This window comes from Mesorhizobium sp. M1328, assembly GCF_040318075.1.
Lineage (GTDB): Bacteria > Pseudomonadota > Alphaproteobacteria > Rhizobiales > Rhizobiaceae > Mesorhizobium.
Window position 1 is genome coordinate 1 of record NZ_JAMYLO010000016.1, and the last position, 114931, is coordinate 114931.

The following is a 114931-nucleotide window of genomic DNA, read 5'->3' on the forward strand; positions in this document are numbered from 1 at the left end:
GCTTCTGGCGGTCTCGAAATCGGCCGTCTGACGGCCCTGATCGTCCTGGTCCTGCATGGTGTCTCCTAGTGGAATCCGAGGAAGGAGAGGATTGCAAGCACGATGACGACAAGGCCGATGAGATAAATAACATTGTTCATGGCGCAATCTCCTCCACTGCGCACCGAACTTGCTTGTGGCTTTCCGTGTTCCCTCAGATGTCATCTTTTTTGGTAAGCGAAGCCTAACCAGCCTGAAGACGGGATCTCATCCTGTGCCAATGGCGGTGAGCGCGCGGTGGGAAATGATATGCGACCCGGACTTCGGTGCGACTTACAGGTCGAGGCGCAAGTCCGCTCCGGCAGATATTCGCGCTGCACGGCCGGAATTTATCCGCAGTGCTTTGACTGGGCATTATCGTAGTGGGACCTGCCCGCGACCTACCAGTCGATTGCTGGCCGAACGATCATGAGCCAGAAAATCCCGAGTACCGCAGCGAAGGCGGGGAAGCCGAAGGCGAACCACAGCCAGAAGAGCCGATGATAGCGCGGCGGCAACGGCGCGCCTGCAGCGGCGGCTTGAGATGCCAGCTTGCGCATCTCCATTTGCATCCAGACGACCGGGAGCCAGAACATTCCGGTGAAGATATAGAGCGCGATCGAAAGTACGATCCAGCCCTCCGACAGCGAGTAGCCTGCCTGCCAGGCGAGCGCGGCTCCCGTCAAAGGTTGCGCGACCACGGCCGTCGCTGTGAAAAGGAAGTCGGCGACGACGACGATACGCGCCACCGCCGCAACCGCCGCGGCATTGCCGGTCCTGTGGGCGAGCAGCATGAAGAAAGCGATACCGGCGCCGGTGCCAAGCAGCACGGATGCGCCGATGACATGCAGACATTTCAGCAGGAAATAGAGCATCAACGCTCCTCCAGCACCGCCAAGGCCACAAAGTGCAGCACCAGGATCGGTAACACCTTGAGGAACGGCCCAAGCGGGTCGTTCCACAGCTCTGGGCGCAGGAAACTTCCGACGGCCAGGTAGAAGAGCGAGAGCGCGATGCCGCCATAGAGGCCTTTTCGCGTCGCCGGCCGCCAGGCTATGAGCGCGCCGACGGCGATGTCGGCAAGAGCGCCGGCGAGCACGGTCGGCGCCGACAAGATGCCGGCCCCCGTGCTTTGCATCAGATCGACGCCGCCGACGTAGCCGGTGGTCAGCGACACGATCCCCGTCACGATCCAGAAGACGGGCAGGACCACGAATATCGCCGGCTTGATGAAGTACAGCCGGGCAAACCATTTTTCCTGCACCGTTGCCGGATTGAGCGCGAGGAAGCCCGCCAGGGTTTGCGGGCGTATGCCGGTCGCGGCGGTCCAGTCCGAGGGATCTCCAACCGCTCCTCGGGCGATCTCCCTGGCCGCGTTGGTGCGCATCGGTGGGCGCCAGCCGAACATCGCGGCAAGGTCGCCGAAGCGGTAGAGAAGCCTTGCAACAGCCACTGGCAAGACAAACCTGGCTGCCGGAGCCCAGCCGAGCCATCGGCGATAGCTGCCGACGACCTCGTCCATGCTCAGCTGTTCGGGACCGACAAGTTCCAACACGATGCGAGACGGACTGTCGGGATCGAGAAGGAAGACGACTGTTGAGACCACATCGTCGAGTAGTACCACCTGGAGCCGGCCGGTGCCGGGCATGGACGGCAGCACCGGCAGCGAAGCGAGACCCCGAAACAATGCGCTGGCTCCGAAGACCGGCCGGCCGAGCACCACGGACGGGCGCAGGACCACCCAATCCAGATCAAGCGCCATAAGCGCTTGATCGCCGGCCAGTTTCGTCGCCGAGAACGTCGAAGGCTGCGCCCGATCGACGCCTATCGCCGAGAAGTGGATCACCCGGGCAACCCCTGCCCGCGCACAGGCGAGGAAGAGTGCTGCCGCCGCATCGCGATGGACTTCGCGCGTCTTTTCGCGAGGGCTGTCCTGCAGGACGCCCGCGCAATTCACGACGGCGTCGATACCCCTGAGATGCGGCAACCAGTCTTCTGGCTGCAGCGCCACCGCCATGTCCAGCACCAGCAACTGATAGTTGCCGGCCCGGTTTGCGCCGGGGCTGCGGACCAATCCGATCACCTCATGCCCATCGGAAAGAAGACGTGCGACGACGGAGGCACCGATCAGGCCGGTGGCGCCGGTAACCAGGACTTTCACTGGACCCCATTCTCCGACGGCGGGAAAGTATCGTTCATTCCGGTTTATCGCCCTCGATACGCCCCTTCATACCGGAAAGTTCTTTCTTCGTGCATAACAGTCGCGGCTGCGCCGGGTCGGAGATGTCGAGCTTGTCCCAGGGAATGCGGTACATGCTGTCGCGACTGCGCAGTCGAAAGGCGTCGAGGACCGCAATGCCGATGGCCGAGGCGGACAGACGCTCGAAGGCCGCGTGGATGCCGACATGGTACTCGGTAACTACCAGGTCGTCGCCATCCGGTTCGGCGCGTATCTCCTCGATACGGCCGATGCTTTTGCCGCGCTGCGAAAGCACAGTCCTGCCAGCCAATTGCTCAAGATTGACGGTGGCCATCATCCAGCTCCCGGAATACGCCCAATGACATGATCGCGCAGCCAGTCCTGCCAGTCGAAAACCGCCGTTTCGCGGACGTCGATATCGAACTCGATGTCGACGCCGATGTCGCGCACCTTGTTCCAGGCAATGCGGTGCGGCTCGGCATGGCGCTTGCCGCCGAGCCTTGCCGCAAGCAGGGCCATCCAGCGCCCGGGTCGCTCGCCAAGCCGACGCGCCAGCGTGATCGAGCCGAGCTCGACCGCAACGATTTTAGGCGGCTTGCCTGGCCTGAGCTCGGCCACCAGCCCGTCCACCTTGCCGATCTTGACCTGCTCGCGGTCGACCACTTGCTTGTCCAGGATGTCGCGCAGCAACTCCATCACGTGCCTCCGAATATCTGCAAAGGAATGGTCACGATCGCGAGCACGAAACCGAGCGCGATGATGAAGATGACCGCGGCATTCGCTATCATGCCATTGCGGTGCTCGCCGACATAACGCTCGTCATTCAGCAGGAAGAGGAACGGCACCACGGTCAGCGGCAGGCTGGCGGCCGTCAGCGCCATGGAAAAGATGGTGAGCTTCAGCGGATCGAGGCCCAGTGCGATCGGAATGGCGGCGAGAACCAACAAGATCGTATAGACGGTGCTGAAACCCGGGTCGTCGCGCGGTTTCAGGTTCTCGCCCCAGGTCCAGCCGAAACCCTGCGCCACAAGGTAGGCTTGCTGCAGGCCGATTTCGAGCGCGGCACCGAAGCAGGCAATGCCCAGTGAAGCAACGAACAGGACAAATCCCCAGAAACCGAAGATCGGAATCAGCATCAGCGGCAGTTGGTGGTAGTCATCGACCTGCTCTATGCCGTGCGCGGCCAGCACGAGCGCCGCCACAATCAGCACACCGATAGCGATTGTGCCGCCAAAACTCATGCCCAGGCCGGCAGTGGCTCGATTGGCTCCGAGATAGCTCTTGTCCCACTTGTCCTCGATCGCTCCCGACGAATAGAACATGAACAGATAGGGCGAGATCGACGCACCAAGAATGCTGACCGCCATGAACCAGTAGTTGGCCGCGTCGTGATCCGGCAGTGTGGGCAGGGCCCCGGCCGCGACCTGCCCCCAATCGGGCTTCAGCATGACTGCGCCAACCACGAAGCACAGCGTGACCAGCCCGAGGATCGCGACGCCTTTTTCGATGAATCCGAACGTGCCTTTCCAAAGGAACAGCCATGCCAGAAACGCGACCGGCAGCGCCCACCACTGAAAGCCGATGCCGGTGGCGAGCTCGAGCGCAATGGCAACACCGCCGATTTCGGCTGCCATGACCAGGAAGTTGACCAGCAAGGTCGCAAGCAACGGCCACAGAAAGGCGTTGAAGCCAAACCGTTCCCGAATCCCGTCGGCGATGGTGTGATGGCTAACGGCGGCGAACCGGCCGGCCATCTCGACCAGGAAGATGATGCAGATCGTGCCCAGGACGACGGCCCATATCAGCTGGAACCTGAACGCCGCGCCGGCCTGAGCGGCTGTCGCCATTGATCCGACCTCGAGAAAGCCGCCAACGCTGGTGACGACGCCCAGCGATATTTCGAGCAGCTTCTTCATGATTTCGGCGTGAAATATTTCGCGTAGGACGTTCTCAGATCGGCGGCGGCGGCCCGCAGATCCTGCTGCGCGTGTTCCACTTCCGAGCGGTTGCCGTTCTGCACGGCCGTCGCCGCGCGCATTACCACTGCCGAAAGCCGTCCAACCGCCATCGTCAGACCGGCTTGCTCGCTGGGCTCAGGCGACTTGGCGGACTGGATTTGCGCACCGGCATCGGCGAGCGCCTTGCCGACGGATTGCAAAGTGCGCGACGTGTATTTCGACGGGGCTCCCCCAGCGATCCAGCTCTCCAGGACCAGCGAAGCAGTCTGTGTGGCGGAAGCGGCGGTTTTCGACTGCTGCTCAACCTGGCCGGAAGGCGAGCATGCCGTCAGTACAAATATTATCGGCAGCAAGCACGGGCGGTCCGGTCGAAGACCGACGGCTGTAACGGCATTTACAATACGTGCTTGTAGCGTTGCTGCCACACGATTGTTCTCCCCGCACCAAGCGACTTCGGCGTGAAGTTTGATCTAGAGCGCCCGGTGATCACGTCAACTGAACCGCAATGAACGGCGCTGGCAGCGCGGAACAAACCAGCGATCGCCGGATTAGGGGATGAGGAGGCAAAGGCCATGGACAGGGAAGAGCGTATCAGGCAGCGAGCCCATGAGATCTGGGAGCGCGAAGGCCGTCCGCAAGGACGCGAGCGCGAGCATTGGGATCAGGCCGTGCAGGAGATCGAAGCTGAGGGTTCCGAGGCCGAGCGCGGTCCGGTCGTGCCCGATCCAACGGTCGGGGCCGGCTCCGATCCGGAGGCACGCGGCAGCAAGCGGCGGCGAGGGACGTGAGGCCGATGCCTCGCCTCGTCGCCTGGATCGCGGTCGTACTGGTCGTGCTGTTCGCCGCCTGGCTGATGATCGGGCGCGACAGAACCGGCGGCGGAGGTCAGCCCACGCCGCACGCCATTGATCAAAATGGATAGGAGCCGACATGACGGGAGCCGATACTCATCCTGAACAAGACCCGGCGGAAGGATCGCGATCGATAGTGGAAAAGCAGCTCCGCAAGGAGCAAGGCGGCGAGGGTCGAGATCGCAAAGCCGAGCCAGCTTCCGACAAATCCGGCAGCAAGACCAAGACGCCTTCGGAAGCGCGCAAGAAAGGCTCAGGCTTGGATTGAGCCGGCCGACGGTGGGCTCACACTGCCGTTTGCCTCGAAATAATAGGGGTAGCGCTCCTGGACGATTTCGAGCACCTCGAAGATGCGGCGAAGATGCGTTCGCATTGCTTCTTCCGCCGCAAGCGCGTCGGCCTGCTCGAGCGCATCGACAATCCGCCGATGCTGGCCGAGGACCACCGACATGGTGTCGAGGCGCGGGAAAGACAGGAAGCGGAAGCGGTCCATGGGCAGCTTCGCCGCGCTGATGTCGGCCCAGATTCCGGGGAACCCTGCATGGCTGGCGATGTGCTGGTGGAACAGCTCGTCCGACTTGAAGAAGCGCCTGTCGTCCGCGATGGAGGCGAACGTCTCCTGGACCGCCAGTTCGCCTTTGAGCACGGCAAGCAGGTCGGCACGGCGCGGGCTCTCGGCCGCGCGCTTGATCAGGCCGACTTCGAGCGATTCGCGCAGGAACTGCGATTTCTCGAGATCGGCAATACGGAGCGGCGCCACCATGCTGCCGCGCTGCGGATAGATGTCGATCAGGCCAAGACCGGCCAACCGGGCGAGCGCCTCCCTGACCGGCGTGCGGCTCACGCCAAGGGCTTCCGACATCGCCTTTTCAGAAATCAGCTCGTGCGGCTTCAGGCGGAAGGTCAGGATCTGGTCGAGCAGAACCTCGAACGTCCTCGCCGCGACCGATGCGCCGGGGCCGGTTTCGCCCAACCGCCCCTCGGTGATGGTCCGCATTCCCAAAAGCCCTGCCATCGGCAATCCCCTTAAAGGCTCTGCAGTTTCAAGCCGTTCATGAAATGCCTGCGCAAGCAGCAGCGCCGGCGTTACTCCTTGCGCGGAGAACCGCCGATGCGCGCCAGCAGCCCGCCATCGACGCGCACGACCTCGCCGGTGACGAAGGAGGCATCGTCGGACAGCAGGAAGGCAACGACTGCGGCAATCTCTTGCGGCCGGGCGGTACGGCCGAGCGGATGCATGTTGTCGAGGATGCGCAGGATCTCGTCGGGCTTATCGTTGAGCTTGACCGCATCCCGCAGCATCGGTGTGTCGACCGCGCCCGGAGCGACGGCATTGACGCGCACGCCGAGCGGCGCATAGTCGACGGCCATCGATTTGACCAGGCCGATCAGGCCATGCTTGGCCGTGCTGTAGGCCAGAACCCCTTCCTGGCTGGCCAGGCCTTGCACCGAGCTCATATGGACGATGGCGCCGCGGCTTTGGCGCAACAGCGGCATCGCTGCGCGCGACAGCAGGTAGGCGGCTTTGAGGTTGACGTTCATCACCTCGTCCCAAAGCGCCTCGTCCGTGGTCTCCACCGTTCCGTAACGCTGGATGCCGGCATTGTGGGAAAGCATGTCGAGCCCGCCGAACGTGGAACGGGCAAGCTCGACGGCGCGGCCGCAGGCTTCAGTGTCGGCGGTCGAGCCAAGCACGGTGTGCACGGTCACGCCGCGCGCCGAAAGCCGTGCCGCGACCTCGTCCAGCTGATCGCCCGCCCAGTCGAACAGGATCAGGTCGACGCCTTGCTCGGCCAGCCTTTCGGCGACAGCACGGCCGATGCCCATGGCTGCCCCGGTGACCAGTGCGCGTTTTTTGAACTCAGCCATTTATCCTCCCACGAACAGTTGCGCAGCGATTGCCATGGTAGTCGATCAGCGACGCATGGCGTACCCTTTTCCGCCGAGCCGGCCCAAGCGTGTTCGGCATCATGTCGATCATTGCATGAAAGCCAGTGTTTCGGCGCGCGTCGGTGCGCCAAGACGTCCGCCAAAGCGTAGGCATTTCAGGGCGGCGGCAGCGCTGGCCACTGCTATGGCCCGCTCTTCGTCCCAACCTTCGGCCAGACCGAGGGCGAAGGTGCCGTGAAACACGTCGCCTGCCGCCAGGGTGTCGACGGCTTCGACCCGCGGCGACGGTAGATGACGGACATCATTGCTGCCCGAGTAGCGGAACGCGGTGCCGTTCGCCCCATCGGTGACGGCCACGAAGGCGCCGGTCCGTTCGCCGATAATGGCGACGGCGGAACCGGCGGATATCTCCGGACCGCAAAGGATGCGTGCCGCCGGCAGCGATGCAACGACGTGCGAGGCGAGCGGCAGCAGCCGGTCGAGCACCGGTCGCGACGCGACATCGGCGTCAAGGACCGCCGGAATGCCGCATTCTCGGGCCTTCGCCAGCGCCAGGGCGGCGGCTCCGGGCCAGCGGACATCAACCAGCACGGCGTCGAAGCGGGAAAAATCCGCGGGCGGAAGACGGTCCGGATCGGATTGCGTGACGGCATCGTAGAACGGCACAATCATACGCTCGCCGGCGGCATCGACCAGGATCGTGGCAATGGCCGAGCGGCCACCTTCAACCCTGCGCACGAGCGAACAGTCGACCCGCTCCGCCTCCATCTGGCCGATGACATCGCGGCCGACGGCATCGTCGCCGACGCTTGCCCATAGCCAGACCTGCCCGCCCTGGCGGCTGGCTGACGCGGCGGCGCTTGCCGCCATGCCGGCCGCGATCTGCACGGCCTCGCTTGGCAGGAACTTGCCGGCGCCGGAGGGCAGGACATCAAGGCGCAAGATCGTGTCGTAGGTGAGCGCGCCGACGCAGAGCAGGCGGGGCGCCGTCATTGCAGCCGGTAGCCGCGCTGATGGGCAATCGCCGTCATCACGCCTCTCAGTTCGGCAAGGCCGCGAAGACGGCCGATCACCGGGTAGCCGGGATGGGTGTGCCGCGTGGCATCATCGATCAGCTCGTGGCCATGATCCGGACGAAACGGCAACAGCGCCGCCTGTTCGCCGGCGTCGCGGCGGCGTTGCTGCTCGTCGAGCAAGATCGAGACCACCGACACCATGTCGACATCGCCGCTCAGATGCTCGGATTCCATGAACGAGCCGTCCGGGTCCTTGCTGACGTTGCGCAGATGCACGAAGTTGATCTTGTGCGCAAAACGTCTGGCGATGGCGGGCACGTCATTGGCCGGGTTGGCGCCCAGCGACCCCGTGCACAAGGTAAGGCCGCTATGGGCCGATGGCACGGCGTCCAGGATAAAGGCGATGTCGTCGGCGTTCTTGACGATCCGGCACAGGCCGACGAGATCGCGCGGCGGATCGTCCGGGTGGATCGCCAGCGTGACGCCCGCCTCTTCGGCCGCCGGCAACACGTTTTCGAGAAAACTGACGAGGTTCTCGCGCAGCCGGTCGTGCGACAGGCTCGACTGCTCGGCAACCACTTCGCGCAATTCCGCTATGTCGTAGCGCTTGAAGGCGCCCGGCAGGCCGGCCATGATGTTGGCGAGCAGACGCTCTTTTGACGTATCCGGCGTCGTCTCGAACCATTCGCTCGCCCGCTGGAGAACATCGGACGCATAGTCGCGCTCAGATCCCTTGCGCTGCAGTATGTAGCAATCGAACGCGGCAAGCTCGTGCATGTTCATGCGGAGCGCCCGTCCGCCGCCCGGCAGCGGCGCAGCCAGGTCGGTGCGGGTCCAGTCGAGGATCAGCATGAAGTTGTAGCAGACCGTGCGCACACCGCAGGCGCCGAGATTGCGTAAAGTCTGCCTGAAATTGTCGTAGAGCCGATCGAGATCGCCGCGGCCGAGCTTGATGTCCTCGTGCACGGGGACGCTCTCGACGACGCTCCATTTGAGGCCCATCGCCGGATCCGCCTCGATCAGCGCCTGGCGCTGCCTGATGGCGTCGATCGGCCAGACTTCGCCGTAAGGGATGTCGTGCAGTGCCGTCACTATCCCGGTCGCGCCGGCCTGCCTAGCATGGGCAAGCGTAGCCGCGTCGCTCGGGCCAAACCATCGCCACGTCTGCTCCATTCGACCCCAGCTACGGAATTCCTTATGAGACCGCAAATGTATTGAATACTACCATGGCAGTCAATCGGCTGCAGTTCGGGCCTGTGTGTCAGCCTTCGGACGGCCGTTCTTTGAAAGATTACAACGATACGTGGCGTTCAGATCGAATGGCTACGCAAGATCCGCGTCTCGGCTGGCCCAAATCGCGCCGCGTTCGAACATCGTGCGCATTTGCGGCACGGTGAACTCGTCGGCGGTGTGGCCGAGCGCGCTGTAAAAGACGCAGCCGTTGCCGTAGCGGCGCTTCCAGACAACCGGCATGACGACGCCAGCGATGAAATCGAGATGCTCGCCGGTGAAAGTAGTCGTCGCCAGCACCTCGTTGGTCGGATCGACATGCATGTAATACTGCTCTGAACGGTAGGCGAAGCCGTCGATGCCTTGCATGATCGGATCGTCTGGCCTGGTGATGTCGACGTGATAGTCGATGATGTTGCCGGGATGGGCGACCCACTGGCCGCCCGTCATGAACTGATATTCCGGTTCGTTGCGGAAGCTGTCGCACATGGTGCCGTGAAAACCCGCAAGGCCGGTGCCGGCCCTGACGGCGCTGGTCAGGTTTTGCAGCTCCGACTTTTCGATCGTCGACATGGTGATCACCGGGACAATGAGATCGAGCTTGCCCAGCTGCGGATCGGCAAGTGCCGAAGTCCCCTGCTCCAGCTGCACGTCGAAGCCGTTGCCGGCCAGCATCTCCTTGACGATTTCGGCGCTTCGGGCCGGGGTGTGACCTTCCCAGCCGCCCCAGAAAATCAGTGCCGTCTTGCTCATCGCATTATTCCCTATTCCAGAATTCCGAAAGGCAGGTCGGCGCGCATCGGCGCCGGCCGGGCGCAGCCATATCTCAGGTCGATACGCTGCCCTATCTCTGCTGAAGAGATGATCGATTCCATGATTTCCAGGACATGGAGGGAAAGATCGAGACTAGCACGGTGCTGTCTGCCGGAGACGATCGCCTGCGCCATGTCGGCAAGGCCGAGGCCCCGGTAATTGCCGTCGCCATAGGAATGGATCTGATCGGCCACGGTCCAGTCGCCCTTGCGCTGGCTGGTCCTGATGTCGCCCTGGAACTGATTGGGATCGGAGACGATCATCGAGCCGGTGGTTCCGTAAAGTTCGATGTGATTGTGTTCATGCTTCCAGACGTCGAAGCTGGTGGTGATCGAGACCGCGGCGCCATTCTCGAATGTGAGCAGGCCGGAAATATGGGTCGGCACCTCGACCTGGATCGTTTCGCCCTGGCGCGGTCCAGAACCGATGGTGCGGGTGGGATAGGATGACTTTGCCTGCCCGATCACCGATTTTGCCGGACCCAGAAGGTTAACCAGGCAGGTCAGATAGTACGGTCCCATGTCGAGCATCGGCCCACCGCCGGGCTGATAGTAGAAATCCGGATTGGGATGCCAGAGCTCGTGGCCGGGCACCTGCATGAAGGCAGTGCCGGCGACAATGGTCCCAACCGTATCCTCATCGACCAGCCGCCGCGCCGTCTGGTGGGAGCCGCCAAGAAAGGTGTCGGGTGCGCAGCCGACACGCACGCCCTGTTCGCGTGCGGCCGCAACGAGCCGCTCGGCGTCGTTGAGCGTCGTTGCCAGCGGCTTCTCCGAATAGACGTGCTTGCCTTGCCCGACAGCCTGCAGGCCGACCGGCACATGATGCTGCGGCGTCGTCAGATTGACCACGATCTCGACGCGCGGATCGGCCAACAGCGCGTCGACCGGCATGGCAGCCAGGCCGTAGGCCGCTGCCTTGGCCTCGGCCGCCGTCCGATTGATGTCGGCGACGCCGACAATGTCGAGCACCGGAAATTGTGGCGACGCCTTCAGATAGGCATCCGAAATGTTGCCGCAGCCGATAATGCCGACACCGATCCTCCGCATGGGCTTCTCCTCAAAAGGCGGCATTGATGAAACAGCAGAACTCGTTTGTCACCCCCCTTTCGGCCAGACGACGTTGTCCCGTGACAAGGATATACCTCGAGGGCCTCAGAACCGCCGCCCGATCACAATCGCGCGTCTATGCGCGAGCCGCTTGCTTTCGAGGCCGAACGGCCGGTACTCAGCAACACTGCTTCATGTAGCTTGCTCGACACTCTTGTTGCCGGGCGTTGAGCACTGCACAGATTTTCACCGGTAGAAGGACGCACATGATCCGCCCGCAAGGAACCATCGCACCGATCCTGACGCCGTTCGAGAACGACGGCCGCATTGCCCGCGACCTCTGGATATCACACGCCAAGTGGGTGCTGGATCAGGGAGCGCATTTCCTGTCGCCGTTCGGTACCACGGGCGAGGCGTTGTCCGTCTCGTTGCGCGAGCGCATGCAAGCGCTGGAGTGGCTGGTCGAGGCTGGCATTTCGCCGGGCAGTCTGATGCCCGGCACTGGCGTCACAGCACTTGCCGAAACCGTCGAGCTGACCGCGCATGCGGTCGGTCTCGGCTGTGCCGGGGTGATGGTGCTGCCGTCGTTCTTCTATACGGCCGCCGGCGACAACGGTCAGGCCCGCTACTACAGCGAGCTGATCGGACGGGTGGCGAACCCGGCGATGAGGATGATCCTCTACCATATCCCGCAGAATTCCGGCGTACCGGTGAGCCCGGCGCTGACCGCCCGATTGAGCGAAGCGTTTCCCGATGTCGTGGTGGCTTACAAGGACAGCGCCGGCGATTGGAACAACACCGCCGAGGTCATTGCCGCGGCACCAAGGGTCGCGGTCTTCCCGAGCTCGGAAGCACAGCTGACCAAAGGCCTCGCCCACGGTGCTGCCGGCTGCATCTCGGCGACAGTCAATCTGAATGCCGCAGCGATCCGGGCCCTCTACGACGCAGCGCTGGCGGGAGAGGACACTACCGACGCGGATGCCGCCATCAAGGCGTTCCGCAAAATCATCCAGGACGCCGGCCTCATCTCCGCGATGAAGGCAGTGCTGGCGGTACGGTCTGGCGACAGTCGCTGGCTGAACCTGCGCGCGCCGCATGAGAACGCGACGCAAGCCACCGGCGAAGTTTTGCTCGCCGCTCTCGGCCCGCTAGCCGACCATATCGGCCGGAGCTGACTATCGGGCCGTGTTCAGGGCGGCAGCAGCGCGTATCAGCGCCTTGAACGCATTCTCATCTATGTCCTCGCCCTCACGGATATCGATGGCGCGCCTGGTGTTGCCTTCAAGGCTGGAGTTGAACAGGCCTGAAGGATCCGGCAGGGAGGCGCCCTTTGCGAAGGTCACCTTCACGACGTTCTTGTAGGTCTCGCCGGTGCAGATTATTCCGGCGTGCGACCACACCGGAACACCTCGCCACTTCCACTCCTCGACCACTTCCGGGTCAGCCTGCTTGACGAGAGCGCGGACATGGGAAAGCGTCTTGCCTCGCCAATCGCCCAGCTCACTGATCCTCGCATCGATCAGCTGAGAGGGAGAGCTCTCTGCATTTCCTTCCATAGAGCCACTCTTCATCATCATTGTCGCTTTCCCTGCGGTTGTTGCCGCTCGCCCGTCAGATGAATACCGCTAGTCGGCACCGGGTTTGCGGGAATGACTGGCATTCCACTCACATTCGCTCGCCAGGCAACTGGCTGGCTTGCTTTACCCAGTCGGTGAGTTGAGCTTCGTCGAGCTGGTCGTCCTCGCGGATGTCGAGGTAGCGCACGTCCTTGTGCTTGGACTCGCCTGGAGGGACAGGCTGCAGCGACGTGCCGCGGAAGAAGGCCAGCTTGATGTACTTTGTGAAGCAATGGAAGTTGAGGAACCAGCCTTGACCCTCTACGCCATAGAAGGGCGAGTTCCATTTGACGGCCTTGCGCAGGTTGGGAACGTTGTGCTCGATGAGTGCGTCGAGGCGGCGCCCGACGTCGCGTTTCCAGCCCGGCATGGCCGCGATGTAGGCCTGCACAGGAGCGTCACCATCACCCTTCGGGATCTGCGGGTTGCCGCCTGCGAGGAGGACCGGCTTTGCGGCTGCAGGCTTCGCGGCTGGCTTCTTCACGACCGCCGATGACTCGATAGACGTCTTATTGGCCATGCATTCACTCCAGTGCGCCGGTGCCCCCCGCGCTGCGCCACTTGGGCGCGTAAGGCAGCACGAACATGTACAGACCGGTAAGCAGGAGCAAGCCTAGCGGAAGCAGCGGCAAGAGGTATACCCAGTAGGCGGGTTCCTTGCCTGCTCCCAAGCTGATGAAGATAGCGGCGACGACCGCCGCAAAGATAATCGACAGCCAGCGGTGGATCTGCCGAACCCATTTGTTCCAATCCATTGAGACCTCCTCTGAAGACGAACGAGCGGATCGGGCGGCCCGTTTGGCGGCTCTCGCCGGGCAGCCACGCCACTGAACGCGTGCTTTACCAGCGCGCCAGCTGGGTGATTTGAACGAGATTGCCGCAGTTGTCGTTCAGCTGGGCGATGGTCGAGCCGGTTACTTCGGTCGGCGGCATGGTGAACTCGGCGCCGCGCGCTTTGATGCGCTCGTAGTCGCCCTTGATGTCGTCGGTGAAGAACATGACCGCGGGCTGGCCCTGCTGGAAAATGGCTTTCTGATAGGTCTTTGCGGCCGGGTTGTCATTGAGCGCGAGTTGCAGCTCGGCACCGTCCGGCCCGTCGGCTGATGCGACGGTCAGCCAGCGAAACGGCCCATTGCTGAAATCGGCCTTCTTCGTAAAGCCGAGCGTTTCGGTGTAGAAACCCAGAGCCTTTTCCTGGTCGTCCACGTATACTTTGGTCAACTTGATCTTCATTGGCTTGCCTCCATTATCGCCCCGCCATCTGCCGCTCTGTAACAGAGCCCTTGCTTGAATAGCGCCCGCGGATCTCAGTCCGTCCGCGCCAGAACCTGCTCCAGATCGTCAAAGAACCTCGGCCAGCCGACTTTGGCACCCCGGAAGTAAGGCTGCTGATCCGGCCGGAAGCCCGACTGTTCCATGCGCAAGCGGGCTCCGGTGCTCGTGGGGGTCAGGGTCCAGGAGACGACACTCTTGAGATCCTTGGTATCCCACGTGTAAGTCAGCGTTCTGTTCGGCTCGACCGTCTGGACCTGACATTCGACAGAGCCCCAGGCTGCGTGAAGATTGAAACGGTGGTCCGCGACAGGTTTGAAGTCGTTTTTCATGAGCCACTCTTCGATCAGATGTGGTTGGGTGAGTGCGCGCCAGATCTTCTCGGGCGGATAAGCGATTTCCCGTTCGACAATGACGGAGAGCGTTTCGGTCGCCATTTCGTTCACTGGTCCATCCTTTTGAGCAGGTCTTCGAGGTCGTCGAACCGGCTCTGCCAGAACCCGGTCATCTGGCTTGTCCAGTCGATCAGGGGGGCAAGCGCAGCAAGCTGCGCGCTATAATGGGTCTGCCGTCCTGCATGGCGGTCGCGCACGAGCCCGGCTTGCCTCAAAACGCCGAGATGTTTTGACACGGCCGGTTGCGAGATCCCGGCCTGAGCCGTCAGAGCCCCGACCGTCTGCTCTCCTTCACGACACAGTCGCTCAAAAATAGCGCGCCGAGTCGGATCGGCAAGCGTTCTGAAGAGCACATCGTGAGCGTTTGGCATTGGGATCGATAACCCTTCGGCTATTGATCGATGTATAACCATCGGGATATGTATGAGTCAAGCGGGAAGCGGCATAATTCTCGTTGCAGGAGCGATCACCTGCTTCGCTCACGCAGCCAGTTGCTCATTCGCCGTGCTCTGCACTGGAATTGTCACGCGTTATGCGCTACATGACCATCTACATGGTCAGGAGCTGAGATGGACGCGGTCAATTTGGCGGACGCCAAGGCACATCTGAGTGAGCTCGTCGACCGGGTCGAGGCTGGAGACTCGATCGACATAACCCGGCGTGGCAAGCCGGTCGCCAGGCTCACGGCCGTGGCCCGCCCTCGCAAACGGATCGACGCCGGCCTGCTCCAATCCCTGACCGCAACCATGCCTCTGCAGGCCCAGGTTGCCGCCGATCTGGTGCGATCGATGCGAGATGGCGATCGCTATTGATGTTCTATCTCGATACTTCGCTGATCGTCGCGGCGCTATCCAACGAAGCCATCACCGCGCGCGTTCAGGGCTGGCTGGCGGAGCAGGACCCAGCGCAACTTGTGATCAGCGACTGGACCATCACCGAGATATCCTCCGCCATGGCGACCAAGCTTCGGACCGGACAGATCGACCTGGAGCAGCGCGCTGCAGCGCTCGCGATGTTCAATAAGCTGGTCGCTGAGAGCTTCACCATGCTGCCGGTGACGGGCGGGCATTTTCGGGTCGCCGCGAAATTCGCCGATCAACATATGCTCGGGCTTCGTGCTGGCGACGCCCTGCACCTCGCGGCGGCATCGGAGCATGGCGCCACGGTGTGGACCCTCGACCAGCGGCTCGCCGAGGCAGGACCGATTATCGGCGTGCCGACGCAGTTGCTGGCATGATCGAGGCCCTCTCCTCCAAAATGAATATACCCAAGCCGCGAAAACCGATTGGCTCGATTCACGCTGGCTGCGATACACTTTTGTCAGAGGACATGCAGCACGCAATGGCGCTCGACGAAGGCTTGCGCATCGTTAATCCCTTTCGCGTTGCGAGCTGATCGCGCTCATTGAAGGGAGCTGGCCGTGAGCGAACTGGCGGCTTTCGATGTTGCCGAGCGGCGCTTCAGGCACGGAGAGCGATGCTGTCAACCACAAGCGTCTGCGCGGGCGAGGAGAAAGGCCGCCTCGCGCACGTTGCGGGTGAGCTTGGCCGCAGCCTCGAATTCGGCGCGGGCCTCGGCCAGCCGGCCGGCCCGAAACAGAAAATCGCCCCTCGCCGCTGGCAATGGCGCATAATTGCGCAAGGCGGCGGCGTCGGCAATCTCGTCTACCAGCCGCAGGCCCGCTTCGGGCCCGAAGGCCATGCTGTGGGCGATCGCCCGATTGAGATCGACCACCGGCGAGGGCATCACTGCACGCAGCCGGTCGTAGAGCGCTGCGATGCGGGGCCAGTCGGTATCGGCCGGACTGCGCGCCCGCGCGTGACAGGCTGCAAGCGCGGCCTGCAACACATAGGGGCCATCGCCCCCGAGGGCTTCGGCACGGGCCAGCGCGTCAAGGCCTCGGCGGATCAGCAACTGGTCCCAGCGCGCGCGGTTTTGCTCGGTCAGGGTCAAGAGGGCGCCGTCCGGCCCGATGCGTGCCGGCAGGCGCGATGCCTGGATTTCCATTAGAGCCAGCAGGCCGAACACCTCGGCATCCTCGGCCATCAGCCCCGCCAGCATGCGGCCCAGCCGTTGTGCCTCCAGGCACAGGCCCGGCCGGACAAGGTCGTCGCCGGCCGTGGCAGCATAGCCTTCATTGAAGATGAGATAGATGACCTCCAGCACCGAGGACAGACGCGCCGCACGCTCGGCGCCGCGCGGCACCTCGAAGCTGAGCCCGGCCTTTCCGATCGTCCTCTTCGCGCGGACGATGCGCTGGGCGATCGTCACCTCGCTTGACAGGAAAGCACGGGCGATCTCGTCCGTCGTCAGGCCGCCGATGACGCGCAGCGTGAGCGCCGCGCGGGCGTCGGCCGAAAGTATGGGGTGGCAGGCTGTGAAGATGAGGCCCAGCAGCTCGTCGCCAAGATCGTCGTTCATGGCCATTTCGTTTCCCTCGGCCGTACCGTCGCACTCGCCGTCCAGCTCCCGCGCGATCTCCTCATGCTTGCGCTCGCGCATCTTGTCGCGACGGATCGCGTCGATGGCGCGGCGTTTGCCGACCGTCATCAGCCAAGCGCCGGGATTGGCCGGAACGCCGGCCCTGGACCATTCGGACAGGGCTATGACGAGGGCGTCCTGCACCAGTTCCTCTGCAAGGTCGACATTGCGCACGAGGCGGACCAGGCCCGCAATGAGCCGGGCCCGTTCAATGCGAAAAATCGCCTCGATCGCCTGCTGCGTCTCGCCTGCGGTCATGCTGCCTTGTCGGCCAAAGCCATAATGGAGGCAAGCAGGTTGCGGCCGACAGTCTCAGTTGCCGCTGCGCTTCTCGCGCGTCCGGTCATGGATTTCCGTGACCTCCGGCGTCAGATTCCCATTGCCAATCAGCCATCTCGTACAGCGGCCGGATTTCAATCTCGCTCGGTCCCGGCATGGGATTGGGGCAGCGCTTCACCCAGGCGACCGCCTCGTCCATGTCCTTGACTTCCCAGAGCCAAAAGCCGGCGACCAGTTCGCGGGTCTCGGCGAAAGGCCCGTCGATGACCGTCCGGCGGGGACCATCGAACGCAACGCGCTTGCCCTGCGAGGAGGGCTTGAGGCCGTCGGCGTCGAGCAAGATGCCGGCATTGCGCAGCTCGTCGTTAAATCTGCCCATCGCCTCCATCGCTTCCTTCGCCTCGGGCGTGGGGAGAAAGCCCTTTTCGCTGTCCTCGGTAGCCTTCACGAGCACCATCACACGCATCGTCTGTCTCCTTGTTGAGCCGGCCTCACCGGCCGGCATCGAAACGACGAACGGAGTTTAGGAAATCGACATTGTCCTGCAAATTTTTTTCGAGGTTGAGGAGCAGGACGCCAATGGCGGCTCCCCTGGTCGGGAATTTGCGATGGCGCGATATCGAGATTGGGCGCAACGCTGGTCGCCGATTGTAAGTAATTGAGTGGCCCGCCTAAACCATTTCGGGACGTTTTGAGGCCTCGCGGATCGCCTTGTGCACGCTGCGCTGCAAATCCATGAAGGCCGGGGTTTCCATGACCTCTTCCCGGCGCGGGCGCTCGATGTCGACATTGAAGGTCTGCATGATGCGTCCCGGGCCGATCCCCATCACGATGATGCGGTCCGACAAGTAGACGGCTTCTTCCACATCATGGGTGACGAAGAGCACGGTGAGCCTGTGCTCCTCCCAGATCTGCGTCAGGAGTTCCTGCATCTGATGCCTGGTCAAGGCATCGAGCGCGCCAAAGGGCTCGTCCATCAGAAGCATTTTGGGTCGATAGGAAAGAGCACGCGCTATGGCCACCCGTTGCTTCATGCCGCCCGAAAGCTCGGACGGATAGCGATTGGCGCTGTGCGGGAGCTTGACCAGATCGAGATGCTCGCGTGCTATCCTGCGGCAGGTCGCGCGATCATGACCCGCGGCCTTGAGGGCGAACTCGATGTTCTGCTGCGCCGTCAGCCAGGGAAGCAGGGTGTAGGACTGGAAGACGACGCCGCGGTCGAGGCCCGGCTGCAGGATCGGCGCGCCATCGATGGCAAGATCTCCGGCGTCGAAATCCTGCAGTCCGGCAACGATCGACAGCAGCGTGCTCTTGCCGCAACCCGACGTGCCCACCAGCGAGACGAACTCGTTGTCGGCAAGATCGAGATTGATATCGCGCAGCACTTCCGTGCGCCGCGCGCCAGTGCCGAAGCTCTTGTGGAGACCTTTGATCCGCAGTTTGGGCAAACTCATCGGCCTGGCCTCATTGCACGTGGCCTTCCTGCCGGAACAGCACTTTTCCCAGTGCCTTCATGACCTGGTCGGTGATGAGACCAAGCACGCCCAGCAGCAGGATGTACCCAATGATGGTGTTGGTCTGGAAATAGCGCTGGGACACGGTGATGCGGTAGCCGAGGCCTGATGTCGCCGCGACAAGTTCCGCCAATACCAGCCAGGTCCAGGCCCAGCCGAGACTGATGCGCAACGTATCCCAGATGCCCGGCAAGGCGCTGGGAACCACAATGCGCGTCAGGATCTTGCGATCCGGCAGCCCGAGCGTCCTGCCAAGGCCAATGAAATCAGCGGGAACCCGCTTCACATTGTCCATGATCATCAGCACCTGCTGGAAGAAGGTGCCTATGAAGATGATCAGGAACTTCTGGGCATCGCCTGTCCCCGACCACAGGATGGAGAGGGGCACGAAAGCGACCACCGGCATGTAACGGATGAAATCCACAAGCGGCTCGATCGCCGCTTCCCAGGTCCTGAAGCTGCCGATCAGCACGCCAATCGGAATCGCCAATGCCGAGGCGATGAGGAAGCCAATGGAAATACGGTATATCGAGGTCCTGAGATCCAGCCACAGCGTGCCGTCACCCGAGAGCTTGCCGAGTTGGGTCACCACGCTTCCCGGCGAGGGCAGGAAAATTGGCTTTACCAGTCCCAGCCCCGTTGCCGCCCACCAGGCGAGGCCGAGGCCGGCAAAGACGGTCACTGCTATCATCAGGAAGCGCGAGCGTGCGATGGGCGCGCCGATCCCGGAGGATCGGCGACGGAGCATCGGTTGCTTGGTCACCGGCCTCGGTACTGCGTGAGACGGGCTCGTTTTGGTGGCACGCTGCTCGGACATTTGCGTCACCACCGCGAGCCGGCCCTCGTCATTTCGCGGCCTTGACGAATGACGGGTCGATCATCTGCTCCGGCGTCACGTCCGCCTGAAGCAGCCCGGCGTTCTTGGCGGCCGCTTCGACATCGGCGAATATCTTGGTGGAGAATTCGCCCATCAGCGCATCCTTGTTTTCGGCGAGACTATAGTAACGCACGCCATCAAAGGCGGTGTTGAGGTCTTCGACGCTCGAACCAACCGCCTTGGAGATGATCGCCCGGCCGTCGGGCGTGTCGGCGTTGTAGGCCTTCAGGGCCGCATCCCAGGTCTTGATCATGGCAAGCACCTGGCCAGGACGCGACTTGATCACCTCATCGCGCACCACGAACACGTCGCTGATCAGGCCGGGATCTTCGCCTGCGGTGAAGAGTAGCTTGACATCCTTGTTCTGTGCCCTGGCGGCGGTGAGATAGGGCTCATAGGTCACCGCGACCGGGACCTGGCCGGCGATCAACGCACTGCCGGCATCCGCCGCCGGCATTGGTACCGGCTGGACATCGGCGATGGACATGCCGTTCTTGGCGAGCGCGTATTTGAGCAGGATGTCGCTCGTCGTGCCTTCCTCGAAAGCGACCTGTTTGCCCTTGAGGTCGGCGACGGAGGCGACGTCCTTGCCGGCGATCATGGCGTCTGCCGTCATGCTGACGTCGAGCAGAAGCACGATCTTCACCGGCAGGCCGGCCGCAACCATGCCCATAGCCGTGTGGGTCGCGATGTTGGCGGCATCGAGCTGGCCGCTCGCCAGGGCGGCGTTGATGTCCTTGTCCTCGGCGAAGTTCACGATCTGCACGTCGGACAGCCCGCTTGCCTTGAACAGGCCCTTGGCCTCGGCGACGTGCCACTGGCCATAGCCAAGCCATGGCTCGATGCCGATCTTGAATGTTCCTGCCTCAGGCGTCGCCGGAATTGTCGTGTCGGCCGCGTAGGCCGCCGGGGCAAACCCGACGGCAGCAGCCATAACGAGTGCCCGAAATTGTCCTGCTAGGTTACGCATCATCTTGTTCCCCTTGATGATCAGGCCGCTTTTTTGAACCAAACATCCGGCCTGGTGAGAATGCGGGCTTCTGCTCTTGCAGCACCGTGCCTCGGCATCTTAGCTGTCCGTTCAACGAAAGTGCGACGACACTTCAACGTCAGCAACGGCGGATGTCAAGGCTAAATACATACATGCATATACAAGTTAGACCCCTCCTTCCAACTCTGATTCGCTTCACTGCGATCAGGTCTTTTTGGACGGAGAATACCGACTGCCAAGCGAGTAGCGGCTTCCAACGTAAGTCAGCTTGCTGATCGTGGCAACGACGGCGCCCGTCCATGTCCGGCGATGCAGAAACAGGCAGCAGCTTGCGACATCGATGCCCAGATGCCGCGCCGTCTCGGCATCGGCAGGAGTCGCCGAGATGATGTGCTCGACCTCCGTCACCGGGGTTTTTTGCATGAGATAGTCGTAGGTCGCCGTCTTGGAAAAGTCCTGCTTGTCATAGTCGGGTATCAGGCTCGGGTTGACGAAGCGCTCTTCCAGTTGCACAGGCAGGTCGTTCTCGAAGTTGACGACGATGGAATGATAGACCGACGCGCGCCTTGCGAACTCGAAAGAAAGCGCGAGCTCCTTTGTCGGCATGATCTTTTCGAGGACGATAACCTCGGAGCGATGCCTGTTTCCCCGCGCGACAATTTCCGCCGCGATGTTGTTGATCTCGATCAGTGCGGATTGCGGTCGAGGTGGCGCGATGAATGTGCCGACGCCCTGGAGCCGGATCAAAAAACCCGCAGAGGTCAACTCCCGCAAGGCACGGTGGACCGTCATCCGAGACACGCCGAGTGTCGCCACGAATTCATTTTCGGACGGCAGCTTCCGGTCCTTGCTCCATCGCCCCGTTCCGATGTTCGTCAGGATGTAGTCCTTGACCTTCTCGTAAAGAGGGCTGGCGGTGTCGGGCAAAGTGATCATTTCAAAAATCCTTTCCGGCAACGTTCGGAAATCACACGCGCCCGGCAGACCGCATCTGGATGATTGTTTTCAAGCCATCGCCCTGCCCCGCCAACAACCGCTCATAGGCTGCGGGAACATCATCCAGGCCAATCTCGCGGTCGATCAGTTCGACCATGGGCTCGGTCAACTCGCCGAGCATCCGGATGGCGTCGGGAAGCTCATCGGCAAAGGCGTGGCATCCCAGCAATGCGATTTCGCGTTCAACCAGGATGTTGGGATCGATATCGAGGCGCCCATGGAATATGCCGACCATCGCAACGGTGCCGCCGGCATCGAGAACGCCGAGCAACTGGCTGAGTGCTGCGATGCTGCCGGTCGCTTCGACGGCAGCGAGCAAGGGGGCATCCGCGGTGGCGGCGGCAATGGCGTCCCGGTTCAAATCGACGATGCTGGCGCTGGTCACCCGCGCCACCCGAGCGCAGCGGCCCTGATTGCGATCGGCGACGAGCACGGTACCTGCGAATGTCCGGGAAAGCAGCAGTGCGGCAAGCCCGCCGATAGTCCCGCAGCCGACGACAAGAACGGAGCCGGCCGTTTTCGGCAGACGCCGCACTGCGTGCAACGCTACAGCCAGCGGCTCGGCCATCGCCGCGATCCGTTCGTCCAGCGCGGCATCGATGATGTGCAGGAGGCGCGCGGGCAGGACCGCCTGTTCGGCAAATCCGCCGTCGCATATCTCGCCGACGAAGCCCAGCGACGTGCAAAGATGCCGCCTGCCTGCATGGCATTGCGCGCACTCTCCACACCAGAAACGGGAATCGGCGACCACTCGGTCGCCAACGGCGACGGTATCCACGCCCTCGCCGATGGCGATCACCGTGCCTGTCAGCTCATGGCCAGCCGTCGAAGGCGATCGGCTTATCCATTGGCCCGTGCGAAAGTTGTGAAGATCGGAACCGCAAATGCCTGCGGCATCGACCCTCAGCTTCACCCAGCCTGGCTCGGGAGCGCCTGGCGCGGCGATATCCTCGACGCGCAAGTCGCCGGGTCCATGGAGTCGCGCCGCCCTCATCATCATCGTTTCCGCTCAGCCGGCGAGATAGCGATCGCGGATCTCCGAAACCGCGTTCTCATGCGAGCTGAATCCTTCGTAGCGGGCGAGCCTGCGGGCATGCAGGGCGAGTTCCGGATAGGCCGCCGAGGTCACATAGCCGACCGACGATCTCTTGACGAAATCCGTCACGGAAAGCGGTCCAAAGGTTCGCGCCCACCGGCTGGTCGGCAGCACCGCATTGGGCCCGAGGACGAAGTTGGCAAGGGTCACCGGCGTATGCGGACCCATGAGGATCTCGGCGGCTTCCGTAATACGTCCGAGATGCGCAAATGGCTCCGTTGACAGAATCTCGAGGTGCTCCGGCGCATAGTCGTTGATGAACCGGTAGCTGTCCTCCAGCGACTCGGTCAGCACGATGCCGCCGCGCTTCCCAGTCAGCACCGCGCGTGAGAACTCCACACGCTGTTCGCTCATCCTCGACCAGTGTTCCGGTATCGCAATCAATGCGGCTTCGGCGACCTTGCGGCTGTGCGTCACCAGGTAGGCCGAGGAATCCGGCCCGTGCTCGGCTTCGATCAACAGGTCAAGAGCGGCCAGGCCGCCGTCGACGCTGTCATCGGCAAAAATAATCGCTTCGGACGGACCGGCCGGGAGACCTGTGTTGATGATTGGGGACAACACGCTCTTTGCCGCCACCACCCACGGGCTCCCCGGCCCGACGATCTTGACGGCGGGCTTCACAGTCTCGGTTCCATAGGCGACGGCGGCGACCGCATGGGCGCCGCCGCACTTGTACACGGTCTCCACGCCGGCGAGGCGGGCAGCAACCAGCGTCGCGGCGTCGACGGAACCATCCGAAGTCGCAGGCGTCACGATCGCGATCTGGGGAACCCCGGCAATCACCGCCGGAACCGAGGTCATCATCGTCACCGAAGGGAAGGCGCCTTTGCCGCGCGGAACATAAAGCGCAACCGAAGCGATCGGTGTGTATCGGTCACCCGCATAGGCGCCCGGCCGAACTTCCTTGAGCCACATTGTTTCCGGACGCTGCTCCTCGTGAAAATGCCGGATGTTGTCGATGCCGAACCGGATACTCTCGACGACATCCTTGTCGACCTTGTCGAACGCCGCGTCGAATTCCGCCTCCGAAACTTTCAGTTCACCGTCGGCAACATCGGCTTTGTCGAGCTCGCGTACAAACCGGAGCAAGGCCGCGTCACCTTCATCCTTGACGGCCTGGATGATCGGACGGACCTTTTCGATGAAGGAAGACAGATCTCCTTCGGCACGTTTCAGTAAACTGGCCCGCTGATCGACACTGAGGGATGACAGGCGGTGAAAGCTGACGTCAGACATGGCGGCTCCTTTTCTTAGGACGCAATTACGATTAGCGCTTGTCGATCACTTCTGGGACACGTCTCCAGCCCCTGAAGCCTTCAAATCGATGCGAGAAAGCCTCCATCCACGGGAATGGACTGGCCGGTTATGTAGGCCGCCGCATCCGAAGCGAGGAACACCGCGATTCCGTGCAGGTCCGAGAGATCGCCAAAACGGCGCTGCGGAATCTTGGCGAGCATCGATTGTTGCCATGCCTCGTTGCTGTAGAACACGTCTGTCATCGCTGTCCTGAAATAGCCAGGCGCGATGGCATTGACCCGGATCCCGAGATCGGCCCACTCCGCTGCAAGCGCCCGCGTCATGCCGAGGAGGCCTGATTTCGACGAGCCGTATGGCACCGCCGTGGGAACCCCGACCTCGGAGGTCAGCGAGCAGAGATTGATAATGACGCCGGGCCGTCCGGCGTCTCTCATCTGCCGCGCGGCGGCTTGGGCGCAGAAGAAGGCGCCTTTGAGATTCGTATCGACAATCCTGTCCCACAGCGCCTCATCGACGTCGAGCGAGGGCCGGACCTCTTCCATACCTGCATTGTTGACGAGAATATCGAGACCTCCGAGCAGGCTGCCGGCCTCGGCTGTCGCCGCCCGGCACCGGTCGACATCGGTGACGTCCAGAGCGACGGCATGCGCGACCCCGCCGGCGATGCGGAGGGCGGCCATCGTCTCCTCGAGCGAGGCCACGCTGCGCGCCGTGATCGCTACGTCGGCGCCGGCCGCGCTGAGCGCCTCGGCGATGCTGCGCCCGATGCCGCGGCTTGCGCCGGTTACAAGCGCCTTCCTGCCTGACAGATCGAAGAGAGATGCGTTGCGCATGTCGTCCTCCTTGGTAATGTGGCGCTTGGACCGATCGCGTCGAGACTATCCGAATGCAGCTTATCTATACAAGCATGTACATCATGGCGGTAGTGCGCCATGCGGCCTTTGCTTGTCAGAGCGGCAGCGCATTGGCCGACATCGGACCGGTCTACGCGGTTCGCCCCAGCCCATCTGGAGTTCATCGGGAGGATAGATGAAGCGCGCAGTAGACCACGACGCGATGAGAGTGGTTGGTTATACCACCCCCTGGAGTGCCAAAGCAGGCCAGCAGATCAACCTCAGCCTGTCTTGCGATCGGCCGATAAAGGCCACACGAATTTGCCGGCTTGACAAGCCGGCTCCGGAATTTCTCGCTTGGCCCTTCGAAACGATAGGTGAACCACAGCATCGGTATTTCGACCAAGGGTCGTTCCTGTTCGTCCGACCCGGCGAGCTGGCCAAAGTACAAGCCGTCCACGGCATTCGTTTTGAGCTGTTCCTCACGCGCAACGAAGGTGCGCGTACGATCCTGGAAGCAGGCGTCCTCGGGCTGCGCCTCCGCGACGGCGCATTTGTCCTGGAAATCGGTGACGAAACCTTTGTCCAGAAGAAGGCGCCAACTGGTGTGTGGCTCACTGTCGAGTTGGATCTGCGGCAGGAGCAGCCGCGCCTGCGCATCAAATCGCATGATCTTCTCGCGCCTTACGAACTCCATGAAGGTTTTGGCAGCCCGGCGCGGAACCTCCAGGCGCACGGCATCCATTTCGGCGCAAGTGCTACCCACCACGAACCTACCCTCAACGCGAAATTTGCCGCGATCCGGCTCGACACACCACAGGGGACCGTTGCCTGGGATTTCCCGACGCTGTTGCCAACGCAGCCGATCCTGTCGTCGGGCGGAGCAGATCCGCTGCTCCTCGATGTGATCAATCAGCCAGCCTTCTGCATGACTTCGGCACGCTGGGACGGATCGAGCTTCGAGCCTCGCTTCGTGCCGTCGCACTACGACGCTATCCATTGCCACGACGACGACATCGGCCCGCTTGAGTGGCCGGCATCGCACCGCTTGACGATCCCTGAAAACGTACGCCCAGGCGTCTACGCGTTCCAGATCGAATGGGATGGTGGCTACGAACGCGTGGTGTTCTTCGTCACCTCTTCACAGGTTTCGTCGCCGCTGTTGTATCTCGTGCCGACGGCCACCTATCTCGCCTATGCGGACGAATATCTCCCAGATCATCTTTATGAATGGAAAAGCGACGACCGGGGACATCGCTTCGCGGTCGCCAACAATCTGAAATCTCTTTACGACTACCATTCCGACCTTAGCGGCGTTTCCATCTGCTCCTACAAAAAGCCGAAAGTGACGCTCAGGGACGATTACGATTATCCGCTCTGCGGCTGCCCACATAATTTGCCGGTCGATCTGCACTTCCTCCGCTTCTGCCACGACAATGGAATCGTGTTTGACGTCATGACCGATCACGATTTGCACGAATGCGGCATAGACGGTCTGCGTCGACATCAAGCCGTCGTCACCGGCAGTCACCCCGAATATATGTCGATCGAGATGGAGCAGGCGCTGCGGCAGTTTGTGGCCGAAGGCGGCAGCATCGCCTATCTCGGCGGAAACGGCTTTGCTGCCACTGTGGCTTTCAAGGACGATCTGATGGAGCTGCGGCGCTCGCCGCTGGAGGCCGGCCGAACCTGGGACGGCCCGGTCGCCGCACAGGCGCTGTCGATCACCAACGAACCAGGCGGCTATCTCCGCTCCCGCGGCCGAGGCGAATTCTCGCTGATCGGCGGCGCGATCTCACTGATGGGCTTCGAAGGCGCGCGTCCCTTCACGCGCACTGAGGAAAGCCATGAAGCAGGATGCGCATGGCTGTTCGAAGGCGTTGAAGATGCGACCTTCGGCACGGACGGCATCGTGCTGGGCGGTGCCGCGGGCTACGAAGTGGATGCGACGGATCCAGCCCTCGGCACTTCCGCTGACACCGTCGTGATCGCGCGTGCGACGGGATTTCCCGACAGCTTCTTCCAGGATCCGACGCGTTGGTATGAGGGCGGGGATACGCAACGCATCGCCTGCCGTTGCGCCGAAATGACCCTGCGAAAGCTCGCAGCAGGCGGCTTGATCTTTTCGGCAAGCTCGGTTGCCTGGTGCGGCGCGCTGCCAGCCGCAGGCGCCATGAACGATGCGGGCAGGATCACGCTCAATCTGCTCAACCGCCTCGGTGCGACGAAAGGAGAACCCAATCCAGTCGAGAAAATCTAAAGACCCGTATCCGCTTTCGACCGGCGGCGCTATGCACGTCGAGTTCTGAGCCCCGGCTTCAACCGCGCAATGCGGCCGCGACAAGGCTCTGCATCGAGGTGGTCGGACGACCGATCAGCCGCCCCAGGGCGCCTCCGTCATCGAACAACGCTCCGCGTGCGGCTGCAGCGTCGGTATCGGCCAGAAGCGCAGCGAAGTCGGCCGGTAGCCCGGCCCCCGTCAACACATCCTGATAAGCGGCCTGGGAAAGATCGTTGTAGGCGATAACCTTGCCCGATTGCCGCGAGACCTCCGCCGCAAGCTCGGCGAGCGTGAAGGCCTGGTCTGCGGCGAGCTCGTATGTTTTCCTCGCCTGGCCGTCGGTCGTCAGCACCACGGCTGCGGCCTCGGCATAGTCCCGCCGCGCGGCGGACGAGAAGCGCACGTCTTGCGCGGCGCCGACGAAGGCGCCGTGCTCCAGAGCCGCCGGAAGCGCCAGCAGATGGTTCTCGGTGTACCAGCCATTGCGCAGGATGACGGCGGGAAGGCCCGAGGCCGCGATGACCTCCTCCGTCTGGCGATGCTCGATTGCGAGCGTTGCGGGAGACGTGTCGGCGTGCAGCATGCTGGTGTAAGCGATCAGCGAAACCCCGGCGCGTTGGGCTGCCTCGATCACCGTCTGATGCCGCGGCAGGCGGCCGCTGACCTCGGTCGACGAAATCAGCAGCAGTTTCTGGACACCGGCGAAGGCTGCGGCGAGCGTGTCGGGATGGTCGTAGTCCGCCCCCCTTACGATGACACCGCGCTCTGCCAGATCGCTGGCCTTCGCCGGATTGCGAACCGCCGCGACGATCCGGTCGGCGGGAATGGTCTTCAGCAGTGCCTCGATCACCAGGCGGCCAAGCTGTCCCGTTGCTCCAGTTATTGCGTACATCATTCAGTCCATTTCGTGGTTTCGTGGATCGGAGAGCCTTCGAATAGCGGCCATCGTTACCATTGGAAACCACGTATCTTGTGGTTACCACCATTTTCCGGTAACCAACTGGAAACTCCCCATGGCGGACGGCGATGGTTCTCAAGACGCGAAAAAAGGTGAAGGCTCTCGCCGGCTGCCCCATGTCGAGGTGCATGGCGCTGCTTGGCGGCTGCTGGACACCCGAGGTGCTCTGGTCCCTGAGCGAAGGCCCGCGTCGGTTCTCGGAACTCCGCCGCGATACCCCAGCCGTTTCGGCGAAGGTACTGACCAGCAGACTGCGGGACCTCGAGGAGCGCGGCGTCCTCTATCGCAACGTGATGCCGACATCGCCGCCGACCGTGGAGTATGAGCTGACGTCGCTGGGGCAGGAACTGCTTCCCGCTATCAGGTCTATTGTGGACGTCGGGTCGCGCCTGCTGCTCCGTGATTCTTCGGCTGAATGATCGTGAGCACATCGTTTGGCGGCCGGACTGCATTCGGGCTGTCCCCCGAACAGGGATGACGCTTGATGTGCCCGTTGATCTGGTGGTGGAGCAGTTCCGCCCGCCGGCAGGTCGGGCGTTCCAAATGGATGCCAGCTTCAGCCTCGGGTCATTGTTGGCCTGAACGCCCCTTCAGACCGGCCCGACGCAGCAATTGGGAGATCGGAGAGTGTGGCGAGGGTTACTTCGCCGAAGCGGGAAATCAGGAGTTGCTCCGCTCAAGCAAAGACTGGTCGAGGTGTGTTTACGGCAATGCGGCGCGCCGGAGCGATCGCCGAGGGTGAACAAGGCAGGGCCCGTAAACTCGGACCTGCGCTCACTGATAGGCATCGACAGGACTGACGCAAATAGCGGGCGGGCATTTAGAGGGTGGTAATGCGCAGTGACTTGGGTCCTCCAGGAGACTAAGCTAGCATGCTTCTGCCAGCATGAAGAAAAAACCGCCGCATGCCCCGTTTTCTTGCCGTCTACACCATGAAGCCCGAAGACCTCGCCCGCTTTCGTAGCCTGCCTAAGCCCGAGCAGGATGCGATTGATGCCGTCGGCCTACAGCAGTGGGCGGACTGGGAGGAGAGAAATGCCGCATTTTTCCCCGATCGCGGCGGCATGGTCGGTAAGACGAGGCGCGTTACCAGGGACGGCATCGCCGACGCCGTGAACCCTTTCTGCGGCTATATTGTCGTCGAGGCCGATACCATCGATGCCGCCGCCCGCCTGTTCGAGAACCACCCGCATTTCACGGTCTTCCCAGGAGACGGCGTGGACATCATGCCCTTCCTCACCGACCCTGCTCCGACTTGAACATCCGCTAATCGCTTGCGATTTACCAGAAGGGGCGGCCGGCAACGCAGCCCACTCGGCCTCCCCTTGCACGCCGCCAACCCGTCTGGTAAATACTGAACCATATGGTTCAGTATATTCAGACCCGTCTCGATGCCTCGTTCGCCGCACTCTCGGACGCCACCCGACGCGGCATTCTGGAGCAGCTCGGACGTACAGACGCTTCGATCACGGACCTTGCCGAAAAGTTCCACATGACCCTCACGGGCATGAAGAAGCATGTCGGCGTCTTGGAGCAGGCGGGGCTCGTCACCACGGAGAAGATCGGGCGCGTGCGGACCTGCAAGCTCGGCCTACGCGCACTGGAGGAAGAGGCGGCATGGATCGAGAGGCACCGCCAGCTCTGGGACGCACGCTTCAACGAGTTGGACAAGGTTGTCGAGGAATTGAAACGGAAGGAGAAAGTCGATGGACGAAACAAGAGCTAGTGAGCCCACCCCCATGAAGAACCGCACGACAGTGGAACGGAAGTCCGACCGGGAGCTGGTCGTTACGCGAACTTTTGACGCGCCGGCGCGCACCGTGTTCGAGGCTTGGACCAAGCCCGAGCTGTTCATGCGGTGGTGGGCACCGAAGTCGATGGGCATGTTCCTGCGTTCCTGCGAGATGGATGTTCGTGTCGGGGGCAGGTACCGTTTGGTGTTCGGCCACGATGCCTCAAACCCTGACGAGTTCTTCGGTAGGTATATCGAAGTGACACCGCACTCGCGCCTCGTCTGGACCAATGACGAAGGTGGTGACGGTGGACCCATCACCACGGTGACCTTCGAGGAAAAAGGTGGCAAGACGCTGCTGGTCATGCACGAGCTCTATCCCTCAAAGGAAGCTCTCGACGCTGCCGGCACCGGGGCGGCGGATGCGATGGGCGAGACGTTCGAGCAACTGGACGAGCTTCTCGTCACGCTAGGCGCGAGCGTGCGATGGTGATGAAGTCGTCGATCTCCCGGTCGGCCGCCTGGATCTTCAACTAGGCGGAAGAGAACCCCGACGAGATCGTCGCCGCCCTCTGTGAACCTACGAGGCCAATCATCAAACTCATTGAGGTTTCGCCAACTATCGGGACCAATCGAGCGATTTTCGCACCTCGCGACGTTCGGCGACGCGCTCAGGTCGTCTCAAAAAGTACCGTCACCGCCCCAGCTAAGGCATTAGCCAGAGGCCATAGCGATCGACAAGCAACCGGTGTTGCACACACCCTGCTGCAGGCGGTGTGTTGTGAGCGCTGGCATCCACTCGATTCCTGCCGAAATTCCGGCTAGCTTGGGCGATAGATGGCTCAGTTCTGGTCGGTGAATCATAATCAGACCGCCCGTCAAGAGATTGATGGGCAGCACCTTTGGTCCCCCAAGACCGAGAGCAATGGCGCGCGAAATGAGTTCTACAACAACATGCGCCGTGCGACGCCCGGCGACCCTGTCCTTTCGTATACCGATCAGGCAATTGACTATATGCGCAGGATAGCGGAATTCGCTTTCACCGCTCCGAGACCAATCGAGTTCGGAGAGACCGGAGCTTATTGGAATCAAGAGGGATGACTTCTGCCGATCTTTTGGACACCGCTTTCCCCGTCCATCCATCCCAAAACAACAACAGGGAGTCTCGGCCCGCTCCCGCCGAGGCGATATTCGCCAATCCATCTAGTTTCGGACTCAGGCAATCAGAAAGTTATCTGACAGGCATTCCACAGAAGTAATACAAATTGAAAATCGCGGCCTCATGTTTCAAAACCAGGATGGTTTCGAAGCCGTCGGGTCGCTCACGGTCCTCAAAGCGAGAATTCTAAGAGACGTTCAACAATGACCCAGCACGCAGAAAACGCTCGAATTCTCATGTACAGCCACGACACGTTCGGGCTCGGCCATTTGCAGCGCTGCCGGACTATCGCGCATTCGCTGGTCGAGGATTTCCGCGGACTTCAGGTGCTTATCATTTCGGGTGCGACTATCGCTGGCGCCTTCGACTACCGCGCCCGTGTCGACTTCGTGAAGATCCCCAGCGTCATCAAGCTGCGCAACGGCGAATACACCTCGCTGGAAAAGGACATCGATCTGCATGAGACGCTAAGGATGCGTCAGTCGATCATCCGCCATACAGCTGAGACCTTCCGGCCGGATATCTTCATCGTCGACAAGGAACCGCTCGGCCTGCGCGGTGAGATTGAGGACACGCTGTCCTACCTCAAGACGCGGGGCACTACTCTGGTGCTTGGCCTGCGCGAGGTGATGGATGCGCCGCATCTGCTCGAAGCAGAGTGGGCACGCAAGGATGTGATGCGCAAGATAGGCCTCTTCTACGACAAGGTCTGGGCCTATGGCCCGCCGGATTTCTACGATCCGTTGACCGGCTTGGATGTGCCGCCGGCTGTCAGGGCAAAGATGAGGTTCGTCGGTTTCTTGCAACGGAGCCTGCAGCGGAACGAGTTGCCCGGCCACCGGCCAGAGGGCGACTATATCCTCGTTACCACCGGTGGCGGCGGTGACGGCGCCGAACTGATCCACGACGTCATCGATGCCTATCAGCAGGATCCGCAATTGCAGCATAGAGCCCTGATCGTGCTTGGGCCTTACATGCCGGCGCGCAAGCGCAACAAGCTGCTCAAGAAGGGGTCCAAGATCCCCTACATCAAGATCATCGAGTTCGACAACCGCATGGAAGACCTGATTGCCGGCGCCAAGGCGGTAGTGGCGATGGGCGGCTACAACACCTATTGCGAGATACTGTCTTTCGACAAGCCGGCGCTGATCGTGCCGCGCGTCGAGCCCCGCCAGGAACAATTGATCCGCGCTCGGCGCGCAGCCGAACTCGGCCTCATCGAGATGCTTTTGCCGGAGGAAGCCAAGGATTCCCAGCGGTTTGCCGATGCACTGGTGGCGCTGCCGGACCGGCCCCACCCATCACAGAGCAATCCGCATCTGACGCTGGAAGGGCTGCCTCATATTTCCGAAATCGTCGCGGAACTGCTCGACCGGCGGGCCGGCCATCACCTTTCGGTCATTGAAGGAATGACCTGAGTTGCAACATCGCAAGATCGTCGTGGTTCTGAAGGGCTATCCGCGGCTGTCCGAAACCTTCATCGCGCAGGAACTCCTTGGTCTTGAGCGTGCGGGGTTCGACCTGATACTCGTCGCGCTCAGGCGGCCGACCGATGAAAAACGCCACCCTGTGCATGACGAGATCAAAGCGCCCGTCCATTATCTGCCAGAATATCTGCATGAAGAGCCGCTGCGCGTGCTTCGCTCGCTGTTTGCCTATCTGCTGCGGCCGGGCTTCTGGCGCGCGCTCGGATCGCTGGCTGCCGATATGCCCCGCGACTTTACGCGCAATCGCGCGCGCCGCTTCGGGCAAGCGCTCGTGCTGGCGGCCGAGTGGCCGGAAGACGCGGGCTGGCTGCATGCACATTTCGCGCACACACCGGCATCGGTGACGCGCTATGCCAGCCAGCTTCGTGGCCTGCCCTGGAGCTGCTCGGCCCATGCCAAGGACATCTGGACTTCGGCCGACTGGGATCTGGCTGGGAAGCTTTCCTCGGCGCGCTGGACGGTCACTTGCACGAAAACCGGCTTTGACCGTCTGAAAAAACTCGCTAACGGCAACTCGTCTGTGCATCTGAGCTATCATGGGCTCGACCTTGATCGCTTCGGCAGTTTCAGCGAGGCGCGAAAGCAGCATGACGGCTCGGCGCCGGACGAACCCGTTATCGTTCTGAGTGTCGGGCGCGCCGTTGAAAAGAAAGGTTACGACACGTTGCTGGAGGCCCTTGCCCTCTTGCCCGGTGATTTGGCGTGGCGTTTCGAGCATATCGGCGGCGGCGAGGAACTGGAACGGTTCAAGGCGCTGGCGCAAAAGCTCGGCCTGGATGGTCGAGTCTCTTGGAAAGGCGCGCTTGCGCAGGAGGAGGTGCTTGAGCACTACCGCCGCGCCGACATCTTCGCCCTGGCCTGCAGGATCACTGCAAATGGCGACCGGGACGGTCTGCCGAATGTTCTGGTGGAGGCGGCTAGCCAGCGGCTTGCCTGCGTGTCGACCGATATTTCCGGCGTGCCGGAGCTTTTATCGCCGGATGAAACCGGGCTGCTGGTTCCGACGGAAAACCCAATTGCCCTGGCACAGGCGCTGGAGCGCCTGATCCGTGATCCCGTGCTGCGCGACCGCCTCGGCGACGCCGCAGAGCGGCGCGTGCGCGGCAATTTCGATCATATGGCAAGCATTGGACAGCTCAAGGAACTGTTCGAGCGGGAGTGGCGGGCCGCCGAATGAAGCGGCTGCGCGCTTTCTTCTATGTCCAGCACCTGCTCGGTATCGGCCATCTCGCGCGCGCCAGCCGCATTGCGGCGGCTCTGGTCGATGACGGGTTTGACGTAACCGTCGTGACCGGCGGAGCGCCGATCGCCGGGTTTCCGGGACCCGGTGTAAAATCTGTAACCCTGCCACCTGTCACCTCCGGTGATGAAGGATTTTCCGGACTTGTCGACCTGCAAGGCAAACCCATCGACGATGATTTCAAGAAATGGCGTTCAGAGATGCTGCTGCAGGCATTCCGGGATTGCAGGCCTGATATCGTCATTGTCGAGGCGTTTCCATTTGGACGCCGGCAGATGCGTTTCGAACTCTTGCCGCTGATCGAGGCCATCGACGCGACGTCGCCCAGACCGCTGCTGGCGACGTCCGTCCGTGATATCCTTCAGGAGCGCGTCAAGCCGGGCCGAAACGAGGAAACGGTCGATCTCATCAACAGGCATTTCGACCTTGTTATGGTCCACGGCGATCCGGCTTTCGCAACCATCGACAAGACATTTCCACTGGCTGGGGCGATCAGGGCCGAGGTCACCTACACAGGGCTCGTTGCCGCGCCGCCCTCGCCCGCGGCCTCCGAGCGCTTCGACGTTCTGGTGTCGGTTGGCGGCGGGGCTGCCGGAAAGAGCCTTGTCAGCTCCGCCATCGCAGCGGCGCAGGATGCCAACAACGCTTGGAAATGGTGTTTGATCACCGGCCCAAACCTGCGGAAAGACGAGTTTGACGCGATCGCACGCGATGCCACGCCGGGCCTGTCCATCTTCCGGTTCCGCGAGGATTTCGCTAGCCTGCTGACCGGCGCGTGCCTGTCAGTCTCGCAGGCGGGTTACAACACGGTCTGCGATGTCCTGCGCGCGGGTTGTCGCTCCCTGCTGGTTCCATTCGCAGCCGGCGGGGAAACCGAACAGACGGTTCGCGCCCTGATGCTCGAAGAACTCGGTCTTGCAACGGTGCTGATGGAAAAGGACCTAACGCCTGAAGGTTTGGTGCAAGCGATCGAACAGGCGCTTGTAGGACCGACGCCATCTGCGCATCGTCTCGATCTGGAAGGCGCGCGTCGCTCCGCGCAAATCCTGCACGAGCGATATCGAACATGGTCCCTAAAAGTGGGGCCCGGTTTCGGAAAAGTTCATGATCAAACAGACGATAGATCCTAGAGCGGTTCATCGTTTCACGCAGAACCGCTGTATCTCTTTGTTTTGATGCAATTCCGGACGGAAAACCGTTTCACACTTTTCCTGGAATTGCTCTAACGCGCGTCGCGTCTGGTGAGATTCGTACGACGCGCTTCAAGTCCTGTTTTTATGCATGTCGTTGTCCCAAAACCGCTACGCACTTTTGGGCGAAATGCATTAAACAGTTCCAATCAGCATGAAGCGCGTATAGTTTTTTGTCGGCAGTTCGCCGGAGAACCGCACCTCCCGTAGCGCCGCCATTGCTTCGAAGGCTGCAAGTGAAGCCACGCAGTTGATGTGCGTCGGCTCGCTGAAATAATCGTTCGATTGCAGCAGTACATTCGTGCCCCGCGGAAGCAGAGCAAGCCAGGCGCGCAGATCGGCTATGTGTTCGCAGCTCGTATTGACCATCAGGTCGGACCGCCCGGCCGCATAGTCGAGTGCGTACATATCTGCCGTTAGCGCCCGGAACCGGTCGCCGGCTTCCCGGTTGAGGGTCCGGGCGACCGGCGCGACTTCGGGATCGATGTCGATGCTATCGATCGCCGCGATGTCGAAGCGGGCGTCGTTGAAAAGCATTGCCGGCAATACGCCGTACCATCCACCCAGAACCCATATGCGCCCGAACCGGCCGCCGCAGCTTTCGAACAGCCTGTCGAGCGCCCACATCTTGCAGGCGACCTGCTTGTGGTTGAAGGCGTTGGCGATATCGGCCTTCGGATGCTTGGTGACGACGCGCGCCAGCCCTGCCACGAGAGGGCAGTTGACATAAGCAGCAATTCCCCGCGTGAGGTCCAAGGCTTGCTCGTGCCAGTCCATACCGGCATTGCGTGGTTGCGTGACATCCATCATATTTGTCTTGTATGTTGGGATTTCGGGCGACACAACGCAATCTTGCCTCCCGCAAGACTGTTTGATTCCGCGGACGTGATTATGCTGCAAGCCGCTTGGCTATTGCCCGGTGCCGGAGAGAGCCTGTTGCATCTGTCCGGATCATCGGCGTCCATCCACCAGCACCAGCCGCGCAGCTGCGGCCTCGTGCTGCTCAGCTATTCGCCAAAACCCTGCCGAAGCCGCGAACCGTTTGGCCAGCTGCTTTCTTCGCTGGTCAACAGTGCCCGTGTCGTTGTCATCGACCATGCGCCGGAACTGGATCGCGCCGCCTCGCGGGTCCCTTGCATCGTTGAGCGCAGGACAATGTCCGTGCACAGCAGCTTCGAACTTGTCGTTGGCGACGAAGAAATTGCCGATACGCCATTCGCCAGCAGGTGCTTTTACATCCTGCATCCTTTCAACTGAAGGGTCCGCAGTCGCATATGGAACCCAGCCTAGCCCGCTATATCTGGACGCACACCAAGAAGCAGCAGCTCTGGATATTGATGATCGTCGTGCTTTCGATGATCCCGTATTTCATGTCCTTCGACCTACCGAAGCTGATCGTCAACGGCCCGATCCAAGGTAGGGGCTTCGAGCAACCGGGCGCGACCCAGCCATTCATGAGGCTACACTATAACCTGCCGTTCATTGGAGAGGTCCAGTTCTTCTCCGGTTTTCAGCTCGATCGCACGGAGACCCTGTTTGCCCTGAGCCTCGTGTTCCTCTTGCTAGTCGTCATCAACGGCCTGTTCAAATTCTACATCAACACCTACAAGGGCCGCCTCGGCGAACGCATGCTGCGACGTATCCGCTTCGATCTGGTCGACCGTGTGCTGCGTTTTCCGCCGGTTTACTTCAAGCGGGTGAAGTCCGCCGAAGTGGCGACCATGGTGAAGGACGAGGTGGAGCCGCTGGGCGGCTTCATCGGCGACGCCTTCCTGCAGCCGGTACTGCTCGGCGGCCAGGCGCTGACGGCCATGCTGTTCATCATGATCCAGAACGTCTGGCTCGGAATGATAGCGGTCGTGATCGTGGTGATCCAGATCGTGCTCATCCCGCGAATGCGGCGGCGGCTGATCGTGCTCGGGCGCCAACGGCAGTTGACGGCGCGCGCGCTTTCGGGCCGGGTTGGCGAAATCGTCGACGGCATCGGCGCGGTTCACGTCCACGATACATCAAACTACGAGCGCGCCGACATAGCTGCCCGGCTCGGGCTCATCTTCAAGATCCGCTTCGATCTTTACCAATGGAAATTCATGGTGAAGTTCCTCAACAATTTTCTCGCGCAGCTCACGCCCTTTCTGTTCTACATGATCGGCGGGTATCTGGTCATCCAGGGGCGGCTGGACGTCGGCCAGCTCGTGGCCGTGATCGGCGCCTACAAGGACCTGCCCGGACCGATGAAGGAACTGATCGACTGGGATCAGGATCGGCAGGATGTCCAGGTCAAATATCAACAGGTCGTTGAACAGTTCACCGTCGAGGGTCTCATCGCGCCGAAAATCGGGGCATTGACGATCGACGATCCCGATCCGATGACCAGCCCCCTGTCGGCGATCAATCTGTCCATAGCAGACGATGGCGGTGCAATGCTCCTCAACCGTATCTCCCTCCAGGTCAAGCCGGGTGAGACGGTGGCGCTGGTCAGTACCGCAACAGGTGGAGCGGAGGCGCTTGCAGAAGCCTTCGCGCGGCTGAACTGGCCGGACAGCGGAAGGGTCGCTTCGGGCACCGACGACCTGCTTGAACTCCCCGAAGCAGTAACCGGCCGGCGCATGTCGTATGCCTCTTCGGATGTTTTCCTGTTCCAGGCAAGCCTCCGCGACAACCTGCTCTACGGGTTGAAGCATGCGCCGCTGACATCGGTGCCTTATGACGGTGCTGCGGCAGACCAGCACCGCTGGAACATCCACGAGGCGCGCCGGTCGGGCAATCCGGATCTTGATATCCACAGCGACTGGATCAACTATGCTTCCGCTGGCGCTACCGGCCCGCACGACCTCTTTGAAGCCGTGCGCCGGGTGCTCGACGCGGTTGTTCTGTCGCGCGACATTCTGGATCTTGGCTTGCGCTCTTCGGCCGACCTCACGCGTCACACGGAGCTTGCCAGGCGGATCGTCGAACTGCGTGCGGCGCTGCGAACCCGGCTGGAACAAGAGGGGCTGAGCGGACTGGTGGTTCCTTTCGAACCGGGCGCCTACAACAAGGAAGCAACGATCGGCCAAAACCTGCTCTTCGGCGCTGCCGCCGGCCCCGAACTGGCCGACAGGGCCCTGGCGGCCAATCCCTATTTTGCTTCTGTGCTGAGGCAAGCCGGCCTCGACCGCACGCTCTACGAAATGGGCTTGGAGATCGCCAAACAGGCGATCGAGCTGTTTGCCGACCTGCCGCCCGATCACCAGTTCTTCCAGCAGCTCGCCTTCATGAGCGCCGAGGAGATACCCGCCTACGAAACCTTGCTGCAACGGCTCAAGAACCGTCCTCACGAGGCGGTTTCGGAGAACGATCGCGCCATGATCGTCACCTTGAGCTTTGCCTACATCGAGCCCCGGCACCGCTTCGGCCTGCTGAGCGACGAGCTGATGAGCAAGATCGTCGCTGCACGCAGCCGGTTCTATGAAAACCTGCCGCCCGAACTGCACAATGCGGTCGAACGGTATGATCCTGCCAAATACATTGCCGCGGCCACCGTCATGGATAACGTCCTGTTCGGGCGTGTGGGCAACAACCATCCCGACGCGCCGGACCGCATACGCTCCATCGTCTATGACATTCTTGACGAACTGGGGCTTTATGCCGAACTTCTGGATGTCGGCCTGGACTTCAACGTCGGCTCCGGCGGCAGGCGGCTGACCGGTGGACAGCGACAGAAGCTCGATGTTGCCCGGGCCCTGCTCAAGCGTCCCGATTTTCTCATTCTCAACCGGCCGCTGTCGGCGCTCGACCAGCGCATGCAGGATAAGGTGCTGCGAAATGTGCTGGAGGAAGCCAGGTGCGACGGCCATTCGCCGGCAATTGTGTGGGTCGTGACGAATCCGGCAATGGCGATGATGTTCGATCGCGTTATCGTCTTCGACTCGGGTCAATTGGCGGAAGACGGAACACACGAGACACTTTTGGCAGGGAACGGTATCTTCAAGGAACTGCTGTCATAGAGCAACGGACATTCAGATGGGATCATTCTGCCGGTGCACGACATCGGGCTCGCCACCTTTCGCGTGGTTTGTCTCGCCATCCCGAAAAGAGAATTGATTCCATCTGGGCGTCCGTTGCTCTAGTCTGGCAAACGCGAATTTTGGGAAGGTTTGCGACAATGCTGCTCAAGGATGAAGTTGGAATGCTGCAACGCATTCCCTTGTTCTCTGCCATCGAGCCGACAAAGCTCAAGCTGCTTGCGTTCACATCCGATCGTGTCAGCTACAGCGCCGGCCAGATCCTTTTCCGGCAGGGCGATGAGGGAGACGCCGCCTATGTCATCCTTTCAGGCAGGGCGGATATTCTGGTCGATTCCGACAGCGGGCCGATAAAAGTTGCCGAACTGGAGCCAAATTCGATTGTTGGCGAGATCGCCATATTGTGCAACAGCTCCCGCACTGCCACCGTCAGAGCGGCAAGTCCGCTGGAAGTCTTGAGAATCCGCAAGGATCATTTCCTGAGGCTTATGAGGGAGTTCCCGGAAATGACCATCGAGATATTGCGGGTTCTTGCCGATCGCCTAAGCCATACGACCGCGGATCTGATCGACGCACGAAGTGCCAAATAACGAAGACGTGCGCTCGATCCTCGTCGTCGTGATGGCACTGTCCTCTTGCTGAGAAGGTCACCCGGAGAAAGCCTGTCTCGCGTAGCAGCAGTTGTTTGGCTAAGATGGGCGAAGGGGTAGCATGGTCGACGACGTTTTCCTGGTCAGGTTTTGGGGTGTCCGCGGCAGCATTTCGGTATCAGGGCCAGAATTCTCTCGCTATGGCGGCAACTCAATCTGCATTGAGATGCGATGCGGTAAGCATACGCTTCTGTTCGACGCAGGCTCTGGCCTACGGCCTGCCGGCGGGGCGCTTCAGGCGTTGGGCGTGACCGATTTCGACCTGCTGTTCACCCATTGCCATTACGATCACATCATCGGGCTGCCGTCTTTTGCGCCGATCTATGACCCGGGCGTCAAGGTTACGCTTTGGTCCGGGCATCTTGCAGGACACATGACGACCCGGCAGATGGTCGATGAGTTCATGCGGCCGCCGTGGTTTCCGGTGAAACTGGAGATCTGCAAGGCAAGCCTCGACTATCGCGATTTCGTATCCGGAGACGTGCTTCGCCCGCGCGAAGGGGTGGTGGTCCGAACCGGCAGTCTTATCCATCCGGGCGGTTGCATAGGCTACCGGGTCGAATGGGGCGGCCGCGTCGTGGCGGTGATCACAGACACTGAGCACGAGCCGGACAAACTCGATCAGGCGGTGCTCGGCCTGATCGAAGATGCCGACCTCGTCATTTACGATTGCACCTACACCGAGGAGGAAATGGAACGCCGCCGCGGTTACGGGCACTCGACATGGCAACAGGGCGTCAAGCTCTGTGAGGCGGCCGGTGCGCGCGGGCTTGCGCTGTTTCACCACGATCCGACACGCACCGACAAGGAACTGGACAAGATCGAGAAACTGGCCAAGGACAGGTTTACCGGCGCTTTTGCCGCGCGGGATGGCCAGACGCTCAAACTTCCAGTCTCATTGCGCAAAAAGCGCTGAGCTATTTTCCTCTAGAGCGCTTCACCGTTTCACAGAAACGGCGAAGCGCTCTATCTCTTTGTTTTGACGCAATTCCGGACGGAAAACCGTTCACACTTTTCCTGGAATTGCTCTACCGGCGCTGCGCCCGATCAATGTCCTGATCGGAAGCCATGCGCAGGCTTCAGTCTGTACGGTGACGGTGAACAGCCGTTCGAGGAAAAGCCAGGCCGATTCATCATGTACGAGATGATGGGTGAGCAGGCCGACCGGTTCGCCGCCATCGAATGCATGCTGCAATTGCGCGATGATAGCCTGAACCAATAGGCCGTGATCGCGGCAGCCGCGCGTGCCATGCCAATCCATGATGTCGACATTGCTGTTGATGACCGCCAGTGAAGCCCGCCTCGGCGGCCCATAGACCGACAATGCCGCAAATCCTATCGATCCAAGGTCGGATACCAAGCCGGCGTCGATCCTGTTCCAGGGTGGCACCAGCATCGGCACGGCACGTGCGCCGTGCAGGCCGGTTACGTGCGACAGCCCGCGAGCCAGATCATCGAGCACCGCCTCGCGTGGCCGATGCGCGCCGAGCTCCTGCTTTTTCTGGCCCTCGGGCGCATGATTTCGGTGCGCCCAGCCATGGATGGCGACCGTGGCATGCGGCGCCTCGTCAAGCCGAACGACAAGCTTCTCGTCGGTCAGGGCGGGAATGACGGCCAGAGTCACCGGAACCGCGAATTTACCGGTGAGGTCGAGCAGCCGATCAAGCGCAGGCGTCGGATCCACGGCGTCATCGTCGCGCAGCCAGAACTCTGCCTTACGGTCCGCCCGTTGCCGGCTCGCCAGTTCCTCCACCAAGGGTTGCCAGATCTGGTCGGATGTCATGAAACCGGGATCTTCGCGAGAAGTTCGGCCAGACGCGCCGCCGCAGCACCGAGAGAACGTTCTACGAGGATGAAACGTCTGGCTTCTGTGGCCATGATGGATCTTTCGTCGTTACGGGCCAGAAGCCTTTCAATGGCAGAAGCGAACGCCGCCACATCGCCCGGCGGGGTGAGAAACCCGGCCTGGCCATCCCGCACGACCTCCGGCACGCCGGCGATGTCCTGAGCCACAACCGGAAGGCCGGCGGCCTGTGCTTCAAGATAGGCAACGCCAAAGGCTTCGCCGAAACCCGGCCAGACGTAAATTCCCCCACTGTAGAGGACATCCGGCACGGCGGCTGGCTCAATCGCGCCAAGCCATTCGATACGGTCGGCGGGCAAGCCGGCGAATTGCGCTTTGACCTCTTCGCGGGCAGGTCCGTCCCCGACGACCGACATGGTCCAGGGCAGGTGACCGATCGAACCGAGCGCTTGCGCCAGCATGCGATAGCTTTCGACTTTGTCGCCCGGGCGCATCATGGCGACGGTAACGAGGCGCGTCGGACAACCCCGTGCCGGCGTTTCCCGGAATACCGATGTGTCGATGAAGGGCGAAAGCATGCCGAAAGCGGCGTCGGGTATCGCATCTGCCAGTCCCTGACGATCCCTTTGCGTGAAGCAGATGTTCAGCGCCGCCTGTTCGACGGCTCGCGCCACCAACGCTTGCGTATCGGCCCACAAACCGGTGTTGCGCCGCCTCGAATATGAGGCTTCCGCTGTCACATAGGGGACACCAAAGGCCAACGCCAGCTCGGGCCCGATCAGGTCGGGCGCCTTGTAATAGGGATGATAGGTGAACCACAGATCGGGCTTGCCGTCACGATCCCAAAGCCTTGCCAGCCGCGCGGCTTCCTCCCGGGCCTCGATCTTGAGCGCATCGAAACTTTTCGAATCCGGTTCGCGTAGATAGAAGCGTAATTCGGATGCCAGTTCGACGCTATGCCCTCCATGCTCCAGCGCCTTGACCAGCATCCGTGCCATCTGGCGGTCGCCGGAGGCAACGGGATGGTTGGGTGACTTTAGCGGCGCGTAGAAAGCAATTCGCATCGCCGGACCGTATCATCGGAAAGCCTGCGCAAGTCAATTTCGAAGCATGATCGACTTCACCTTCAAGCAGTGGAATGTGCTATCTGATGCTCATGGAAACAGTTGCCGCGTCCGATCCGTTTGTCGCTTCCCTGCCGGTCTTCGCAAAGTTCGAAAGCGTTGCCGATATCGATAACTATCGGCCTCTCCCCGATAACTGGGCGCTGGCCACCGCCGACATCGTCGGCTCGACCAAGGCGATCGAGGCGGGGCGCTATAAAACCGTCAATATGGCCGGCGCCAGCGTCATTTCGGCGCTGCTCAATGCGCTGGGTAGGCAAGATCTTCCCTTTGTCTTCGGCGGCGACGGCGCGCTCGTGGCGTTTCCCGGCTCGGCGCTGGAGATCACCCGCAACGCGCTGGCGGCTGTCCAGAGATGGGTGGCGGACGAACTGGATCTGACCTTGCGTGCCGCAATCGTGCCGATAAAGGATATAAGAGCGCAAGGCCTCGACGTTCGCGTGGCGAGGTTCCAGGCCTCCGATGCGGTCTTCTATGCCATGTTCGCCGGCGGTGGCGGCAGTTGGGCGGAAGCCGAGATGAAAGCGGGGCGCTACCGCATCGATCCTGCGCCGGCCGGCACGCGGCCGGATCTGACCGGCCTCTCGTGCCGCTGGAACCCGATCGAAGCCCGGCATGGCGAAATCGTCTCGATCATAGCCATACCGGGGGCGTCGCGCGACTTGCGCGGTTTTCAGTTTCTGGTTTCCGACATCATCGCCCTTGCCGGCAGGCAGGAACGCGATGGCCACCCGGTGCCGGTGAACGGGCCGGACTACAGTGTGCTGCCCGCCGGCCTCGATATCGAGGCGCGTGCCACGGCGCCGGCAGGACGGCGGTGGCTGTCGAAGCTGTGGATAGTGTTCCTGATGACGCTTACGGCCGTCACCGATAGATATGGCTGGACGATCGGCAGATTCGATCCGAAGATCTACAAACGCGACGTGGCCAGCAATTCGGATTTCCGGAAGTTCGACGACGGCTTGAAGATGACCATCGACGTTGACGCGGATGTGTTGCGACGGATCGAGAACCGGCTGAAGCAGGCGGAAGAGGCGGGCATCTGCAACTATGGCCTGCACCGCCAGAAATCGGCCTTGATGACATGCCTCGTCGCCTCGCCGCTGCAGCGCGATCACGTTCATTTCATCGATGGCGCCGCCGGCGGCTATGCGATGGCTGCCGCAAGCCTGAAGGCGAAGGTGCCGGTCTGACGGCTTGCGGACATCGATTTTCCGCAATATGCCTCGGGGTTCTTGGGACCGGTGAGCCTCGCCATGGGCGCGGACAGCCTGTCCGAATTGACGGGAAGCAGATTTTTGGACGCCTCACGATCGACATATGACCGTCTTCTGAACCGGATTTCGACGCGTGCCGCGCAAGTCGGCGTGATCGGACTGGGCTATGTCGGGCTGCCGCTGGCGGTTGCGATCGCACGCGCCGGCTTCCCGGTTTCCGGCTTCGACGTCGAAGCCCAGAAGGTCGAGAGCCTGAACAACGGCCAATCCTATATCGAGGCGGTGACGTCGACAGCCCTTGCCGGCCAGGTGGCGAGCGGACGGTTCCGCGCCACTGCGGATTTTGCCGAACTGGCCGTCTGCGATGTCATCATCATCTGCGTTCCGACACCGCTGACGAAACACCGCGAGCCGGACCTCTCCTTTGTCAGGAACACGGCAGGCACCATCGCGAAGCATTTACGTCTCGGCCAGCTGATCGTGCTGGAATCGACTACCTATCCTGGCACCACCGACGACGTGATCAAGCCCATCTTGGAAAAAACGGGCTTGCGGTCGAAGATAGACTTCTTCCTCGGCTTCTCGCCCGAACGCGAGGATCCCGGCAACCGCAGCTTTGAAGTCGCGACGATTCCCAAGGTCGTGGCAGGTGACGGCATCGAAGCGGCGACGCTCGTGCAGGCTTTCTACCAGGGCGTGGTCAAGACCGTCGTTCCGGTTTCCACCACGGCGACCGCCGAGGCGGTCAAGCTGACGGAAAACATCTTCCGCTCGGTCAACATAGCCCTCGTCAACGAGTTGAAGGTCTTGCTCGGTGCGATGGGAATCGACATCTGGGAGGTGATCGAGGCGGCAAAGACCAAGCCCTTCGGCTACATGCCTTTCTATCCTGGCCCTGGACTTGGCGGGCACTGCGTTCCGATCGATCCCTTCTACCTGACGTGGAAGGCGCGCGAATACGAACTGCCGACCCGCTTCATCGAGCTGGCGGCAGAGATCAACACGGCTATGCCGCGTCATGTGGTCGACGAACTGGCGAAGGCGCTGGACCAGCGCTGCGGCAAGGCGCTCAGCCGCTCGCGCATTCTCATCATCGGGCTCGCCTATAAGAAGAATGTGCCCGACATCCGCGAAAGCCCCTCATTGCGGCTCATTGAACTCATCGAGGAATGGGGCGGCAAGGCGGAATTCCACGATCCGCATGTTACCGAAATCCCGACCACACGGGAGCATATGGCGATCAAGGGGCGTCGCTCGGTCGAATTGACCGACGTGGCCTTGAAGGATTTCGACGCTGTCGTCGTTGCAACCGACCACGACGCGATCGACTATCAGGCGATCGCGGATCACGCTCTACTGATTGTCGACACACGCAATATTTTTGGCCGCCTCGGGCTAGCCCGAGAGACGGTGGTGAAGGCCTGACGGCGTCCGAGCCGGCGAATTTGTGGCGAATCAAGGAGATTTCGAGATAGCATGAGCACAGCGCAAGCAGAAATTTCTGCCATTCTCATGGACAAGGTTGCCGATTGGCTGACCCAATCGGCGTTGGCCGGCGACGACCTGGAGACACTGGTAAAGGGCTTTTGTGAACGGCTGGCTGCTGCCGGCCTGCCGTTGAAGCGGGTGCATTTGAGCTTTTCGATGCTCCATCCGCTTTATGACGCGCTTGGCTTCACCTGGCTCCGCGGCCAGGGCCTGGAAGTGGAAGGCTTCCGCCATGAGGACGGCGTTCCTTCCGACAGATTCCTGACCAGCCCATACTACCATCTGCTCAGCCACAAGCTCGACCATCTGCGGCGCCGGCTCGACCCGTCGGTGCCGTCGGAATTTCCTGTTTTCGATGACCTCAAGCTTATGGGCGTCACCGATTACATGGCTTTCGTCCATCCCTTCAGCGGCAACACCAGTCAGGGCATGATCGGGTCTTGGTCCACCGACAGTGCTGCAGGCTTCAGCGACAACATGATTTCGGCGCTGCTGCGGATCCAGAACCATCTCGCTATCGCAACCAAGATGGCGGTGCTCACCAAGCTTGCCGACAACATGATGACCACTTATCTCGGCGGCGACGCCGGCAGGCGGGTGCTGGACGGCCAGATCAAGCGCGGCGAGGGCGACACAATCCGGGCTGCACTGGTCATGGCCGATATGCGCGGGTCGACAAGGCTTGCCGAAACCTCCGGCCGCGAAATCTATATCGATACGCTGAACCAGTTTTTCGATGCCATTGCTGCACCTTTCAATCGCAGAGGCGGGCAGATCATGAGTTTCCTGGGGGATGGCTTCATTGCCGTCTACCCTTGCGAAAGGCACCGTGCGCAGTCCGAGATCGCCTGCCGGGCTGCCCTTGCGGCAGCGCACAAGGCCACCGCGCGCATGATGGATCTCAATCTGCGCAGAAAGGAGCAGCGGTTGGGCGACATTAAATTCGGTATCGGCCTGCATGTCGGCAATGTGATGTTCGGCAATGTCGGGCTTACCGACCGGCTCACATTCTCTGCCTTCGGCTCGGCTGTAAACGAGGTCCAGCGCCTTCAGACCCTGACCAAGAAATATTCGCACAGCGTTCTCGCCAGCGAAGATTTCGCCGGCTATTGCAGCGCCAATAGCTGGCTGACGCTCGGCAAGGAGGAACTGGCGGGCACCAAGAAGAAGCTGACGGTGCTTTCACCCGATTTGTCGGGTGCTCTCGCACTCGATGAAGACGGTGCGCTGGAGCCGATTTACGACCGAATATCGGACGCCGAGCAGGTCATGCTGCTTCATCGCGATGCCGCGCGGCTGTCGGCGGGCGACCCGAGGAAGCTCCAGTAACCGCCACGATCTGATCCGAACGCGTTTGGTATGCAGTCCGGTCGCCGGTTCCGCCAGGGAACTGGCGACTGTTCGAATCCAAGTTGCTCTAGGCTGGCAATGCGGTAGTCTCGCCTTCTGGACCTGCCAGAGTGGGGGCTGGTGTGAGAATGAATTTGGGCGTTGATCTGCTGCGAATCGAGGATGTTGGCATCTCTTTTGCCATTATAGGGGGACCGTTGCATGCCGTCAGGCGTGCAAATCTTCGCGTCCTGCCCGGCAAGGTTACCGCGCTTGTGGGCGAGTCCGGTTCCGGAAAATCGGTTCTCAGCCAGGCAGTGATGGGCATTTTGCCGAACACAGCCCATGTTCGCGGCCGTATCCTGTTTTCCGATCCTGAAAAGCCCGGCACGACGCAGGATATCCTGCAGATGCCGCGTGACGGACCCGAAATCCGGGCGTTGAGAGGCAGCCGCATCGGCAAAATATTTCAGGAGCCGATGACATCACTGTCGCCGCTGCATACGATCGGCAATCAGGTGAGCGAATCCCTGCAGATTCATACGCCCATGGCTCGGGTGAAGCGCAAGGCGCGGACCGAGGAAATGCTCGGACTTGTCGGCTTTCCCAACCCCAAGCGCGCCTATGACATGTATCCCTTTGAACTTTCGGGAGGATTGCGTCAACGCGCAATGATCGCCATGGCGCTTATCTGCCGGCCCGCCCTGTTGATCGCCGACGAGCCGACGACGGCGTTGGACGTCACCATCCAGGCGCAAATCCTGCAATTGCTGCGCGAGCTTCAGACGAAGCTGAACATGGCGATGCTGCTGATCACACACGACCTTGGCGTAGTCGCCAATGTCGCCGACGAGGTCGTGGTCATGTACCATGGCGAGATCATGGAAGCGGGACCTGTGGAGGCGATATTCCGCCGGCCAGGCCACCCTTACCTGAAGGGCCTGATGGCAGCCGTTCCGCATTTCGACCTGAAGCCCGGCGAAAGGCTAAAGGCGCTCCGCGAGGTGCCGGTGAATGTCGGGAACCTGCTCGGCAAGCAGACGGCGCCGGCATCGAAGGGGCCGGACGACCTCCTGCTGTCGGTCAGGGATCTGACAAAGACCTTCACGATCCGCAAGTCCGGATGGTTCGGCGGAGATCATCAAACCTCTGTTCGCGCCGTGGACGGCGTGAGCTTTGATATCAGGCGGGGTGAGTGCCTGGGTCTTGTCGGCGAAAGCGGCTCCGGCAAAACCACCGTCAGCAAGATCCTCATGCGGGCTGTCACCCCTAGCGGCGGCTCTGTGATCTTCAACGGCCGGGATGGTCCGATCGACGTCTTGGAAGCCGAGGGAGACGCGCTGCGCCTGTTGCGCGCGAAAATCCAGATGGTCTTTCAGGATCCGGTTTCGTCGCTTTCACCTCGCATGACGGTGGAGAACATCTTGAGCGAGCCGCTGGAAATCCATCAACGCGGCAATGCCGCGTCCCGACTCGCCACGGTCAAGAGCCTGATGGAGGCAATCGGGCTCGATCCGCGCTTCATCAAGCGTTATCCGCACAGTTTCTCCGGCGGGCAGCGTCAGCGTATCGGCATCGCGCGCGCGTTGGCGCTGGGGCCTGAACTCCTGATCTGCGACGAGCCGGTTTCGGCGCTCGATGTCTCTGTCCAGGCGCAGATCCTAAACCTCCTGAAGGACCTGCAGAAGGAGCTGGGCCTGACCTACCTGTTCATATCCCACAACCTGGCGGTGGTGGACTACATGGCAGACCGCATCGCGGTGATGTGCGGCGGGCGTATCGTCGAGCTCGCGCCGCGCGAAATTCTGCTTAGGAAACCTATCCACCCCTACACGCGCTCACTGGTCGCCGCAGTACCTTTCCCCGATCTCGACAGGCCGATGGATTTCAAGACGCTGAAACTCAGCGGCGCTTCCGACACCAGCGCATGGGGGCCGCAATTCCGCGACGAGGGCGACGAGGATATGCTGTCGCCGCTCGATCTTGGCGGCGGCCACCTCGTGCTGGCCCGACGTTCGGCCGATGTCAGCGAGCTACGCCATTGATCAGCCGGCGCACCGTCCTTGGACTCATGGCTTCGGCATTTCTGCCGGGCACGTTGCACGCCGGCGATTTGGAGCCGGAATTTCTTGAGCCGCAGCTGAAGGCCAGAGCGCTGCCGGCACTCGCCGAACGCCTGCCCAAGCGCCCGCGCGCGTTGAATCTCGCTGCGATGGGCCGGCAGCCCGGCCAATATGGCGGCACGCTGCGCACGATCATCGGCAGCCAGAAAGATATCCGGATGATGACGATCTACGGGTACGCTCGCCTGGTCGGCTATGACGAAAAGCTTAACCTGCAAGCCGACATTCTCGAAAGTTTCGATGTAGCGGATGATCGTGTATTCACTTTCAAGATACGAGAAGGACATAAATGGTCTGACGGTAGCCTGCTGACGTCGGAGGATTTTCGCTATTGCTGGGAAGATGTCTGGCTGAACGATGAGCTTTCGCAAGGCGGGCTCGCCCCGGCCCTGCTGGCGGACGGCAAGCCGCCACGCTTCGAGATCGTCGATCCGTTGACGGTCCGCTATAGTTGGGATGCGCCCAATCCCGACTTCCTGCCCAAGCTCGCCGCTGCTTCGCCCCTATCGCTTGTTCTGCCAGCCGCCTATCTCAAGCAGTTCCACAAGAAATACCAGGATCCATTCCGGCTCGCCGGCCTAATGAAGGAGAACCGGGCCCAGAAATGGACGCTCTTGCATATCCGCATGTCGCGGCAGTATCGCCCGGAGAACCCGGAACTGCCGACGCTCGATCCCTGGCAGAACCGGACCAAGCCGCCGGCTGAGCAGTTCGTCTTCGAGCGGAACCCGTTCTTTCATCGAATAGACGAGAATGGCCGGCAACTGCCCTATGTTGACCGGATTGTCATGAATGTCAGCTCGTCGGCGATCATTTCCGCCAAGACCGGTGCGGGCGAGAGCGACCTGCAAGCCATGGGAATTGACTTCAGCGATTACTCCTTCCTGAAGGATACGGAGAAGCGCTACCCGGTGAAGATGCATCTCTGGAAACGCACACAGGGTTCGCGGCTGGCGCTGCTGCCCAATCTGAATTGTGCCGACCAGGTGTGGCGTGGCCTTTTTCGTGACGTGCGGGTGCGCCGCGCACTTTCGCTCGCTGTGGACAGGCGCGAGATCAATTTGGCTGTGTTCTACGGATTAGCGCAGGAAAGTGCCGATACGGTCCTGCCTGAGAGCCCGCTCTACCGGCCGGAATTCGCGAAAGCCTGGGTCGCCCATGATCCCGACCAGGCCAATGCCCTGCTCGACGAGGTCGGGCTTCAGGCGCGTGACGATGACGGCCTGCGGATACTTCCCGACGGACGCTCGGCGCAGCTGGTAGTGGAAACGGCCGGCGAAAGCACGCTGGAAACCGACGCGCTCGAGCTCATCACCGATCACTGGCGCAAGATCGGCATCGCCCTGTTCATCCGGACTTCGCAGCGCGACATCTTCCGCAGCCGCGCGCTTGGTGGCCAGATCATGATGTCGATGTGGTCGGGCATCGACAATGGTGTGCCGACCGCCGACATGAACCCGTACCAACTGGCCCCCACCGTCGACGACCAGCTGCAATGGCCGCTCTGGGGTGCTCACTACTTGTCCCGTGGCAAGGTCGGTGAAGCGCCCGATCTTCCGCCTGTGGTCGAGTTGATGGCTTTGCTCAAGCGCTGGAACGCATCGACCGAAGCCACGGAGCGCGCCGAAATCTGGAATTCAATGCTGTCGATCTATACCGATCAGGTGTTTTCGATCGGCACGGTGAACGGGACGCATCAGCCGATTCTGGCATCCTCGCGGCTGCGCAATCTGCCTGACAAGGCGCTCTACGGCTACGACCCGACCGCCTATTTCGGTGTCTACATGCCGGATACATTCTGGCTTGGAGAGTCCTGAGCGTGCTTCGATATTTTGTCTGGCGCATCGCCGTGATGGTTCCAACGCTGCTGGTCATATCGGCACTGGTGTTCACGATCATCGAACTTCCCCCAGGCGACTATTTCGACAGCTATGTTGCCGAGCTTCGGGCTCAGGGCGAAGCGGTGGATTCCGATCGCATCGAGATGATGCGCAAGGAATATGGTTTCGACAAGCCACCGGTCATTCGCTACTTCTACTGGGTCGGCGGGATGCTGCACGGCGATTTCGGCTATTCCTTCGAATATGAGCTGCCGGTTCGCGACGTCGTCGGGGACCGAATGTGGCTGACGGTGCTGGTTTCCTTCGTCACGATCATCTTCACCTGGCTCATCGCCTTTCCGATCGGCATGTACTCCGCCACGCATCAATACAGCTGGGGCGACTACGGCCTGACTTTCTTCGGCCTTCTCGGCCTTGCCATTCCGAACTTCATGCTGGCGCTGATCCTGATGTATTTCGCCAACATCTGGTTCGGCACGTCCATCGGCCATCTCATGGACCAGCAATATCTCGGCGAGCCGATGAGCTGGGCCAAGGCGAAGTCGATCCTCGCCCATCTCTGGATCCCGGTCTTGATCATCGGCACCGGGGGCACGGCAAGCATGATCCGGCGGCTGCGCGCCAATCTGCTCGATGAGCTACATAAGCAATATGTCGTGACCGCGCGCGCCAAAGGCCTTCATCCCTTCAGGGCGCTGGTCAAATATCCGCTGCGCATGGCGCTCAATTTCTTCATTTCAGACATCGGCTCTATCCTGCCCGCCATCATCTCCGGCGCCGAAATCACGGCGATCGTGCTGTCTTTGGAAACGACCGGGCCGATGCTGATCAAGGCGCTCCAAAGCCAGGACATGTATCTGGCAGGGTCGTTCCTGATGTTTCTCGCCTTCCTGACGGTCATCGGCGTCCTGATTTCCGACCTGGCGCTGGCGCTACTTGATCCGCGAATTCGTTTGCAAGGCGGCAGCACCAAATGAACACGCAATCGCCGCTGCCCGCTCCGGGTGCCCCACTGCAACACTACGTTTCCATCGAGCCCTTTGACCTGCAGTCCGTCGAGGCGATGACGCCGGAGCAGGAGAAGGTCTTTCAGGCGTCGCAGTTGCGGCTGATGTGGTGGAAATTCCGTCGGCACCGGCTTGCCCTTGTATCCGGCATATTCCTGGCAGCGCTCTATTTCGGGATACTGATCTGCGAGTTCCTGGCGCCCTACGATCTGCACACGCGCAACATGGACTACATCTATTCGCCGCCGCAGCGGGTGCACCTGTTCCACAACGGCCAGTTCGTCGGGCCGTTCGTCTATGGCCGCCAGATGAGGCTGGATATGGACACGCTCAAGCGGAACTACATCGAGAGACAGGATGATGTTCAGCGGATCCGTTTCTTCTGCAAGGGCGACAGTTACCGGTTCTGGGGCCTGATCGAAGGTGACAGGCATTTTGTCTGCCCCGCCGAAAACGGCCAGCTCTTTCTAGCCGGCACTGACAGGCTGGGGCGCGATGTGCTCTCGCGCATCATCTATGGCGCACGCATTTCACTGACAATCGGCCTCGTCGGCATCAGTTTCAGCTTCCTGCTCGGCATTGTCATCGGCGGACTGGCCGGCTATCACGGCGGTATCTTCGACCTGATCGTTCAACGGATAATCGAAGTTCTGCAATCGATCCCCAGCATTCCGCTATGGCTGGCTCTGGCGGCGATCATGCCGATAACCTGGAGTCCGATCCTGATCTATTTCGGCATCACCGTCATCCTCGGGCTGCTCGACTGGACCGGACTGGCGCGGGCCGTGCGTTCAAAGCTTCTAGCCTTGCGCGAGGAGGATTACGTTCTGGCCGCGCAGTTGATGGGCGCCAGAAGCAGCCGCATCATCGGGCGGCATCTCATTCCCGGCTTCATGTCGCATCTGATCGCGACGGCGACGATCTCCATACCCGGCATGATCCTGGGCGAGACGGCGCTGAGCTTCCTCGGGCTCGGCCTGAGGGCACCGATAACCAGCTGGGGCATCCTGCTCACCGAGGCGCGCAGCGTCAGCGTGATCGCGTTCTATCCATGGCTGCTTTTGCCGATGCTCCCCGTCGTTCTCGTCATCTTGGCGTTCAACTTCCTCGGCGACGGCTTGCGGGACGCCGCGGACCCGTACAAGTGACATCGCTATTCCGCCGCGCCAGTGCCGCCGACTCCACCCGGTACGATCCTTGTCGGCAGCCTGTTCGCTTGTTGCAGTGTTCATCGTTCGCCTCTACACGCGGCAAGACTCGATCGGGGTTTAACACGTCGGCCTCCGGTTTCAGCCGCGAAACGCTCTGGTCGGGGGCATTTGATTTCGTGGACTGGTTCAGGACATACAATCGCACATGAGTCGCCTCGACAGTTTCATCCGGAGGATGACCGCACAGCGCGACATACTCGATCATGTCTGCGCCGAGGTGGCGAAGATGGAGGGACCCGTGCTCGAGCTCGGCCTCGGCAATGGCCGGACGTTCCACCATCTGCGGGAGCGCCTGCCCGGGCGCCGGATCGTAGCGTTCGACCGCGCACTTGCCGCACACGCCAGCTCAATTCCTGAAGCTGAAAACCTCGTGCTCGGCGAAATACGCGAGACCGCGAGCAGGTTCATTGGCATCGACGCCGCTCTTGTTCATGCCGACATCGGCACTGGCTATGAAGATCGCGATGCAGTGACCCTTACCTGGCTTCCCGATCTGACCGCGCGCCTGCTTCGCGTCGGCGGCATCGCGGTCAGCGGCATGCCGCTCGATCACCCGCAGTTGCAACGCCTCCCGCTGCCCCCTTCGGTGCCCGCCGATCGTTATTTTATCTGTAGGCGCGTGTGAGGGGCCGAGACGACCCAAATCTTCAGGGGCCAAGTCTTCAGGGGATCGTATAGACTGCTATCTCCCGCTCAATGCCGCGCAGCGAGACATCGTGGGGCACGGGCGTCAGCGCGTTCCTGCGCAACAGATCGGCGGTGAGATTGTCGTCGACCACCGCCCGAGTGGCGAAGATCGCCTGTGCGTTGGCAAGGTTCTGGACCCGCGAAGCAATGTTGACCGTCTGGCCGAAATAGTCCTGTCGCTCGTTCATAGATACGGCGATGCAGGGGCCGGCATGGACTCCGATCTTGAGCAGCAGATCCTCGCGCCCGCTCTTGTCGTTGAGCGTACGCATGGCATCGCGCATCCTGAGGGCCGCAGCAATCGCACGATCAGGCGTCGCGAAGGTCGCCATCACCGCATCACCGATCGTCTTCACCACGGCGCCTGCCTCCGCCGCGACGATCTCGTGCAGAACCTGGAAATGCTCGCGCACGAGATCGAAGGCTGAAAGGTCGCCCACCCGCTCGTAAAGCTCGGTCGATCCGCGCAGATCGGTGAACAGGAAGGTCAGGCTGGTGATTTTCAGGCGCTGATTGATGTCGAGCGTATCCGTGCGATAGAGATCGCGGAACGTCTGGTTGGTGAGCAGGCGCTTGGCGGTCAGGAAGGGCCGGCGTTTACCCAGGAAATCATGCAATACCTGGCCGGCGATGAAGACCGTCGGCAGCACGCGGGTGTCGGTCCTGTTCTCCAGCGAAATGCGCAACGGGCCGGGTTGCATCTCCAGCGTCTGGTTCTGGACATGGTCGCGATCGAAGACCAAAGAGAGGCTCCGGCGCTCCTTTGTTGGTTCGCCCTTCCCGTCGATGAACTGCGCTGAATGGGTGACCGGCTCGAAGACGATGATGAATTCAGACGGAAGCTGTATGGGCAGAACCGCCTTTTCACCGGGGGCAAGCTCGATATCCTCCAGCGAGAACGCTTCTATCTTTTTCGCGAAATCCTCTTCCGGCAGATCGACGCCGGACGCCCAGTAGATCTGGCGGAAATATTCCACCAACGGCAGTTCGTGTGGATTGTGGGCGGCAATCCTGCGCACGCGGGGACTGACGGTGAATGTCACCTCGACCATCTCGTCGAGGGTCGGCGAATAGCCCTCGGAGCACAGCGCGCAGGTGTATTCGTCCTTCTGCAGGGTTTTCAGCGTGGCGTTGGTGTCGAGCACGCCGCCACAGCCGGGGCACAGAACATTCCAGGAAATGTCGAAGATGCCCACCCGTGCCGCATGGAGAAAGGCGCTTATGGCGCGTTCCTCGTCGAGGCCATGCTTGCTGGCGAAGGCTGGCGCATTGATGCGGCAAAGTTCGCGGTCCTCGCCCTCCGCGATGGTTCGCTTGATCGCGTCGATCGCCCGTGGATCGACATCGGCCGATTGTCGCAGAAGCGAGAACAGATCCTGAGCTTCGTTCATCGTGCAGGCTCCGGAAAATGCGCCCCGAGGCGTTTTGACCCGACCGGTCTTTGGTCCGACTGCTCCATCTTACTTCGAAACGGACCGTACGGCCATTCGAATGGCTAAGCCTGGTGACCGTTCAATTCCATTCGGCGGATTTTAACCGGCCGCAAGCAGCACTATGATGCTCCATGGAGCATTCATCTTTGGGATTTTCTCCCATGCCGACATCCGACAACCCGCCATTTCCCGCGGCCCTGCGCCTTTTCTCTGTGGTGGTCATCATCGTCCTGATCGTAGGCGCCGGCCTGTTTTTCGTGCCTGTTCTGGTCAAACCGGGCTGGCCTTGGGCCGTCACGCCGTTCAATGCGCGCTTCCTCGGCGGCTTCTACACCGCCGAAATGGTCGTGATGGCGGCACTGCTGGTCTGGAATCGCTGGTCGCCCGGCAGGCTCGTGCTCGTCATGGCCTTCATCTTCACCGTCATCGTGTCGGTGGCTTCGTTCATCAATCTCGGCTATTTCAACTTCGAACGCAAAGCGCCCTGGCTGTGGTTTTTGGTCTATCTTGCTTCCGTCGCGGTATCCGGGCTGTTCCTGTGGCGGGCCAGGGCCCGTCCTTCTGCAAAAGGCGTGACCTTGAATCCCGCATGGCGCGGCTACATGCCGGCGGAATCCGCGATCCTTGGGCTGTATGGCGTCGGCCTGTTGCTGTTTCCCCTGACATTCAGTGGCATCTGGCCATGGCCGATCGATGCCTTCCACGCTCAGGTCTACAGCGCCATCTTCCTCACCGGTGCGGGCGGTACATATCTCGTCTGGAGAAGCGCCCCGCGCGAGGAACTGCTGGTGCTCGGGTTGGCGCAGTTTCTGGTTGGCCTGCTTGCCATCCTCGGCGTGGTCATCACCGACGCTGCGGTGCACCGCATCGACTGGACGGCGACCGGGACATTGTGCTGGCTCGCCCTTTTCGGCTGGATCGGCATCAGCGGCGTCTTCAAACTCTACACCGCCTCCCGGTATTTTAGCTCGCAATCGGCATCATAGGTTGCAGAGACGGCTGGATTTTCAGGTGACGTCCGGTGCATCGTACCGGGCCGATTGCCTTCGCCGGGAACGCCATGACCAGCACGACCTCGCCACCCTCCGAGAAAATCCAGCCGCTGCTCCGGTCCGTCCGGCCAAGCGATGCGGAGGCGCTTTGCGCTATCTTCAACATGCCGGGCTTCCGCTGGGGCACTCTCAGGATGCCTTTCGAGATGGTGGAGCAGGTGGCGCGGCGCATCGCCAAGTCCGGCCAGGAAACCACCTGGATCGTTGCCGAGCTGGACGGCAAGGTCGTCGGCCATGGCAGCCTGGTCGTGCAGGGTTCGCCGCGCCGTTCGCACATCGGCGAGATCAATATCGGCCTTGACGATGCCTTTGTCGGCAAAGGTATCGGGTCTGCCATACTTAGCGCGCTGCTTGACGTAGCCGACAACTGGCGCGCCCTGAAGCGGGTCGAATTGACCGTCTATGCCGACAACGAACCGGCCCTCCGTCTCTACAAAAGCCACGGCTTTGAGATCGAAGGCCGGCATGTGAAGGCCGGCTTTACCGACGGGCAGTACCACGACCTCCTGAGCATGGCCCGGCTGCGGTTCTAAGATCAGCTGTTTGCCTTAGCTGTTTAGCCAATCTGACAATTCGTGCCTGGTCAGCGAACAGGTGATTGCTCATGGAGAACTGCGTAGGATACGGCCATTTCGTCTCACACCATCTTAATCGAGTTGACGATCTATGTGTGGGCCGGCCGCATCGGGCAAGTCTGGTCTCGCTTGGCGTTTGCACCGCAAGCGGCTAGACGGGACCAATGACCGCCGTCTTTGACCCAAGCCCTACGCCTCCGGCGGAAATTCTGGCTGTGCTGTCGCTGCTCTGCCCGGAGGTCGTGCGCGACATCGAGCAGAACTGGAATGCACCGATTTCCGACTACGCCCGCCATCTGTGGCGGCCGGTGGCAAGGCCTGCATCCGGCCCGGCGATCGCTGCCCGCTCGATCCTGCGCGAAGTCCTGCATCAGCGCCTCGGTAGGATCATGCAGCCTGAGGAGATCGGCAAAGCCCTCGACGAGTTCGAGCACAGACCGGTGATTCAGTCCGGCCTGCACTGCCTGCTTCTGATGGACCGGATCACCTTCGATGCCCTCCTGCTTGCCTGGCTCGGCGCGGTCGAAAACGGGCTGTCGGCCTTCGTCGGCTTCATGGGAACGACGATGACCATGGAGACAGTTGGCCGGGAGGGGCCGGGATGGCTCGATGTCGGCGACGACAAGGTCAACCTGTTTGGCATGGGGCGCCACAAACTGTGCCGTAAAAGCGCCTGCGTGGCCGGTCCCGTCTCCCTCAACAAGCGCGCGCTCGAAGCGGTGGGCGATGAAACGGATGCCAGCCGCTGGCTGGGCACACTGCTTGCCAGCCAGGACAAGGTGTTTGAAACCGCCGCCGATGCGCTGACAGCCCTCAACGAGGATCTGGTCGCCAATTGGGATCGTGCCGGCATGGCCCTGCCGGTTTTCATCGATGATCGGGCCGCCGCGGCTGCCATGGCGCGGCATCTAGAATATGACGGCGGCCTTCTTTCCAGGCTGCTCCTTGAACCCGCAAGACGCCAGCGTCTCGAACATGCCCTGCAAGAGGCCGCATCGAGCCCATTTGGCAGATTCCTGCCCAATGCTACGGACTATTTCTGGGGCATCCGCGAGGAGCGCGTGCGCAAGCTCGTTCTCGAGAACGGGCACCTGATCGAGCCCGACAGGCCGCAAGGTCTTTCCATCCCGTTCGAGCGGCCGCATCTCAAGCAGGCGCTGCTGGACGGCGTGCTGCTGCCGAACTTGTTCCTGACATTCCTCGTCCTTGCCATATTGCCGCGCGTGCGGGTTGTGGGCGGCCTGAGACAGATTGGCTATGTAGCACTTTTCCACTCGATCCTTCTGGCTGTGCTAGACGAAAACGCGCCGGAAGAGCGCGATCTGGCCGCGGAGCTGCAGGTTCGGGAAAATGCCTGGGGCATGCGGGTCATCGATGAAAAGATCTCGGTCCGCGAGCAGCTTGCCAGCCTGCCGGAAGGGGCGCTCTTCCCGGACCTGCTCCGACAATACCGTTTGCGGACATTTGCCGAGACGACCGACGACCTGAAACTGCTTCGCGAAAACGCCCGATGGCGCAAGATCGGCCGGGCAGAGATCAAGGCGACCTGAGCCTTACTTCAGGTTGATTTTCTGGTGCGCAACCGCAAGCGACGGCGATTTATCGGTGAGCCTCTGGCGTCTGATCCGGCCGCTTCCTTGACGCTGATGCCTGCCTGCGAGCTGTCTGCAGTTCAAGGCCTGACCTGACATAGCCTCACCTGTCATTGCACGACACCGGCCTTGCGGAACCCGTCCACCACGAGTTCGAAATCGGCAACGACAGCTCTATCACGCTTTCGGACGTACGACACTGTCGCGCCGAGCGGCCGCTCTGGGTCAAACTTTGCCGTTTAAGGCGGCGCCCCAGAACGGGCAACTTGCGCCATATCCGGACCTTGCCAGTGATGCCGTGAATGTTAAGTCTCGGCTCCGATGCGGACGTTCCGCCTGAGTTCGAAGACTGACCGCGACCGTTCTGCGGCCTTCGCATCGATAGCGCCAATGAGCGGCGTCCCACATCCCACTTCTTGCGTCCATTGGGAGGGTCATTGTGGACCAAGCCCTACTACCCGGGCTTGTGACAAAGCCGATCCAGCGCGTCTCGAAGTGCAGTGGCGGCATCGCCACGCTCGTCAGGGGACATCAGCTCCGGTTCAAGTTCCAGCCTGAAGTGCGGCAGCTCGGTTCGAACGGCGCGACAAGCGCCGGCTAGATTGGCCTTCAGATCGATGACGCGGTAGGTGGCGACGGGATAGGCGATCCCCTTGACCTGGACATGCCCCATCTCCTCACAGTCGATCGTGTTCTTCACTTGCGCAAACGTCTCGTAGGAAATGAGGACGGTCCCCGGTGGCGCCTCCTGTTCCAGGCGCGAGGCGAGATTCACGGCGCCGCCGATTATCGTGTAATCCATCCGGTCCTCGCTGCCGAAGTTTCCGACAGTGCAGTAGTCGGTATGGATGCCGATGCGGCAGCGCAGCGGTGTCTCAATTCCAATGTCACGCCAGATTTCGGCAAGTTCGCTCATCCGCTTTTGCATGGTGAGAGCCATCTGCACACACGCCAGCGCGTCCTCCTTGACGCCGCGCGTCTCAGGGTCGCCGAAAAACATCAGGATCGCGTCGCCGACATATTTGTCGATCGTCGCGCCGTGATCCGAAGCAATTTTCGACATTTCCGTCAGATAGTGATTGAGGAGCTGGGTGAGATCCTCGGATTCCATTTTGTCAGTGGTCTCGGTAAAGCCGGCGATATCGGAGAAGCATATTGTCAGTTTCTTCCGCTGGCTGGCGATTCTAACGTCTTGGCGGCCGGCGAATATCGAGCTGTACACTTGCGGCGCCAGGTATTTGGCCAGCTTGTTGGAAAGCGCCTCGAGAGCCGTGGATTTCTCTGCGAGGTTCTCCTCTCGTTGCTTCAGCTCAGTGATGTCCGAATAGACCGCGACCGTGCCGCCGGCGGTGATCCGCCGCTCGCTTATCATGATCCATCGCCCGTCGCCTCGCCGCTGCACCCACGGTTCGCCTGGGTTGCGGTGCCGGGAGAGCCGCTCGGCGACCCATTCCTCGAGCCGCCCCTCGGCATCCTTGATGTAGCCGCGCTCAGCGGATCGGCGAATAATGTGCTCGAATGTCGTGCCGGGCATCAGTTCGATCGCAAGGTCGCTGTAGAGCAGTTCGCGGTAGCGGCTATTGCTGAGGACAAGCCGGTCCTCCCCGTCGTACAGCGCGAATCCCTCGGAGATACTCTCGATCGCATCGATGAGCCGTTGGCGCGCCTCAGCGACATCGCGCAGGTTCTTTTCCTCGACCTCGACTGCGGTGTCCCGGAAGAGCCTAAGCGCTTCGGCCATCCGGCCGATCTCGTCGCGGCCCGCGGCAGGCAGCGGCGCACGAAGATCGCCGCCGGCGATTGCGAACATGCTTTGGCTCACCTCTCCCAGACGGGCGAGAAGGCTACGGTCGACATAGAGCCAGACAACCAGAACGGAACTCAAGAGGGTGAGAAAGGCGGAGCCAAGGACAACTCCGGTACCGTAGCGCTGGACCGTCGCGGCTTCGAGACCGGACGCGGTGATCTCGCGGTCTGCCGCGGCGACCAGGCGATCGACGGCAGCGGTGAGACTGCGCGACAGCCGATTGTTTTCGGCCAGAAGCTTTTCGCCCTCTGCGAGCACTGCTAGCTCGTCCTTGCGCGCCTTCGGGATGCTGTTCCCGCCGTCGATCAATGCCTTGAACTCGCCGACCCGCTGTTGGAAACGGGTTCGCAGCCTCTCGTCGATCTCGGTGGAAACCGTGTCGAGAACGGCGAGCGACCGGCGCAGCGGAAACAGGATCAACGTCAGATCGTCTGGCGTTGGCGCGTCCGTCGTCTTGACCAGCACGTCATTGACCGCCGATATCTCCTGCTGCGCTTTCTGCTGCGGAATGTAGGCCGCAATTGCCTGGACCAGGTCGGCCGCCGCCGCCGCACCGCGATCCGGCGCGAGCGACGTGTCGGCTGTAACCGCCTGCCATTGCTGGAGCTTGGAATTCATCACGAGGATACCGGGCGCCACAAGACGCTGGCTTGCATTTGTCGTAGCCGACAAGCGGCGTAACAGTTCTTCTTTGCGCGCCACCACTGTGAGGCGGGCGACAACAAGGTCGTCGAGGGCGTTGAGGTTGCGCCGCAGACCAAGAACTGCAGCCTCGATCTCAGCCACCACCGCCGTGCTAAGCGTGGCACCTTTGAGTGCGGCAAGCAGTTCCTCGAGGCGCGTCATCTCGACCCCGACCGCAGCGGAAACCTCGCCGTGCTGAGCTTTGCTGGTCGAAGTAAGTACGGCGGGCGCAGAGGCGGCTACCCGCTCTGCCTGGCGCGACAGCTGGAGGGACGCGAGCGCCAACGGTACCCGATCCTTGGTGATGCGGTCGACGACCTCTCCTACCTGGAGGAAGGCATAGAGAGCGGCCGCTGTCGCGAGTACGGCGAAGGTGCTGATGCCGAAAAAAGCGAGCAACAGACGGCCACGTATGCCGAAGCGTTCAAGCATAACGGCGACACATAGCTCTGAACGGTCCAGCTAACTCGATCTCCATCAGCTGTCTCAAGCGGCGACGGCATCGGCGGTCCTTATTCGACCGGCACGTACTCTCCACCTCGCCAGACGTACCATACCCAGTTTTGGCTCGTGAGATCGCCCTTGTTGTCAAAGTCGATACGGCCCAACACAGTATCAAATTGATTGCCGCGCAGCGCCGCTATCACGGCTTGGAGCTCTAGTGAGCCGGCCTTGTCCACTGCCTGCGACCAGGCCTGGACGGCGGCGTAACTGAGCAGCGTGTAGCCTGCGGGCTCGAAGTTTTCAGCCCGGAACCGCTCGACGACCGAGGCGGCTTCGGGATTCCGGCGAGCGTCCGCGGGGAACGTGAAGAGGGTACCCTCAGCCGCGGGGCCGGCGATCAAAGCAAATTCCTCGGTCGCCATGCCATCGCCTGAGACTAGCTGAACCGTGTAGCCGCGGTCGCGCGCAGCGCGAACCATGAGTGCGACCTCGGCATGATATCCGCCGACATATGCCACGGCGATGTTCGCAGCCTCTAGCGCAGCGATCTCGGCCGAATAGTCGTTCTTCGCGGGTGTGTATTCCTCGTAGATCGCTTCGACTACGCCGCGCTTGTTCAGCTGTTTTCGAGTCTCGTCAGCAAGACCCTTTCCATAAGTGGTGCCGTCATGAAGGATCGCAATCTTGCTGTTGCTCCAATGCTCGGCCAGGTAGTTGCCGGCCACGATCCCCTGCGTGTCGTCGCGACCAATGACTCGAAAAACGTTGGCGCGGCCTTGTTCAGTCAACAGCGGATTGGTTGATCCTGGTGAAATCTGCAAAACGCCCGCCGCCTCGTACACCTTCGATGCTGGGATCGAGGCTCCAGAGCAGTAGTGCCCGACGACGAGCACCACACCATCACCCACCAGTTTCTGGGCTGCGGCGACCGCTTGCTCGGGATCACAGAAGTCGTCGGCCGTGATGAGCCTCATCTGCTGGCCGAGTACGCCACCCGTCGCATTGATGTCGGCCACGGCCATCTCGGCGCCACGCTGCGCCTGCTCGCCGAACCAGGCGAGCCGTCCCGTCATCGCAGATGAAACCCCAATCAGCACCTCCGCCCGCGCGGAGCTGAACGCGGCCGCGAGAACTAAGATCGCCATGGCAATGATGCGGTGCATGTGTGCACCCCCTTAACTGTAGCTTACGCCAATCCCGTCAGAGCCGACAGCCCCATCGGCAAGCGCGGCTGTCTCGGCGGCGTTCGCGGATCCGACAACTATTGCGCCTTCAACAATGCCTGCCCGCAGCGCTCTGCCGCAGGACCCGCACGAATCGCTCGATGCCCGTTTGCGCTGCCGCTTGCCCGTCGACGGCTATCGGTGCATCCTTGTGAATAGCCTGGCCGTGAAGTGCGGGCGAGATCACGCCGTCACGGCCACTAGTGAGGTCTTGTTCGATGGACTGCTCGGGCTGCGGTTTCGAGATTGAGGGTGGTTACGCCTTCTGTCCGAGGTGTGGCAGGCGCCAGCCCGTGCCATGCGCCAGTTGCGGCTATCCCTGCGCACCTGATTTCGAGTTCTGTCCGAAATGTGGGGCAAGCGTCGGTGCGTCCGCAAAAGCCGTCGAACGGCCTGCTCCGACACCAAGCCGGACCATTGTGCCGCCTTCTCGAACTCCGTCGCTGCTTCCGAACATCGAAAGCGAAGAAGGGCTGCATCCCGTCTCTGACGCCGATCGCCGGACGGTAACGGTGCTGTTCGCCGACCTTTGCGGCTTCACGACACTCAGCGAGCAGCTCGACCCCGAGGTCATGCAAGCGCTGCAGAACAAACTGTTCAAGGAATTGACGTCGGCCGTGCGAAACTTTGGTGGTTTCGTCGACAAATTCATCGGCGATGCGCTGCTGGCTTTGTTCGGTGCGCCGGTCGCGCATGAGGACGATCCGGAACGTGCGCTTCACGCCGCTCTCGACATGATCGCCCGGACGGCGCGGCTCGGCGAAAGCACCTCCCACTCCGGCTCGCCTCTGTTACTCCACATCGGCATAAACACTGGTCCGGTCGTTACTGGCGGATTGGGCATCGGCACCGCCAAATCCTATTCGGTGACCGGCGACACAGTGAATACGGCGCAACGCCTGCAATCGCTGGCCGCACCGGGTGAGGTGCTGGTAGGCGAGCTCACTCACAGGCTGACCCGGCATGCCTTCTCTTACGAGTCGATGGGTGATGTCGTGCTTCGCGGCAAGGCTGGCAGTGTGCTCGTCCATCGACTGGACGCACCGCTAGCGGTGCCGCGTGCAGCGCGTGGGCTCGAGGCGCTCGGCCTCAGTGCGCCGCTAATAGGTCGTGGTGCGGAGCTCAATAGAATGCTGGCGAGCCTTGACCAGGCGTGCGGCGGCTCGGCCCAACTTGTCCGCCTCGTCGGAGAAGCCGGCATCGGGAAATCGCGGCTGGTGAAGGAGTTCGTCGCCCGCGTCGGCGACGAGGATCGTTTTCGCAACGTCGCCGTGCGGCAGGCCACGTGCTCACCGCTGGGCGAACAATCTTTTGGCGCCTTGGGCGCAGTGGTGCGCAGCGCTGCCGGGATGATGCAAAACGACAATGGGGACGAAATGCGGGGGAAGCTCGCAGGCTTGCTTACCGATCTCGGCCTGCAGGGCGAGGAGGCGAAGCGGCTGATGCCTTTGCTCTACCATGTGCTTGGCCTTGGCGACCCCGATGCCACCTTGCAGCATGTCGAACCCGAGCAGCTGCGGCGGCAAATTCTCTACGCAGTCCGCACAATCATCGAACGACGGCTTGCGTTGTCGCCGCTGTTGATTGTCGTCGAAGACCTGCACTGGGCCGACGCCGTCTCGCTTGAGGCACTACGTTTCGTGATGGACCGGTTGGAACGCACGCGGTTGATGTTGCTGGTCACGCATCGTCCGGCGCCGGCCAACGACCAGCTCGACTCAAGTCGGGTCAGTCACACAGCGCTCAGGCTTCCGCCGCTCAACAGTGATGACGGACGCAGCCTGCTGGCGGCGCTTTTCGGCGAGAGCTGGGTAAACTCCGCAGGAGGGCTTCTCGACCAGATCCTCGAGCGCGCGGGCGGCAACCCCCTTTTTGTAGAGGAGATCGTTCGCGGCCTTATCGATCGCGGTGTATTGATGCGAGAGGGCCAGCGATGGCGGACTGTGGCAGGCGAAGTCGCAACCGGCATTCCCGCCACTATCCAGGCAATGTTGCTTGCTCGCGTCGACCGGCTGCCCCAAGAGGTGCGCCGGTTGGCACAGGAAGCTGCGGTAATCGGCCCGCGCTTCGACGCCACATTTCTGAAAACCGTGACAGCCGACCCCGCCCGGCTTGAAGCCGGCTGCGAACTGCTTTGCGATGCGGAAATCATCGAGGAAGTTGCCGGATCAGGCTCGGTCTCGTCGCAAAGCTACCGCTTTACGCAAACATTGCTGCAGGACGTGATCTACCAGAATCTGCTCCTGCAACGCCGGACCGACATCCACGGGCGGGTCGGTGCTGCCTTGGAGCAACTGTACGGCGACAAGCCGGAACGGCTCGAGGATTTGACCGTACTCGGTCATCATTTCGCACTGAGCGCCGAGCGGGAGAAGGGCGCGCACTACCTGCAGGCGGCAGGCGATCGCGCTCGCATGATATACGCCAACGACGACGCCCTTCGTTTCTACGAGCGAGCACTGACTGCATTGGACGCGATCGGGCAAACACCGCTCAAACTGGCAATTGCAGAGCGCATTGCCGATTTGAGCGGCCCGGCGGGCCGCCGCGAGATCGCGCACCACCACTACGAGACGGTGTTGCAGGCATACCGCGAGTCAGCCAATCGCGTCGCGTCGGCGCGAGTTTTGCGTAAGATCGGTCGGCTGCTCTGGGACGTCGGCAAGCGGGACAAGGCAGAACCCCGCTATGCTGAGGCGGCAGCGCTCCTCGATGGAGCGGATGCCCCGATCGAGCAGGCGCATCTGTGGCAAGAGCGTGGCCGACAGGCGTTCCGTAGCGGAGATCACGCTCTCGCGGCAAAATGGGCAGACGCGGCGCTGGATTGCGTACGCACTCTGACAACGGAGCATGTCTCCGAGGTAGGGCGTGATGCCACTCTTGTGACCGCCGAGGCACTCAATACCAAGGCTGTCGCGCTGGCTCGCCTTGGGCGAAACCGTGAGGCCGTGCGTCAGGTTGAGCGTAGCATTGAATTGGCCGAAGCCGCTGGTCTACTGGGCGCGGCCTGCCGCGGCTACACCAATCTCGGCGTGCTTTACACGACCATCGATCCGGCACAGGCGATGGAGGTCTGTCGGCGCGGTCTTGAAGTGGCGCGCCGTATTGGTGATTTGGGTTTCCAGGCGCGCCTCCTCGCCAATCTGGCGGTCGCTTGTTGTACTTTCACGGATCGCTGTCCAACGGAGGGCGTGCCTGCTGCCGAGAAGGCCATCGAGATCGACCGGGCGCTCGACCAGCGCGAGCACCTGCCGGTGCCGTTGATCGTGCTTGGGCAGATCCACCAGTGCAACGGCCGTCCGGACCTGGCGGTTGGGTTGTTCCACGAAGCACTGGACGTAGCCCGCGAAACGGGCGAACCCCAACTGCTGTTTCCGTGCTATGATGGTCTTGCAACGCTTAATCTCGACCTCGACAATCTGGCCGAAGCCGAACGCTACTTTTCCCTGGCGCAGGGTATATGCGCCCAGCACGGGCTCGACCCGGAAGCGCTTGTGGTGCTGCCTTTTCTCGACTAGCCGGGGTTGGAGGTTGGAAATGTCCGCGCGTAGTGACTTGGTGCCGCTTCAACCGGGCGACCGTGCGCCAAACATCGTACTCGACGCCATTACCCAGGAAGGCAAGATCGCGCTTGACGACTTTCGCGGCCAAAAACCGGTGCTGGTCGGCCTGTTTCGAGGTCTGCATTGTGCGTTTTGCCGGCGCCATATCGCCGCCCAGGCGCGGCTTGATCCGGAGCTGCGCGAAAAGGGCGTGGGGAGCCTGACGGTGGTCAACACGCCGATCGAGCGGGCGCGTCTCTATTTCCGCTACCATCCGATGCCGAATCTGCTTGCGGCCTCCGACCCTGAACGCGCTTCACATCGTGCTTTTGGACTGCCCAATCTCGAATTCACCCAAAACGAGACGAATTGGCCGTACAAGGTCTCGATGGCAGCGGCAATGGATATGCGGGTCGACATACCAGGCGAGTTGCCCGGTCCTATGGATCCTATTGCGGCCAGCGAAATCCTCAACAAGAGGGACCATTACGAACTGACCGAAGCCGACGAGCAGATGATGGCAACGGGACACGGACAACTGGTCGGTCAGTTCCTACTGGACCGGCAGGGGATCGTCCGCTGGAGCTTCACGGAGGTTCCAGAGGGCGGGCGATACATGTTTGGGGCGCCAAGCCCACAGGAGCTGATGTCAGCCATATCTCAAGTCGCCCAATAGACTTGCGAAACGAGATAAACGGGCGGGACACCGAATAAAAAGCGGAACCAATTTGTTACAAATCTAGACACTGACAAGTTCACCGTTCATGCGAGCACTGCCTCGACAATGGCAACAAAGTCATCGAGCGAGCGATCTCCGCGAATCTCGATGCGCGGAAGGTCGATGGGATCGCAATCGAGGTCCGCCGGCCCGTGTCTGCCGCCGAAGCCGATTCGATAGCCGCACTCCTTGGCCAGCCTGCCAAGCCGTCGGTCGGTGACAGAGAAGGGTGCCGCGAACGCCGTGGTTGGCCGACCGGTCCACCGTTCGATGAACATACGAGAGCGCAGGAGCTCGGCGGCCAAGTCAGAGCTCGACAGACCATCGATCGCGCGATGCGTCGCCAGATGGCTTCCGAAGAACGCACCTTCGCCCGCGAGGCGTCGCACCGTCCCGGCGTCCATAAGCTGCGTCGGCGGGCCGCTGTAGGCGTCCCACTGTGCACTTTCACCCACCAAGTCCGTCACCAGGAACACTTCCGCGGTCAGGTCGTTCGCGCGCAAGGTCGGCCAGGCATGGTCGGCAAAGTTCTGGAAGCCGTCATCGAACGTGATGAGCACTGGGCGGCCAACGAAAGGCTGACGGTTGGCGATGAACCATTCCAGCTGCTCAGACCTAATCGCGTGAAAGCCATTGGCGCGCAGCCATGCCATTTGGCTGGCGAATGCGGCGGGCGTGAGCCGAAAACGGGCGAGCGCGGCCGGACCTTCATCGGAGACGCTGTGATACATGAGGACAGGGATACGCTGTCGCCGCTCGCTACGTGCGACGTCGCGGCGCAAGGCCCGCGCCCCGCCCCAGACGATATTTCGCGCGACCCCGATTTCGACGGGTGCGCGGATTGGCACATGATCTATCATCGGTTCCGTCGCCACGTCGCCTGGTGACAGGCGGCGGAAGCGGTCAATGCGGTAGAGCTCGGTCTGGATCGATTGCTCGAGGACGAGGCCGTCGGTCGCTGCCAGCGTCTCTGAGATCGCTCGTGCACCGAATGTGTTCCAGTCGAAGCCCGTCCTTTCAACATTGTCACGTAGCACGAATGCGTGTGCGCTGATGAAACTGCCGCCAGGCGCCAACGCCTCAACGAGTTTTTTGGCGATGCGCCGCAACTCGGCGAGATCATCCAGGTAGTAGAGCACTTCCGAACAGACGATCAGATCCATCTCGCCCGGCAGAGTGTCCGCAGAAAAATCCAGTACGCCGAACTCAACATTCGGCTGATCGCTGCATCGCGCGCGCGCCCGCCCGACGGCTACGGCGGAGATGTCAGTTGCGGTCAAATGGCCCACGCGCGGCGCCAGCTGCCGCGTGAAGTGGCCCTCCGCGCAGGCCAGCTCAAGCGCCCGTCCGATGGGACCGGCAGGCAGAATTTCGAGCTGCCGCTCATATTTTTCCTGCTCATAGGGCGAACCGTAGTTCCAGGGATCCTCGGTCGCGAAATGGCGATTCCAGAAAGACGTGCGATCATTGTCGTGCCCATCCGCGGCCCGTGCACGGCGCGGCGCTGCAAAAGGCTCTTTAGTTTCGGCGCTCGACCGAACCAGCGCCTCCGCTTCCGCGGCCAATCCCGCGAGTTTGCCGAAGTGGCTGTCCCGATCGGACCGGCGTCCCGCTATGGACAACAATGCCTCGGCTGCAAACATGTTTGACTTGTCGGCACCGGCGCCCTTTTGCGGTGCATGTACAGGCGATCGCCTCGCAAGCCGCGCGGCACTGTGCATAAGCCGCTCAGGGGGCACGAAATTCAGGATCAATTCAATCCAATGACGCCTTGTCACTTTCCCGAGTACGCCGAACTGCACGAGAGCCTCGATCTGGCCATCCATCATCAGATAGGCATAGATTTGATCGATTCCTTCCGGCACTTCGATCGAGGTCGGATTTCGCGCGTCGACACGAATTCCAAGTGTCCGCGCGAGCCTGCGCGGCGCGGCAAGATCGTCGACGTCGAGAAGCATTTGCTCAAGGTGATACTGGACGCGGCGAGCCGCGACGGGATTGTCCCAGACCTTGCCGAGTTCGATGATCAACTCGGTGAGGGAGCCGCCGAACCTGTCCCACCTGGCAGCCAATTGCGCTGGCACCGACAGGCTTCCTGCCATAAGGCCATCGATGGCCACCTTGGCGATCTCACGCGCCCACTTCCGTCCTGGCGGGAGCGCGCGCAGGGACTGCGGGTTGATCGAGCGCGAGCCGCAGCCGCAATCCGATGCGGCGTTCCACAACGCGAACCACGCGAGTGCTTCGGAAGCGGTGCCGCCGTTCGCCTCGATCGCTCCATTGGCGTGAGCCGATGCCGGGTGTTTGACCCTGGGATCAGGAGAAAAGCCGCGGGCGATCACGATTTCCGCATCTACCAGCATCTGCATCGAATTGCGGGAGAGCGCGTTGGGGCTGGTCCGATAGAAGGCGAGCGGCTCGTCGACCATCACCCAATTTTTGCCCAGACGTGCGAGGCGCTGCCACAGATCCCAGTCCTCGCAGGTGCGCAGCGACACATCGAAACCGCCCAACTCGACAATTGTCTCCCGGTCGACCAGCATCGCGTGAGTGCGAATGGCACACCGGCGGGCGAATGTTTCGAAGGGCTGGATCGCGACCTCCGTTGCGATGCTCGACGGGGTGAGTTCGCCATCGGGCATCACGCGCCGGGAACCGCAATAGGCGGCCACTGCATCGGGAGCGGTTTTCAATGCGGCCAGCATTTTCGCAAGAAAGCTGGCGTCCACCCAATCGTCCGCATCCAGAAACATTAGCCAGCGGCCGCGCGCTGTCGAAATCCCGCGATTGCGCGCGCCGGCGGGGCTATGCGCGCAAGACCCCAACGTCCGAAATCGGGCATCGTGCTCTACATAACCGGCGATGATCGCGGGGGTGCGGTCCGTGGAGGCGTCGTCGACGATGATCGCCTCCCAATCCACTATTTCCTGATCGAGAAGGCAATCAAGTGCGCGCGCCAGCGTTACCTCCGCGTTGTGCGCAGGAACCACGATTGAAACCAAGGGATCATGCGCCACGCCGTCTCACCCGCGCCCGGTTCGAAGGTAGAACAAGATGCGTTGATCTTTCTCGGCATAGGCCGTCACAATCGACGCCGATCAGCCCGTCGACCCATCGTCCATCAAGACTATATCTAGTATCTGGTAGGTCTGCCGGCGGATGCCGGCAAGCGTTGCGCCGACGGTTTGCTCGGCATTGAACATCGGTACCACACCGCCTTGCGGTAGCATCCTGGATCATCGAGCTTTCGTTTTCTTCGGCAAGAGTCGGCGAAATGTCAAAACCGGATGACGGCATCGGCTGGCAGCACTGCCCTGTCAAGATCGGGGCGAATTAGAGGCAGGCAAAAAAGACTTGAAGACAGGCCGAATGGCAAGCGCGCATGCCCGACAGCTTAGAGCTGAGGTCGATACGCCGGGACATTTCCTTTCGCGCATTTCATCTGCAAAAAGATGATCGCGGGCGAAGACGGGAGCGCAAGCTGATCAGGATCGAGCCGCATGTCGAAATCTACCCGAATGGGGACGCACGAACCGACTTAAGCCGAGAAGATTCCGGCTTGCGGGTCGGCTATTTTGCTGACATGTTTATCAGTTGCTAAATTAGCGCTGTGACAATGTTCAAAAGAAGGGGCATGGGATGGCCAAGGAATCTTCGAGTACCGCTTCTTCGGCAAATAAAGCGGACGCAAATCTGATAAGTAATGCAGACGGAAGCGGGCTGACCTTCATGGCGGGCCAGGCTCGCGAGAGCGGGGCCTCCGGCGACGCTGTAGGTGTCGACAAGATACGTGATCTGCTGTTCGGCAACCAGATGCAGGACTATGACCGCCGCTTTTCCAAGCTTGAAGAACGGGTCTTGCAGCGCTTCAAGGATGTCGAATCCGAGGCCAAGCGCAATCTTGAAATGTACGAGTCAAATGCAAAGAAGCAGGTCGACTCGCTTGCGGCGCAATTGCGGAACGAAAAAGACGCGCGAGCCGACGCCGACAAGGAGATTGATCGGAATCTTCGGGAGCAAAATCAGGCGCTCGAAAAGCAGGTGCGCGCGTTGTCGGATCAGTTGAGCGAGCTTGAGCGGGAAGTTGCGGACCGGATAAATCGAAACGATCATTTGCTGCGTGAGGAAATCAAGCAAAAGAATGAAAGCATTCAGATGCTGATGGAGAAAATGTTTTCCGATCTTGGCAATGTCAAGACCGACCGAAATCTTTTGGCTGGCCTGTTTGTCGAGGTTGCAAAATGTCTAAATCAGGATCCCGCAGGCAGCAAGAACAACTCGGAGCGTACGTGGAAAGTGAGTTGATCGGAACTTGACGTCGACTGTCGACCCAATCAGCCTTCCTCAACGAGCAGCTTCGAACGATACAGAGATTGATCGCGAGGCTCTGGCTCGCCTTTTGATCGAAATTGCCCGGAACGTTGATCCGGACTATCGTGCGCGTCTCGACGGAATCCCAACCGCCGATCCTCGCATGGAAAAGCTTCGCCAGTTGCTGGTCGGCCGCGAAATTTCGGAGCTTTCACGAGTTACGCATCTGCTCGACGAACCCGAGCAGCTTGCGGCTGCAGTTGGGGGTGTTCTCCCCAGTGCAGCCGCACGTGCGCCTCATGCGCAACTCGGAGAGGCCCTTGCGCCAGCTGTCGAGAGGGCCGTGCAACGGTCCATCCAGAAGAGCCCGCGTACGCTTACGGATATATTGTACCCGGTGTTTCTGCCGGCTATTCGCAAGTCGATCGGCGAAAAGATCGACCAAACCTTTCAATCGCTGAATGAAACTTTAAGACATATATTTACCTGGCATGGGCTCAAGTGGAGGCTTGAAGCTTGGAGAACTGGTGCAAGCTTCTCAGAAGTTGTTCTTAAGCATTCTCTTGTCTATCGTGTAGAACATGTTTTTCTCATCAATCGCAATTCCGGGCTTTTGATAGCGCATGTAACCGCTGATAATGCAACTAGCGAAGATCCTCAACTCATTTCTTCTATGCTTAGTGCAATTCAAGATTTTGTAAAAGACTCATTTAACGAGAAAGAACAGAGCGGCCTGGACACGATCCGTTTCGGGGAGCTTCGTCTCTGGTCGGAAGTTGGACCGTTTGCGACCTTGGTTGCGGTGATCCGGGGAAATCCGCCCGAGGAATTACATGAAATAATTCGCGATGTATTGCTTCGCATCCATGATGAATACTCACAGGCTCTAGAGCAGTTTGACGGCGACAGTTCGCAGTTGGCCGGCGTAGAGTCGCAGTTGCAGACCTGCGTTGAACTGAAGCAGGAGGAATCAAACGAAGGATTTCCCTGGCTGGTCTTGGCTGCAGTCCTGCTGGTTTTGATTCCCGCAGGCGGTTGGTTCTTTCTTTCCTGGCAATCCGGGCAGCGCTGGCAGGCGTATGTGTCGCGACTGGGGACCCAGCCGGGCATCATCGTTGCCGAACAAAAGTTGCGTGATGGCCAATTCTATATTGCCGGCCTGAGAGACCCGCTTGCCGCCGACCCGCAGTCGCTGTTGGCCGGAACGCAGGTCGATCCCGCCCGCGTTCATTCACGCTGGCAATTCTATCAGAGTCTTGAGCCGGAGTTCGTGTTGAAGCGGCTAACGGCGTCGCTGGCTCCGCCGGATTCAGTACGACTTTCGATCGTCGATGATCGCATCGTTGCCGAGGGGGAGGCTCCCGACACCTGGATAGATCGGGCGCGCGCAGCGGCCCAACAACTTTCGGCAGGCGGACCGGAATTCGATATCTCCAGGGTTCGTGATGTGAGTCCCGAAGCACGCGCGGCGGAGCGCTGGCAGGCCTATGTGTCGCGACTGGGGAGCCAGCAGGGCATCATCGTTGCCGAACAAAACGTGCGCGATGGCCAATTCTATATTGCCGGCCTGAGAGACCCGCTTGCCGCCGACCCGCAGTCGCTGTTGGCCGGAATGCAGGTCGATCCCGCCCGCGTTCATTCGCAGTGGCAATTCTATCAGAGTCTTGATCCGGAGTTCGTGTTGAAACGGCTAACGGCGTCGCTGGTTCCGCCGGATTCAGTACGACTTTCGATCGTCAATCATCGCATCGTTGCCGAGGGTGAGGCTCCCGACACCTGGATAGATCGCGCACGCGCAGCGGCCCGACAGCTTTCGGCAGGCGGACCGGAATTCGATATCTCCAGGGTTCGTGATGTGAGCCCCGAAGCACGCGCGGCGGAGCACTGGCAGGCTTATGTGTCGCGACTGGAGGCCCAACCGGGAATCATCGTCGCCCAACAAACGGCGAGGAGCGGACATTTCTATATTTCCGGCCTGAGAGACCCGCTTGCCGCCGACCCGCAGTCGCTGTTGGCCGGAACGCAGGTCGATCCCGCCCGCGTTCATTCGCAGTGGCAATTCTATCAGAGCCTTGATCCGAAGTTCGTGTTGAAGCGGCTGATGGTGTCGCTGGTTCCCCCGGATTCAGTACGACTTTCGATCGTCGAGGATCGCATCGTTGCCGAGGGTGAGGCTCCCGACACCTGGATAGATCGCGCACGCGCAGCGGCCCGACAGCTTTCGGCAGGCGGACCGGAATTCGACATCTCCAGAGTTCGTGATGTGAGCCCCGAAGCACGCGCGGCGGAGCACTGGCAGACTTATGTGTCGCGACTGGAGGCCCAAGCGGGAATCATCGTCGCCCAACAAACGGCGAGGGGCGGACATTTCTATATTTCCGGCCTGAGAGACCCGCAGGCCGCCGACCCGCAGGCTCTGCTGTCCGGAACAGGGGTCGATCCTGCTCGCGTTCACTCGCAGTGGCAATTCTATCAGAGCCTTGATCCGAAGTTCGTGCTGAAGCGGCTGGTGGCGTCGCTGGCTCCGCCGAAATCGGTTCGGCTTATGATCATCAAGGATCGCATCGTTGCCCAGGGTGAGGCTCCTGCCGCCTGGATAGATCGGGCGCGGCTCGCCGCCCAACAGCTGTCCGCGGACGGACTCTCTCTAGAAATCTCCGAGCTGCGTGAGTTGACCCCTCCGGAACTCACTCATTTGAGGGAGGCTATTCAAGCGGTCGACATTTTCTTCGATTCTGGCAAGGCTGTACCGGGACCAGAGCAACTGCCGGTTCTCGACAAATTGGCGAATCAGTTGAAGCAATTGGCCAAGGACGCCCGCAAGGCAGGCGTAACAGCACAGTTCATGTTGACCGGCCATTCGGACGAGACGGGCCGTGAAACGGCCAAATTGTCGATCAGCGCCGCGCGCGCGGAAACAGTTCGTGCGCTTCTCAAGAAGCGCGGCGTCGATCCGGAATTGCTCTTGGTTCGCGGCGCCGGCACCTTTGAGCCAGCGGAGACTGAAAATAGCCGAACCGGGAGCTCGGCCAATCGCAGAGTTTCGGTTACGGTAAACTTCCACTAGGGCGGAGCCCAGGATATTGCAAAAGAAGATCTGCATGTTGGGCGGGTTCGCTGTCGGAAAGACGAGTCTGGTTCGCAGGTTTGTGCAAAGCATCTTTTCAGAAACCTACTTGACCACGGTGGGAGTGAAAATCGACAAGAAGAGTGTCGCATTCCCGGACAAGACCGTGGATCTGATTTTGTGGGATTTGGCCGGCGAAGACGATATCGGCTCATTCCGCGTCAGCTATGTGCGAGGTGCCAGCGGGCTCGTGCTTGTCGTCGATGGAACGCGCGCCGCCACTCTTGCCGTGGCGCTCACGTTGCGCGAGCGGGCCGAGGCTGAATTCGGCGCTATGCCGTTTGTATTGCTGCTCAATAAATCCGATCTGGCCGATCGGTGGGCAATATCGGATAGTGAAATTAACGAACTGAGGCAACTTGGATGGCAAATCTATCTAACGAGTGCGCTTTCGGGTGAACATGTTGATGATGCGTTTCGTCAGCTTGCTTCGATGGTCGCAAAATAGACCATGCATGAATTGCCAAGAGAAGTCAGAAGCTGGATTTACGATTTCTTCTACAACGAGCGCTCCGTCGCATATCTGAAAATCGACGCCCAGCTTCGCATAGCTGCGAAGGGCGGCAGCGTCAAACATTACGGACTCTCATCAGTTCGCATTGGTAAGCCTGTTGCCGAGCAGCTTGAATTCATGGAAGGTTTGCTGCCCTGCCCGGAGCTTCCATATCATATGGCCATGGTCGAACTGCCCAGCGGGCGTGTCGCGGACCTCCATCTTTTTGCTGACAATGCCTGCGTGTGGCTGCTCTTTCTTGACGCCACTGCCGAACGCGACAATAGGCAGCGACTTCAACAGAAGGCTTATGAAATGACGCTCCTGCAAGAGAGGGAGCGTCAACTCAACGAGAAATTACAATCGATGAACGAGGCGTTGAGGGCGAGCCAAGAGGGATTGTCGCGTGAATACCAGCGCGCCGAAGCCCTGCTCCTCAACATTCTTCCGGCGTCTATCGCGGAGCGGCTAAAAGCGCACGAAGAAATTGCAGACAACTACGCAGAGGTGAGTGTGCTTTTTGCCGACATCGTCGGTTTTACGGAAAGAGCGCGGAGCGTCGGAGCCGTGACGACGCTCGCTATTTTAAATTACTTCTTCAAGGCGGCGGATCTGCTCTCGGAGCGATACGGCTGCGAAAAGATCAAGACAATCGGCGATTGTGTGATGGTGGTCGCTGGCCTGCCCGCCGCGCGATCCGATCATGCGGAAGCCCTTGCGCACTATGCACTTGAACTGCGGAAGGCGGTTAAGCTCGAACGCTTCGCAGGAGAACCGATAAGACTCAGAATTGGAATTCACTCAGGACCAATTGTGGCGGGCGTTATAGGCAAAAGGCGGTTTGCCTATGACCTATGGGGTGACACCGTTAATCTCGCCGCACGTATCCAAACGTCCGCGGAGCCCGATGAAATCCGTATTTCGGATGCAACTCATCAACTGCTTGGACCAAATTTTGCTTGCGATCCACTCGCGGAAACGGAATTGCGTGGTACAGGTCGTGTGCGAATGTGGCGGCTCCCGGCCTGATTTGCCGCATGGCAGTGCCGACCCTGGAGCGCGTTGCATCTCAAGCAACATCATGGTTTCGAATGTCCGCAGCGGTGCGCGAAGCAATCGACCACCGAGCGACCGATGCCCAGTTCATAGAACGGCCGGAGGCCTGGGCCGAGGTCGGAATGCCCTGCCCCCGGCGGCTGAATAAACACCGCCAAGTACCCGGCGCAAGGTCTAGCTCGGAACGATGACGTCTTGCACCACCACATCGGTTTCTCCAAGGTAGGAGCAACGGCGGACATAGATGTCGTTGCTTGCCGATTTGACCTGAAGGTTACAGCACGATGCCACTTATGATTCGACGATTGGAAGCCAGGAATCTGGCGCGCCCGGCACGACGTCTCCGACATCTGATTGCGATGTTTGTCCTGATTGCCAGGCCGCTCGTCTTTGGTATCGCCCTCTTGTTGGCCGGTCCGGCACAGGCGCAGGCGCCGGCGACGGTCCCGCCTGAAAGGGTCAAACAGCTATTCGAGCTTCTCGACGATCCGTCAGTGAAGGCCTGGGTGGCCGAACAGCGAAATCAGGACGCCGGGTCAACGGGAGCGCCTGCCGAGGCAGGAGCTTCGCCGGCCGACGCATCGTCCGACGCCGTCGCCGCACCCGGCCAGATGAATACGATGGCATCCTCGACGCTCGATCGGATCAGGCATCATATCGAAAGAATCGTGCGAACTTTGCCCTTGCTGCCAAGCCAGTTCGCGCGCGTTCGGGCAGAGACGATGGAGGATATGTCCAGCAAGGGGTCTGCCGGCGTATTTGTGCTGATTGCGATGTTCATCGCTGCCGGCCTGGCACTCACTTGGGCAACGTACAAGTTCACCCGTCCATTTCGTCTTTGGATTATCGCGCAACCGAAGGATACGCCCGTTGGGCGAGCCAAGAAGATTGGGGGGCGCGCGCTTTATTCCAGCATGCTGATCGTCTCTTTCGCACTGGGCAGCGCCGGCGCGTTCATGTTGTTCGATTGGCCAATGCTTATCCGCGAGATTGTACTGACATTTCTGATGGCGGCGGTCGTTACATGGGGTGTGCGCATGTACGTCATGGCCATGCTCGTCCCTTCCTTCATGAACGTCGAGAACGCCGTCGAGGTTCGTGCTTTGCCGATCACCAACGAAGCGGCTGACCATTGGTCCTATTGGCTACCTCGGATCGTCGGCGTCTTCGCCTTCTTCGGCGCCGCGTTTATCCTCTTGCCAGGTCTCGGCATCGATCAGGACGGAATGATGGTCCTGTCACTGGGCGCCGATTTCGTGCTGCTGTTGCTCCTGCTGCTCGCCATTTGGCTTCGGCCAAGAACGCAGCGAGACGGTGCACGCCACATCGGTCACACGGAAGCGACATGGCTATTGACTGCTTATTTCGTCGTCCTGTTCCTGCAGCGCATCGCCGGCCTTTATACATACTTCTGGTTTACCTTCGCCGCATTCTTCCTGCCTTTGGCGATCGTGATGACGCAGCGCGGGGTTAATTTCGTTCTGCGGCCAGGTTCGGAAGATGTGGGCCGGCCTACGATCCCGGCGGTGACGATCGCTGTCATCGATCGCGGAATCCGAATGATTTACATCCTGGTGGCGGCTTACTTTCTCGCACGTGTCTGGGGTCTGGACATGCAATCCATGCGGGACAGCGATACGACGACGACGTTCATATTGCGCGGCTTGATCAATGTCGTGGTCATTGCCCTCGCAGCCGATTTCGGCTGGTCGATCATCAAAGCTTTGATCGAACGAAAGCTGGGCATCGAAACACCGCACCCTGTGATCAGCGACGAGGACGTCCCGATCCTCGATCCGCAGCAGGCGCGGCTGCACACGCTCTTGCCGATCCTCCAGAATATTCTGCTCGCATCGATCATCGTGATGGCGGTGCTTATGATGCTCGCCTCGCTGGGTATCCAGATCGGCCCATTGATCGCCGGCGCCGGCGTCGTCGGCGTCGCCGTGGGCTTTGGGGCACAAACCATCGTCAAGGACGTCATTTCAGGCGTGTTTTTTCTGCTCGATGATGCGTTTCGTGTTGGCGAATACATTTCATCGGGCAATTACAAGGGTACTGTGGAAAGCTTTTCGCTGCGCTCGGTGAAGCTGCGCCACCATCGTGGTCCGCTGTTCACGGTACCTTTCGGTGAACTCGGGGCAGTCCAGAACCAGAGCCGTGACTGGGTTATCGACAAATTCAACATCACCGTTGGCTATGACACCGATATCGACTTCGCTCGCAAGCTGATCAAGCGGATCGGGCTAGAACTGGCGGAAGATCCCGAGTTCAAACACTGGGTGCTCGACCCGATCAAGATGCAGGGCGTACAGGAGTTCGGCGAGTACGGCATCGTATTGAGGGTCAAGGCCACAACCAGACCGGGAGGCGCCTTCGGTATGAAACGCAAATTCTATGTACGCCTCCGCCAAGTCTTCAAGGAGCAGGGCATCGAACTTCCATTTCCAACGGTCCAGGTCCAGGGGCTACAGAACCCACATGGGGCAGAGAATGCGCCGTTGGAGATCACACCCGAGTTGAAAATGGCCGTCGCGCAGTCGCACACTATTCGGCGCAGAAAAAAAGCTAGCACACCGGAGTAGGAAAGCTGCGACACCAACTCGGCTTTCCGCGCATCGCCCGTGGCAGGGATACTCTTCTATCTTCGACCGTTAAGACGAAAAAAATATTGTGGCGTACCATAACGCATTTTCGGATACGTTCAGACGGGCCTGAATCATTCCCACTCGATTGTTCTGAAGCATCATAACACATTGATCCATCGACAAAAATCTTTCCGCTGATGACGAAGAACCGTATCCCGGATCCGTCAGAAATTCTCGCTCTTGAATTCAAAGGAGAATTTCGGCGATCCGCGATTTGCTCGGTTTCAAAGACTATCGATATCGGTTGGTCTATTTTCCTCGGAGTTCTCCGCAAAGGCGGCGTCTCCAGCCTGCCAAAAAGACCGTCAGCGATGGTGAAGTCCGTCGCCGTCAGTAGTGTGGCCCTCGCGCCGGTTGCGATACGGCGCAACATTCGCGGATTGAACGACGCCGCTTCAAGCGATCGCAGCTCGGCTTCCGACCGGATTACGGCAAGCGCCGCCGGCGACCTGCCGGGCGTCAGTCGCGCGATATGGACAGCCCCGCGAGAAGCGGAGCGTACGCGGCGAGCCTGCGGGATACGAACTCCGTGAAGAGCCGCACGCGCTTCGTCTTGCGTGTCTCCCCCTGTGTGAGAAGCCAGAGCGTTCCGTACATGTGCAGGTCGGTGCCCGGCACCCTCACCAGTAGGGGGTCGGCATCTCCGACGAAGCACGGCAGTGTCGTCATCCCGAGCCCTTGCCGTACTGCAACGATCTGCGCCTCGCCGTCCGTGGTCCTGAACGGAACCCCCGTGGTACGAACCTCACCCTCGCTGGCCCAATCCGGAATTCCATGAATGCTAATGACGATCCACCGGATGGGATCAGGCGCACCCGCACGCCATGCGGCTAGTCGATCGCGAGACATGTAGACGCCGCCGAACAGCTCCGGTCCCTTCAGGCCGTGAAGATTGAGCGGCAGGGTTTTGCGGTCGTAGACGACGCGGATCGCCACGTCGGCCTCTCGGTTGGTCAGATTTGCCAGCTCGCCGGACGACAAGATTTCCATCTCGATGTCCGGATGCAGACGCGCGAAATCGGCGAAGTCCGGCATGAGCAGGTGTGTCGCGAGGGGCGGTGCCAGCGTCACCCGCAGAAGCCCGCGCACGCTCTGGTCGCGCCCGAAGACGCGCGTCTCCAGCTGGTGCGACGACGCTTCCATCTGGTTCGCGAGCTCGAGGACCTCCTCGCCCGCAGCCGTCAGGCGGTAGCCCGAAGGCAGCTTTTCGAACATCTGCGCCCCGAGGCGTTCCTCGAGCTGTGCGATGCGTCGCAGCGCGGTCGAGTGATACACTCCGAGGCCCTCGGCGGCAGCCCGCACTGAGCCTCCGCGCGCCACCGCAAGAAAGTAGCGAATGTCATCCCAGTCGATCATGGTGCAATCCGGCACCGCGCGGTGCGCCTTCCAAAGCCCGTATCTAACGCATCGTACAGCAGTAAGGGCGGTCATCATAGCTTATGTCGACGAGCGCGGCCCAATTCCGAACGGCGGACACCGATCGTCGCGGCTGGCGTCAGTCGTCCAGCCGGATCGATTTTGCACCACCGATGTGCGCGCTTCCGCACTCAACAACGGACGCCGGCGGACCCATTTCGAGGTTCTCGGAGGCAGATGCTGTCCCGACACCACGAAAGGAGAAGTTATGGGAAAGCTTGAGGGTAAGGTTGCAGTCATCACAGGTGGATCGAGCGGCATGGCGTTGGCGAGCGCCAAGCGGTTCGTTGAAGAAGGCGCCTATGTTTTCATCACGGGCCGGAGACAGGAGGCGCTGGACGAGGCCGTCAAGCTGATCGGCCGGAACGTGACCGGCGTGCGCAGCGATGCGTCCAATCTCGACGACCTCGACCGCCTGTTCGATGCAGTCAAGCGCGAAAAGGGCAAGATCGACGTCCTGTACGCGAGCGCCGGCACGGGCGAAGCCGTCCCACTGGGCGAGATTACCGAGCAGCATTTCGATGCGACCTTCGGCCTGAATACGCGCGGCACGCTGTTTACGGTTCAGAAGGCGTTGCCGCTGTTCAACGATGGCGGATCGATCTTCATGACCGGGTCAGTTGCTTCGATCAAAGGTTTTCCTGGCTACAGCGTGTATGCGGCGAGCAAGGCGGCGCTGCACGCATTCGCACGCGGGTGGCTCAACGAACTCAAGGGCAGGAATATCCGGGTGAACGTGCTGCACCCGGGGCCGATCGCCACACCGATGCAGGACCAAGTTCTCACCGAGGAGGCGAAGCAGATGTTCGAATCCCTGATCCCGCGGGGAAAGATGGGTCGTCCTGAGGAAATTGCGGCGGCCGCGCTGTTTCTTGCTTCAGACGATTCGAGCTTCGTGAATGGGCTGGAGTTGTCTGTCGACGGAGGCTTCTCGGCCATCTGAAATCGCGGCGGATCGCGGGAAGCGGCTGATCGGCGGGAACTAGCGTGTCCATGGTGGAACGACTTCCCCGCTGAATGGTCGGCCCGGCCGCGCTGAAGTCGTTCACGACGGGACGTCTACGCAAAGGACGCCACACAGCAGAACGGATAACCCAGCGCCGTTGAAGGCCGGGGAATCAAGACCAATACGGATCGGAGAAGTTTTATGAGCTACGCTATTGTAGGATTCGGTAAGATAGGCCAGGCCCTCGCCCACGCCTTCGCCCGTAAAAACATCGACGTGACCGTCGCGAGCCGCCGGCCGCCCGAGGCGTTGGCGCCGCAGGCTCGGGCGATTGGACCCACGGTCATCGCCAAGTCGCTGCGGGATGCACTCGAGGCCGACACAATCATCTTGGCGGTCCCGTTCGGGCAGCATCGCGAGGTTGCGAAGGTCCTGCCGAGCTGGAAAGGCAAGACGGTCATCGACGCGATGAACGCGTTTCCAGTCCCTGAAGAGCTGGATGGTCTCCCGTCCTCCGCCTTCGTCGCGAAGGCGTTCACCGGCGCCAAATTCGTGAAAGGTTTCAATCACCTGGTTGCGGCCACCCTGGCTGCCGATCCGATCGTCGAGGGCGGGCACCGGGTCGTTTTTCTGTCGAGCGACGACGAGGACGCGATCGCTCCCGTGGCGGCCTTGGCCAAACAACTCGGGTTCGCACCCGTCAAGCTGGGAAAGCTCAACGAGGGTGGCGCGCTGGTGCACGCACGCGGCCGCGCTTGGGGCCAGCTCATCTTCCAGGATTTGTTCAAGAAGGAGCAGTAATCGATGTATGACCATGTGATTTGGCCCGAGCGATATGATCCGAAAACGTCGGCCATCTACGCACTCAACGACATTGACGTGAAGGCGCCGCCTGAAGTGGTCTGGAAGCTGCTCGTCGATGCCGAGAATTGGTCGAGCTACTTTCCCGCCGAAGATCAGGTCAAGATCCTGACCGGCAAGCCGGAACTGGCGCTTGAAACCAGATACAGCCGGGTGACGGTTGGCTTTCCGATGAGTCTGGTCGTGACGGAGTGTGAACCCTTCCGCAGGCTCGCGTGGACGACGACCGTCGATGGCGACGAGACCGGCTCGAGCGCGTACCACGGCTGGGTCATCACTCCTACGGTCGATGGCTGCCATGTGCTGACCGAAGAAACGCAGCAGGGCCCTTGGTTCCTTGAGGAACTCGGGCGCAAGCATCCCGGTGCACTCTACCGCTATCACCAGGAATGGGTCGAAAGCCTCGCCCGCGCTGCGGAGGCGGAAGTGGTAAGCAAGGCAACTTGATGCGCTTGTCTTGAGGCCTGGCCCGTTGCTTGGGCCGCAACGCTTTCGACCGAACAGTACTGGGCCTGCCTTCGTCCGAATATTGTCTGTACTCAACAGACGACGGGCGCTTCCAACCTGGATCGGCGGATGATCACCCACCTACCATTGGAGATAAATGATATGAATATTGAACTCAGGGGCCGCAAGGCGATTGTCACCGGATCCACCGCCGGTATCGGCCGCGCGACGGCGGAGGGGTTGGCCCGTGCCGGTGCATCGGTCGTCGTCAACGGCCGTGGGAATACCCGGGTCGACGAGGCGGTGCGGCAGATGCGGCAGGCCTTTCCCGGAAGCGACATCTCGGGCATCGCCGCCGATCTTGCGACAGCGGAGGGTGCCGAGGCCTTGATCGCGCAGGCGCCGGACGCCGATATCCTTGTGAACAATGTTGGTACGGCTCACATCCGGAGCTACAGTGGCGTCGAGGACATCGCGAAGATCCCCGACGAGGACTGGCTTAGCCTCTTCCAGTTGAACGTAATGAGTGGCGTGCGCGTGACCCGTCATTACCTGCCGCGGATGGTGGCGAAAGGCTGGGGCCGCGTCGTGTTTGTGAGTAGCGAGTCCGCAGTCAACATCCCCAAGGAAATGCTCGACTACGGCATGACCAAGACCGCTCAACTCGCGGTGTCGCGCGGGCTCGCCGAGGCGGTCGCGGGCACGGGTGTCACAATCAACGCCGTCCTGCCGGGACCTACCCGCTCTGAGATCCTGGGCGACTTCATGGCGAAGCAGGCTGACGCAAACGGAATCACTCAGCAGGAGGCCGAACAGGGCTTCTTGAAGGCGATGCGTCCGACCACCCTCATCCAACGCTTCGCGACCACCGATGAGGTGGCCAACATGATCATCTACGCATGCTCGGAGCAGGCTTCGGCGACAACCGGCGCGGCTTTGCGGGTGGATGGCGGCGTGGTCCGCTTCGTCGCGTAGCTGCCGAGACGGTTATGGCGCCAATGGCGCCGACCAGCGGACGGTCGACACCAGCGGCTGAGCGTCCCTTGAGTTTCTCCTGCCCGGCGTCTTCAGGCCGAATGCTGGCCGTGACCTTCACCTGTTTCTCGACACACCCTGCAACAGGTCGAGGAAGGCGCGCACAGCGGGATTGGCGCGCCGGCTTTCCGGCCAGACCGCCGTGATATTGTGCCGCTCGACCGCATGGTTGGAAAGCACCGGCACCAATTCGCTGCGCGCGACATGGGGCGCCGCGATGAAGTTTGCGCTGATGCCGATGCCGCCGCCTGCAACCAGCGTTGCGATCAGCGCTTCGCTGGCGTCCACGACAATGCCGGATGGAGGCATGATTTCGATTTCGCGATCGCCGACACGGAAAGGCCAGCGCAACACTTGGCCGCTGCTTTGATAGCGCAGGGTCACAGTGTCGTGTCCTTCCAGTTCGTCCGGATGCGAAGGAGTGCCCCGTGCGGCCAGATAGGCTGGCGACGCGAAGCAGCAGAGCCAATGCGGTGCGAACTGGCGCGACAACAGCCGCGAGTCAGCGAGATCGCCGATCCGCACCGCAATGTCGATTCGCTCTTCAATGATATCGACGAACTGGTCGCTCAAGCGAAGGTCGACTGCGACCTTGGGGTGCAGCCGGCGAAAACTCGGCAGCGTGGGTGCGATCATATGGATGCCGATCGGCAGTGAGGTGGCGATCCGCAGAGTGCCTGACGGTTCCGAGCGCGCCATCGTCGCCAGCTGCTCGATCTCCTCTGCTTCGCGCAGCAGCCTAAGCGCGCGCTCATGCAGGTCGCGCCCTTCTGGTGTGAGGGTCAGCGAGCGGGTCGTGCGGGTAATGAGGGATATGCCCAGGTTCTGCTCCAGCCGCTGGATGCTTTTGCTGATAGCTGAGGGCGAAATCGACAAGGATCGGGCGGCCGCGGTGAAGCTGCCCATCGACCCGACACGGGCAAAGGCGATCAGCCCCGTTAGCCTTTCAAGTGCTATTTGTTCCCTCATGGAATTACTAAAGCGAATTCGAGCATAATTATCAATCTTGTACGATTTGACTACATCACGTTTCAACCTTGGCACACCTAACGGAGTGATGATGAGCGATGTGATGAAAGCAGTCCGTCTGCACGAGTTCGGCGGTCCAGACTTGTTGCGCTACGAGAATGCGCCCCGCCCCGCTGCGACGCCGGGTGAGGTTCTGGTCCGGGTCCACGCCGTCGGCCTCAATCCGCCGGACTGGTATCTGCGGGATGGCTACCGGTCGCTCCCTCCGGAGTGGCAACCTTATCCCGCCTTTCCGCTGATCCTCGGATCGGACATGTCGGGCGTTGTCGAGGCTGTCGCCAGCGACGTGCGGGGCGTTGGCGTCGGCGACGAAGTCTACGCCATGGTGCGTTTCCCAGAGCATGTCATGGAAGGCAGCAAAGCCTATGCCGAGTATGTCAGCGTGCCAGCTTCGCAGCTGGCGCGGAAACCAGCCAACATCGATCATGTCCGTGCGGCCGGCGCGCCCATGTCGCTGCTTACCGCCTGGCAGTTCCTGATCGAGTTGGGTCACGACGAACCCAACCCGTTCCAATCGTTCACGCATGTGCCGGTGCCCCTTGAGGGCAAGACGGTTCTCGTCAACGGCGCCGGAGGTGGCGTCGGGCACTTGGCCGTGCAACTCGCAAAATGGAAGGGTGCGCGTGTCATTGCCGTGGCATCGGGCAAGAATCGGGGTCTGATGGGCGACCTCGGCATCGATCAATTCATCGATTACACCAGAACGTCGGCCGACGAGGTCGTGCGCGATGTTGATCTCGTCCTTGATGCCGTGGGCGGTCCGGACACCGGCCGCTTCCTCCGCACCTTGAAGCGGGGTGGTGCCCTGCTACCGGTGTACCCGCTTGGCTTTACCGGCCACGACGAAGCCGAAACGCGTGGTATCACGGTTTCGACCACGCAGGTCCGTTCGAATGGCGCACAACTAGCGCAAGCCTCTCGCCTGCTGGACGATGGCACCGTCCGCATCGTCATCGACAGCACGTTCCCCCTCGCCGAGGCGGCAAGAGCACACGAGCGCGCCGCTCGCGGGAACATCCAGGGCAAGATCGTCCTGACCGTTGCATGATCGAAAGGATGGGGAAGGCTCAGGGGAAAAAACGATGCTTATCGTGACCGGATATGTCCACGTCGAACCATCCGCGATGGCCGAGTTCGTCACCGATATCGAGGCGCTTGCGCACAGTGCCAAGCAGCGTGACGGGGGCCTGTTCTACGCTGTTGCCGTGGATGGTCGTGCCGCCGGGCGTCTGCTCGTCGCAGAGCGGTGGAGAGATCAAGCATCCCTCACTGCTCATCTTCATGCGCCCGAAACTCTGACATTCGTGGAGCGGTGGCGGGACCGGATGAGAGGCGACCTCCGCAAATACGACGCGGCGAACGAACGGACGCTCTTCGATGAATAACGGCGTTATCTTATGTTCTATACGCCCGCCGGGAGTGAGATCCGGACTGGAACGGCAACTGCGCGGCAGCGAAAATCGCTGCGGAGACACCCTACTGCCGCCGCTTCCCTTCACTCCCACTCGATCGTGCCCGGCGGTTTGCTCGTCACGTCGTAGACGACGCGGTTGATGCCGCGCACCTCGTTAATGATGCGGGTGGCGGCTGCTCCGAGGAATGCCATGTCGTAGTGGTAGAAATCCGCGGTCATGCCATCTACCGAGGTGACGGCACGCAGCGCGCAGACGAATTCGTAGGTGCGGCCGTCGCCCATCACGCCGACGGTCTGCACCGGCAGCAGCACGGCGAAGGCCTGCCAGATGGCATCGTAGAGGCCGGCCTTGCGGATTTCGTCGAGATAGATGGCGTCAGCCTCGCGCAGGATCTCCAGCTTTTCGCGGGTAATGCCGCCCGGGCAGCGGATGGCGAGACCGGGACCGGGGAACGGATGCCGGCCGATGAAGCTGTCGGGCAGGCCGAGCTCCTTGCCGAGCGCCCTCACCTCGTCCTTGAACAATTCGCGCAACGGCTCGACCAGCTGCATGTTCATGCGTTCGGGCAAGCCGCCGACATTGTGGTGCGACTTGATGGTCACCGACGGTCCGCCGGTGAAAGAGACGCTTTCGATGACGTCGGGATAGAGGGTGCCTTGCGCCAGGAAATCGGCGCCGCCGAGCTTCTCGGCCTCCTCCTCGAACACTTCGATGAACAGCCGGCCGATGGTCTTGCGCTTCCTCTCGGGGTCGGCCTCGCCCTCCAATGCCGAGATGAACCGGTCCGAGGCATCGACCAGGATCAGCGGCAGATTATAGTGCTGGCGAAACATCTCAACCACGCCGGCCGCCTCGTCCTTGCGCATCAGCCCGTGGTCGACGAGGATGCAGGTGAGCTGGTCGCCGACCGCCTCGTGGATCAGCAGGGCCGCGACCGAGGAATCGACGCCGCCCGACAGCGCGCAGATCACCTTGCCCTTGCCGACCTGTTTGCGGATCGTCTCGACCGCGTGCTCGCGGTAGGCGCGCATCGTCCAGTCGCCTTCGATGCCGGCGATGTTGTGGACGAAGTTGCGGAGCAGCCTGGCGCCGTCCGGCGTATGCACGACTTCGGGGTGGAACATGAGGCCGTACATCTTGCGCTCGACATTGCCGAAGATGGCGAAGGGCGAGCCCTCCGATTTTCCGAGCACCTCGAACCCCTTCGGCAGGGTGATGACGCGGTCGCCATGGCTCATCCACACTTGGTGGCGCTGGCCGGGCGCCCACAGGCCCTCAAACAGCGGGCTGTCCTTGGCGATCTCGACGAAGGCGCGGCCGAATTCGCGATGGTCGGAGCTTTCGGCGACGCCGCCCATCTGCACGCACATCGCCATCTGGCCGTAGCAGATGCCGAGCACCGGCACGCCGGCATCGAAGACGATCTGCGGGGCGCGCGGGCTGCCGATGTCGCTGGTCGAGGCCGGGCCGCCGGACAGGATCACCGCCTTCGGGTTGATGCGCTTGAACGCCGCCTCGGCCGACTGGAAGGGCACGATCTCGGAAAAGACGCCGGCCTCGCGGATGCGGCGGGCGATCAGCTGGGTGAACTGGCTGCCGAAATCGACAATCAGGACGGTGTCGGGATGATTGGCTGTTTTCATGGCGAGCGTTTAGAGAAAGAAACGAGTCGGCGCAATGGGCTGCGAGGTCGCGCTGTCACTTCGATTCCGGTGCGTCATCCTGAACGCCAGAGGCTTTGTCCAATGCATCAGTTTGCGTTGTATCGAGTGACCGCAAGGCGCCCATCAGTGCCGCGAAACGCTCATGGCCGAGGCGGGCAACATAGCTCCGTTCGATCTGCAGCTTGATGCGATCGCCATCGCGCAGGGCGTCCAGCCCCTTGCGCGTGTAGCGCACAAACTTGCCGCGGCCGTCTTGCGGATCGGGGAGACGCTGCAACACACCTTCCGTCTCCAAGCCATCGAGCAATTGCTGAACCGCCTGTTTTGAGATCGCCGAGCGCTCGATCAGCGCCGACTGGCGCATGCCACCGCGCGGGATGTGTCCAAGCAGGCCGGCACGCGCTTCGGTGAACCAGTGATGGCCGGCAGCGCGCATCGCCGCGGCGAACTCGGTCTGCCAGGCGCGGCTCGCCTGCCACAGCCGCCAACCTATGTGATCCGGCAGCGCTTCGGGTTTTTCGTCAAGGCTCTTGACCAAATTCTTCTCGCCCGATAGATAGTCAAGCATCTTGACTACTAGTTCACTCTAAGTGGCGACGCCGGTCAAGGCAATCGGCGACTTCAATTCAGGAGGAAATCATGGCAGCACTTCGGAAGGAAACCCTTGCAATGCTCATTCCGGGCATGACCCATGTGTTGGAACGAAACGGCAAGGAGGCTTACGTCTATTTTGAAAGAGAGGGTGCCGCGCACATGCTGCTCGACGATGGCGAGGCGCGAAGCGGGCGCTGGCGGATGCTCGATGACGGTTATGTCGCCGACTGGGACACCGGCGCGACCGGACGCTGGACTCTCGATCATGAGCCCGGGTCAGTCACTTACGTCAATCGCGACAACGCCGTTCGCTTCAGGATGATCGGCGTGCTGTTCGGCAACGCTAAGAACCTGCCGCCCCAACAACCTTGAAGTCGATCGCGCCGGAGGCGATCGCCTGTTCCAGCAGTTGCACCGCCCCGGCCAGCTTCTCGTCGATGACGTGCAGATATTCGGTCCAGTCGCCAACGTGTCTCAGATCGGCCGCGCCGTCGGAAATGCCGCGCAGGCCGATAAGCGGCACGTCGAACAGCTGGCAGGCGCGCAGGCAGGCGAAGGTTTCCATGTCGACCATGTCAGCGGCGATCGCGTCGTAGGCGGCGCCGGTGACTATTGCCGCCCCGGTCGACAGCGTCGCCGGCCTGATGCCTGGTATGCTGAACGGCAGCGGCACGCTGACAGGCAGGTCGAGAAACGGCGTGGCGCCTTTCTCGAACCCCAGGGGCGAAGCGTCCATATCGCGGTAGGCGACTGAAACGGCCTGGTAGATCTCCGTCTGCTCCAGCGTCCGGCTGCCCGCCGAACCGAGCGACACGACGAGATCCGGCAGCGCGTTTTCGGCCGCCCGCCGGGACAGTTCCGCGCCGAGCACGACACCGGCCTCGACCGGCCCGACGCCGGTCAGCAGCGGCGTGAACAGCCGTTGCAGGTGTGGACCGTACTCGGCCTCGGCCGCCATGACGAAAAGAACGGACCTGCCGGACAGGCGAGACATTTTACCGGTCACGACGATCTACTCCTTTCTGGCCCTCCACCGGAGCCGGAAGGTAAGAAGGGCGACGTGCCCTCACCGGCCCCCGGCCCTTCGCTATGGCTCCGGGCGTTCGTCGCTCGAAAAGCCCATTTAGGGGCTTTTCGTCCGCTGCGCGGACCGCTCCTCACCCCTCGATACCGTCGCGGCCGAGCACCGTCATCATCGTTCCGGTCATCGTGGCGATCAGCTTGGCCTCGCCGTCGGTGGCGAACGCATAGGCCTGGCCGTCGGCGACGATGATGGTGCGGCCGGGCTTGGTCACCGAGCCGCGGAACAGGAAGCGCTCGCCCCGGCCGGGCGCCAGCAGATTGACCTTGAACTCGATGGTCAGCACGCCGGAATTTTCCGGCATCAGCGAGAATGCTGCATAGCCGCAGGCCGAGTCGAGAGCCGTCGAAATGACGCCGGCATGGAGAAAGCCGTGCTGCTGGGTCAGTGCCGCAGAATAGGGCATTTCGATCTCGATGATGCCGGGCGTCACCAGCGTCAGCTCGGCGCCAATGGTCATCATCGCGTTCTGGCGCGCAAAGGACGTCCTGACGCGGTCCTCATAATCGGGAGCAGGAACGATCTTTGCTGCCATGGCCGTCGACCTTCGTTTCTCCGACAAATCTTATTGCAAAGGCATTTATCGCAGAGGGGTGGGCGGCAGGCAATCGCAAATGCTGCACTGCAGCATTCGACCCGGCCCCGTATCGATGGCAAAGGTTCAGCCGGCGCGGCGCAGCGCGCAGAAGTAAAAGCCGTCGGTGCCGCTCAGCAACGGCGACAGCGAAATGCCGCCCGCAGCGCCAATACGCACTGCCGCTTCGTGGCCCGCAAAACGGCTGTCCCAAAGCTGGCGGTGATCGACCGGGACAAAGCCGGGATGGCGGTCCCGGAACGCCGAAACCTGGTCGCCATTTTCCTCGTCGAACACCGAACAGGTGATGTAGACCAGCAGGCCGCCGGGTTTGACGAAGTCCCTGGCGGCATCGAGGATCGTCTCCTGCTCGCCCTTGCGGGCGTCGAGCTGCCTTTGCGTCAGCCGCCATTTGGCATCCGGCCGGCGCCGCCACGTGCCGCTGCCGGTGCAGGGCGCATCGATCAGGACGATGTCCATATGCTTGCCGAGCGGCGCGAGCTCCGCCGGCTTGGTGACGATCTGCACATTGCGGTTTTCCGAGCGGCGGATGCGGTCGAAGATCGGCGCCAGCCTTGCCTTCTCGGCATCGTGGGCGAAGATCTGGCCGCGATTGTCCATCGCCGCAGACAGCGCCAGCGTCTTGCCGCCGGCGCCGGCGCAAAAGTCGAGCAGCTGCATGCCAGGTTCGGCGCCGGCCAGTTCGGCCGCAATCTGCGAACCCTCGTCCTGAACTTCGAACCAGCCTTTCTGGAAGGCCGGCTCGGCCTGCACGTTCGGGTGCCTGCCATCGCCTTCGATCGGCCGGATGCGGATACCGTGCGGCGCGATCCGGGCGGGCTTGGCGCCGGTCTCCGCCAATTCCGCCAACACCTTGCCACGATCGGCCTTCAGCGTGTTGACCCTGAGGTCGAGCGGCGGGCGAGTGCCAAGCGCGGCACCCTCTTCCACCCAGGCCGTGCCGAACGCCCGTTCGAACAGCGGCATGCACCAGTCGGCGATGTCTGCCCTGACAGCCGGCGGCGCATCGGCAAGCCGGCGAGCCGCAAGCGTTGTCAGTTCGTCGGCGGTAAGCAGCGGCGGCGCGAACTTGTCGCCCTCGAGCGCCTGGTTCAGCGACTGCGCCGTCTGGCCCCATTCGAGCAGCAGCGCGCCGAAGCCGATGGCGCGCGGCGTATCCTCGCCCAAGAGCCAGCCAGCGGAGCGCTTGCGGCGCAGCGCGTCATAGACGATGTTGCCGATCGCAGCGCGGTCGCCGCCACCGGCGAAGCGGTGCGACAGGCCCCAGTCCTTCAGCGCATCGGCCACCGGCCGGTGGCGCCGGCCAATGTCGTCAAGCACTTCGATGGCTGCCGCCAGCCGCCCGCCCATTCTCATTGTCGTCTTCCATTACTCAGCAAACTAATTCCGGCCCTGCTCTTAGAGCTTTTCGTGTCCTGATTGAAACAGTTCTGTTTCCCCGACGGCGAGACAATCCATGCAAGGGGGGTGACGAATGTGGGTTGGTGCATCGCGAGCCGCCGCCACCAAGCGGGCGTCGGCATGCGGAACCAAATAATTCGATCAATATATAACAAGTCTCTAATGTGCTTGTTTGGCGCGCGCAAGCACGCCGACAGATGCAACTGCTCTGCTTTGCAACTTTTGCGGTTGCGAATACTCTTTGCGCGGTGATTCGCGTCGCAGAAAAAGGCGGAGCCGCGGGTCGATACGAGGAGAGGGCAATGAAGACTTATCTGGCGGAAGTTCTAGGCACGTTTCTATTGGTGTTCATCGGCACGGCTTCGGTGGTGACGGGCGGCTTCGGCGGCGCGCTGCCGCTTGGCCAGGAAGGTATCGGTCTGGCGTTCGGCATCGGCCTCATTGCGGCGGCCTATGCGATCGGCCCGATTTCGGGCGCGCACCTCAATCCGGCGGTGACGCTCGGCGTGTTTCTTGCCGGGCGGATGCCGGCCAGGGACGTCATTCCCTACTGGATCGCGCAGATCATCGGCGCCATCATCGCGTCGCTGGCACTGTGGATCATCGTCTCCGGACAGGTCGGCGGCCACGCCGGCGGCATCGGCGCCAATGGCTGGGACGTGACGAAATGGGGCGTCAGCTCGGCCTTCCTGTGGGAGCTGATCGGAACCTTCACCTTCGTCACGGTGATCCTCGGCGTCACCAACGCCAAGCACACCACGGCCTTTGCCGGCCTGGTCATCGGCCTGACGCTGGCCGGCCTGCACTTCGCCATCATTCCGGTGACCGGCACATCGCTCAACCCGGCCCGTTCGATCGGCCCGGCGCTGTTTTCGGGAACTGCGGCGATCGGCCAGCTGTGGCTGTTCATCGTCGCGCCGTTGATCGGCGGCGCCATTGCCGGCGTGGTCGCCAAGGCCGGTATCTTCGAGAAGGACTGACTTTTCGGAAGCCCAACGAAAAAGGCGCGGGTCGAGGCCCGCGCCTTTTTTGTTGCGTCGAGAAGTTCGTGTGCCCGGATCAGGCCGCAAGGTCAAAACGGTCGGCGTTCATCACCTTGGTCCAGGCGGCGACGAAATCCCTGACGAACTTCTGCCCCGCGTCGGCCGATCCGTAGACCTCGGCAAGCGCACGCAACTGTGCGTGCGAGCCGAAGATCAGGTCCGCGCGGGTGCCGGTCCACTTGACCGCCCTGGTCTTGCGGTCGCGTGCTTCGTAGACTTCATCGGAGCCGGCGGCCGGATCCCAGACCGTGTTCATGGAGAGCAGGTTGACGAAGAAATCGTTGGTCAAGGTGCCCGGCCTGTCGGTGAACACCCCGTGCTTCGATTGGCCGGAGTTGGCGCCGAGCACCCGTAAGCCGCCGACGAGCACCGTCATCTCCGGCGCCGTCAAGGTCAGCAACTGCGCCCGGTCGACCAGCATCGCTTCGACCGACATCGGCGGCTTGCCCCTGACAAAATTGCGGAAGCCATCGACTTTCGGCTCGAGCGCGGCGAAGGATTGGACATCCGTCTGTTCCTGCGAGGCGTCCATGCGGCCCGGCGTGAACGGCACCTTGACGTCATGGCCGCCGTCTTTGGCTGCCTTCTCGACCGCGGCGACGCCGCCGAGAACGATGAGGTCGGCAAGCGAGACCTTCTTGCCGCCGGACTGCGAAGCATTGAACTCCTTCTGGATGCCTTCAAGCTTTTCTAGCACCTTGGCCAGCTGCGCCGGCTGGTTGACCTCCCAATCCTTCTGCGGCGCCAGGCGGATGCGGGCGCCGTTGGCGCCGCCGCGCTTGTCGGAGCCGCGGAAAGTCGAGGCCGAGGCCCAGGCGGTCGAGACCAGTTCGGACACGGACAGGCCGGAGGCCAGGATCTTCGCCTTCAGCGAGGCGATATCCTGCTCGTTGACCAGCTCGTGGTCGACTGCCGGTATCGGATCCTGCCAGATCAGCTCTTCCTTCGGCACGAGCGGGCCGAGATAGCGGACGGCCGGACCCATGTCGCGGTGGGTCAGCTTGAACCAGGCGCGGGCAAACGCGTCCGCGAGCTGATCCGGATTCTGATGGAACCGCCGCGAGATCTTCTCGTAGGCCGGGTCGACGCGCAGCGCGAGGTCGGTGGTCAGCATCGCCGGCGCGCGGCGCTTCGACGGATCGTGCGCGTCCGGCACGGTGCCTGCACCGGCGCCGCCCTTCGGCGTCCACTGATGGGCGCCGGCCGGGCTCTTGGTCAGCTCCCATTCGTAGTTGAACAGATTGTCGAAGAAGTTGTTGCTCCATTTCGTCGGCGTCGTGGTCCAGGTCACCTCGAGGCCCGAGGTGATGGCGTCGCCGGCAATGCCGGTGGCATATTTGCTCGACCAGCCGAGGCCCTGCGCCTCGATGCCGGCGCCTTCCGGCTCCGCCCCGACCAGCGATGCATCGCCAGCGCCGTGGGTCTTGCCGAAGGTGTGGCCGCCGGCGATCAGCGCCACGGTTTCCTCGTCGTTCATGGCCATGCGCGCGAAGGTTTCGCGGATGTCGCGTGCCGCGGCCAATGGATCGGGCGTGCCGTTCGGCCCTTCCGGGTTGACGTAGATCAGCCCCATCTGCACGGCGCCGAGATGGCCGTGAAGTTCGCGGTCGCCGGAATAGCGCTCGTCGGCGAGCCACTTGGTTTCCGACCCCCAGTCGACGTCCTGCTCGGGCTCCCAGACATCGGCGCGGCCGCCGGCGAAGCCGAACGTCTTGAAGCCCATCGATTCCAGCGCGACGTTGCCGGCGAGGATCAACAGGTCGGCCCAGGAGATTTTCCTGCCGTATTTCTGCTTGATCGGCCACAGCAGCCGGCGCGCCTTGTCGAGATTGGCGTTGTCCGGCCAGCTGTTGAGCGGCGCGAAACGCTGCTGGCCGGCGCCGGCGCCGCCACGGCCATCGCCGATACGATAGGTGCCGGCGCTGTGCCAGGCCATGCGGATGAAGAGCGGGCCGTAATGGCCGAAATCGGCCGGCCACCAATCCTGCGAATCGGTCATCACCTGGTGCAGATCCCTGATCACCGCATCGAGATCGAGGCTCTTGAATTCCTTGGCATAGTCGAAGTCCTCGTCCATCGGGTCCGAGAGGTTCGACTGCTGGTGGAGGACACCGAGGTCAAGCTGGTTCGGCCACCAGTCACGGTTGCTCCTCCTGGCCGATCCATGTGGGACCGGGCATTTGCCGGCGCTGTTGTCGTCGGTTTTCGCGTCCATCTTTGCCTCCGATTTTGTTGATTTTCTGCGATTTGTTGATTTTCCGGGCTGGGCCAGCGGCCGCGCCATTCTGGAATGGTTCCAGACTAGCCTGCCCGGCCGATAAAGACAAATTGCCTTTGCTGTTTATTCTGATAGGTTTTCCTTATGATCGGCTTGACCGTCCGGCAGATGCATTATTTCGAAGCGGTGGCGCAGACGCTGCATTTCGGCCGCGCGGCAAAACTCGCCGGCGTCAGCCAGCCGGCGCTGTCATCGCAGATCGCCGAGATGGAGCTGCGGCTCAATTGCCGGTTGTTCGAGCGCGGCGGCAAGGCGGTGCGGATGACCGACGAGGCGCAGGTCCTGCTGCCGCGCATCGAGCGCATTCTTGCCGACGTGCGCGACGTCGAGGCCACCGCCCGGCGCGGCCGCCCGGCGCTGGAGGGCCGCTTCCGGCTCGGCATCATCCCGACGGTGGCGCCCTATCTGCTGCCGCATGTGCTGCCGGAGCTGAAACGGCATTTCCCGGCCTTGCAGCTCGAATTGCGCGAGGCGGTGACCGCGTCGCTGGTCGAGGACACCAGTTCGGGAAAGCTCGACGCCTTCGTCGCCGCGCTGCCGCTCGATTACCCAGGCCTGGTCACCGAGGAACTTTTCTCCGACCGGTTCTTCCTGGCCGTGCCGGCCGGCGACCCCGCCTTCGCCTCACCGCCGGTGCCGCCGGAAAGCCCGGCGCTGGAGCGGCTGATGCTGCTGGAGGAAGGCCATTGCCTGCGCGAACAGGCGCTCGCCGTCTGCGGCAGCGTGCGTCCGGTGGCGATGGCAAGCTACGGCGCGACCAGCCTGACGACGCTCTTACAGATGGTGGCGCATGGGCTCGGCGTCACGCTTATCCCGGAAATGGCGGCCGGGCCGGCCAGCACTATCCCCGATTTGAAGATCGTGCCGTTCCAGGAACCAATGCCGCAACGCACGATCTGCCTCGCCTGGCGGCGCAACAAGGTGCGCCACGACGAATGCGTGGAACTGGCGAAGATCATTCGCAGGTTGGATGCGGCGGTGCTGGCGGCTTGAGCGGCGGATGTTGGGTCGGTTAGCCCCGAAGCGGACCCGCAAGCCAAGCCCCTTCGAATGGAACGGCTTCAATCCTTGCTCCAGGCTGCGAGCAAGCCGCCATGCGGCTCCACACCAAGGTCCGGCACGATGAATGTATCGAGCCGGCGAACATCATCCGCGGGTTGGAGGCGGCGGTACTGGCTGGGTGAGGTACGCCGTACCATCCAGCGGAAGTTTGGTGTTGACCCGAAGTCGACCTTCGCAGACCTGAATGGCTGCTTTGCGCCGCATCACAGCCGTTGGGTAGGGAAGATGGTCATCCCGAAAGCCGAAAGTTCCGTTTGTTCGAATGATGACAACCAAGGAAATAGGAAACAGCCTTTGCGCGCTATTCCCGTGCTTTGGCGTTGCCGAGGGTGCTTCACCAGCATTGATCTTTTTGATGCGGCATCCAGGGCGCCGCGGCGTGCAGTAAGTGGAGAATACAATAGCGGTGAGGGCCGCGATCGGTGAGGTTCAGTGATGAATCATGCGCAGAGTACCAAGTCAAAATGTCTCCGCTGTGACTTCACCTTTATTAAACGACGGCCCTTGATTTTACTTCACGAGATACGCGGCATGAGGTGCAACGCCACGCCATCCCTCATTCCGTTATGCTTCGTTCTGCTGTTGGCATCTCCGGCAAATGGTCAGTTGGCGCCCGAAGCGTCAGCGGTTGCCACAGCTAACGACAGCTCGTCGGTCGTGGTTTCCAAACACACCGAGGTCGGCAAAGAACCGGGCAAGCCACAACCGAACGCGCTCGGATCCCATAAATCTAGAGAGCTGGTGCTCAGCGAAACACAGGCACTCAAGAAGGGCGCGCAAACGCCGCTCGGCCAGCATGAGGAGGCTTTACGCCGCGAATTGGCCGCAGCACGAGCGGAGCTAGACGTTATGCAGCGCGGCGCACGTGAGCTAAGCGCCCAGGCACACGTACTGGCAGACACGGTGGCTCAGCAAGCACAAGCCCTAAATGAGCAGCAGCGAACAGACGAAGCGCTCGCGCTCGATCTGGAGACGGCGCAGCGCGTTATCGAAAGCTACAGGGCCGAAGCCAGTCTCTGGAACAGCGAGAAGGCTGCCGCGCTTGGAGCGCACCCCTCTATGGAAGCCTCTCAGCTTGCTGCGAAGCAAACGCTTGATGACGAGCGGCACAAGGTTGAGCTCTTGGAACAAGAACTTACCACGGCTCGCCAAACTATCGATGCTCTTAAGAAAGGCGTAAATCTGGCAGCCGTCGAGCAGGCGAACGCCATAAGGGACCGACAGGTGGCCGAGGCCGCTCTAAAGCAGGCTCGAGAAACACTCGAACGGGGACGCGAACGAGCAGATTCAGCTGTACGTGACCTCGATATTGTTCGCCAGGAACGCGATGCTTTAAAGCAGAACTCGGTAGAATTGAGTGCCGCGCTGGACCAAGAGCGTGAAAGGGATATCGGTCTAGCCCGCAGCCTCAGTGCAGCGCGTGAGGCAATTGATATTGTCAAGGGTAAGCGTCGCACTGCGGCTGTGGAGCGCGCGCCGAAAGCACGTACCCCCGCACTTGCAAGTAGGTTATCGCGTTCGGGCGCCCAACCAGCCCGTAAACCGGGCTTGCCGGAAAAACAGAAAGTGAAGGTCCAAAAGCCGCCGCAAACTGCTCTGCTGGCAACCATACCTCTTCCTGCAGCATTGCTTCCAACACGGCCATCAAAAAGCTCGAGCCGCGCCAGTGAAGACTAGGGAGCGAAATGGATGCCGCAGGGAGACGACAATGAAGAAGTATGTCGCAGCCGCGTTGACAATCGGGATCACAATTGGACCTGCCTCAGCTCTTGAAGCAGGTGTGGGCGGTGGGGCGGGCGGTGTCGGGGTCGGTGCTGGAGTGAGCGCCGGTTCGCAAGGCGTATCTGTGGGGGCGGGCACGAGCGTCGACGGCGTAGGCGGGGCAAATGTTGGAGCTTCGGTCGGTGCGGATGACGGATCAGTCGACGCAGGCGTTAGTGCCAGCGGCAACGTTGGTGATACAAGCACAAGTGCCACTGTGGGCGACGATCCGTCCGCCGAAAACGAAGCGGCTACCGCACCCGACAGTTCGACTGCAGTGACAGCCCCTTCCTCTGCCAAGACCGCTGGGCAATCAATCGTCCTGCCACCCGTCCTCAGGCCTTCCAAAGCCGGTGACGGTGACTCCACCAAGGGATATCCCTTTGTATCTCCGGGACCACTGACAGCGAAACCCGGTACGCCGATTGTGATCGTGCGAGCCTGCCGCGCGGCGATCATGGCCGCTGCGATGCCGCTTGGGGCCGTCCGTGTCCACGCGGCAAGCGCAGGCGCGTTGGATCAACGTCGGGGTGCACTCACGGCGCCGATCGAGGTGCGAATAGACTATGCAAGAAAAGGCGGCATCGAAGTCCGGCAGGCGCAAGTCAGTTGTCGTCTCGATGCATCGGGCAGGGTCACTGCAATAATATAGCGCCAAGCCTGATTTGCCAGCCTGCGCACACCGACAGCGGCACGATCCGCTTTTCCATCTACAAGGCGGCCTCCTTCGGCGGTGGCGCCGGAGGTGTTGGTCAAAGGTTCGGTTTGAGCCCCGAAGCCAACCCGCAGCCCCTTCGAAAGGGACGACTTCAGTCCCTTTCCCAGGCGGCGAGCAATGGGCCTTTGCTCCCATAGACAGGGTCCTTGCGCGGGCGGCCTATCCTGGGGATCGTCACCACCGCCCTGGCATGATCGGCGGCGGTCGTGCACAGGTCATAGGTGCCGGAAGGAGGATAGGCGCCGACGACCAGAAAATCGTCGGACGCGGAAAGACGCTGGTGCCCGGTGCCGGCCGGAAGCACCGCGACGTCGCCGGCCTTCAGCGACAGCGTTCGCCCCTTGCTGCCGCCAAAGCGGACCTTGGCCGTGCCGCGCGCAACGCCCAGCACCTCGTGTATCCGCGAATGGTAGTGGACGTAGTCGTAGATGCCATTGCGCCAACTATCGCCCCAGCCATTTGCGTCGAAAAGCGCCTCCATGACCGCCGCCGGATCGAATTCCTCGGGCAGCTTGACGGCGCCGCGATAGACGACAAGCGGCCAGGACGGATGATTGGGCACGAGGCCATCATCCCCAAAACGAAATTCGTTCGGTTTGCGCGGTCTGACCAGATCGGCGACCTCTCGCCTGCCCGGCCTGGCGACACCGGTGACCTGCTCGACGGCTTTCTTGGTGGTTTGCAGGATGCTCATGGGGTGACCTTGGGTATGGTGGCGAGCTTCATGCGGATTAACCGGTTGCGTGGCGGTCAGTTCCGTTGACGGCAGAGATCTGCGATCTGCGCCACGGCGGCTCCGCAACAAGATCCGGCAAATCCTGAATGGCTGCTTTGCGCCGCATGGCAGTCATTCCTGCGGTCCCGTCCATTCAACAAAAGCGGACATCGCCAATGGACAGGCCACAGGCAGCTATGCGCCCGACATTTTGCCTCGAACGACGGGAGTAGATCCTAAGCAGACCATCCGACCAATGGCTCGGAGCTATCTTCCTTTGGCCTAACCGCTCTATGTTGAGACAGCGTGCCTGGTCGGCAGTAGTGTCAGACTGGAGGAGTATCACATGAGTGAGACCCGCAAAATTGCAGCGATCCTGGTCTCGGATGCGGTCGGCTACAGCCGGCTAGCCGGCGCGGATGAGGATCGCATCTTGGCACGGCTGCGGGCGCTGCGCAGCGATCTCATCGACCCCACCATCGCCGTTCATCGTGGCCGCGTCGTCAAGCGCACAGGCGACGGGAGCCTTGTCGAGTTCAGCAGCGTTGTGGAAGCAGTGCGCTGCGCGCTGGAAGTGCAGAACGCCATGCTTGAGCGCAATGCCGGGGTGCCGGATGATCGCCGCATCGAGTTCCGGATCGGCATTCACTTGGGCGACGTCGTGCAAGAACGCGATGGCGACCTGATGGGCGATGGCGTCAATATCGCCGCGCGCCTAGAAGGAATCTGCGAACCTGGCAATATCTGTCTTTCCGAGCAAGCCTATTGGCAGGTTAAATCAAGGCTCGATATCGCGATCAACGATCGCGGTGCGGTTCAGCTCAAGAACATCGCCGAGCCGGTCCGGGTTTATTCGCTACAGGTCGGCATTCCCGCGAAGGCCAGACCCGCGGCATCGGCGGAGGCCCTCGTGCCGGACAAGCCTTCGCCGCAGCTCGCGCTGCCCGACATGCCTTCGATTGCCGTGCTGCCCTTTGTCAACATGAGTGGCGACGCCGAACAGGAGTTCTTCACTGACGGGCTGACGGAGGACATCATTACCGATCTGTCGAATGTGCCCGGCTTCTTCGTCATCGCCCGCAACTCCACCTTTGCCTACAAAGGCAAGCCCACCGACGTCCGTCAGATCGCTCGCGATCTGGGCGTCAAATATCTCCTCGAGGGCAGCGCGAGGCGGTCCGTCAAGCGTTTGCGCGTCAATGTGCAGCTGATCAACGCGGCCGAAGGCGGCAATCATGTGTGGGCCGAGCGCTTCGACCGCGAAATTGTCGACATCTTTGAAGTTCAGGACGAGGTCACGCGCCGCGTTGTTGAAGCGATCTCCGGCAAGATTGGTGCGAAGAATATTTCTGCCCGTTCTAGGCCATCAAATCTAGAAGCCTATGACCTTTGTGTTAGGTCACGGGAGAAATGGACCATGTCCAGATCAGACAACAGCGACGCGCGTTCAGCTTTGGAACGCGCCGTTTCGCTTGAACCAAACTATTGTGAAGCGCACAGCAATCTTGCCCTTGTGCTGTTATTTGGCTGGGTTGATTGGGGAGAACCACAGATACCCGATCGCGCAAATGCTCTGATGCACGCGCAACGAGCCATGGAAATCGATCCCGGCGATTCCAACGTTCGCAGGATCCTGGGCTGCGTTCAGCTTTTTGAGCGCAATTGGGATGAAGCAAAATTCCAATTCGATGCTGCCATACGGATAAATCCCAACAATGCAGATGCGGTAGCATGGATTGGGGAGCTTCAAATCTACTTGGGCAAGCCGCAAGCGGCGCTGACAGCTTGTGAAGAGGCGTTCCGATTAAATCCTCGTCCACCTGGTTGGTACTTCTGGATCGTGGGAATGGCGCAGATTTCCACCGGTCACTACGAAGAAGCTGTTGCGACCTTGAGCCTGGAGGAAACATATGGGACCGGTTCAAGGGTGAACCTGATTGCCGCGCTTGCTCTTGCCGGCCGCTTGCCTGAGGCACAGGAGGAAGCCCGCCTATTTCTTACGGGCAATCCAGGTTGGACGATCGGTGAACTGACAGCGAACTTGCCCTTTAGGAGCATGAGTGCTGCGCAGCCCTTTGTCGATGGCTGGCGTCTGGCGGGCTTGCCAGACTAGGCGGCACGGCAAGGGGGCCGTTTCCAAAGGCAATGGCGTAAGCTAACTACGGCTCCAGCAGTGTCGACAAGCCAATGGCCCTTTCTAGATAGCGCAAACATGCTGGCGCGCTGTTTCGACATCGCATAACTTGTTGCCAGTTTCCTTGGCTGGTCGCATGGGATCGCGCTGCACGATGGGTAAGAACACTTGGACCGCAGAGCAGGATCGGCTGCCTTGATGCCGATGCGGAATTCAATGGGCCTGTCGGACGGCACTTCTGCGTTACGCTCGTGCATCTTGTGCTGGATTTCGACGGCGCAGGCCCCCGCATTTAGCACGCTCGGGAACTCGACCAGTAAGCCGTCGCCGGTCAGCTTGACTATCCTGCCCTGATGCTCAGCGATCTTGGCGTACACCAGTTCGTGGCGATGCGCCTTGAAAGTCGACAGGGTCCGCTCTCGTCGAGATCCATGAGCCTGGAGTAGCCGACCACATCGGCCGCGAGATGGCGGCAAGGCTAGGCTGACAGCGTTCTTGGCCATTGGCAATGTGCTGACGAGCAAGGAAATCGTGCGGATTGTATGGGCCCTCAGGCGTGGTGTCTATCGCGCCCCTTGGCTGTTATTGGGTTAGCTTAAGACCTTGGTCGCGCCACGCCGAACGTCCGCTCTCTTTTTTCGGACGCCATAAGCCGACCTTCCGAATTCGGCCCCCATGCTGCCGGGCGGCAATGCGCCCGAATGCGGACCTTTGTATCCTTCGCAAGAGCGGTCATTCAATGGCGCGACGCGTAACTGCTACTCGCCCATTGCTTGGGAAAATACCCCCACCTGTCCTTAAGAAAGAACCGCACTAGTTTAGGCGATGGGACGCGCGCTGCAATTTTTGCTGGGCCGTCGTTGAGAAGTATTGTCGGACGTGGGCTTGAAAAGCCAACACCTTCGGGAGGAACCGATGACCAAAGCAAGTATCCAGACCAATATGAGGTCGCGCCGCAAGTTCCTTGGCGAGGCGGCCGTGGCAGCTGCGGCGATCGTTGCTGCGCCAAGCGTCGTCAAGGCGCAAGGGCCGGTCAGCATGCGCTGGCAGAGCACATGGCCTTCCAAGGATATCTTTCACGAATTCGCGCTTGATTTCGCCAAGAAAGTCAACGACATGACGGGCGGCGACCTCAAGATCGAGGTGCTGCCGGCGGGCGCCGTGGTGCCTGCGTTCGGCCTGCTTGACGCGGTGTCGCAAGGAACGCTTGATGGCGGCCACGGCGTGCTCGTCTACCACTACGGAAAGCAGACGGCTCTAGCGCTCTGGGGATCCGGCCCGGGCTTTGCCATGGACGCCAACATGCTGCTGGCCTGGCACAAATACGGTGGCGGGAAGGAGCTCCTTGCAAAGCTCTATGATTCCATAGGCGCCAATGTGGTTTCCTTCCCCTATGGACCGATGCCGACACAGCCGCTCGGCTGGTTCAAGAAACCGGTTTCCAAGGTCGAAGACATCCAAGGCCTCAAGTTCCGTACCGTTGGCATCTCGATTGACGTCTTCACCGGCCTGGGTGCGGCCGTCAACGCGCTACCTGGCGGTGAAATCGTTGCGGCATTGGATCGCGGCCTGCTCGACGCGGCCGAGTTCAACAACGCCTCGTCCGATCGGGTGCTTGGTTTTCCGGACGTGTCCAAGGTCTGCATGCTGCAGAGCTATCACCAGAATGCGGAGCAGTTCGAGGTCCTGTTCAACAAGGCGAAATACGACGCCCTGCCCGATCAGATGAAGGCAATCATCACCAATGCGGTCGAGGCAGCCTCGCAGGACATGGCCTGGAAGGCGATCGACCGTTATTCGAAAGACTATTTGGAGATGCAGACGCAGGACAAGGTCAAATTCTACAAGACACCGGAAGCAATCCTCAAGCGACAGCTGGAGGTCTATGACGAGGTCGTGAAGAAGAAGGCGGCTGAAAACCCGCTGTTCAGGGAGGTTCTTGAGTCGCAGATCGCCTTTGCCCGGCGGACAACACAATGGGAACAGGACGTAGTCGTCAGCCGCCGCCTGGCCTTCGATCATTACTTCGGACGTGGCGGGGCAGCAAAGAATATCTGAAGCACAGTTTGAGCCGGCAAGGCACCATCGGGGCCATGACCGAACGGTGCCTTGCCTTCTTACCGACACTCACTCTGGCCAACACTCTGGCCATCCGGCTGCCTCGCATGAACGTCCAGCAGTTCCTGAATACAGTCGATGCAATCAGCGCGTGGGTCGGCAAGGCCGCGGCGTGGCTGATCATCGGGCTGATGACGCTGGTCTGCGCCGAGGTCTTCAAGCGCTACATCCTGAACATGCCCACGGCGTGGATATTCGACGCCAGCAACATGTTGTACGGCTCGCTGTTCATGCTCGCCGGAGCCTATGCGCTGGCGCAGAATGCCCATGTGCGCGGCGACTTTCTCTACAGCTCGATGCGACCCCGGATCCAAGCCGCGCTCGATCTTTTGCTGTACGTGGTTTTCTTCCTGCCGGGGATCGCGGCCCTCGTCTATGCAGGCTACGACTATGCCGCGATTTCATGGCGGATCGGGGAGCATTCGACCGTGACAGCGGAGGGTCCGCCGATCTACCAATTCAAATCGGTCATTCCGCTGGCCGGCGCCCTGGTGATGCTCCAGGGCGTGGCCGAGATCGTGCGCTGCATCGTCTGTCTCAGGACTGGGCAATGGCCCAGCCGGCGCAAGGACGTTGCAGAGATCGACGTCGTGGAGGGACAGCTCGCGCTCAGCGAATATGTGGATGAAGGGACGCGCAAGACCGCCATCGAGCGCGCACAAAAGATAGACGAGGAAGCACGCCAGCGCGGAATGGGTGGAGACCTGCAGAGTTGAGCGATCCAGCCCTCGGACTCACGATGCTCATGCTCATCGTGGTCGTCATCGTCATGGGTTTCCCGACAGCCTTCACGCTGATGGGCCTTGGCATGTTTTTCGGGTTCTATGCGTTCTACAACCCGGCGGAGCACTGGATCGACAACCGCGTCTTCGATCTGATGGTCGAGCGCACTTATGGGGCAATGACCAATGACGTCCTGATCTCCATCCCGCTTTTCGTGCTCATGGGATATGTGATGGAACGCGGGGCGCTGGTCGACAAGATGTTCTACAGCATCCAGCTTTCGTTCCGACGGGTACCGGCGTCGCTGGCCATTGCTACGCTTATCGTCTGCACCTTCTGGGGCATCGCCAGTGGCCTCGTCGGCGCCGTTGTGGTCCTGATGGGGGTGATTGCCTTCAATCCGATGCTGCGCGCCGGATACGATGTGAAGCTCGCTTCCGGCGTGATCACCGCGGGCGGCACGCTGGGCATCCTGATCCCGCCCTCGGTCATGATCATCGTCTATGCGGCGGTTGCAGGCCAGTCCATCGTGAAGCTCTATGCCGCGGCGATGTTCCCCGGTTTTTTCCTCGCTTTCCTTTATCTCGTCTACATTCTTGGCTGGGCGATAATCAATCCGAAGATCGCCCCGCCTTTGCCGGAGGATCAAACAAGGGTTCCGGTGCCGGCGTGGATGCGAAGCTTTCAGACAGTTTACTCGCGCAACATGCTTGTTGGACTTCTTTCCGCATTGTTCTCGCCGTCCAAGGCGACGGCGCTCGAGACGGAGAGCGGACGCCTCACATATTGGAAGCTGTTCAAGAATTTCTGCGCTGCGCTGGTGCCCTTCGCCTTGATAGTACTCACCCTCTTGCTGGTGTGGTGGTATGTCGTCATCTATCCGCAAGCATCGGCCGACGTCGAAGCTCCAGCCGGATTGGAGCAGCTCGGTGCTCCGGCGGTGGAGGAACTCGGCGCACCCGCGGTGGATGCAGGGCCGGCAACCAGCTTCTACGTCACCTTCGGCATCATCGCGGCACTCGCCGCGGTGGTGCTCGTCCGCTACTACCGGAACATGACCGCCGAACGGCTCGAGATCCTGAAGCTCCTGGTCTCGTCGGTCATGCCGCTGGGCATACTTACCGTCGTCGTGCTCGGCGTCATCCTATTCGGAATCACGACGGCGACCGAGTCCGCGGCAGTCGGCGCCGCTGGTGCCTTTCTGCTGGCGTTCCAGGCCCGAACGCTCGACTGGAAGCGCATCAAGGAAGCAGTGTTCCTGACGGCGAAGACCACAGCCATGGTTTGCTGGCTCTTTGTCGGCTCGGCGCTGTTCTCCGCCGTTTTTGCGATCCTCGGCGGCCAGGCACTTCTCGAGCAATGGGTGCTGTCGCTCGACTTGTCGCCCGTGCAGTTCATGATCCTGTCTCAAGCGATCATATTCATTCTCGGTTGGCCGCTCGAATGGACCGAAATCATCATCATCTTCGTGCCGATCTTCCTGCCGATGTTGAAGCACTTCAACATCGACCCGATCCTCTGGGGGGTTCTCGTCTTCGTGAATTTGCAAGCGGCGTTCTTGTCACCCCCGGTAGCGATGTCGGCGTTCTATCTCAAGGGCGTTTCCCCACCGCACGTCACCCTCAACCAGATATTCGCAGGCATGATGCCTTACATGCTGATCGTCATCCTCTGCATGATCCTCATGTATATCTGGCCCGGCATGGCGCTCTGGCTTCCGAACTATCTTTACGGCGGCTGAGAAAGACTCGGTTCTCGGACGCCTTCCGCGACAGCGCGTTTTCGGCCGCTTTGACCCACGGGATGTCCTTTTGAACGCCAAAGCAGGATCTCGGAGATACAGGTGATCGGAAGGTCTACTTTCGGGCTACAATCGGCGCGAGCGAATGACGGGTCACAGTTCACGTCGACGCACGCAGGGCATGAAGGTCCGCTTCTGGCCTTCCGAGCCTCGAAGCCGCAAGTCCGCTTTCGGCCCTATTGAGACGTTCAAGCAGTTTTCCTACCTATTCGCACCCAGCACTCTCACGGCACAAAAATCAAAAACACATACGTGCAAAACACCACCAGATGCACCAGCCCGGTCAGGAACGTCGTTCTCTCCGTACTAAAGCTCACATTGCAGATAAAAAGCGCCAGAACCAACAGCACCGTGTCGGTCGCCGGCAGCCCCAAGGTCAGCCCTCTTCCGGTCAGCAGGCTGGCGGCGGCGATGCCCGGTATTGTCAGGCCGATCGTGGCGCAGGCCGAACCCATCGCGACGTTCAGGCCGCGCTGCAGCTCGTTGCTGAGGGCGGCGCGAACCGCCGAAATCGCTTCCGGCATCAAGACCAGCCCGGCGATCATTGCGCCGACAATGGCGTCGGCCTGGGGCACCTGGTAGGCGACGAGCGCGTCTTCGACGCTGGCGGCGACCTGCTCGGCCAGCATGACGATGCCGATCAGCCCGATCAGCAGGAGAACAACGCCGGCGGCGATGCTTTCGTGGGCGTCGGTTCGCGCTGCTGCGCCATGCGCTTGTGCGTCGATAAAATCGTCGCGGTGGCGGACAGTCTGCGCGAACAGAAAGCCGGCATAGAGCAGCACCGAAAGGACGCTGACGAAGCCGAGTTGCGCCGCCGAGAACGTGCCGGGATCGGTGGTTTTCGTGTAGGTCGGCAGAATGAGCGTCATGACGCTGAGCGCGACCAGCACCGCCAGATAGGCGCTGGTCCCTTGGCGGACGATCGCCTGCTTGCGATGGCGCCAGCCGCCAAACGTCAGGCACATGCCGACGACGCCGGTGGAGGTGATCATCACTGTCGAGAAGACGGATTCGCGCGCAAGCGTCGGATTGTTCGCGCCGTGCAGCATGATGGAAACGATGATCGACACTTCGATTGCCGTCACGGCGATGGTCAGCACCAATGTGCCGTACGGCTCGCCCACCCGCCTGGCCACCGCTTCGGCGTGGTCGAGCACGACGAAAATGGTGATGAACATGATCGCGCTCGACAGCGCGCCGATGAAGATCCTGGTGCCCAGCGACCCTTCGTCCACGGATACCCCGCTGGCCCTGACAGCGACAGCCATCGCCAGGGCGGCCAACGGCATGCCGTAAGAAACCGCCGATCTTGCGAAACCACTCATTGTCACCTTTTTGCGTTCCACCCGCAGGGAAGCTCGCGCGCTAGCCGGTGTTGGCCTTGACGCCCTTCTTGCATTCGGGCGTCAGCTCGCTCATGTGACCGGCCAGGCATTTGACGACGCGGCCACCGCCCGGCAACACGCCCTTGCACAACTTTTGGTAATCTGCCTGGCAGGCCTCACGCTCGGCCGCCGTCTGCGCCAGCGCCGCGGTGGCTGCCAGCTGAGTTGCCAGGAAAAGCACGCTTAACCCAATCCGCATGGAACACCCCCTCAATATGTTGCCCAAACAACGCCTCCGTCACGCGTAGACGCAAGTCTTTCACGCCGTCTTCTGCGTCACCAGTCCCAGTTCATCGATCATCGCCTGGCGCATCAGGAATTTCTGCGGCTTGCCGGTCACCGTCATCGGCAATTCGGTGCGGAAGCGGATGTAGCGCGGGATCTTGAAATGGGCGATCTGGCCGGCGCAGAAGGCCTTGATCTCCTGCTCCGTGGTGATCTGGCCGGGCTTCAGCACGATCCAGGCGCACAGCTCCTCGCCATATTTCGGGTCGGGAATGCCGAACACCTGCACCTCCTTGACCTTGGGGTGGCGATAGAGGAACTCCTCGACCTCGCGCGGATAGACGTTCTCGCCGCCGCGGATGACCATGTCCTTGACCCGGCCGACGATGTTGCAATAGCCCTCGGCATCGATGGTGGCGAGGTCGCCGGTGTGCATCCAGCCGTCGGCGTCGATGGCCTCGCGAGTCTTCTGCTCGTCGTCCCAATAGCCCTTCATCACGGAATAGCCGCGCGTGCAGAGCTCGCCCGGCGCGCCGACCGCGACGGTGGCGCCTTCGGCGTCGATGGCCTTGACCTCGACATGCGGATGGACGCGGCCGATGGTCGAAACGCGCTTTTCCAGGGGATCGTCGACGCTGCTCTGGAACGACACCGGGCTGGTTTCGGTCATGCCATAGGCGATGGTCACCTCGGCCATATGCATCAGCGACACCACCTTTTTCATCACCTCGATCGGGCATGGCGAGCCGGCCATAATGCCGGTGCGCAGGCTGGTGAGATCGAAGGAAGCGAACTCCGGATGGTCGAGCAGGCCGACGAACATGGTCGGCACGCCGTAAAGCGCGGTGCAGCGTTCCGTTGCCACGGCCTTCAGCGTGGCGCCGGCATCGAAACCCTCGCTCGGGAAAACCATGGTCGCGCCCTTGGTGACGCAGCCCATCGTGCCCATCGACATGCCGAAGCAATGGTAGAGCGGCACCGGGATGCACAACAGGTCGTCGACGGTGAGCCGGATTGCCGCGGTGACGAAATTGCCGTTGTTGACGATGTTGTTGTGGGTCAGCGTCGCTCCCTTGGGCGCACCGGTCGTGCCGCTGGTGAACTGGATGTTGATGGCATCGTCCGGTTTCAGCCCGTCGGAGATGCGGTCGAGCCTGTCATGCTCGTCGCGCCCGGCCATCGCCAGCACGTCGGCGAAATTGAACATGCCCGGCGAACTCTCCTCGTCCATGCGGATGACGATCTTCAGCGCCGGCAGTCTGTTGGCTTCGAGCTTGCCGGGCGCAGCCTGTGCGATCTCCGGCGCCAGCGTCTCGACCATGCCGAGATAGTCGGAGCTTTTGAATTTGGCGGCGGTGACCAGCGCCTTGCAGCCGACCCTGTTCAAGGCATATTCCAGTTCGACCAGCCGATAGGCCGGGTTGATGTTGACCAGGATCAGGCCGATGCGGGCTGTGGCGAATTGCGTCACCAACCATTCCCAGCGGTTCGGCGACCAGATGCCGACGCGGTCGCCTTTCTCGAGGCCGAGCACCAGGAAGCCGGCGGCGAGCGCATCGACCGTGTCCGACAGTTCCTCCCAGGTAAAGCGCTTGTCCTGCTCGACGAAGACGGCGGCATCGAGCGTGCCGTATTTGCCGACCGTATCGGCAAACAGCGCCGGGATGGTCAGGTTGAGCAGCGGGACGCTGCGCTCGCCCGAGACATGCGCCGTGCCGTCGACCGGCGCAATGAACGAGCCACCCTCGCGCTTGCCGCGCAGGCCGGTGGCATTCTTCAACTCGTCGAGATTGATCGGCATCGCCGTGTCCTCCGCAGACGAGCCGAGCCTATCAGCCCGGCGGGGTGGTGGAAATCCCGTCGATGGTGGGCTGGGGTGGGAACTCGCCTGCCCGGGCCGAAAACAAAAAACCCGCCTCGGCGGGCGGGTCTTCGGGGCCAATTGGCACCATAGCGAGATTAATAGCATAGCTGCCGGCACAAAGCAAGAACAAAATTGCTGTGCCTCGGAAAAATCACGTCAGGCGCCAGCGGCCACGCTGCTGATCTCCCTCCTTGAGGGGGAGATGGCCGGCAGGCCAGAGGGGGTCGTCTCGCGTGGAGCACCAGCTTGTTCTGTCGCCCAAGAGAGTCGCGTCAAGACGAACCGACCCCCTCTGTCGCCTACGGCGACATCTCCCCCTCAAGGGGGGAGATTGGCCGCGTCAGCCTGCGTCCACCGACGCCATCCTTGCCGCGACATCTCGCAAAGTCGCCTCGTCGGCCGCAGCGCGCATCTTCCTCGACGCGACGAGGCAGGCCTGCGAGCGCAGGATCACGCCGTCGGCCAGTACTTTGAGATGGTTGGCGCGCAGGGTCGAGCCTGACGTGGTGATGTCGACGACGATGTCGGCCAATCCCGCAGCCGGCGCGCCTTCGGTGGCGCCGAGGCTTTCGACGATGCGGTAGACCTGGATGCCATGCTTTTGCGAAAAGAACTGCTGGGTCAGGCGCCAGTATTTGGTGGCGATCCTGAGCCGCCGGCCGTGGCGCTGGCGAAAATCTGCGGCGACGTCGTCGAGATCGGCCATCGTATCGACGTCGAGCCAGATGTCGGGCACGGCGACGACGACATCGGCATTGCCGAAATCGAGACGGGCGATGATTTCGGCGCGCGCCTCGCAGTCGGCGAGGTTTTCGCGCAGCAGATCCTCGCCGGTGATGCCGAGATCGACCGAGCCCTGGCCGATCTCGCCGGCAATCTCGGAGGCCGACAGGAACGCTATCTCGACGCTGTCCAGGCCATCGATGCGGGCGCGGTATTTGCGCTCGTCGCCGGGCAGGCTGACGGTAAGCCCCGCCTTGGCCAGCACCTCCAGCGCCTGCTCCTTGAGCCGGCCTTTCGACGGCAGCGCCAGCGTGATCATGGCGCCGTCTCCCGCAGCGCCTCGATGCGGTCGAGCCAGACGGAAAAGCCGACGCCGGGGATCGGCGTTTTTGCGCCGAGCAGCGTCAGCAGCCGGTCGTAGCGGCCACCGCCGGCCAGCGGCCGGTCGCCGTTCTGCGCCGCGATCTCGAAGACGAGGCCGGTGTAGTAATCGAGCGGACGGCCGAAGGCGGCGTCGTAGCGGATTTCAGACATCGGCAGGCCGAGGCTTTCGATCGCCGCGGCGCGGGCAGAAAAATTCTCCAGCGCAGCCCCCAGCGAAAGCCCGGCATCGGCCGCGAAAGTTTCTAGCGCCGGGGCGGCGCTATCGAGCGGCACGTCGATCGCCAGAAACCCCTTCAGCGCCGCAAATGCCTCGTTCGACAGCCGCACGCTGCGCAGCTCGGCCTTCTCGATCAGGCGCCGCGCAATCTCGGACGGCGAACGCCCGGCTGTTGCCGACAGGCCGGCCTGTTCCATGCCGCCGGCGATATGCGCCGAAAGAGCTTCCAGATCGCCGTCGAGGACAAGGGCGGCGACCGGGCCGGCGAGCTGGCTGTTGCGCGGCGGATTGGCGAGGTCGGCAAGGGCAGCCTCGAGCATCGGCGCCGAGCCGAAGGCGCGGGCCAGCCGCATGCGCCAGCCGCGCGGCAGGCCAAGCGCTGCCAGCACCGCCTCGAAAATGGTCTGGTCGCCGAGCGTCACCGCCAGCTCCCGGCCGGGCAGCACCAGCGAAAGCAGCGCATGCGCATCGGCCAGCGAGCGCGCGTCGGCGGCGGCCGTGTCGCGGTCGCCGAGGTCCTCGATGCCGGCCTGGAAGAACTCGTTGCCGCCCTCGCGGCGCTGGCGAAACACCTCGCCGAGATAGGAGTAGCGGCGCGGCGTGCCGGCCTGGCTGGCAATGTGGTCGAGGCAGACCGGAATGGTGAATTCCGGCCGCAGGCAAAGCGTCTGCCCGGTCTCGCTTTCGGTGAGAAAAATTCGGCGCCGCAAATCCTCGCCGGCCATGTCGAGGAACGGATCGGCCGGCTGCAGCACAGCGACTTCGACCGCATGAGTGTTGCGCGCGGCGAAGAGCGTCGCGATGTCGGATGCGATGGCGGGATAGCGGGAGGTCATAGGGAAGATGGGCGCGAGGCACCCCCCTCTGGCCTGCCGGCCATCTCCCCCTCAAGGGGGGAGATTGGCAGCTTCGGCCTCGGCGTCTTCTCTCCAACGCTGAAGATTGGCGAAAGCAGGCGCGATATCCAATCTCCCCCCTTGAGGGGGAGATGGCCGGCAGGCCAGAGGGGGGTGCTCACGCGCCACCTTTCGCCCGGTCGGCCGCCTGCGCCGCCAGTATCTTCTTCACCTCGGCGACCAGCTCGCCTTCCGCCACCGTCACCTGCGCCGGTCGTGCGGCGCGCCATTCGGCGTTGTCGGCGATCTCGGCCGACATCTTCGCGCCCTCGATCAGGTCCTTGATCTGCAGCTCGCCCTTGGCGCGCTCGTCGCCGCCCTGGATGATGGCGACCGGGCTGCCGCGGCGGTCGGCATATTTCAGCTGCGCCTTCATGCCGGCGCCGCCGAGATACATTTCCGAGCGGATGCCGGCGGCGCGCAGCTCGGCCACCATCTTCTGGTAGCGGCCGAGGCTTTCCGTGTCCTTGTCCATGGTCAGCACGACGACCGGCGCGATGACATCGGAAGTATCGAGCTTGCCGAGGTTCTTCAGCGCCGTCATCAGGCGGGAGACGCCGATGGAAAAACCGGTCGCCGGCACCGGCTCGCCACGGAAGCGCGAGACCAGACCGTCATAGCGACCGCCGCCGCCAACCGAGCCGAAGCGCACGATCTGCCCGTCCTCGTTGGGGATCTCGGCCAGCAGCTCGGCCTCATAGACCGGGCCGGTGTAATATTCGAGGCCACGCACGACTGAAGGGTCGATGCGGATGCGATCCTCACCGTAGCCGCTTTGTGCGACCATGGTTCTTATCTGCTCCAACTCTGCAAGGCCCTCAACAAACGAGGCGTTCGTGATGCCCAGATGTTCGAGTTTCCTTTCCTCGATAAGATTGCTGAGGCCGGGGTTGATGGATCCCAGTGTCTGGACAATTTTTTCGGGATCGTGCTGCGCCATGACTGTGAAATAGCTGATGACAACGTCGATTTGCGTATTGTCCAGCCCGGCGCCCTTGGTGAAATCACCGCTCTCGTCCTTGCGCCCCGCGCCCAGAAGCAGGCGCACGCCCTCGACGCCAAGCTTGTCCAGCTTGTCGATCGCCCGCAGCACCTGGAGCCGCCGGCCGATATTCTCGTCGCCGCCGAGGCCGATCGCCTCCAGCACGCCGTCGAGCACTTTTCGGTTGTTGACGCGGACGACGTAGTCGCCGCGCTTGATGCCGAGCGCCTCCATCACGTCGGCCATCATCATCGCCATCTCGGCGTCGGCGGCGACGCCCGGCGTGCCGACCGTGTCGGCGTCGAACTGCATGAACTGGCGGAAGCGGCCGGGACCGGGCTTTTCGTTGCGGAACACCCAGCCGGAGCGATAGCTGCGATAGGGTTTCGGCAGGCGCTCGAAATTTTCGGCGACGAAGCGCGCCATCGGCGCGGTCAGGTCGTAGCGCAGCGACAGCCACTGGTCGTCGTCGTCCTGGAACGAGAACACGCCCTCGTTCGGCCGGTCCTGGTCGGGCAAAAATTTGCCGAGCGCATCGGTATATTCGATCAGCGGCTGGTCGACCGGCTCGAAACCGTAAAGCTCGAAGACCGAGCGGATCGTCGCCATCATCTTCTCGACGGCGCGCAGATCGTCGGCGCCGCGGTCGACAAAGCCGCGCGGCAGCCGCGCTTTCATCTTTTCGGATTTGTCGGCCATGGGATGGGTACTTTGCTGGGTAAACGATGACTTATTTCGGGTCGGCGTGTCCTACCGATGCAGCCCGGAGAAGGCAAGGGTTAGCGCTTCTCCCCGCTCCCCCTGCGCGACAGGGCAAGAAAAAGAAGCTGAAACAATTGCGCCACGCGCGCGGCATCGTGCCGACACAATCCGGGCCGATAAGCGCGCCGAAACAAGGGTTCGGGGCCATGGCCACGATACAGAAGTTAGACATCATCGATAGCGGCGCACGCGACGCCTCGGTCCGGCTGCGGCCGGCCGATGGTTATGCGCCGAAGACGAAGCAAATCGCCGGACCGTTCGAGATCGCGGCGCAACAGCGCAGCGGGCCGACCATGCGCGACGTGCTGATGACCGGCCTGCTGGTGATTTATCCGGTGTTCGCCGCGCTGGCGGCCATCCTCGCCGGATTTTTCCTGGCCGGCGCCGGCGGCGCCTGAGCCGCTACTTCGGCCGCTTGAACGCTTTCCGCTCCGCCTCGACCGGCTCGCGGCAGACGCAGCCCTCGAGATGGTCGTTGACCAGCCCCATCGCCTGCATGAAGGCGTAGACGGTGGTCGGGCCGACAAAGCTCCAGCCGCGCTTCTTCAGCTCCTTCGAAATGCGGACCGAAACCGCCGTCGTCGGATTGGCGCGCAGATGGGCGAGGTCGACGATCTCGGGCCGCTCGTCCGGTCCGGGCTCGAACTTCCAGAACCAGGCGGCCAGCGAGCCGGCCTCGTCGATGAGTTCGCGGGCGCGCTTGGCGTTGTTGATGGTCGAGACGATCTTGCCGCGGTGGCGGATGATGCCGGCATTGCCGACCAGGCGCTCGACGTCTTCATCGGTGAAGGCGGCGATCTTGTCGACATCGAAGCCGGCAAACGCCTCGCGGAAATTGTCGCGCTTGCGCAATATGGTCAGCCAGGACAGGCCCGACTGAAAGCCTTCGAGGCAGATCTTTTCGAACAGCCGGCGGTCGTCGGCGACCGGCCGGCCCCATTCGTGATCGTGGTAGTGCAGATAATCCGGCAGGTTGCCGTGCCAGAAGCAGCGGGCGATGCCGTCGGCACCGGCAAGCAGACCTGTCTTTTCGTCCATGGCGGAATTCCGTTCGTGTCTTGGCGTTAACGCGTTTTGACGCGGCCTTTACCGCGGCTTTACCAGATTCCTGAACCCGGCGGTAACCACACCAAAAGCTTTACTGACAGATCGGCATTTTACGCATTCCGATTCATGTTTCGGTTGCCGCTTCGCGCCCAATGTCGGCGAAATCGGGGAGGCTTTGCACCCCGGCATGTTCGACGATCAAGGTGCGTTGCGATGAAGACATTGTTGTTCCCACTGTTCGGCGCCGCGGCCGTGCTTGCGGCCGGCGCCGCCAATGCCAACGACCGCTATGCCGAGAGGCCGCCGGTGGTGGTCAGCCCAGATCTTTCGGCGCCCTGGGTGCTGCAGCTCGGCCATGCGCCGGGCATCGTGCGGCAGAGCCGGCAAGAGGCGCAGCCGCAACGGCGCTACCGGCGGCTGGCGGAACCGGATCAGCTGCGCACCGCAGCGCTGCAGGCACCGGCCAAGCGCATGGTGATGCGGCCGCAGATCGACCCGATCTATTTGCCGCAGGAAGTCGCCTATGACGGCCCGCAGAAGCCGGGCACGATCGTCATCGATACGCGAGAGAATTTCCTCTATCTGGTCGAGAAGAACGGCAAGGCGCGGCGCTATGGCGTCGGCACCGGCAAGCCGGGCTTCGAATGGTCCGGCACCCACAAGATCACCAACAAGCGGGTCTGGCCGGACTGGCGGCCGCCGACGGTGATGATCGCCCGCGAAGCCGCCAAGGGCCGTTATCTGCCGACCTATCTCGCCGGCGGCATGGAAAACCCGCTCGGCGCGCGCGCGCTCTATCTCGGCTCGACCGAGTACCGCATCCACGGCACCAACCAGCCCTGGACGATCGGCGGCGCGGTGTCGTCGGGCTGCATCCGCATGCGCAACGAGGACGTGGTCGATCTTTACGAACGCGTGAATATCGGAACAACGGTGGTGGTGATATAGTTGCCGCAGCGAATCATCTGGTCTAGAAAGACATTAGCTTTGGCTTTCTGAGGCCAGATGAATGAATAACGGGGGACGGGCCGTGTGGGGATACGGCCAGTCACGAAAGGGCAGCGCGGCAAGCCGTGCTGCCCTTTTTGTTTCCGCCAACGCCAGCAAGAATTGCCGGGAAGATTTCGCCGGCACGTCGCGCGACGGGCATAGCGGTTCGCTTTTCGCGCTGCCTTTTCGCGGTTCCTTTGCTATGTGGCGGCTAAAATCCAGATAAAGGCCCCATCTCGATGTCCCTTTCCGATGACAGCCGCTATCTCAAGGGCGGCCCGGTTGCCCAACGCATCATCGCCGGCGTGCGCGAGGACGCGACGATCGCCACAGCCGAAGGCTTTCCGCCCAAGCTGGTGTCGATCACCGTCGGCGATACCGCGGCGGTCGACGTCTATGTTCGCAACCAGCGCGCCAAGGCCGGGTTGGCCGGCATCGGCTTCGAGGAAAGGCGCTTTCGCGCCGACATCACCGCCGGCGAACTGGAAGCGGCGATCCACGGCCTGAACGCCGACCCGCGCGTCACCGGTATCATCATCCAGCGGCCGGTGCCGGTGCACATTCCGATCAAGACCCTGCAGGCGGCGGTGCATCCGCTCAAGGACGTCGAGGGCATGCATCCGGCCTCGATCGGCAACATCGTCTACAACCAGCTCGACCTGGCGCCCTGCACCGCCGCCGCTTCGGTCGAACTGCTCAGGGAAACCGGGCTCGACCTCAAGGGGCTCGAAGTGGTGGTCGTCG

At 61.6% G+C, this 114931-nt stretch carries 105 protein-coding genes (1 of these 105 cut by a window edge); 52 read left to right on the forward strand and 53 right to left on the reverse strand.

What is annotated here, in order from left to right; genetic code table 11:
• Positions 1–419: 419 nt before the first annotated feature.
• From NKH23_RS24000 to NKH23_RS24025, 6 genes are read right to left on the reverse strand one after another with little or no spacing between them, the layout of a single operon-like run.
• Complete coding sequence (locus tag NKH23_RS24000) at positions 420–893, reverse strand: DUF2269 family protein (RefSeq protein ID WP_353035491.1); 474 nt, start codon at positions 891–893, stop codon at positions 420–422.
• The gene (locus NKH23_RS24005; protein ID WP_352715253.1) at positions 893–2179 is read right to left on the reverse strand and encodes an SDR family oxidoreductase; all 1287 of its coding nucleotides are present in this window, start codon (positions 2177–2179) and stop codon (positions 893–895) included. Before NKH23_RS24005 ends, NKH23_RS24000 begins: the two co-directional genes overlap by 1 nt.
• Before the next feature lie 34 nt (positions 2180–2213).
• Positions 2214–2555: a hypothetical protein gene (locus tag NKH23_RS24010; RefSeq protein WP_353024870.1), complete on the reverse strand. Its 342-nt coding sequence runs from the start codon at positions 2553–2555 to the stop codon at positions 2214–2216.
• Entirely contained in the window at positions 2552–2914 is a 363-nt protein-coding gene (locus NKH23_RS24015) for a hypothetical protein (RefSeq protein ID WP_352715257.1), read from the reverse strand. Before NKH23_RS24015 ends, NKH23_RS24010 begins: the two co-directional genes overlap by 4 nt.
• Positions 2914–4134, reverse strand: coding sequence for an NRAMP family divalent metal transporter (locus NKH23_RS24020; protein WP_352715260.1), 1221 nt, complete (start codon positions 4132–4134; stop codon positions 2914–2916). The genes NKH23_RS24015 and NKH23_RS24020 overlap by 1 nt, the downstream gene beginning before the upstream one ends.
• Positions 4131–4601, reverse strand: a complete 471-nt coding sequence (locus tag NKH23_RS24025; RefSeq protein ID WP_353035493.1) for a hypothetical protein — start codon at positions 4599–4601, stop codon at positions 4131–4133. The genes NKH23_RS24020 and NKH23_RS24025 overlap by 4 nt, the downstream gene beginning before the upstream one ends.
• Positions 4602–4748: 147 nt before the next feature.
• On the opposite strand from NKH23_RS24025, the gene NKH23_RS24030 reads away from it, so the two are divergent.
• The gene (locus NKH23_RS24030) at positions 4749–4964 is read left to right on the forward strand and encodes a DUF2934 domain-containing protein (protein ID WP_352715265.1); all 216 of its coding nucleotides are present in this window, start codon (positions 4749–4751) and stop codon (positions 4962–4964) included.
• Between the two features lie 5 nt (positions 4965–4969).
• A complete protein-coding gene (locus NKH23_RS24035; protein ID WP_352715267.1) occupies positions 4970–5098 on the forward strand; it encodes a hypothetical protein in 129 nt (42 codons plus the stop codon).
• A 182-nt stretch (positions 5099–5280) separates the two neighbouring features.
• Here the strand turns inward: NKH23_RS24035 and NKH23_RS24040 are convergent, their stop codons facing one another.
• The 6 genes from NKH23_RS24040 to NKH23_RS24065 form a co-directional block, all read right to left on the reverse strand.
• Positions 5281–6042: a GntR family transcriptional regulator gene (locus NKH23_RS24040; RefSeq protein WP_352912881.1), complete on the reverse strand. Its 762-nt coding sequence runs from the start codon at positions 6040–6042 to the stop codon at positions 5281–5283.
• Between the two features lie 71 nt (positions 6043–6113).
• Positions 6114–6896 (reverse strand): SDR family NAD(P)-dependent oxidoreductase, encoded by a 783-nt coding sequence (locus NKH23_RS24045; protein WP_352912882.1) that lies wholly within the window; start codon positions 6894–6896, stop codon positions 6114–6116.
• Between the two features lie 108 nt (positions 6897–7004).
• Positions 7005–7910 carry a PfkB family carbohydrate kinase gene (locus NKH23_RS24050; RefSeq protein ID WP_352912883.1) on the reverse strand — a complete coding sequence of 302 codons (906 nt, stop codon included), beginning with the start codon at positions 7908–7910 and terminating at the stop codon, positions 7005–7007.
• The gene (uxuA, locus tag NKH23_RS24055; protein WP_352912884.1) at positions 7907–9106 is read right to left on the reverse strand and encodes a mannonate dehydratase; all 1200 of its coding nucleotides are present in this window, start codon (positions 9104–9106) and stop codon (positions 7907–7909) included. The genes NKH23_RS24050 and uxuA overlap by 4 nt, the downstream gene beginning before the upstream one ends.
• 150 nt (positions 9107–9256) lie before the next feature.
• Positions 9257–9916 carry a ThuA domain-containing protein gene (locus tag NKH23_RS24060; RefSeq protein WP_352715282.1) on the reverse strand — a complete coding sequence of 220 codons (660 nt, stop codon included), beginning with the start codon at positions 9914–9916 and terminating at the stop codon, positions 9257–9259.
• Between the two features lie 11 nt (positions 9917–9927).
• On the reverse strand, positions 9928–11025 hold the full coding sequence (locus tag NKH23_RS24065; RefSeq protein WP_352715284.1) for a Gfo/Idh/MocA family protein: 1098 nt from the start codon (positions 11023–11025) through the stop codon (positions 9928–9930).
• 266 nt (positions 11026–11291) lie between these two features.
• On the opposite strand from NKH23_RS24065, the gene NKH23_RS24070 reads away from it, so the two are divergent.
• Positions 11292–12200: a dihydrodipicolinate synthase family protein gene (locus NKH23_RS24070; RefSeq protein WP_352715285.1), complete on the forward strand. Its 909-nt coding sequence runs from the start codon at positions 11292–11294 to the stop codon at positions 12198–12200.
• On the opposite strand, the gene NKH23_RS24075 is transcribed toward NKH23_RS24070, so the two are convergent.
• The 6 genes from NKH23_RS24075 to NKH23_RS24100 all read right to left on the reverse strand — a co-directional run bounded on the left by NKH23_RS24075 (position 12201) and on the right by NKH23_RS24100 (position 14679).
• On the reverse strand, positions 12201–12599 hold the full coding sequence (locus tag NKH23_RS24075; protein WP_292654454.1) for a DUF1801 domain-containing protein: 399 nt from the start codon (positions 12597–12599) through the stop codon (positions 12201–12203).
• Between the two features lie 91 nt (positions 12600–12690).
• Entirely contained in the window at positions 12691–13161 is a 471-nt protein-coding gene (locus tag NKH23_RS24080) for a DUF1801 domain-containing protein (RefSeq protein WP_352715287.1), read from the reverse strand.
• A 4-nt stretch (positions 13162–13165) separates the two neighbouring features.
• Positions 13166–13396, reverse strand: coding sequence for a hypothetical protein (locus tag NKH23_RS24085; RefSeq protein ID WP_292654431.1), 231 nt, complete (start codon positions 13394–13396; stop codon positions 13166–13168).
• An 85-nt stretch (positions 13397–13481) separates the two neighbouring features.
• On the reverse strand, positions 13482–13874 hold the full coding sequence (locus NKH23_RS24090; protein WP_352715291.1) for a VOC family protein: 393 nt from the start codon (positions 13872–13874) through the stop codon (positions 13482–13484).
• Positions 13875–13948: 74 nt separating this feature from the next.
• Positions 13949–14359, reverse strand: coding sequence for an SRPBCC family protein (locus NKH23_RS24095; RefSeq protein WP_352912885.1), 411 nt, complete (start codon positions 14357–14359; stop codon positions 13949–13951).
• Positions 14356–14679: an ArsR/SmtB family transcription factor gene (locus NKH23_RS24100; protein ID WP_023716560.1), complete on the reverse strand. Its 324-nt coding sequence runs from the start codon at positions 14677–14679 to the stop codon at positions 14356–14358. Before NKH23_RS24100 ends, NKH23_RS24095 begins: the two co-directional genes overlap by 4 nt.
• A 198-nt stretch (positions 14680–14877) precedes the next feature.
• Here NKH23_RS24100 and NKH23_RS24105 point away from each other — a divergent pair, with 198 nt between their 5' ends.
• From NKH23_RS24105 to NKH23_RS24115, 3 genes are read left to right on the forward strand one after another with little or no spacing between them, the layout of a single operon-like run.
• Complete coding sequence (locus NKH23_RS24105; RefSeq protein ID WP_352715296.1) at positions 14878–15120, forward strand: type II toxin-antitoxin system Phd/YefM family antitoxin; 243 nt, start codon at positions 14878–14880, stop codon at positions 15118–15120.
• Positions 15120–15545: a type II toxin-antitoxin system VapC family toxin gene (locus NKH23_RS24110; RefSeq protein ID WP_352715834.1), complete on the forward strand. Its 426-nt coding sequence runs from the start codon at positions 15120–15122 to the stop codon at positions 15543–15545. Before NKH23_RS24105 ends, NKH23_RS24110 begins: the two co-directional genes overlap by 1 nt.
• Complete coding sequence (locus NKH23_RS24115; RefSeq protein WP_352715298.1) at positions 15542–15703, forward strand: hypothetical protein; 162 nt, start codon at positions 15542–15544, stop codon at positions 15701–15703. Before NKH23_RS24110 ends, NKH23_RS24115 begins: the two co-directional genes overlap by 4 nt.
• Before the next feature lie 87 nt (positions 15704–15790).
• Here NKH23_RS24115 and NKH23_RS24120 read toward each other — a convergent pair whose 3' ends face one another.
• The 9 genes from NKH23_RS24120 to NKH23_RS24160 form a co-directional block, all read right to left on the reverse strand.
• Positions 15791–17047: an RNA polymerase sigma factor gene (locus NKH23_RS24120; protein ID WP_352715301.1), complete on the reverse strand. Its 1257-nt coding sequence runs from the start codon at positions 17045–17047 to the stop codon at positions 15791–15793.
• Between the two features lie 85 nt (positions 17048–17132).
• On the reverse strand, positions 17133–17534 hold the full coding sequence (locus NKH23_RS24125) for a YciI family protein (protein WP_352475767.1): 402 nt from the start codon (positions 17532–17534) through the stop codon (positions 17133–17135).
• A gap of 205 nt (positions 17535–17739) precedes the next feature.
• Positions 17740–18522, reverse strand: a complete 783-nt coding sequence (locus NKH23_RS24130) for an ABC transporter ATP-binding protein (RefSeq protein ID WP_292654399.1) — start codon at positions 18520–18522, stop codon at positions 17740–17742.
• A gap of 10 nt (positions 18523–18532) precedes the next feature.
• A complete protein-coding gene (locus NKH23_RS24135; protein WP_352912887.1) occupies positions 18533–19330 on the reverse strand; it encodes an ABC transporter permease in 798 nt (265 codons plus the stop codon).
• Positions 19331–19427: 97 nt separating this feature from the next.
• Positions 19428–20429, reverse strand: coding sequence for an ABC transporter substrate-binding protein (locus NKH23_RS24140; protein WP_502908316.1), 1002 nt, complete (start codon positions 20427–20429; stop codon positions 19428–19430).
• Between the two features lie 225 nt (positions 20430–20654).
• The gene (gene hutC / locus NKH23_RS24145; RefSeq protein ID WP_352715306.1) at positions 20655–21386 is read right to left on the reverse strand and encodes a histidine utilization transcriptional repressor HutC; all 732 of its coding nucleotides are present in this window, start codon (positions 21384–21386) and stop codon (positions 20655–20657) included.
• A 31-nt stretch (positions 21387–21417) separates the two neighbouring features.
• Positions 21418–22440, reverse strand: a complete 1023-nt coding sequence (locus tag NKH23_RS24150; RefSeq protein ID WP_352912888.1) for a zinc-dependent alcohol dehydrogenase — start codon at positions 22438–22440, stop codon at positions 21418–21420.
• A gap of 15 nt (positions 22441–22455) precedes the next feature.
• A complete protein-coding gene (gene hisD, locus NKH23_RS24155; RefSeq protein ID WP_352715310.1) occupies positions 22456–23778 on the reverse strand; it encodes a histidinol dehydrogenase in 1323 nt (440 codons plus the stop codon).
• Positions 23779–23858: 80 nt separating this feature from the next.
• Entirely contained in the window at positions 23859–24632 is a 774-nt protein-coding gene (locus NKH23_RS24160; protein ID WP_352715312.1) for an SDR family NAD(P)-dependent oxidoreductase, read from the reverse strand.
• Positions 24633–24828: 196 nt separating this feature from the next.
• On the opposite strand from NKH23_RS24160, the gene NKH23_RS24165 reads away from it, so the two are divergent.
• The gene (locus NKH23_RS24165) at positions 24829–26892 is read left to right on the forward strand and encodes a N,N-dimethylformamidase beta subunit family domain-containing protein (protein ID WP_352715315.1); all 2064 of its coding nucleotides are present in this window, start codon (positions 24829–24831) and stop codon (positions 26890–26892) included.
• Positions 26893–26950: 58 nt separating this feature from the next.
• Here the strand turns inward: NKH23_RS24165 and NKH23_RS24170 are convergent, their stop codons facing one another.
• Positions 26951–27805, reverse strand: coding sequence for an SDR family oxidoreductase (locus NKH23_RS24170; RefSeq protein ID WP_352715318.1), 855 nt, complete (start codon positions 27803–27805; stop codon positions 26951–26953).
• Between the two features lie 134 nt (positions 27806–27939).
• Here NKH23_RS24170 and NKH23_RS24175 point away from each other — a divergent pair, with 134 nt between their 5' ends.
• The 7 genes from NKH23_RS24175 to NKH23_RS24205 all read left to right on the forward strand — a co-directional run bounded on the left by NKH23_RS24175 (position 27940) and on the right by NKH23_RS24205 (position 34619).
• Complete coding sequence (locus tag NKH23_RS24175; protein ID WP_352715320.1) at positions 27940–28290, forward strand: winged helix-turn-helix transcriptional regulator; 351 nt, start codon at positions 27940–27942, stop codon at positions 28288–28290.
• 486 nt (positions 28291–28776) lie between these two features.
• Positions 28777–29130, forward strand: coding sequence for a hypothetical protein (locus NKH23_RS24180; RefSeq protein WP_352488411.1), 354 nt, complete (start codon positions 28777–28779; stop codon positions 29128–29130).
• Positions 29131–29234: 104 nt separating this feature from the next.
• Complete coding sequence (locus NKH23_RS24185) at positions 29235–29597, forward strand: ArsR/SmtB family transcription factor (RefSeq protein WP_352912889.1); 363 nt, start codon at positions 29235–29237, stop codon at positions 29595–29597.
• Positions 29578–30096, forward strand: a complete 519-nt coding sequence (locus NKH23_RS24190; RefSeq protein WP_352715324.1) for an SRPBCC family protein — start codon at positions 29578–29580, stop codon at positions 30094–30096. The genes NKH23_RS24185 and NKH23_RS24190 overlap by 20 nt, the downstream gene beginning before the upstream one ends.
• Before the next feature lie 869 nt (positions 30097–30965).
• Positions 30966–32180: a glycosyltransferase family protein gene (locus tag NKH23_RS24195; RefSeq protein WP_352468839.1), complete on the forward strand. Its 1215-nt coding sequence runs from the start codon at positions 30966–30968 to the stop codon at positions 32178–32180.
• A 1-nt stretch (position 32181) separates the two neighbouring features.
• The gene (locus NKH23_RS24200; RefSeq protein WP_352715326.1) at positions 32182–33426 is read left to right on the forward strand and encodes a glycosyltransferase; all 1245 of its coding nucleotides are present in this window, start codon (positions 32182–32184) and stop codon (positions 33424–33426) included.
• A complete protein-coding gene (locus tag NKH23_RS24205) occupies positions 33423–34619 on the forward strand; it encodes a glycosyltransferase family protein (protein WP_352912890.1) in 1197 nt (398 codons plus the stop codon). Before NKH23_RS24200 ends, NKH23_RS24205 begins: the two co-directional genes overlap by 4 nt.
• A gap of 195 nt (positions 34620–34814) precedes the next feature.
• Here NKH23_RS24205 and NKH23_RS24210 read toward each other — a convergent pair whose 3' ends face one another.
• Together NKH23_RS24210 and NKH23_RS24215 are read right to left on the reverse strand one after the other, a co-directional pair.
• Positions 34815–35486: a class I SAM-dependent methyltransferase gene (locus tag NKH23_RS24210; RefSeq protein WP_352715836.1), complete on the reverse strand. Its 672-nt coding sequence runs from the start codon at positions 35484–35486 to the stop codon at positions 34815–34817.
• A 144-nt stretch (positions 35487–35630) separates the two neighbouring features.
• On the reverse strand, positions 35631–35924 hold the full coding sequence (locus tag NKH23_RS24215) for a hypothetical protein (RefSeq protein ID WP_352715329.1): 294 nt from the start codon (positions 35922–35924) through the stop codon (positions 35631–35633).
• A gap of 29 nt (positions 35925–35953) precedes the next feature.
• On the opposite strand from NKH23_RS24215, the gene NKH23_RS24220 reads away from it, so the two are divergent.
• The 3 genes from NKH23_RS24220 (at position 35954) to NKH23_RS24230 (ending at position 40252) form a co-directional block, all read left to right on the forward strand.
• Positions 35954–38668, forward strand: coding sequence for an ABC transporter transmembrane domain-containing protein (locus tag NKH23_RS24220; protein WP_352715332.1), 2715 nt, complete (start codon positions 35954–35956; stop codon positions 38666–38668).
• A gap of 158 nt (positions 38669–38826) precedes the next feature.
• Positions 38827–39276 (forward strand): cyclic nucleotide-binding domain-containing protein, encoded by a 450-nt coding sequence (locus tag NKH23_RS24225; protein WP_352468857.1) that lies wholly within the window; start codon positions 38827–38829, stop codon positions 39274–39276.
• 121 nt (positions 39277–39397) lie between these two features.
• Positions 39398–40252, forward strand: coding sequence for an MBL fold metallo-hydrolase (locus tag NKH23_RS24230; protein WP_352912891.1), 855 nt, complete (start codon positions 39398–39400; stop codon positions 40250–40252).
• Between the two features lie 90 nt (positions 40253–40342).
• On the opposite strand, the gene NKH23_RS24235 is transcribed toward NKH23_RS24230, so the two are convergent.
• Both NKH23_RS24235 and NKH23_RS24240 read right to left on the reverse strand, forming a co-directional pair.
• Positions 40343–41119 (reverse strand): polysaccharide deacetylase family protein, encoded by a 777-nt coding sequence (locus NKH23_RS24235; RefSeq protein ID WP_352715334.1) that lies wholly within the window; start codon positions 41117–41119, stop codon positions 40343–40345.
• The gene (locus tag NKH23_RS24240; RefSeq protein WP_352715336.1) at positions 41116–42204 is read right to left on the reverse strand and encodes a glycosyltransferase family 4 protein; all 1089 of its coding nucleotides are present in this window, start codon (positions 42202–42204) and stop codon (positions 41116–41118) included. Before NKH23_RS24240 ends, NKH23_RS24235 begins: the two co-directional genes overlap by 4 nt.
• A 92-nt stretch (positions 42205–42296) precedes the next feature.
• Here NKH23_RS24240 and NKH23_RS24245 point away from each other — a divergent pair, with 92 nt between their 5' ends.
• The 8 genes from NKH23_RS24245 to NKH23_RS24280 all read left to right on the forward strand — a co-directional run bounded on the left by NKH23_RS24245 (position 42297) and on the right by NKH23_RS24280 (position 53105).
• On the forward strand, positions 42297–43457 hold the full coding sequence (locus NKH23_RS24245) for a DUF3095 domain-containing protein (protein ID WP_352468858.1): 1161 nt from the start codon (positions 42297–42299) through the stop codon (positions 43455–43457).
• Between the two features lie 105 nt (positions 43458–43562).
• The gene (locus NKH23_RS24250) at positions 43563–44906 is read left to right on the forward strand and encodes a nucleotide sugar dehydrogenase (protein WP_352715337.1); all 1344 of its coding nucleotides are present in this window, start codon (positions 43563–43565) and stop codon (positions 44904–44906) included.
• A 51-nt stretch (positions 44907–44957) separates the two neighbouring features.
• A complete protein-coding gene (locus NKH23_RS24255) occupies positions 44958–46298 on the forward strand; it encodes an adenylate/guanylate cyclase domain-containing protein (protein WP_352715338.1) in 1341 nt (446 codons plus the stop codon).
• Between the two features lie 149 nt (positions 46299–46447).
• A complete protein-coding gene (locus NKH23_RS24260) occupies positions 46448–48343 on the forward strand; it encodes an ABC transporter ATP-binding protein (RefSeq protein WP_352715340.1) in 1896 nt (631 codons plus the stop codon).
• Positions 48340–50238, forward strand: a complete 1899-nt coding sequence (locus tag NKH23_RS24265; protein ID WP_352715342.1) for an ABC transporter substrate-binding protein — start codon at positions 48340–48342, stop codon at positions 50236–50238. Before NKH23_RS24260 ends, NKH23_RS24265 begins: the two co-directional genes overlap by 4 nt.
• A gap of 2 nt (positions 50239–50240) precedes the next feature.
• Positions 50241–51239, forward strand: coding sequence for an ABC transporter permease (locus NKH23_RS24270; protein ID WP_352570080.1), 999 nt, complete (start codon positions 50241–50243; stop codon positions 51237–51239).
• Positions 51236–52417 carry an ABC transporter permease gene (locus NKH23_RS24275; protein ID WP_352715344.1) on the forward strand — a complete coding sequence of 394 codons (1182 nt, stop codon included), beginning with the start codon at positions 51236–51238 and terminating at the stop codon, positions 52415–52417. Before NKH23_RS24270 ends, NKH23_RS24275 begins: the two co-directional genes overlap by 4 nt.
• Before the next feature lie 208 nt (positions 52418–52625).
• Positions 52626–53105, forward strand: a complete 480-nt coding sequence (locus NKH23_RS24280; RefSeq protein ID WP_352715347.1) for a class I SAM-dependent methyltransferase — start codon at positions 52626–52628, stop codon at positions 53103–53105.
• Between the two features lie 37 nt (positions 53106–53142).
• Here NKH23_RS24280 and NKH23_RS24285 read toward each other — a convergent pair whose 3' ends face one another.
• Positions 53143–54558, reverse strand: a complete 1416-nt coding sequence (locus NKH23_RS24285) for an adenylate/guanylate cyclase domain-containing protein (protein ID WP_353035498.1) — start codon at positions 54556–54558, stop codon at positions 53143–53145.
• Between the two features lie 203 nt (positions 54559–54761).
• Here NKH23_RS24285 and NKH23_RS24290 point away from each other — a divergent pair, with 203 nt between their 5' ends.
• The 3 genes from NKH23_RS24290 to NKH23_RS24300 all read left to right on the forward strand — a co-directional run bounded on the left by NKH23_RS24290 (position 54762) and on the right by NKH23_RS24300 (position 57777).
• Positions 54762–55586, forward strand: coding sequence for a hypothetical protein (locus NKH23_RS24290; protein WP_352715350.1), 825 nt, complete (start codon positions 54762–54764; stop codon positions 55584–55586).
• Between the two features lie 74 nt (positions 55587–55660).
• Positions 55661–56185: a GNAT family N-acetyltransferase gene (locus NKH23_RS24295; RefSeq protein ID WP_352715353.1), complete on the forward strand. Its 525-nt coding sequence runs from the start codon at positions 55661–55663 to the stop codon at positions 56183–56185.
• Between the two features lie 206 nt (positions 56186–56391).
• Entirely contained in the window at positions 56392–57777 is a 1386-nt protein-coding gene (locus NKH23_RS24300) for a hypothetical protein (protein ID WP_352912892.1), read from the forward strand.
• A 496-nt stretch (positions 57778–58273) separates the two neighbouring features.
• Here NKH23_RS24300 and NKH23_RS24305 read toward each other — a convergent pair whose 3' ends face one another.
• Complete coding sequence (locus NKH23_RS24305; RefSeq protein WP_352715357.1) at positions 58274–60742, reverse strand: adenylate/guanylate cyclase domain-containing protein; 2469 nt, start codon at positions 60740–60742, stop codon at positions 58274–58276.
• A gap of 80 nt (positions 60743–60822) precedes the next feature.
• Positions 60823–61917: a branched-chain amino acid ABC transporter substrate-binding protein gene (locus NKH23_RS24310; RefSeq protein WP_352482327.1), complete on the reverse strand. Its 1095-nt coding sequence runs from the start codon at positions 61915–61917 to the stop codon at positions 60823–60825.
• 278 nt (positions 61918–62195) lie between these two features.
• On the opposite strand from NKH23_RS24310, the gene NKH23_RS24315 reads away from it, so the two are divergent.
• Positions 62196–65495, forward strand: a complete 3300-nt coding sequence (locus NKH23_RS24315) for an ATP-binding protein (protein WP_352715360.1) — start codon at positions 62196–62198, stop codon at positions 65493–65495.
• Between the two features lie 19 nt (positions 65496–65514).
• Positions 65515–66195, forward strand: a complete 681-nt coding sequence (locus NKH23_RS24320) for a redoxin domain-containing protein (RefSeq protein WP_352715363.1) — start codon at positions 65515–65517, stop codon at positions 66193–66195.
• An 86-nt stretch (positions 66196–66281) separates the two neighbouring features.
• Here NKH23_RS24320 and NKH23_RS24325 read toward each other — a convergent pair whose 3' ends face one another.
• Positions 66282–69254, reverse strand: a complete 2973-nt coding sequence (locus NKH23_RS24325; RefSeq protein WP_352715366.1) for a trifunctional glycosyltransferase/class I SAM-dependent methyltransferase/polysaccharide deacetylase — start codon at positions 69252–69254, stop codon at positions 66282–66284.
• An 81-nt stretch (positions 69255–69335) separates the two neighbouring features.
• On the reverse strand, positions 69336–69467 hold the full coding sequence (locus tag NKH23_RS24330) for a glycosyltransferase family A protein (RefSeq protein ID WP_352715368.1): 132 nt from the start codon (positions 69465–69467) through the stop codon (positions 69336–69338).
• Positions 69468–69876: 409 nt separating this feature from the next.
• Here NKH23_RS24330 and NKH23_RS24335 point away from each other — a divergent pair, with 409 nt between their 5' ends.
• From NKH23_RS24335 to NKH23_RS24355, 5 genes are all read left to right on the forward strand, one after another.
• Positions 69877–70542 carry a DUF3450 domain-containing protein gene (locus NKH23_RS24335; RefSeq protein ID WP_352715370.1) on the forward strand — a complete coding sequence of 222 codons (666 nt, stop codon included), beginning with the start codon at positions 69877–69879 and terminating at the stop codon, positions 70540–70542.
• 94 nt (positions 70543–70636) lie between these two features.
• Complete coding sequence (locus NKH23_RS24340; RefSeq protein WP_353035500.1) at positions 70637–73615, forward strand: OmpA family protein; 2979 nt, start codon at positions 70637–70639, stop codon at positions 73613–73615.
• Positions 73616–73631: 16 nt separating this feature from the next.
• The gene (locus NKH23_RS24345) at positions 73632–74123 is read left to right on the forward strand and encodes a Rab family GTPase (protein WP_023716509.1); all 492 of its coding nucleotides are present in this window, start codon (positions 73632–73634) and stop codon (positions 74121–74123) included.
• A 3-nt stretch (positions 74124–74126) separates the two neighbouring features.
• Positions 74127–75197 (forward strand): adenylate/guanylate cyclase domain-containing protein, encoded by a 1071-nt coding sequence (locus tag NKH23_RS24350; protein ID WP_352715374.1) that lies wholly within the window; start codon positions 74127–74129, stop codon positions 75195–75197.
• Positions 75198–75517: 320 nt separating this feature from the next.
• Complete coding sequence (locus NKH23_RS24355) at positions 75518–77809, forward strand: mechanosensitive ion channel family protein (RefSeq protein WP_352912893.1); 2292 nt, start codon at positions 75518–75520, stop codon at positions 77807–77809.
• Positions 77810–78331: 522 nt separating this feature from the next.
• Here the strand turns inward: NKH23_RS24355 and NKH23_RS24360 are convergent.
• On the reverse strand, positions 78332–79228 hold the full coding sequence (locus NKH23_RS24360) for a LysR family transcriptional regulator (RefSeq protein WP_352912894.1): 897 nt from the start codon (positions 79226–79228) through the stop codon (positions 78332–78334).
• A 268-nt stretch (positions 79229–79496) separates the two neighbouring features.
• Here NKH23_RS24360 and NKH23_RS24365 point away from each other — a divergent pair, with 268 nt between their 5' ends.
• The 4 genes from NKH23_RS24365 (at position 79497) to NKH23_RS24380 (ending at position 82517) form a co-directional block, all read left to right on the forward strand.
• Positions 79497–80231 (forward strand): SDR family NAD(P)-dependent oxidoreductase, encoded by a 735-nt coding sequence (locus NKH23_RS24365; protein ID WP_352912895.1) that lies wholly within the window; start codon positions 79497–79499, stop codon positions 80229–80231.
• Positions 80232–80435: 204 nt separating this feature from the next.
• Positions 80436–81035 (forward strand): NADPH-dependent F420 reductase, encoded by a 600-nt coding sequence (locus tag NKH23_RS24370; RefSeq protein ID WP_352912896.1) that lies wholly within the window; start codon positions 80436–80438, stop codon positions 81033–81035.
• Between the two features lie 3 nt (positions 81036–81038).
• Positions 81039–81542 (forward strand): SRPBCC domain-containing protein, encoded by a 504-nt coding sequence (locus tag NKH23_RS24375; protein ID WP_352912897.1) that lies wholly within the window; start codon positions 81039–81041, stop codon positions 81540–81542.
• A gap of 162 nt (positions 81543–81704) precedes the next feature.
• On the forward strand, positions 81705–82517 hold the full coding sequence (locus NKH23_RS24380) for an SDR family NAD(P)-dependent oxidoreductase (protein ID WP_352912898.1): 813 nt from the start codon (positions 81705–81707) through the stop codon (positions 82515–82517).
• A 117-nt stretch (positions 82518–82634) separates the two neighbouring features.
• Here NKH23_RS24380 and NKH23_RS24385 read toward each other — a convergent pair whose 3' ends face one another.
• Positions 82635–83546 carry a LysR family transcriptional regulator gene (locus NKH23_RS24385; RefSeq protein WP_352912899.1) on the reverse strand — a complete coding sequence of 304 codons (912 nt, stop codon included), beginning with the start codon at positions 83544–83546 and terminating at the stop codon, positions 82635–82637.
• 88 nt (positions 83547–83634) lie between these two features.
• On the opposite strand from NKH23_RS24385, the gene NKH23_RS24390 reads away from it, so the two are divergent.
• A complete protein-coding gene (locus tag NKH23_RS24390) occupies positions 83635–84654 on the forward strand; it encodes an NADP-dependent oxidoreductase (protein WP_352912900.1) in 1020 nt (339 codons plus the stop codon).
• Positions 84655–84688: 34 nt separating this feature from the next.
• Positions 84689–84991: a putative quinol monooxygenase gene (locus NKH23_RS24395; protein ID WP_352912901.1), complete on the forward strand. Its 303-nt coding sequence runs from the start codon at positions 84689–84691 to the stop codon at positions 84989–84991.
• Positions 84992–85101: 110 nt separating this feature from the next.
• Here NKH23_RS24395 and guaA read toward each other — a convergent pair whose 3' ends face one another.
• Positions 85102–86664, reverse strand: a complete 1563-nt coding sequence (guaA, locus tag NKH23_RS24400; RefSeq protein WP_352912902.1) for a glutamine-hydrolyzing GMP synthase — start codon at positions 86662–86664, stop codon at positions 85102–85104.
• A gap of 55 nt (positions 86665–86719) precedes the next feature.
• Positions 86720–87253, reverse strand: coding sequence for a MarR family winged helix-turn-helix transcriptional regulator (locus NKH23_RS24405; protein WP_352912903.1), 534 nt, complete (start codon positions 87251–87253; stop codon positions 86720–86722).
• Between the two features lie 101 nt (positions 87254–87354).
• On the opposite strand from NKH23_RS24405, the gene NKH23_RS24410 reads away from it, so the two are divergent.
• The gene (locus NKH23_RS24410; RefSeq protein WP_352912904.1) at positions 87355–87651 is read left to right on the forward strand and encodes a hypothetical protein; all 297 of its coding nucleotides are present in this window, start codon (positions 87355–87357) and stop codon (positions 87649–87651) included.
• On the opposite strand, the gene NKH23_RS24415 is transcribed toward NKH23_RS24410, so the two are convergent.
• The 3 genes from NKH23_RS24415 to NKH23_RS24425 all read right to left on the reverse strand — a co-directional run bounded on the left by NKH23_RS24415 (position 87623) and on the right by NKH23_RS24425 (position 90311).
• On the reverse strand, positions 87623–88273 hold the full coding sequence (locus NKH23_RS24415; RefSeq protein ID WP_502908319.1) for a 5'-methylthioadenosine/S-adenosylhomocysteine nucleosidase: 651 nt from the start codon (positions 88271–88273) through the stop codon (positions 87623–87625). The genes NKH23_RS24410 and NKH23_RS24415 overlap by 29 nt on opposite strands.
• Before the next feature lie 163 nt (positions 88274–88436).
• The gene (locus tag NKH23_RS24420; protein WP_292654248.1) at positions 88437–88895 is read right to left on the reverse strand and encodes a PaaI family thioesterase; all 459 of its coding nucleotides are present in this window, start codon (positions 88893–88895) and stop codon (positions 88437–88439) included.
• 126 nt (positions 88896–89021) lie between these two features.
• Positions 89022–90311: an RsmB/NOP family class I SAM-dependent RNA methyltransferase gene (locus NKH23_RS24425; protein ID WP_353035503.1), complete on the reverse strand. Its 1290-nt coding sequence runs from the start codon at positions 90309–90311 to the stop codon at positions 89022–89024.
• Positions 90312–90658: 347 nt separating this feature from the next.
• Here NKH23_RS24425 and NKH23_RS24430 point away from each other — a divergent pair, with 347 nt between their 5' ends.
• Positions 90659–91336: an MIP family channel protein gene (locus tag NKH23_RS24430; protein ID WP_353035505.1), complete on the forward strand. Its 678-nt coding sequence runs from the start codon at positions 90659–90661 to the stop codon at positions 91334–91336.
• Between the two features lie 79 nt (positions 91337–91415).
• Here NKH23_RS24430 and katG read toward each other — a convergent pair whose 3' ends face one another.
• On the reverse strand, positions 91416–93614 hold the full coding sequence (katG, locus tag NKH23_RS24435; RefSeq protein WP_353024895.1) for a catalase/peroxidase HPI: 2199 nt from the start codon (positions 93612–93614) through the stop codon (positions 91416–91418).
• A gap of 147 nt (positions 93615–93761) precedes the next feature.
• Here katG and NKH23_RS24440 point away from each other — a divergent pair, with 147 nt between their 5' ends.
• Together NKH23_RS24440 and NKH23_RS24445 are read left to right on the forward strand one after the other, a co-directional pair.
• Entirely contained in the window at positions 93762–94670 is a 909-nt protein-coding gene (locus NKH23_RS24440) for a hydrogen peroxide-inducible genes activator (protein ID WP_353035507.1), read from the forward strand.
• A gap of 504 nt (positions 94671–95174) precedes the next feature.
• Entirely contained in the window at positions 95175–96416 is a 1242-nt protein-coding gene (locus NKH23_RS24445; RefSeq protein WP_353035509.1) for a coiled-coil domain-containing protein, read from the forward strand.
• 893 nt (positions 96417–97309) lie between these two features.
• Here NKH23_RS24445 and NKH23_RS24450 read toward each other — a convergent pair.
• Entirely contained in the window at positions 97310–97912 is a 603-nt protein-coding gene (locus tag NKH23_RS24450) for a cupin domain-containing protein (protein ID WP_352912909.1), read from the reverse strand.
• 367 nt (positions 97913–98279) lie between these two features.
• Here NKH23_RS24450 and NKH23_RS24455 point away from each other — a divergent pair, with 367 nt between their 5' ends.
• From NKH23_RS24455 to NKH23_RS24470, 4 genes are all read left to right on the forward strand, one after another.
• Complete coding sequence (locus tag NKH23_RS24455) at positions 98280–100046, forward strand: adenylate/guanylate cyclase domain-containing protein (RefSeq protein ID WP_353024901.1); 1767 nt, start codon at positions 98280–98282, stop codon at positions 100044–100046.
• A 936-nt stretch (positions 100047–100982) separates the two neighbouring features.
• Positions 100983–102125 carry a TRAP transporter substrate-binding protein gene (locus NKH23_RS24460; RefSeq protein WP_292663629.1) on the forward strand — a complete coding sequence of 381 codons (1143 nt, stop codon included), beginning with the start codon at positions 100983–100985 and terminating at the stop codon, positions 102123–102125.
• Between the two features lie 107 nt (positions 102126–102232).
• Positions 102233–102901 (forward strand): TRAP transporter small permease subunit, encoded by a 669-nt coding sequence (locus tag NKH23_RS24465; RefSeq protein WP_292663631.1) that lies wholly within the window; start codon positions 102233–102235, stop codon positions 102899–102901.
• Positions 102898–104649: a TRAP transporter large permease gene (locus NKH23_RS24470; RefSeq protein WP_292663634.1), complete on the forward strand. Its 1752-nt coding sequence runs from the start codon at positions 102898–102900 to the stop codon at positions 104647–104649. Before NKH23_RS24465 ends, NKH23_RS24470 begins: the two co-directional genes overlap by 4 nt.
• Before the next feature lie 284 nt (positions 104650–104933).
• Here the strand turns inward: NKH23_RS24470 and NKH23_RS24475 are convergent, their stop codons facing one another.
• From NKH23_RS24475 to hisS, 6 genes are all read right to left on the reverse strand, one after another.
• Positions 104934–106037: a calcium:cation antiporter gene (locus NKH23_RS24475; protein ID WP_353024903.1), complete on the reverse strand. Its 1104-nt coding sequence runs from the start codon at positions 106035–106037 to the stop codon at positions 104934–104936.
• A gap of 40 nt (positions 106038–106077) precedes the next feature.
• Positions 106078–106296 (reverse strand): cysteine rich repeat-containing protein, encoded by a 219-nt coding sequence (locus NKH23_RS24480; RefSeq protein WP_353035511.1) that lies wholly within the window; start codon positions 106294–106296, stop codon positions 106078–106080.
• A 60-nt stretch (positions 106297–106356) separates the two neighbouring features.
• On the reverse strand, positions 106357–108123 hold the full coding sequence (locus tag NKH23_RS24485) for an AMP-binding protein (protein ID WP_353035513.1): 1767 nt from the start codon (positions 108121–108123) through the stop codon (positions 106357–106359).
• Between the two features lie 403 nt (positions 108124–108526).
• Positions 108527–109228, reverse strand: coding sequence for an ATP phosphoribosyltransferase (gene hisG / locus NKH23_RS24490; protein ID WP_353024909.1), 702 nt, complete (start codon positions 109226–109228; stop codon positions 108527–108529).
• Positions 109225–110346 (reverse strand): ATP phosphoribosyltransferase regulatory subunit, encoded by a 1122-nt coding sequence (locus NKH23_RS24495; RefSeq protein ID WP_353035515.1) that lies wholly within the window; start codon positions 110344–110346, stop codon positions 109225–109227. The genes hisG and NKH23_RS24495 overlap by 4 nt, the downstream gene beginning before the upstream one ends.
• A 178-nt stretch (positions 110347–110524) precedes the next feature.
• Positions 110525–112087: a histidine--tRNA ligase gene (gene hisS / locus NKH23_RS24500; protein WP_353035517.1), complete on the reverse strand. Its 1563-nt coding sequence runs from the start codon at positions 112085–112087 to the stop codon at positions 110525–110527.
• Between the two features lie 209 nt (positions 112088–112296).
• Between hisS and NKH23_RS24505 the strand changes: the two genes are divergently transcribed.
• The gene (locus NKH23_RS24505) at positions 112297–112548 is read left to right on the forward strand and encodes a hypothetical protein (protein ID WP_353024912.1); all 252 of its coding nucleotides are present in this window, start codon (positions 112297–112299) and stop codon (positions 112546–112548) included.
• Positions 112549–112552: 4 nt separating this feature from the next.
• Here the strand turns inward: NKH23_RS24505 and NKH23_RS24510 are convergent, their stop codons facing one another.
• On the reverse strand, positions 112553–113188 hold the full coding sequence (locus tag NKH23_RS24510) for a DNA-3-methyladenine glycosylase I (RefSeq protein WP_352715425.1): 636 nt from the start codon (positions 113186–113188) through the stop codon (positions 112553–112555).
• Positions 113189–113410: 222 nt separating this feature from the next.
• On the opposite strand from NKH23_RS24510, the gene NKH23_RS24515 reads away from it, so the two are divergent.
• Complete coding sequence (locus NKH23_RS24515; RefSeq protein ID WP_353024913.1) at positions 113411–114145, forward strand: L,D-transpeptidase; 735 nt, start codon at positions 113411–113413, stop codon at positions 114143–114145.
• A 281-nt stretch (positions 114146–114426) separates the two neighbouring features.
• Positions 114427–114931, forward strand: the 5' portion of a protein-coding gene (locus NKH23_RS24520) for a bifunctional 5,10-methylenetetrahydrofolate dehydrogenase/5,10-methenyltetrahydrofolate cyclohydrolase (RefSeq protein WP_353024914.1). 416 nt of this gene lie beyond the right edge of the window; 505 of the gene's 921 nt are visible here — the first part of the coding sequence; its start codon is at positions 114427–114429; its stop codon lies off the right edge, out of view.

Coding starts and splice junctions, on each gene's coding strand:
- NKH23_RS24000 (WP_353035491.1), bottom strand. CDS start 893: ATGCTCTATTTCCTGCTGAAATGTCTGCATGTCATCGGCGCATCCGTG.
- NKH23_RS24010 (WP_353024870.1), bottom strand. CDS start 2,555: ATGATGGCCACCGTCAATCTTGAGCAATTGGCTGGCAGGACTGTGCTT.
- NKH23_RS24015 (WP_352715257.1), bottom strand. CDS start 2,914: ATGGAGTTGCTGCGCGACATCCTGGACAAGCAAGTGGTCGACCGCGAG.
- NKH23_RS24020 (WP_352715260.1), bottom strand. CDS start 4,134: ATGAAGAAGCTGCTCGAAATATCGCTGGGCGTCGTCACCAGCGTTGGC.
- NKH23_RS24030 (WP_352715265.1), top strand. CDS start 4,749: ATGGACAGGGAAGAGCGTATCAGGCAGCGAGCCCATGAGATCTGGGAG.
- NKH23_RS24035 (WP_352715267.1), top strand. CDS start 4,970: ATGCCTCGCCTCGTCGCCTGGATCGCGGTCGTACTGGTCGTGCTGTTC.
- NKH23_RS24040 (WP_352912881.1), bottom strand. CDS start 6,042: ATGGCAGGGCTTTTGGGAATGCGGACCATCACCGAGGGGCGGTTGGGC.
- NKH23_RS24045 (WP_352912882.1), bottom strand. CDS start 6,896: ATGGCTGAGTTCAAAAAACGCGCACTGGTCACCGGGGCAGCCATGGGC.
- NKH23_RS24050 (WP_352912883.1), bottom strand. CDS start 7,910: ATGACGGCGCCCCGCCTGCTCTGCGTCGGCGCGCTCACCTACGACACG.
- uxuA (WP_352912884.1), bottom strand. CDS start 9,106: ATGGAGCAGACGTGGCGATGGTTTGGCCCGAGCGACGCGGCTACGCTT.
- NKH23_RS24060 (WP_352715282.1), bottom strand. CDS start 9,916: ATGAGCAAGACGGCACTGATTTTCTGGGGCGGCTGGGAAGGTCACACC.
- NKH23_RS24065 (WP_352715284.1), bottom strand. CDS start 11,025: ATGCGGAGGATCGGTGTCGGCATTATCGGCTGCGGCAACATTTCGGAT.
- NKH23_RS24070 (WP_352715285.1), top strand. CDS start 11,292: ATGATCCGCCCGCAAGGAACCATCGCACCGATCCTGACGCCGTTCGAG.
- NKH23_RS24075 (WP_292654454.1), bottom strand. CDS start 12,599: ATGATGAAGAGTGGCTCTATGGAAGGAAATGCAGAGAGCTCTCCCTCT.
- NKH23_RS24080 (WP_352715287.1), bottom strand. CDS start 13,161: ATGGCCAATAAGACGTCTATCGAGTCATCGGCGGTCGTGAAGAAGCCA.
- NKH23_RS24085 (WP_292654431.1), bottom strand. CDS start 13,396: ATGGATTGGAACAAATGGGTTCGGCAGATCCACCGCTGGCTGTCGATT.
- NKH23_RS24090 (WP_352715291.1), bottom strand. CDS start 13,874: ATGAAGATCAAGTTGACCAAAGTATACGTGGACGACCAGGAAAAGGCT.
- NKH23_RS24100 (WP_023716560.1), bottom strand. CDS start 14,679: ATGCCAAACGCTCACGATGTGCTCTTCAGAACGCTTGCCGATCCGACT.
- NKH23_RS24105 (WP_352715296.1), top strand. CDS start 14,878: ATGGACGCGGTCAATTTGGCGGACGCCAAGGCACATCTGAGTGAGCTC.
- NKH23_RS24110 (WP_352715834.1), top strand. CDS start 15,120: ATGTTCTATCTCGATACTTCGCTGATCGTCGCGGCGCTATCCAACGAA.
- NKH23_RS24115 (WP_352715298.1), top strand. CDS start 15,542: ATGATCGAGGCCCTCTCCTCCAAAATGAATATACCCAAGCCGCGAAAA.
- NKH23_RS24120 (WP_352715301.1), bottom strand. CDS start 17,047: ATGACCGCAGGCGAGACGCAGCAGGCGATCGAGGCGATTTTTCGCATT.
- NKH23_RS24125 (WP_352475767.1), bottom strand. CDS start 17,534: ATGCGTGTGATGGTGCTCGTGAAGGCTACCGAGGACAGCGAAAAGGGC.
- NKH23_RS24130 (WP_292654399.1), bottom strand. CDS start 18,522: ATGAGTTTGCCCAAACTGCGGATCAAAGGTCTCCACAAGAGCTTCGGC.
- NKH23_RS24135 (WP_352912887.1), bottom strand. CDS start 19,330: ATGCTCCGTCGCCGATCCTCCGGGATCGGCGCGCCCATCGCACGCTCG.
- NKH23_RS24140 (WP_502908316.1), bottom strand. CDS start 20,429: ATGCGTAACCTAGCAGGACAATTTCGGGCACTCGTTATGGCTGCTGCC.
- hutC (WP_352715306.1), bottom strand. CDS start 21,386: ATGATCACTTTGCCCGACACCGCCAGCCCTCTTTACGAGAAGGTCAAG.
- NKH23_RS24150 (WP_352912888.1), bottom strand. CDS start 22,440: ATGAGGGCGGCGCGACTCCATGGACCCGGCGACTTGCGCGTCGAGGAT.
- hisD (WP_352715310.1), bottom strand. CDS start 23,778: ATGTCTGACGTCAGCTTTCACCGCCTGTCATCCCTCAGTGTCGATCAG.
- NKH23_RS24160 (WP_352715312.1), bottom strand. CDS start 24,632: ATGCGCAACGCATCTCTCTTCGATCTGTCAGGCAGGAAGGCGCTTGTA.
- NKH23_RS24165 (WP_352715315.1), top strand. CDS start 24,829: ATGAAGCGCGCAGTAGACCACGACGCGATGAGAGTGGTTGGTTATACC.
- NKH23_RS24170 (WP_352715318.1), bottom strand. CDS start 27,805: ATGTACGCAATAACTGGAGCAACGGGACAGCTTGGCCGCCTGGTGATC.
- NKH23_RS24175 (WP_352715320.1), top strand. CDS start 27,940: ATGGTTCTCAAGACGCGAAAAAAGGTGAAGGCTCTCGCCGGCTGCCCC.
- NKH23_RS24180 (WP_352488411.1), top strand. CDS start 28,777: ATGCCCCGTTTTCTTGCCGTCTACACCATGAAGCCCGAAGACCTCGCC.
- NKH23_RS24185 (WP_352912889.1), top strand. CDS start 29,235: ATGGTTCAGTATATTCAGACCCGTCTCGATGCCTCGTTCGCCGCACTC.
- NKH23_RS24190 (WP_352715324.1), top strand. CDS start 29,578: ATGGACGAAACAAGAGCTAGTGAGCCCACCCCCATGAAGAACCGCACG.
- NKH23_RS24195 (WP_352468839.1), top strand. CDS start 30,966: ATGACCCAGCACGCAGAAAACGCTCGAATTCTCATGTACAGCCACGAC.
- NKH23_RS24205 (WP_352912890.1), top strand. CDS start 33,423: ATGAAGCGGCTGCGCGCTTTCTTCTATGTCCAGCACCTGCTCGGTATC.
- NKH23_RS24210 (WP_352715836.1), bottom strand. CDS start 35,486: ATGGATGTCACGCAACCACGCAATGCCGGTATGGACTGGCACGAGCAA.
- NKH23_RS24215 (WP_352715329.1), bottom strand. CDS start 35,924: ATGCAGGATGTAAAAGCACCTGCTGGCGAATGGCGTATCGGCAATTTC.
- NKH23_RS24220 (WP_352715332.1), top strand. CDS start 35,954: ATGGAACCCAGCCTAGCCCGCTATATCTGGACGCACACCAAGAAGCAG.
- NKH23_RS24225 (WP_352468857.1), top strand. CDS start 38,827: ATGCTGCTCAAGGATGAAGTTGGAATGCTGCAACGCATTCCCTTGTTC.
- NKH23_RS24230 (WP_352912891.1), top strand. CDS start 39,398: ATGGTCGACGACGTTTTCCTGGTCAGGTTTTGGGGTGTCCGCGGCAGC.
- NKH23_RS24235 (WP_352715334.1), bottom strand. CDS start 41,119: ATGACATCCGACCAGATCTGGCAACCCTTGGTGGAGGAACTGGCGAGC.
- NKH23_RS24240 (WP_352715336.1), bottom strand. CDS start 42,204: ATGCGAATTGCTTTCTACGCGCCGCTAAAGTCACCCAACCATCCCGTT.
- NKH23_RS24245 (WP_352468858.1), top strand. CDS start 42,297: ATGGAAACAGTTGCCGCGTCCGATCCGTTTGTCGCTTCCCTGCCGGTC.
- NKH23_RS24255 (WP_352715338.1), top strand. CDS start 44,958: ATGAGCACAGCGCAAGCAGAAATTTCTGCCATTCTCATGGACAAGGTT.
- NKH23_RS24260 (WP_352715340.1), top strand. CDS start 46,448: ATGAATTTGGGCGTTGATCTGCTGCGAATCGAGGATGTTGGCATCTCT.
- NKH23_RS24275 (WP_352715344.1), top strand. CDS start 51,236: ATGAACACGCAATCGCCGCTGCCCGCTCCGGGTGCCCCACTGCAACAC.
- NKH23_RS24280 (WP_352715347.1), top strand. CDS start 52,626: ATGAGTCGCCTCGACAGTTTCATCCGGAGGATGACCGCACAGCGCGAC.
- NKH23_RS24285 (WP_353035498.1), bottom strand. CDS start 54,558: ATGAACGAAGCTCAGGATCTGTTCTCGCTTCTGCGACAATCGGCCGAT.
- NKH23_RS24290 (WP_352715350.1), top strand. CDS start 54,762: ATGCCGACATCCGACAACCCGCCATTTCCCGCGGCCCTGCGCCTTTTC.
- NKH23_RS24295 (WP_352715353.1), top strand. CDS start 55,661: ATGACCAGCACGACCTCGCCACCCTCCGAGAAAATCCAGCCGCTGCTC.
- NKH23_RS24300 (WP_352912892.1), top strand. CDS start 56,392: ATGACCGCCGTCTTTGACCCAAGCCCTACGCCTCCGGCGGAAATTCTG.
- NKH23_RS24305 (WP_352715357.1), bottom strand. CDS start 60,742: ATGCTTGAACGCTTCGGCATACGTGGCCGTCTGTTGCTCGCTTTTTTC.
- NKH23_RS24310 (WP_352482327.1), bottom strand. CDS start 61,917: ATGCACCGCATCATTGCCATGGCGATCTTAGTTCTCGCGGCCGCGTTC.
- NKH23_RS24315 (WP_352715360.1), top strand. CDS start 62,196: ATGGACTGCTCGGGCTGCGGTTTCGAGATTGAGGGTGGTTACGCCTTC.
- NKH23_RS24320 (WP_352715363.1), top strand. CDS start 65,515: ATGTCCGCGCGTAGTGACTTGGTGCCGCTTCAACCGGGCGACCGTGCG.
- NKH23_RS24330 (WP_352715368.1), bottom strand. CDS start 69,467: ATGCTACCGCAAGGCGGTGTGGTACCGATGTTCAATGCCGAGCAAACC.
- NKH23_RS24335 (WP_352715370.1), top strand. CDS start 69,877: ATGGCCAAGGAATCTTCGAGTACCGCTTCTTCGGCAAATAAAGCGGAC.
- NKH23_RS24350 (WP_352715374.1), top strand. CDS start 74,127: ATGCATGAATTGCCAAGAGAAGTCAGAAGCTGGATTTACGATTTCTTC.
- NKH23_RS24355 (WP_352912893.1), top strand. CDS start 75,518: ATGATTCGACGATTGGAAGCCAGGAATCTGGCGCGCCCGGCACGACGT.
- NKH23_RS24360 (WP_352912894.1), bottom strand. CDS start 79,228: ATGATCGACTGGGATGACATTCGCTACTTTCTTGCGGTGGCGCGCGGA.
- NKH23_RS24365 (WP_352912895.1), top strand. CDS start 79,497: ATGGGAAAGCTTGAGGGTAAGGTTGCAGTCATCACAGGTGGATCGAGC.
- NKH23_RS24370 (WP_352912896.1), top strand. CDS start 80,436: ATGAGCTACGCTATTGTAGGATTCGGTAAGATAGGCCAGGCCCTCGCC.
- NKH23_RS24375 (WP_352912897.1), top strand. CDS start 81,039: ATGTATGACCATGTGATTTGGCCCGAGCGATATGATCCGAAAACGTCG.
- NKH23_RS24380 (WP_352912898.1), top strand. CDS start 81,705: ATGAATATTGAACTCAGGGGCCGCAAGGCGATTGTCACCGGATCCACC.
- NKH23_RS24385 (WP_352912899.1), bottom strand. CDS start 83,546: ATGAGGGAACAAATAGCACTTGAAAGGCTAACGGGGCTGATCGCCTTT.
- NKH23_RS24390 (WP_352912900.1), top strand. CDS start 83,635: ATGATGAGCGATGTGATGAAAGCAGTCCGTCTGCACGAGTTCGGCGGT.
- NKH23_RS24395 (WP_352912901.1), top strand. CDS start 84,689: ATGCTTATCGTGACCGGATATGTCCACGTCGAACCATCCGCGATGGCC.
- guaA (WP_352912902.1), bottom strand. CDS start 86,664: ATGAAAACAGCCAATCATCCCGACACCGTCCTGATTGTCGATTTCGGC.
- NKH23_RS24405 (WP_352912903.1), bottom strand. CDS start 87,253: ATGCTTGACTATCTATCGGGCGAGAAGAATTTGGTCAAGAGCCTTGAC.
- NKH23_RS24410 (WP_352912904.1), top strand. CDS start 87,355: ATGCTCATTCCGGGCATGACCCATGTGTTGGAACGAAACGGCAAGGAG.
- NKH23_RS24415 (WP_502908319.1), bottom strand. CDS start 88,273: ATGTCTCGCCTGTCCGGCAGGTCCGTTCTTTTCGTCATGGCGGCCGAG.
- NKH23_RS24420 (WP_292654248.1), bottom strand. CDS start 88,895: ATGGCAGCAAAGATCGTTCCTGCTCCCGATTATGAGGACCGCGTCAGG.
- NKH23_RS24425 (WP_353035503.1), bottom strand. CDS start 90,311: ATGAGAATGGGCGGGCGGCTGGCGGCAGCCATCGAAGTGCTTGACGAC.
- NKH23_RS24430 (WP_353035505.1), top strand. CDS start 90,659: ATGAAGACTTATCTGGCGGAAGTTCTAGGCACGTTTCTATTGGTGTTC.
- katG (WP_353024895.1), bottom strand. CDS start 93,614: ATGGACGCGAAAACCGACGACAACAGCGCCGGCAAATGCCCGGTCCCA.
- NKH23_RS24440 (WP_353035507.1), top strand. CDS start 93,762: ATGATCGGCTTGACCGTCCGGCAGATGCATTATTTCGAAGCGGTGGCG.
- NKH23_RS24445 (WP_353035509.1), top strand. CDS start 95,175: ATGAATCATGCGCAGAGTACCAAGTCAAAATGTCTCCGCTGTGACTTC.
- NKH23_RS24450 (WP_352912909.1), bottom strand. CDS start 97,912: ATGAGCATCCTGCAAACCACCAAGAAAGCCGTCGAGCAGGTCACCGGT.
- NKH23_RS24455 (WP_353024901.1), top strand. CDS start 98,280: ATGAGTGAGACCCGCAAAATTGCAGCGATCCTGGTCTCGGATGCGGTC.
- NKH23_RS24460 (WP_292663629.1), top strand. CDS start 100,983: ATGACCAAAGCAAGTATCCAGACCAATATGAGGTCGCGCCGCAAGTTC.
- NKH23_RS24465 (WP_292663631.1), top strand. CDS start 102,233: ATGAACGTCCAGCAGTTCCTGAATACAGTCGATGCAATCAGCGCGTGG.
- NKH23_RS24475 (WP_353024903.1), bottom strand. CDS start 106,037: ATGAGTGGTTTCGCAAGATCGGCGGTTTCTTACGGCATGCCGTTGGCC.
- NKH23_RS24480 (WP_353035511.1), bottom strand. CDS start 106,296: ATGCGGATTGGGTTAAGCGTGCTTTTCCTGGCAACTCAGCTGGCAGCC.
- NKH23_RS24485 (WP_353035513.1), bottom strand. CDS start 108,123: ATGCCGATCAATCTCGACGAGTTGAAGAATGCCACCGGCCTGCGCGGC.
- hisG (WP_353024909.1), bottom strand. CDS start 109,228: ATGATCACGCTGGCGCTGCCGTCGAAAGGCCGGCTCAAGGAGCAGGCG.
- NKH23_RS24495 (WP_353035515.1), bottom strand. CDS start 110,346: ATGACCTCCCGCTATCCCGCCATCGCATCCGACATCGCGACGCTCTTC.
- hisS (WP_353035517.1), bottom strand. CDS start 112,087: ATGGCCGACAAATCCGAAAAGATGAAAGCGCGGCTGCCGCGCGGCTTT.
- NKH23_RS24505 (WP_353024912.1), top strand. CDS start 112,297: ATGGCCACGATACAGAAGTTAGACATCATCGATAGCGGCGCACGCGAC.
- NKH23_RS24510 (WP_352715425.1), bottom strand. CDS start 113,188: ATGGACGAAAAGACAGGTCTGCTTGCCGGTGCCGACGGCATCGCCCGC.
- NKH23_RS24515 (WP_353024913.1), top strand. CDS start 113,411: ATGAAGACATTGTTGTTCCCACTGTTCGGCGCCGCGGCCGTGCTTGCG.